The 96805-nt window shown below is 49.0% G+C and carries 92 protein-coding genes and 1 tRNA gene; 51 read left to right on the forward strand and 42 right to left on the reverse strand.

What is annotated here, in order from left to right:
- Positions 1-130 precede the first annotated feature (130 nt).
- Positions 131-379: a hypothetical protein gene (locus KIS29_05735; protein MBX8639822.1), complete on the reverse strand. Its 249-nt coding sequence runs from the start codon at positions 377-379 to the stop codon at positions 131-133.
- A 193-nt stretch (positions 380-572) separates the two neighbouring features.
- Here KIS29_05735 and KIS29_05740 point away from each other — a divergent pair, with 193 nt between their 5' ends.
- The 4 genes from KIS29_05740 (at position 573) to KIS29_05755 (ending at position 5499) form a co-directional block, all read left to right on the forward strand.
- Positions 573-2318: a succinate dehydrogenase/fumarate reductase flavoprotein subunit gene (locus KIS29_05740; protein ID MBX8639823.1), complete on the forward strand. Its 1746-nt coding sequence runs from the start codon at positions 573-575 to the stop codon at positions 2316-2318.
- A gap of 1 nt (position 2319) precedes the next feature.
- Positions 2320-2733 (forward strand): hypothetical protein, encoded by a 414-nt coding sequence (locus KIS29_05745; GenBank protein ID MBX8639824.1) that lies wholly within the window; start codon positions 2320-2322, stop codon positions 2731-2733.
- 172 nt (positions 2734-2905) lie between these two features.
- A complete protein-coding gene (gene sdhB, locus KIS29_05750; protein ID MBX8639825.1) occupies positions 2906-3742 on the forward strand; it encodes a succinate dehydrogenase iron-sulfur subunit in 837 nt (278 codons plus the stop codon).
- Positions 3743-3936: 194 nt separating this feature from the next.
- Positions 3937-5499: a cobyric acid synthase gene (locus KIS29_05755; GenBank protein MBX8639826.1), complete on the forward strand. Its 1563-nt coding sequence runs from the start codon at positions 3937-3939 to the stop codon at positions 5497-5499.
- 224 nt (positions 5500-5723) lie between these two features.
- On the opposite strand, the gene argH is transcribed toward KIS29_05755, so the two are convergent.
- The 7 genes from argH to argC form a co-directional block, all read right to left on the reverse strand.
- The gene (argH, locus tag KIS29_05760; GenBank protein ID MBX8639827.1) at positions 5724-7148 is read right to left on the reverse strand and encodes an argininosuccinate lyase; all 1425 of its coding nucleotides are present in this window, start codon (positions 7146-7148) and stop codon (positions 5724-5726) included.
- The gene (locus KIS29_05765) at positions 7102-8373 is read right to left on the reverse strand and encodes an argininosuccinate synthase (protein ID MBX8639828.1); all 1272 of its coding nucleotides are present in this window, start codon (positions 8371-8373) and stop codon (positions 7102-7104) included. The genes argH and KIS29_05765 overlap by 47 nt, the downstream gene beginning before the upstream one ends.
- 100 nt (positions 8374-8473) lie before the next feature.
- On the reverse strand, positions 8474-9124 hold the full coding sequence (locus KIS29_05770) for an ACT domain-containing protein (protein ID MBX8639829.1): 651 nt from the start codon (positions 9122-9124) through the stop codon (positions 8474-8476).
- Between the two features lie 64 nt (positions 9125-9188).
- Positions 9189-10397: an acetylornithine/succinylornithine family transaminase gene (locus KIS29_05775; GenBank protein ID MBX8639830.1), complete on the reverse strand. Its 1209-nt coding sequence runs from the start codon at positions 10395-10397 to the stop codon at positions 9189-9191.
- A complete protein-coding gene (argB, locus tag KIS29_05780) occupies positions 10375-11199 on the reverse strand; it encodes an acetylglutamate kinase (GenBank protein ID MBX8639831.1) in 825 nt (274 codons plus the stop codon). The genes KIS29_05775 and argB overlap by 23 nt, the downstream gene beginning before the upstream one ends.
- Positions 11162-12385, reverse strand: a complete 1224-nt coding sequence (gene argJ, locus KIS29_05785; protein ID MBX8639832.1) for a bifunctional glutamate N-acetyltransferase/amino-acid acetyltransferase ArgJ — start codon at positions 12383-12385, stop codon at positions 11162-11164. The genes argB and argJ overlap by 38 nt, the downstream gene beginning before the upstream one ends.
- Before the next feature lie 2 nt (positions 12386-12387).
- Positions 12388-13404, reverse strand: a complete 1017-nt coding sequence (argC, locus tag KIS29_05790) for an N-acetyl-gamma-glutamyl-phosphate reductase (protein ID MBX8639833.1) — start codon at positions 13402-13404, stop codon at positions 12388-12390.
- 159 nt (positions 13405-13563) lie between these two features.
- On the opposite strand from argC, the gene KIS29_05795 reads away from it, so the two are divergent.
- The 3 genes from KIS29_05795 to tpiA all read left to right on the forward strand — a co-directional run bounded on the left by KIS29_05795 (position 13564) and on the right by tpiA (position 15432).
- Positions 13564-13956 carry an EVE domain-containing protein gene (locus tag KIS29_05795; GenBank protein MBX8639834.1) on the forward strand — a complete coding sequence of 131 codons (393 nt, stop codon included), beginning with the start codon at positions 13564-13566 and terminating at the stop codon, positions 13954-13956.
- 108 nt (positions 13957-14064) lie between these two features.
- The gene (locus tag KIS29_05800; protein ID MBX8639835.1) at positions 14065-14604 is read left to right on the forward strand and encodes an NAD(P)H-dependent oxidoreductase; all 540 of its coding nucleotides are present in this window, start codon (positions 14065-14067) and stop codon (positions 14602-14604) included.
- A 141-nt stretch (positions 14605-14745) separates the two neighbouring features.
- Entirely contained in the window at positions 14746-15432 is a 687-nt protein-coding gene (tpiA, locus tag KIS29_05805; protein MBX8639836.1) for a triose-phosphate isomerase, read from the forward strand.
- A 30-nt stretch (positions 15433-15462) separates the two neighbouring features.
- Here the strand turns inward: tpiA and KIS29_05810 are convergent, their stop codons facing one another.
- Positions 15463-17013 (reverse strand): aldehyde dehydrogenase family protein, encoded by a 1551-nt coding sequence (locus KIS29_05810; GenBank protein ID MBX8639837.1) that lies wholly within the window; start codon positions 17011-17013, stop codon positions 15463-15465.
- A 370-nt stretch (positions 17014-17383) separates the two neighbouring features.
- Entirely contained in the window at positions 17384-19453 is a 2070-nt protein-coding gene (acs, locus tag KIS29_05815; GenBank protein ID MBX8639838.1) for an acetate--CoA ligase, read from the reverse strand.
- Between the two features lie 444 nt (positions 19454-19897).
- Between acs and KIS29_05820 the strand changes: the two genes are divergently transcribed.
- The 3 genes from KIS29_05820 (at position 19898) to KIS29_05830 (ending at position 22279) form a co-directional block, all read left to right on the forward strand.
- A complete protein-coding gene (locus tag KIS29_05820) occupies positions 19898-20488 on the forward strand; it encodes an acetate uptake transporter (protein MBX8639839.1) in 591 nt (196 codons plus the stop codon).
- 286 nt (positions 20489-20774) lie between these two features.
- Complete coding sequence (locus KIS29_05825; GenBank protein ID MBX8639840.1) at positions 20775-21563, forward strand: hypothetical protein; 789 nt, start codon at positions 20775-20777, stop codon at positions 21561-21563.
- Positions 21564-21688: 125 nt separating this feature from the next.
- Positions 21689-22279 carry a hypothetical protein gene (locus tag KIS29_05830; GenBank protein ID MBX8639841.1) on the forward strand — a complete coding sequence of 197 codons (591 nt, stop codon included), beginning with the start codon at positions 21689-21691 and terminating at the stop codon, positions 22277-22279.
- Positions 22280-22369: 90 nt separating this feature from the next.
- Here KIS29_05830 and KIS29_05835 read toward each other — a convergent pair whose 3' ends face one another.
- Entirely contained in the window at positions 22370-22849 is a 480-nt protein-coding gene (locus KIS29_05835; GenBank protein MBX8639842.1) for a histidine phosphatase family protein, read from the reverse strand.
- 63 nt (positions 22850-22912) lie between these two features.
- Here KIS29_05835 and KIS29_05840 point away from each other — a divergent pair, with 63 nt between their 5' ends.
- Positions 22913-23329: a hypothetical protein gene (locus KIS29_05840; GenBank protein MBX8639843.1), complete on the forward strand. Its 417-nt coding sequence runs from the start codon at positions 22913-22915 to the stop codon at positions 23327-23329.
- On the opposite strand, the gene KIS29_05845 is transcribed toward KIS29_05840, so the two are convergent.
- The 11 genes from KIS29_05845 to KIS29_05895 form a co-directional block, all read right to left on the reverse strand.
- Positions 23324-24598, reverse strand: a complete 1275-nt coding sequence (locus tag KIS29_05845) for a citrate synthase (protein ID MBX8639844.1) — start codon at positions 24596-24598, stop codon at positions 23324-23326. The genes KIS29_05840 and KIS29_05845 overlap by 6 nt on opposite strands.
- 91 nt (positions 24599-24689) lie before the next feature.
- The gene (locus tag KIS29_05850) at positions 24690-25820 is read right to left on the reverse strand and encodes a citrate synthase (protein ID MBX8639845.1); all 1131 of its coding nucleotides are present in this window, start codon (positions 25818-25820) and stop codon (positions 24690-24692) included.
- Between the two features lie 198 nt (positions 25821-26018).
- Complete coding sequence (gene prpB / locus KIS29_05855) at positions 26019-26870, reverse strand: methylisocitrate lyase (GenBank protein MBX8639846.1); 852 nt, start codon at positions 26868-26870, stop codon at positions 26019-26021.
- On the reverse strand, positions 26863-28155 hold the full coding sequence (locus KIS29_05860) for an MmgE/PrpD family protein (GenBank protein ID MBX8639847.1): 1293 nt from the start codon (positions 28153-28155) through the stop codon (positions 26863-26865). The genes prpB and KIS29_05860 overlap by 8 nt, the downstream gene beginning before the upstream one ends.
- 55 nt (positions 28156-28210) lie before the next feature.
- Positions 28211-28804 (reverse strand): methyltransferase domain-containing protein, encoded by a 594-nt coding sequence (locus KIS29_05865; protein MBX8639848.1) that lies wholly within the window; start codon positions 28802-28804, stop codon positions 28211-28213.
- A gap of 147 nt (positions 28805-28951) precedes the next feature.
- Positions 28952-30121 (reverse strand): amidohydrolase, encoded by a 1170-nt coding sequence (locus tag KIS29_05870; protein MBX8639849.1) that lies wholly within the window; start codon positions 30119-30121, stop codon positions 28952-28954.
- Positions 30122-30503: 382 nt separating this feature from the next.
- Positions 30504-30944 carry a hypothetical protein gene (locus KIS29_05875; protein MBX8639850.1) on the reverse strand — a complete coding sequence of 147 codons (441 nt, stop codon included), beginning with the start codon at positions 30942-30944 and terminating at the stop codon, positions 30504-30506.
- A 78-nt stretch (positions 30945-31022) separates the two neighbouring features.
- Positions 31023-31538 (reverse strand): hypothetical protein, encoded by a 516-nt coding sequence (locus KIS29_05880; GenBank protein ID MBX8639851.1) that lies wholly within the window; start codon positions 31536-31538, stop codon positions 31023-31025.
- Positions 31535-32431, reverse strand: coding sequence for a hypothetical protein (locus KIS29_05885; protein ID MBX8639852.1), 897 nt, complete (start codon positions 32429-32431; stop codon positions 31535-31537). Before KIS29_05885 ends, KIS29_05880 begins: the two co-directional genes overlap by 4 nt.
- A gap of 362 nt (positions 32432-32793) precedes the next feature.
- Positions 32794-32866 (reverse strand) — tRNA-Val (locus tag KIS29_05890).
- Between the two features lie 12 nt (positions 32867-32878).
- Positions 32879-33613, reverse strand: a complete 735-nt coding sequence (locus KIS29_05895) for a hypothetical protein (protein ID MBX8639853.1) — start codon at positions 33611-33613, stop codon at positions 32879-32881.
- A gap of 158 nt (positions 33614-33771) precedes the next feature.
- On the opposite strand from KIS29_05895, the gene KIS29_05900 reads away from it, so the two are divergent.
- The 5 genes from KIS29_05900 (at position 33772) to KIS29_05920 (ending at position 36973) form a co-directional block, all read left to right on the forward strand.
- On the forward strand, positions 33772-34404 hold the full coding sequence (locus KIS29_05900) for an METTL5 family protein (protein ID MBX8639854.1): 633 nt from the start codon (positions 33772-33774) through the stop codon (positions 34402-34404).
- Positions 34401-34961 carry an exosome complex RNA-binding protein Csl4 gene (locus tag KIS29_05905; protein ID MBX8639855.1) on the forward strand — a complete coding sequence of 187 codons (561 nt, stop codon included), beginning with the start codon at positions 34401-34403 and terminating at the stop codon, positions 34959-34961. The genes KIS29_05900 and KIS29_05905 overlap by 4 nt, the downstream gene beginning before the upstream one ends.
- A gap of 69 nt (positions 34962-35030) precedes the next feature.
- Positions 35031-35240: a hypothetical protein gene (locus KIS29_05910; GenBank protein MBX8639856.1), complete on the forward strand. Its 210-nt coding sequence runs from the start codon at positions 35031-35033 to the stop codon at positions 35238-35240.
- A gap of 9 nt (positions 35241-35249) precedes the next feature.
- On the forward strand, positions 35250-36449 hold the full coding sequence (locus KIS29_05915; GenBank protein ID MBX8639857.1) for a serine hydroxymethyltransferase: 1200 nt from the start codon (positions 35250-35252) through the stop codon (positions 36447-36449).
- Positions 36446-36973 (forward strand): hypothetical protein, encoded by a 528-nt coding sequence (locus KIS29_05920; GenBank protein MBX8639858.1) that lies wholly within the window; start codon positions 36446-36448, stop codon positions 36971-36973. The genes KIS29_05915 and KIS29_05920 overlap by 4 nt, the downstream gene beginning before the upstream one ends.
- Here the strand turns inward: KIS29_05920 and KIS29_05925 are convergent.
- Complete coding sequence (locus KIS29_05925) at positions 36967-38289, reverse strand: alkaline phosphatase family protein (GenBank protein ID MBX8639859.1); 1323 nt, start codon at positions 38287-38289, stop codon at positions 36967-36969. The two genes, KIS29_05920 and KIS29_05925, sit on opposite strands and share 7 nt — an antisense overlap.
- 187 nt (positions 38290-38476) lie before the next feature.
- Positions 38477-39043, reverse strand: a complete 567-nt coding sequence (locus tag KIS29_05930) for a hypothetical protein (protein ID MBX8639860.1) — start codon at positions 39041-39043, stop codon at positions 38477-38479.
- 128 nt (positions 39044-39171) lie between these two features.
- On the opposite strand from KIS29_05930, the gene ribB reads away from it, so the two are divergent.
- The 10 genes from ribB (at position 39172) to KIS29_05980 (ending at position 49028) form a co-directional block, all read left to right on the forward strand.
- A complete protein-coding gene (gene ribB / locus KIS29_05935; protein MBX8639861.1) occupies positions 39172-39861 on the forward strand; it encodes a 3,4-dihydroxy-2-butanone-4-phosphate synthase in 690 nt (229 codons plus the stop codon).
- Positions 39862-39871: 10 nt separating this feature from the next.
- The gene (gene ribH / locus KIS29_05940; GenBank protein MBX8639862.1) at positions 39872-40342 is read left to right on the forward strand and encodes a 6,7-dimethyl-8-ribityllumazine synthase; all 471 of its coding nucleotides are present in this window, start codon (positions 39872-39874) and stop codon (positions 40340-40342) included.
- Between the two features lie 22 nt (positions 40343-40364).
- A complete protein-coding gene (locus KIS29_05945) occupies positions 40365-41630 on the forward strand; it encodes an amidohydrolase family protein (protein ID MBX8639863.1) in 1266 nt (421 codons plus the stop codon).
- Positions 41631-42230, forward strand: a complete 600-nt coding sequence (locus KIS29_05950) for a riboflavin synthase (GenBank protein MBX8639864.1) — start codon at positions 41631-41633, stop codon at positions 42228-42230. It begins immediately after the preceding gene.
- A 158-nt stretch (positions 42231-42388) separates the two neighbouring features.
- Positions 42389-43705, forward strand: coding sequence for a tetratricopeptide repeat protein (locus KIS29_05955; protein ID MBX8639865.1), 1317 nt, complete (start codon positions 42389-42391; stop codon positions 43703-43705).
- Positions 43706-44286: 581 nt separating this feature from the next.
- On the forward strand, positions 44287-44850 hold the full coding sequence (locus KIS29_05960; protein ID MBX8639866.1) for a DUF367 family protein: 564 nt from the start codon (positions 44287-44289) through the stop codon (positions 44848-44850).
- Positions 44851-44996: 146 nt separating this feature from the next.
- Positions 44997-47087 (forward strand): minichromosome maintenance protein MCM, encoded by a 2091-nt coding sequence (locus tag KIS29_05965; GenBank protein MBX8639867.1) that lies wholly within the window; start codon positions 44997-44999, stop codon positions 47085-47087.
- Between the two features lie 29 nt (positions 47088-47116).
- Positions 47117-47392 carry a DUF424 family protein gene (locus KIS29_05970; GenBank protein MBX8639868.1) on the forward strand — a complete coding sequence of 92 codons (276 nt, stop codon included), beginning with the start codon at positions 47117-47119 and terminating at the stop codon, positions 47390-47392.
- Positions 47393-47410: 18 nt separating this feature from the next.
- The gene (locus KIS29_05975) at positions 47411-48145 is read left to right on the forward strand and encodes an HAD family hydrolase (protein ID MBX8639869.1); all 735 of its coding nucleotides are present in this window, start codon (positions 47411-47413) and stop codon (positions 48143-48145) included.
- Between the two features lie 217 nt (positions 48146-48362).
- Positions 48363-49028, forward strand: a complete 666-nt coding sequence (locus tag KIS29_05980; protein MBX8639870.1) for a hypothetical protein — start codon at positions 48363-48365, stop codon at positions 49026-49028.
- 2 nt (positions 49029-49030) lie between these two features.
- On the opposite strand, the gene KIS29_05985 is transcribed toward KIS29_05980, so the two are convergent.
- From KIS29_05985 to hpaE, 4 genes are read right to left on the reverse strand one after another with little or no spacing between them, the layout of a single operon-like run.
- The gene (locus KIS29_05985) at positions 49031-50053 is read right to left on the reverse strand and encodes a hypothetical protein (protein MBX8639871.1); all 1023 of its coding nucleotides are present in this window, start codon (positions 50051-50053) and stop codon (positions 49031-49033) included.
- 37 nt (positions 50054-50090) lie between these two features.
- On the reverse strand, positions 50091-51032 hold the full coding sequence (gene hpaD, locus KIS29_05990) for a 3,4-dihydroxyphenylacetate 2,3-dioxygenase (GenBank protein MBX8639872.1): 942 nt from the start codon (positions 51030-51032) through the stop codon (positions 50091-50093).
- 9 nt (positions 51033-51041) lie between these two features.
- On the reverse strand, positions 51042-52490 hold the full coding sequence (gene hpaB / locus KIS29_05995) for a 4-hydroxyphenylacetate 3-monooxygenase, oxygenase component (protein MBX8639873.1): 1449 nt from the start codon (positions 52488-52490) through the stop codon (positions 51042-51044).
- A 30-nt stretch (positions 52491-52520) separates the two neighbouring features.
- Entirely contained in the window at positions 52521-54005 is a 1485-nt protein-coding gene (hpaE, locus tag KIS29_06000; protein ID MBX8639874.1) for a 5-carboxymethyl-2-hydroxymuconate semialdehyde dehydrogenase, read from the reverse strand.
- 267 nt (positions 54006-54272) lie between these two features.
- Between hpaE and KIS29_06005 the strand changes: the two genes are divergently transcribed.
- From KIS29_06005 to KIS29_06015, 3 genes are read left to right on the forward strand one after another with little or no spacing between them, the layout of a single operon-like run.
- Entirely contained in the window at positions 54273-54809 is a 537-nt protein-coding gene (locus tag KIS29_06005; protein MBX8639875.1) for a hypothetical protein, read from the forward strand.
- Between the two features lie 5 nt (positions 54810-54814).
- Positions 54815-55966: an SPFH domain-containing protein gene (locus KIS29_06010; GenBank protein MBX8639876.1), complete on the forward strand. Its 1152-nt coding sequence runs from the start codon at positions 54815-54817 to the stop codon at positions 55964-55966.
- A gap of 12 nt (positions 55967-55978) precedes the next feature.
- Positions 55979-57016 (forward strand): zinc ribbon domain-containing protein, encoded by a 1038-nt coding sequence (locus tag KIS29_06015; GenBank protein MBX8639877.1) that lies wholly within the window; start codon positions 55979-55981, stop codon positions 57014-57016.
- A 30-nt stretch (positions 57017-57046) separates the two neighbouring features.
- On the opposite strand, the gene KIS29_06020 is transcribed toward KIS29_06015, so the two are convergent.
- The 5 genes from KIS29_06020 to KIS29_06040 all read right to left on the reverse strand — a co-directional run bounded on the left by KIS29_06020 (position 57047) and on the right by KIS29_06040 (position 62297).
- Positions 57047-58228, reverse strand: coding sequence for a mandelate racemase/muconate lactonizing enzyme family protein (locus KIS29_06020; protein ID MBX8639878.1), 1182 nt, complete (start codon positions 58226-58228; stop codon positions 57047-57049).
- 72 nt (positions 58229-58300) lie between these two features.
- Positions 58301-59044, reverse strand: a complete 744-nt coding sequence (locus tag KIS29_06025; GenBank protein ID MBX8639879.1) for a fumarylacetoacetate hydrolase family protein — start codon at positions 59042-59044, stop codon at positions 58301-58303.
- Positions 59041-59943: a 4-hydroxy-tetrahydrodipicolinate synthase gene (gene dapA / locus KIS29_06030; protein MBX8639880.1), complete on the reverse strand. Its 903-nt coding sequence runs from the start codon at positions 59941-59943 to the stop codon at positions 59041-59043. Before dapA ends, KIS29_06025 begins: the two co-directional genes overlap by 4 nt.
- Before the next feature lie 139 nt (positions 59944-60082).
- Positions 60083-61078: a homoserine dehydrogenase gene (locus tag KIS29_06035; GenBank protein MBX8639881.1), complete on the reverse strand. Its 996-nt coding sequence runs from the start codon at positions 61076-61078 to the stop codon at positions 60083-60085.
- Between the two features lie 19 nt (positions 61079-61097).
- Complete coding sequence (locus KIS29_06040; GenBank protein MBX8639882.1) at positions 61098-62297, reverse strand: threonine synthase; 1200 nt, start codon at positions 62295-62297, stop codon at positions 61098-61100.
- Between the two features lie 579 nt (positions 62298-62876).
- On the opposite strand from KIS29_06040, the gene KIS29_06045 reads away from it, so the two are divergent.
- The gene (locus tag KIS29_06045) at positions 62877-63572 is read left to right on the forward strand and encodes a metal-dependent hydrolase (GenBank protein MBX8639883.1); all 696 of its coding nucleotides are present in this window, start codon (positions 62877-62879) and stop codon (positions 63570-63572) included.
- 41 nt (positions 63573-63613) lie between these two features.
- Positions 63614-64402, forward strand: coding sequence for a di-trans,poly-cis-decaprenylcistransferase (gene uppS, locus KIS29_06050; GenBank protein ID MBX8639884.1), 789 nt, complete (start codon positions 63614-63616; stop codon positions 64400-64402).
- On the opposite strand, the gene KIS29_06055 is transcribed toward uppS, so the two are convergent.
- A complete protein-coding gene (locus tag KIS29_06055; protein ID MBX8639885.1) occupies positions 64376-65326 on the reverse strand; it encodes a DNA-3-methyladenine glycosylase 2 in 951 nt (316 codons plus the stop codon). The two genes, uppS and KIS29_06055, sit on opposite strands and share 27 nt — an antisense overlap.
- Before the next feature lie 143 nt (positions 65327-65469).
- On the opposite strand from KIS29_06055, the gene KIS29_06060 reads away from it, so the two are divergent.
- The 9 genes from KIS29_06060 (at position 65470) to KIS29_06100 (ending at position 74203) form a co-directional block, all read left to right on the forward strand.
- Positions 65470-66627: a thiolase domain-containing protein gene (locus KIS29_06060; protein MBX8639886.1), complete on the forward strand. Its 1158-nt coding sequence runs from the start codon at positions 65470-65472 to the stop codon at positions 66625-66627.
- Between the two features lie 5 nt (positions 66628-66632).
- Entirely contained in the window at positions 66633-67001 is a 369-nt protein-coding gene (locus tag KIS29_06065) for an OB-fold domain-containing protein (GenBank protein MBX8639887.1), read from the forward strand.
- 108 nt (positions 67002-67109) lie between these two features.
- Positions 67110-68081 (forward strand): 3-hydroxyacyl-CoA dehydrogenase family protein, encoded by a 972-nt coding sequence (locus KIS29_06070; protein MBX8639888.1) that lies wholly within the window; start codon positions 67110-67112, stop codon positions 68079-68081.
- Positions 68082-68083: 2 nt separating this feature from the next.
- On the forward strand, positions 68084-68221 hold the full coding sequence (locus tag KIS29_06075) for a hypothetical protein (GenBank protein ID MBX8639889.1): 138 nt from the start codon (positions 68084-68086) through the stop codon (positions 68219-68221).
- Positions 68214-69407: an acyl-CoA dehydrogenase family protein gene (locus tag KIS29_06080; protein ID MBX8639890.1), complete on the forward strand. Its 1194-nt coding sequence runs from the start codon at positions 68214-68216 to the stop codon at positions 69405-69407. Before KIS29_06075 ends, KIS29_06080 begins: the two co-directional genes overlap by 8 nt.
- A 39-nt stretch (positions 69408-69446) precedes the next feature.
- Positions 69447-69854, forward strand: coding sequence for an NUDIX domain-containing protein (locus KIS29_06085; protein ID MBX8639891.1), 408 nt, complete (start codon positions 69447-69449; stop codon positions 69852-69854).
- A gap of 178 nt (positions 69855-70032) precedes the next feature.
- Complete coding sequence (locus tag KIS29_06090) at positions 70033-70755, forward strand: hypothetical protein (GenBank protein ID MBX8639892.1); 723 nt, start codon at positions 70033-70035, stop codon at positions 70753-70755.
- Between the two features lie 14 nt (positions 70756-70769).
- Positions 70770-73508: a hypothetical protein gene (locus tag KIS29_06095; GenBank protein ID MBX8639893.1), complete on the forward strand. Its 2739-nt coding sequence runs from the start codon at positions 70770-70772 to the stop codon at positions 73506-73508.
- A gap of 107 nt (positions 73509-73615) precedes the next feature.
- Complete coding sequence (locus tag KIS29_06100; GenBank protein MBX8639894.1) at positions 73616-74203, forward strand: hypothetical protein; 588 nt, start codon at positions 73616-73618, stop codon at positions 74201-74203.
- On the opposite strand, the gene KIS29_06105 is transcribed toward KIS29_06100, so the two are convergent.
- Positions 74189-74461, reverse strand: a complete 273-nt coding sequence (locus KIS29_06105) for a hypothetical protein (GenBank protein ID MBX8639895.1) — start codon at positions 74459-74461, stop codon at positions 74189-74191. The genes KIS29_06100 and KIS29_06105 overlap by 15 nt on opposite strands.
- Before the next feature lie 54 nt (positions 74462-74515).
- On the reverse strand, positions 74516-77368 hold the full coding sequence (locus tag KIS29_06110) for a PKD domain-containing protein (GenBank protein MBX8639896.1): 2853 nt from the start codon (positions 77366-77368) through the stop codon (positions 74516-74518).
- Positions 77369-77551: 183 nt separating this feature from the next.
- Here KIS29_06110 and KIS29_06115 point away from each other — a divergent pair, with 183 nt between their 5' ends.
- The gene (locus KIS29_06115) at positions 77552-77854 is read left to right on the forward strand and encodes a metal-sulfur cluster assembly factor (GenBank protein MBX8639897.1); all 303 of its coding nucleotides are present in this window, start codon (positions 77552-77554) and stop codon (positions 77852-77854) included.
- 39 nt (positions 77855-77893) lie between these two features.
- On the opposite strand, the gene KIS29_06120 is transcribed toward KIS29_06115, so the two are convergent.
- Positions 77894-78535: a proteasome subunit beta gene (locus KIS29_06120; GenBank protein MBX8639898.1), complete on the reverse strand. Its 642-nt coding sequence runs from the start codon at positions 78533-78535 to the stop codon at positions 77894-77896.
- A 203-nt stretch (positions 78536-78738) separates the two neighbouring features.
- A complete protein-coding gene (locus KIS29_06125) occupies positions 78739-78951 on the reverse strand; it encodes a hypothetical protein (GenBank protein ID MBX8639899.1) in 213 nt (70 codons plus the stop codon).
- Between the two features lie 246 nt (positions 78952-79197).
- Here KIS29_06125 and KIS29_06130 point away from each other — a divergent pair, with 246 nt between their 5' ends.
- Positions 79198-79917, forward strand: a complete 720-nt coding sequence (locus tag KIS29_06130) for an MBL fold metallo-hydrolase (protein ID MBX8639900.1) — start codon at positions 79198-79200, stop codon at positions 79915-79917.
- Positions 79918-79936: 19 nt separating this feature from the next.
- Here KIS29_06130 and KIS29_06135 read toward each other — a convergent pair whose 3' ends face one another.
- Entirely contained in the window at positions 79937-83965 is a 4029-nt protein-coding gene (locus tag KIS29_06135; GenBank protein MBX8639901.1) for a GAF domain-containing sensor histidine kinase, read from the reverse strand.
- A gap of 559 nt (positions 83966-84524) precedes the next feature.
- On the opposite strand from KIS29_06135, the gene KIS29_06140 reads away from it, so the two are divergent.
- The 3 genes from KIS29_06140 to KIS29_06150 are packed head-to-tail and all read left to right on the forward strand — an operon-like array spanning position 84525 to position 87219.
- Positions 84525-85268 carry an RAD55 family ATPase gene (locus KIS29_06140; GenBank protein MBX8639902.1) on the forward strand — a complete coding sequence of 248 codons (744 nt, stop codon included), beginning with the start codon at positions 84525-84527 and terminating at the stop codon, positions 85266-85268.
- On the forward strand, positions 85265-85981 hold the full coding sequence (locus KIS29_06145) for an RAD55 family ATPase (GenBank protein MBX8639903.1): 717 nt from the start codon (positions 85265-85267) through the stop codon (positions 85979-85981). Before KIS29_06140 ends, KIS29_06145 begins: the two co-directional genes overlap by 4 nt.
- Before the next feature lie 44 nt (positions 85982-86025).
- Complete coding sequence (locus tag KIS29_06150; GenBank protein MBX8639904.1) at positions 86026-87219, forward strand: hypothetical protein; 1194 nt, start codon at positions 86026-86028, stop codon at positions 87217-87219.
- On the opposite strand, the gene galT is transcribed toward KIS29_06150, so the two are convergent.
- Complete coding sequence (gene galT / locus KIS29_06155) at positions 87171-88235, reverse strand: galactose-1-phosphate uridylyltransferase (GenBank protein MBX8639905.1); 1065 nt, start codon at positions 88233-88235, stop codon at positions 87171-87173. The two genes, KIS29_06150 and galT, sit on opposite strands and share 49 nt — an antisense overlap.
- A 375-nt stretch (positions 88236-88610) precedes the next feature.
- Between galT and KIS29_06160 the strand changes: the two genes are divergently transcribed.
- Positions 88611-88973 (forward strand): response regulator, encoded by a 363-nt coding sequence (locus KIS29_06160; protein MBX8639906.1) that lies wholly within the window; start codon positions 88611-88613, stop codon positions 88971-88973.
- 12 nt (positions 88974-88985) lie between these two features.
- Positions 88986-89825 carry a deoxyribonuclease IV gene (locus tag KIS29_06165; GenBank protein ID MBX8639907.1) on the forward strand — a complete coding sequence of 280 codons (840 nt, stop codon included), beginning with the start codon at positions 88986-88988 and terminating at the stop codon, positions 89823-89825.
- On the opposite strand, the gene KIS29_06170 is transcribed toward KIS29_06165, so the two are convergent.
- Positions 89794-91194 carry a glycogen synthase gene (locus tag KIS29_06170; protein ID MBX8639908.1) on the reverse strand — a complete coding sequence of 467 codons (1401 nt, stop codon included), beginning with the start codon at positions 91192-91194 and terminating at the stop codon, positions 89794-89796. The two genes, KIS29_06165 and KIS29_06170, sit on opposite strands and share 32 nt — an antisense overlap.
- Before the next feature lie 105 nt (positions 91195-91299).
- On the opposite strand from KIS29_06170, the gene KIS29_06175 reads away from it, so the two are divergent.
- Positions 91300-91710: an acyl-CoA thioesterase gene (locus KIS29_06175; GenBank protein MBX8639909.1), complete on the forward strand. Its 411-nt coding sequence runs from the start codon at positions 91300-91302 to the stop codon at positions 91708-91710.
- Positions 91711-91717: 7 nt separating this feature from the next.
- On the opposite strand, the gene KIS29_06180 is transcribed toward KIS29_06175, so the two are convergent.
- Positions 91718-92899, reverse strand: a complete 1182-nt coding sequence (locus KIS29_06180) for an MFS transporter (GenBank protein ID MBX8639910.1) — start codon at positions 92897-92899, stop codon at positions 91718-91720.
- Between the two features lie 280 nt (positions 92900-93179).
- Between KIS29_06180 and KIS29_06185 the strand changes: the two genes are divergently transcribed.
- From KIS29_06185 to KIS29_06195, 3 genes are read left to right on the forward strand one after another with little or no spacing between them, the layout of a single operon-like run.
- Positions 93180-94265 (forward strand): NDP-sugar synthase, encoded by a 1086-nt coding sequence (locus tag KIS29_06185; GenBank protein ID MBX8639911.1) that lies wholly within the window; start codon positions 93180-93182, stop codon positions 94263-94265.
- A gap of 4 nt (positions 94266-94269) precedes the next feature.
- On the forward strand, positions 94270-95025 hold the full coding sequence (locus KIS29_06190) for a hypothetical protein (GenBank protein ID MBX8639912.1): 756 nt from the start codon (positions 94270-94272) through the stop codon (positions 95023-95025).
- A 60-nt stretch (positions 95026-95085) separates the two neighbouring features.
- Complete coding sequence (locus KIS29_06195; protein ID MBX8639913.1) at positions 95086-96687, forward strand: DUF1957 domain-containing protein; 1602 nt, start codon at positions 95086-95088, stop codon at positions 96685-96687.
- The last annotated feature ends 118 nt before the right edge of the window (positions 96688-96805 follow it).

Below are 96805 nucleotides of genomic sequence, written 5' to 3' on the forward strand. Positions count from 1 at the left end.
TTGTAATCTATGCCTTGTTCCCGCGCCCAATCCGCCAACTTCATTTGACCCTACATAAGCACATATGGTATTGAAGTTTCCTGCTGCTAATTACCCTTTCAGCCGCCCCCGGCACACAGCTGAATCGGGTTCAGTCGTCCTGTCCCGGAACTCTGTGCTCCCTGTAATGCTGAAAAATTTTATCATACTTGCCTTCCGCTTCCCTGGTTCTTTCCTCAACCCATTTCTGGATATCTTCTTTTGATGTCTTCTTCAGGCAGTCGTCGCACCACCATCCGAGAATGTACAGATTGGATGTGTGGAAAAACTTCCCCTTGGGGTGCTCGTCGTATTTAAGCTCGCCGCAGTTTACACATTTCTTCCTTATTTCGGTTCCCAATTGAGACCCTGTGTACATTGTATGAAATTAAGAATATTAATCTTTCTGAAAATGTTCAGCAGACAGGGCTGTCCCGGCCGGAATGAGATAAAGCGCACGCGGCGGCAATTAATAAATTAATATAAAATAATATATTGTTATGTAATAAATAGATTTAAATTGTAGTCAAATATCATAAACCCTGCCGATGGTCATGGAAATTCTTGATTATGATGTCATAATACTGGGTTCCGGCCTTGGAGGACTGACGAGTGCAATTCACGCGAGCCTTAAAAGTGGCAGGAAACTCAGAATAGCCATCATTACCAAATTGCACGCCATGCGCAGCCATTCGGTTTCAGCAGAGGGCGGCATTTCGGGCGTTCTGTATCCTGATCTGAACAGCGATTCCAAGGAGTTGCATGCTTACGACACGGTGAAGGGTTCGGACTATCTCGCAGATCAGGATGCGGTGGAACTGCTGGTTGAAAGCGCACCGGGGGAAATCAGATTCTATGATCACATTGGAGTCGCCTGGAACAGGGATGATGCAGGACACATACAGCAGAGGCCGTTCGGCGGAATGAGTATTCCCAGAACAGCATTTGCAGCAGACAAGACAGGTTTCTTCATGATGAGAGCGCTGTATGATGAGATTACAGGGTTTGAGAATGTGCATGTCTACCATGAACATTTTGCCACAAAGATGTTCATGGATGGAGGCAGATTTGCGGGGCTTTTCGCAATTGACCTTGCAACGACTAATTACAAGCTCTTCACCGCAAAAGCCTGTGTGATTGCAACCGGAGGATTCTCAAGAACATATCAATTTACTACTACGGCGCATTCAAGCACTGGTGACGGCATTGCTATTGCTTACAGGGCGGGACTCCCTCTCAAGGATATTGAATTTGTGCAGTTCCATCCGACAGCGCTGGTACCCAGCGGAATCCTCATTACTGAGGCCGCGAGGGGGGAAGGAGGCTACCTGAGGAATAACAGGAACGAGCGATTCATGGAAAAGTACGCTAAAAGCAAGATGGAACTGGCCCCAAGAGATATTGTCTCGCGCGCGATAGTCACCGAGATAAGAGAAGGAAGAGGCTTTGTCCATGAGGAGACAGGCCTGAAATACGTTCATCTTGATCTCACGCATCTTGACAGCAAACTTCTCGATGAGCGGTTGCCTATGATTCGGGAACTGGGAATAAAGATGCTCAACATTGATCCGCATCGCGAACCTCTTCCCATCAGACCAGCTGCACATTTCACAATGGGAGGGATACACACAAACACGCGCGGGGAAGTCATGGCTGAGATTTCAGGCAAAACGGCTGGCGGGCTATGGGCAGTTGGTGAGTGCGGATGCGTTAGCGTGCACGGATCCAACAGGTTGGGCAGCAATTCTCTGAGCCAGTGCTCGGTCTGGGGAAGATTGGCAGGAAATGCGATTCCTGAATATGTTAACAGTGCGGGCGGCGGCTACGACAGGAAGAAACTCATGGTGGAGGCGGAGGAGGAAGAGAGGAGGATCAACGGACTGATCGAAAGGAAGGGTAATGTGAATCCATACGAGCTCCAGACAAGACTTCAATCAACAATGGACGAACTCGTTTATGTTTACAGAAAAACATCGGATCTTCAGAAGGCGCTTGCAATAGTGAAGGAGTTGAGGAAACAGTATGCGGACATTTATGTTTCAGACAAGGGAAGGACGTTTAATGCAAATCTGAGAGATGCCCTCCAGATTGAGAATCTGATCGATCTCGCGGAAGTAATAATTGAGGGGGCGGTTCGCAGAAAGGAAAGCAGGGGAGCTCACGCAATGGAAGAATACCCGGAGAGGGACGATAAAAACTGGCTCAAACATACTATCGCATTCAGGACCAGGGACGGTGTGAGGATTGCGTATCTACCCGTGACGCTCACAAAATGGAAACCTGAAAAGAGGGTGTACTGATATGGCTGACGAAAAAAGGGTGTATGATCCGCGGGGGAAAATGGTCAGCCTGACAAGGCTCACGGCCTTTGACAGGGAAGCCTTCTACCATCTTCTTTCCTACAGGGCATTCATTATCTTTTCGATCATTACATTTATCTTTTTCATTCTGAGCCTTGCGATAGACTCTCTGACATCCGTGTGGAAGGCGCTGCTCGTCATTGTATGGCTTCTGATGACCTCGCAGGTATACGAGTCGGTGAAGGCCTTTGCGCTTGTCGGGAGCGGCGGCAGGGCCTTCGGCCACCTCAATGAGTCGTTCGTCAGCTCGATGATGAAGAAGGAGGAGGGGAGAAAATGGCTTGCAAAACTGCCTTACGCAGTGGTTGTGCTTTGGCTGCTGGGTTTTGTAATATTTGCTGCGGAGATGCTCTGATGGAGGCGGCAAAATGAGAAGATCCTGGGTTTCCATGGTGACCGTTTACGCCCCGATGCTTGGTGTGCCTCTCCTTCTCTACATCTACATGATCCTTAATTTATTTCATACAGGAATAGCGGCCAGGATAGTTCTCTCCCTGATTATGCTGGGTCTGATAATATTCGGAGTAATGAGTTTCAGGGACGTTTTCATAGAGAGGGAGAGACCTCCGAATTTCATAGATCTGAAAGATGGCACATCCGTCCGGAGCGCTTTCCGGGATAGTGCTGCGCCTGAAGGAACCAGACTCGTCGAATTTGATGTCAGGCGTTTTAATCCGGAGACCAGGGCACTTGACAGAGTAACATTCAGTACCAGGGTGCACCGTTTTTCGACCGTTCTTGACGCACTTCTAGACATAAAGGAGAAACAGGACAACACGCTTTCCATGAGATATAGCTGCAGAATGGGGATCTGCGGCTCGTGTGCAATGGTGGTTAACGGAAAACCGGTGCTTGCATGCGAAACCAATGTAATGCAGATTGCCGGTGAGGGAAAGCTTGAAGTCTCACCGATGCTCGGCCATCCTCTCCTGAAGGATCTTGTTACTGATTTTGACGATTTTTTTGCCAGGCACATAAGCATAAAACCCAGCATCGTCAGGAAGGACGAGCATGAAAAGTACACCGCGGAAAAGGAATACCCGCAGTCCAAGGATGAACTCAGCAGATATCTCCCATTCTCATACTGCATAATGTGCGGCCTTTGCGTGGATGCGTGCCCGGTGGTCAACACCAATCCCGGATTCATAGGGCCGCAGGCACTCGCGCAGGTGCAGAGATATTTTGCAGATTCCAGGGATGAACTTGGCAGCAAGAGGCTGGAAATGGTAGATAAACTCAAGGATGTCTGGGACTGCGAATTTGCAGGCGCCTGTTCTGTGGCATGCCCCAAGGGCGTTGATCCGGCATTTGCGATACAGCTGCTGAAGGCGGAGATCGTGAAGAATGATCTCTCAGGCAGATGATTACAGATCCATGATGAAAATTGCGTTCCCGGTGCTGTAGAACCTGCCTGCGGCGATCTGAACATCCACCGTTTGCGATGGCTGTGGCAATGTCCTGGAAAGCGTATACGGAGATAGCGCAGATACAAAATATGCTGGTGCAGAATTACTGCCTTCCTCCGCTGTAAAGGCGAGCCGGGACTAAAAATGAATAAGTGGAACTGCATTCACCGTCCGATCTGTCCGGCACATCATCAAGACAGTCGTCATGGAGAGGGACAATCCATATGAAAGCGCTAATGGTTCAGGGAACATCTTCGGGCGCTGGAAAAACGACAGTTTGTACAGCCCTCTGCAGGATTTTTGCAGACATGGGATACAGCGTTGCTCCATTCAAAGCGCTTAACATAAGTCTGAATTCATGCGTTGCATCGGATGGTGGCGAGATTGCCTCGGCACAGAGAGTTCAGGCAATTGCTGCGAAAACCGAACCGGTTTCGGAAATGAATCCGGTCCTGCTCAAGCCCGATTACGGAGGATGCCAGGTAATTATCTCAGGGAGGTATGCCGGCAGAATAGAAAGGGCCGGGAGTTTCTGCTGGAAACAGGAGAAGGCAAAGGAAGCCATCAGGAATTCCATAGACAGGCTTTCGACGTACGACATTGTTGTGATGGAAGGCTCCGGTTCTCCTGCTGAAATTAATCTTGCTGACAGAGACCTGGCCAATGCTTATGCTGCAGGAATCGCGGATGCCTCTGTCATGCTTGTTTCGGATATCGACAGGGGCGGAGCATTTGCCTCAGTTCTCGGCACGTGGGAACTGCTCGATGAGGACAGCCGCAGGAGGACATTCGGCTTCCTTTTCAACCGGATGAGAGGAAACGGCCGGATACTCAGAAAGGGCACAGTAAAGATAGAAAGCAGAACTGGAATGAATTACCTCGGTTCAGTCCCGTTCATGGAAGAGCTGTCACTGCCTGAGGAGGATTCTCTTTCACTGAAGGATAAGGGCACAGGAAGAGGAGATATCAGGATCAGTGCAATAAGGACGCCGTTTCTGAGCAATTACAGCGACTTTGCGCCTCTGATGTTCGAAAAAGGCATATCATTCAGGTTCGCAAACGACGTGGAGGACTGCAGAAGTTCAGATTTGATCATAGTGGGTGGGAGTAAAAACAGCTCTGAGGATCTTCAGTTCATCAAAAGGGAAGGGTTTGATTCCATGCTTTGGGACTGGCATGAAGATGCACGCCCTCTGTTTGCAATATGCGGCGGATACCAGATGCTGTCCGGAGAGATAATTGACACCGGGCATATCGAATCGAAGCGCGACAGAACCTGTGGTGTAGGAATTTTCAACGCAAAAACCAAAATGTCGTCCGTAAAAATCACTTCAAATGTCGAGGGGGAGATCCTCAACCCAACCGGCATGCGGGCAGAAACGGTGAAGGGATACGAACTGCACTTCGGTGTAACTGAAACCCGGAACAGTAACAGATTCATCCGAATAAGGGAAAGAGACGGCAGGATTGACGGAGGCTTCGACGGCGAGATTGACGGATCGGCAACGGGAACATATGTGCACGGACTCTTTTCCAACACTGGTTTTTTTCAGCGGGTGCTCGACTCAATATGCGAATCAAGGGGTATTGAAAAGATAGCTGTCAGTGGCGAAATTGAAGAAAAGGCGATAAAACGCATATCGCTTGCGGTGAAGAGATCTGTCAGCCTCGACGTTATCTTGAATGCGCTGGAGCTCAGGAGCAGGAAGCGCTGACTAGAATTTCATTTTGTGAGCCGAAAGTGCATGCTCCCTGGCCTCATCGAATGACTTGAACTGTGTATTGTCCGCGGGGCAGGAAAGATGTTTGACCGCACCATGAAGAATCCATCCCTCGTGCCTTGCAAAAGGCTGACCGCAGATCCTGCATTCAAGTAGAACCAAGGTAACCCCATTGAGCATCTATTTTCAGTTTAATCCTGTTTGTGTAACAAAATATGTCATGCAATTGAGCCGAGAAGCCTCTCCTCGGTTTGACGTTTTCTGGCAAGCTCACGATTGAGCCATTTTTTCCCCGAGGCAACCGCCGCATTGGCGGCGGTTATCTGCTCCCTTATACTTTTCAGGCTGCTGGCACCCCGCGAACTGCGCAGTTCAACCGATTCTGCCGCATCTTCAGGAATGCCGGCGGAAATTCCGTTTCGCCTCAGCGAGGTGCGGAAATCGCTTCCGCTCTCAACAGCCTCGAGGATAGCACGTCCCACTGCCTCGTGCGCTTCCCGGAAGGGCATGCCTGCACGCACCAGGCTGTCGACAACCTCAACAGAAAAGGAGAACTCGTCAGCTGCTGCACCTGCCATCCTCGCCCTCCTGGACCTGACAGCAAGCAGCAGCGGAGCAGTTACAGACAACATTGATGACACAGACTCGAACGATTCAAAAAGGGGTATCTTCACATGCTGCAGATCGCTCGCATAGCCCAGGGGGAGGGAATTGAGAATGAGCATTACATCGATGAGATTCGCAATCACATGCGATGAGCGCCCCCTTATGTGCTCAGCAATATCAGGATTTTTCTTGTGCGGCATTATGCTGCTGCCTGTCGAAAACTCGTCAGACAGTTCGATGAATGAAAACTCCGAGGTGCTCCAGAGAATTATCTCCTCCGCGATCGAGCTAAGGTGCTCAGCCACAACAGCATTGGAATAGCAGGCGTCGAGAACGAAATCTCTGTCCGAAGTCGCGTCAATCGAGTTCCTGAACGGTTCGCCGAAACCCAGAAGGGAAGAAGTATATCCGGAATCAATACCGTGTGTCGTCCCGGAAATCGCCCCCGCACCCAGAGGCGACACGCTGTTTCTCTGAAGATCCGCAACAATTCTGTTGAAGTCTCTCCTGAGCTTTTCGAAATGGGCAAGCAGTAGATGGGAGAAATAAACAGGCTGCGCATGCTGCAGATGCGTGTATCCTGGTAGAACTGTTGACACTTCCCTCCCTGCAATGGACAGCAGTGCTTTCTGAAGATCCAGGAGAAGAGCGCAAGTGTTCAATGATGCCTCCCGGACGAATAATCTCAGATCCGTTGCAATCTGGTCGTTTCTGCTCCTCCCGGTATGCAACTTGAGGCCGGAACGGCAGAGGCCGGTCAATCTTCTCTCGACGGCCATATGGACATCTTCCTCACCTGAAAGGAAGTCTGACCGGTCTTTCAGATATTCCTGATAAATGGTTCGGAGACCGGAAACAATTTCATCTTTTTCCGTTCCGGAGAGTATGCCCGCCTTTTCAAGCGCCATCGCGTGCGCTATGCTCCCGAGAATATCATGCCTTACTATTTTTATATCTTCGGGAGAGCGGCTGAAGCTTTTTGCCCGGGGATCAGGCTGTTTTCTGAATCTTCCGCTCCAGAGTTCTTTCCTTGACATGAATGGATTCAAGCTCCCTTGCCGCTACACCTCTCATATGCAGGCCAGATATGTAGATGAACCCTTCAGCAGCCTTCTGATTGAACGTATCCTTCCTGCCGTATGTTGACAGATCGTGGGAATATATTGAATTGGGAGAGATTGTGCCGCATACTGTTGACTGTCCTTTGTAGAGTCTGACCTTCACCTTTCCCGTGACATTCTGCTGTGTTTTGTCTATGAAATGACAAACCGATATCCTGAGGTCGCTGAACCACATGCCGTTGTATACAAGTTCTGAAAACTTATTTTCCACAATGGGCTTGAAGAGAAGTGTATCCTTCGAAAGGACAAGGCTCTCCAGCGCCCTGTGTGCCTGAATTAAAACAGAGGCGGCAGGACATTCATAGTTTTCCCTTGACTTTATTCCCACATACCTGTCCTCGACATGGTCTATACGGCCTATGCCGTTTGCCCCCGCTACAGCATTGAGTTTCGCTGTAAGTTCGGCGATGCTCATCTCTTCCCCGTTGAGGGCGATCGGGAGACCGGAAGCAAATTCGATTTCCATAGTTGTCGGCTCGTCCGGCCAGTCCTCCGGGTGTGATGTCCAGTCGAATATCTCCTCCGGCGGGGATACCCATGGGTCCTCAAGTTCGCCCCCCTCGATGCTTCTTCCCCAGAGATTTTCATCGGTGCTGAACCTCGAAGCCTGCGATCTTTTCAGCCTGATGCCATTTTTTCTGGCAAATTCGATTTCATCCTCCCTGTTCATCTCCCATTCCCTTATTGGTGCAATGACCTTCAAGGACGGGTCAAGGGCGAAAAATGTCAGCTCGAACCGTACCTGGTCATTGCCTTTGCCCGTACAGCCATGGGCAACATAGGAGGCACCGTACTTCTTTGCAACTGCGGCAACCTTTGATGCAATAAGCGGCCTGGCCAGAGCGGTCGAAAGTGGGTATTTCCCCTCATAGAGTGCATTCGCCTTAATTGCGTGGGAGATGTATTCCTGAGCGAATTCGTCCTTCGCATCCACAATCATGGAACGAAGAGCGCCATTTTGTTCCGCCCTCGATGCAGCCTCGTCGAGATCTTCCCTCTGTCCTACGTCGACAGAAACAGTCACAACCTCCACGGCGTACCTGTCTCTTATCCACTTTATCGCCACACTTGTGTCAAGTCCCCCGGAATAGGCAAGAACGGCGATTTTCTGTCCATTTCGCTCTGAAGTCACGTATGCCATGGGAGTGCCCATTGATACCGTGAAGTTAACAGTAATGTAGAGGCTCGGACTGTAAGGCGGCACATAAGTCTGAAAATCGACAAGACCTGCCCTCCGGCATTCAGCTTACCAGGCGGCTCAGCACATTATATGCCCTGACCATATCCTCTTCGGGAACAACAAACGTGGTTTCGGTGCTGCAGCTGACGACCTCAAGACAGTTTATTCCGACTTCTGCGAGCGCGGAGGAAAACCTGACCAGAACACCGGGTGTTTCAACAATCGACTCAGGGCTCTGTATGGTAATTTCACTGAGCCTGTTTCTGGTACTGACAACGAGGTCGGAATCGAGTATGGCAAGTGTTTCGTCCATCATTTCTTCGCCGAGTATAATCGTAAGCACCCTGCTTCCCTGCTGAACAGTCAGTATGCTGTTGCTTCTCAGAAGGGTGTTTCCCTGAATTCTCTGAAGAGCCTGAAGTGTCCTGGGTTCGTTTCTTGCGCTGATTATGGATACTTTCGATTTGGTCATTACCCTGCTGTTCCTCACAGTTGCTATTATCGCATTTTCCTTCGCTTTCTTTCCCTGGAGTTCCATCTGATATCTCCGGCAGGCAACCATCACAGCTTCTTCATTTTTCGCACCTGTTTCGTTCATTATTTTCCTGGCAAGTGCGGAGAAATTCACAATATCATATGACAGGCAGTCTATGACGCTCGGATGCTCGCTGATATATTCCCTTGTTATTTCTGCGGATGACTTCTCTTGCAATTGAATCTCTATTTCGCATATTCTAATTGAAATAAAAATTAATCGGTTCACTTTTGCACGCAAATCACCTGGCAGTGGAACAAAACGACTTTACCGCCGCTGCCAGCGTGTCTATTTCCTCCTCCGTTATAATCAGAGGGGGAAGAAGCCTGACAACTGTGTCATGCGCCACATTAACAAGCATGTTCCTTTCGAATGCATAGTCTGCGAACTTCCTTGCGAAATCACCGCTGAATTCCATTCCGACCATCAGTCCCTTTCCCCTTATTTCCACCAGTTTGTCAAAATTCCTCAATGACGCATCGAGCTTTTCCCTGAGATACGCACCCCTGGACACTACTCCTTCCAGGAATCCGGGGGAATCTATTATTTCGAGTGTCGCAATGCCTGCAGCCGTTGCAAGGGGATTGCCACCGAATGTCGAACCATGGTCGCCCTCACTTATACGGGCGGCCACTTCGTCGCTTACAATGGTTGCTCCGATGGGGACGCCGCCTGCAAGACCCTTCGCAAGCGTAACGATATCCGGCCTGCATGCCTGCTCCCAGGTATGCGCAAACATCCTGCCTGTCCTTCCAATGCCCGTCTGTATCTCATCCATAATGAGGAGTGAGCCGTTATCATGAACAAGCTGTGAAACACGAGTCAGGAAACCGGCAGGCGGAACAACGACGCCACCTTCTCCCTGAATCGGTTCGAGTATAACCGCAGCAACATCATCGTCAAGGTGTTCCTTGAGCGATTCGGCAGAACCGTAATCGAAAAATTCAACGTTTCCATAAATCAGCGGTTCAAAACCTTTCCAGTATTTCGGCTGGCCTGTCACAGAAAGGGCCATGGCTGTCCGGCCATGGAACGAGTTGGAAGCTGAGACGAATTTTTTCCTGCCCGTCGCCTTGACAGCGAACTTGAGTGCTGCCTCATTGGCTTCCGCACCGCTGTTGCTGAAAAATACTTTCATTTTCCGGCTGCTGAAGAAACCTGCGATCATGGACGAAAGCAGTGACTGATTGCCTATCTCGTAGAGGTTGGACGTGTGAATTATGCTGCTTGCCTGATTGCATATCGCAGAAACGAGCTTGTGATTGGAGTGACCAAGCACATTTACAGCTATTCCGCCGACAAAGTCAATGTATTCCCTGCCGGTGGAGTCCCAGACCCTGCTTCCCTTGCCATTCGTGAATGATATGCCCTTCCTTCTGTATACACGCAGAAGGCTGTCCTGGTTTTGCACTGCCCTGTCCGATGATTCAACTTTGTATTTCTGTGCCAATTATCACACCCTCCCTGTAAAAATTGATGAGATTAGCAGGATTTCTGCCGTCCACTATCGCAACCTTCCGGACACCTGAGTTCAGCGCATTTCTTGCCGCCTTGAGTTTCGGAATCATCCCGCCCTGAAGCTTTCCGGAACTCTCCAACAGATTTATGCTTCCGGCATTAATGACGTTCTGCACTACAGAATCCACGATAACGCCGCCCACGTCTGTTGCGAGTACCAGTGATCCGGCGCCGACGGCCGACGCCACTTCGGAAGCGAGTTCGTCTGCGTTTATGTTGTATAAATTGGATGAACTGTCCGCGGCCACGGGATAGATAACGGGAACAGCCCCTCCACGCACGAGGGAGAGCAGAAGAGTAGTATCAACGTTTTCCACTTCGCCGACAAATCCCAAATCAACACCTTCAGGGTCAGGTTTCTTTCTGCATTTCACAATGGACGATGCAAATGCTGGCAGCGGTACTGCATTGATGCCATGGGCAAGGAGCGTAATCGCAATTTCGTTCGACTTTTTTGACAGAGCCATCTGAACAATGTCGAGAACCTCCCCGGTTGTGATCCTCAGCCCTCTGTACTTCCTGGTATCGACAGAAAGGCGGGAACACAGCCGATCAATTTCAGTGCCGCCTCCGTTGACCAGAATGACATCGTGCCCTCCCTTTTTTGCCGTCTCGACGACTTCTGCCAGTGCTGCGGCGCCGTCTCCGCCCTGCAGTATGCTTCCTCCTGCCTTGATTACAGTGAGGAGACTGGTTTCATGTTGAGTATGCAGAGTTGATCCTGACATAGTCATAGCTGAGGTCACATCCCATTGCAATCGCACTTTCCTTCCCGGCTCCCAGATCTATCAAGATATTTACTTCCCTTTCTTTCATCGCCTCTGCCGCCCTTTCTGAATTTGCCCCTACAATTCCACCCGAAATTATCCTGCATCGTCGTTTGCTGCCAATCCACACGTTAAGACGTGAGAAATCCGCAGTGCATCCTGAGTTCCCTATTGCGGAGGCTATTCTTCCCACATTCGGATCGCTGCCGAAGACCGCACATTTAAACAGGCTGGACGACACAACAGCTTTCGCGGCAAGTCTTGCATCGGGATGGCTTGCAGCGTTGATTACCTCGACCACGAGCAGATGGGTTGCTCCCTCGCCATCCTGCGCTACCATTTTTGCCAGTTCAAACATGACTTTCTGCAGTGCCTCCTCAAAAAATCTGTCCCGGCGGACAGGTGGGCCTCCGGCGGCCCCGTTCGCCATCAGCAGCACCGTGTCATTTGTGCTCTGGTCACCGTCTATAGATACCATATTGAAGGTCTCGTCGACCGTCCTTTCCAGACAGTGCCGGAGATAGGCTTCCGTCACGGGTGCATCCGTCGTGATGAATGTCAGGGTTGTTGCATGAAGCGCCTTCATATTCGGTGCAATCATGCCGGAGCCCTTTGTCATTCCGCCTATCCTGATTCGTCGCCCATCCGTGAGTGTCTGTTCCACCGCAAACTCCTTCTTTGACTTGTCCGTTGTCAGAATTGCTTCGGCTGCTCTGCTTCCGGCACTTAGTGATTTGGAGATTGCGCCGGATGCAGACCTGATGCCCCTGTATATTTTCATCATCGGGAGTTTTCTGCCTATTATACCCGTGGAACATACAACAATACTGCTCTCATCCAGACCCAGCAGTTTGGACGTGTAAGCGCACATGCTCCTGGCATCCCTGATACCAGCTTCACCCGTAAGCGCATTCGCATTTCCGCTGTTAACCACAACCCCCCTCAATTTTCCCCGCGAAAGTTTCAGTTTCTCGGAAGTCACTATCACGGGAGCGGCCTTCAGCGAGTTTGAAGTAAATACTCCGGCCGCATTGCAGACAGTGTCGGATACGATGATGGCTACATCTGCCTTTCCCGATTTTCTCAGACCTGCCCTACCTGAAGCGGCGGAAAAACCAGATGGTGCTGTAACACCGCCCTGAATTACTCTCAAATTTACCTACCCACCCCGGAGGGGCCGAATTTGAGTCCTGCGTCTTCAGGAAAAGACATCATTATGTTTGCATTCTGAACTGCCTGACCGCTCGCACCCTTTACCAGATTGTCGATAAACACCATCAATATCGTATTCATGCCTGCCTCGATTATCTCAATCATACAGTGATTCGACGAATTTACCATGTTCAGGCTGCAGTTGCTGCCAATATGCACAAATTTTGAATCTCTGTAGTATGAAGAGAGCTTTTCTGTGACTGAAGATGCACTCGTATCGAAGAGATATATCGTTTCTTCAATTCCCCGAACAATCGGAATCAGGTGAGGAACAAAAACCGGTGAGAGGCACTTTCCGTAAACGGACAGCATTTCGTTAATTTCTGCGATGTGCCTGTGATTGTTCACATTGTACGGTCTTATGTTCTCTGCGATATCCGGATGATGTGTCGGGAATGTAGGTTCCTTTCCGGCCCCTGAAGTTCCGCTCTTTGCATCTATGACCACATCACCGCCTATCATGTCGGCCACAGGCAACAGTGCAATCAGGGCTGCAGTGGAATAACATCCGGGGTTGGCAACCAGGGATGCCTCGCTTATCCTTCTGCTCATTGCTTCTGTCAGTCCATAAACACTATTCTCAAGATTCTTCTGATCCATGTGCTTCATTCCGTAATACCGTTCAAAGGACGATGTATCGTGAAGGCGGTAGTCTGGGCCAAGATCCACAATCCTAAGTCCTGAATCAATGAGTTGCGGGACTATCTTCATGCTTTCACCTGCGGGAAGACTTATAAATACGATATCACAGTCCGATACGGATCTGAAATCACTTTTTCCGGAAACCACAACACCATCATGCTTCATCCATGGGTAGACCGCTGAGAGTTTCCTCCCCGCCATACTGTCGGACTGGGCATAAGCGATTTCAAAACCTGGATGACCGTCCATTATACGGAGGAGCTCATAGCCTGCGTACCCGCCTGCGCCGATTATTCCCGCCTTCTTCTCATCAGACATTATACAGAGGCGCTCATTGAAATGCGGGACTTATTCACTGTGTCCCATTCTGTACAGTTGAACAATTGCGTTGTCTCCAGCGTGACAAAGGACAGTCACAAATTTATCGCCTGTCCCATTCCGGATTGTTTAAGAGGGAGGTTACGGTTGCAGGAACCGATGTCAAAATGGCTTTTCAAGGAGGAACCTGAACACTACAGTTTCGAAATGCTGCAAAGTGATCGGTCGACGTTGTGGGATGGTGTGAGAAATAATCTTGCATTGAAAAATCTGAAGATGGTGAAGAGGGGAGAAAAAATAATTTATTACCACACTGGTCAGATCAGGGCAGCTGTGGGTATTGCAGCAGCGGACACAGATTCTTTTAATGATTCCGATGGCTTTCCTGTGGTGAAGATAAGGGCAGAACAGAGATTCAGAAGACCCGTAACACTCTCGGATATCCGGGCGACCGGAAAATTCGACAATACCCCGCTCGTCAGGCTGCCCAGGCTCTCGGTAATGGAAGTTGAGGATAGCCTTTGGGAATATATAATGGGCGCCGGTTTGTGACATGATTGCAGCGGTTGCATCTTTTTTAACGATACCAGGTGTCTTACCTGCTCTGTTTTCCAAAGACAGGATTCTGCCTTAAATATTAAGGCGGTTTCCGTCCATGTCATGAGAAATATACGTATTGCAGGCTTTGGCGGAAGCCTGAGGAAAGGATCTTACAACAGAATGCTCCTGCAAAGCGCGAGCGCACTGATGCCAGGAAACTCAGAACTCAGGATACTCGATATTTCTCAAATTCCACTGTTCAACCAGGATCTTGAGTCAAACCCTCCCTCCTCTGTCAGTGAATTCAAGAAGGGCATTAAGGAGGCTGACGGTGTTCTGGTTGTCACGCCTGAATACAATTACTCAATACCGGGCTTTCTCAAGAATGCGATAGACTGGGGCTCCAGACCTTACGGAGACAACGCCTTTGACGGAAAGCATGTGGCGATGATGAGCGCCGGAGGCAGGCTGGGAGGTGCACGGGCCCAGTATCATCTCAGACAGGTATTTATTTTCCTCAACATGAAACCTGTGAACCTGCCGGAAGTTTTTGTAATGAATCCTGCTGCCGTCTTCGGTGACGACGGAAGCATCAAAGATGATCGGGTTAAGGAGAATATCAGGGAATTGCTGGCCAAACTTGTTGAATCCTGCAGTTAACATCGGGAGCGAACAGCCGGACAGTGCGCCTTCATTCCAGGTCCTTCACATTATCAGTTCGCACGGTTAACAGCCATTTCTATCATCATGTTTAAGTCCAGACGCCGGAATAGCGTAACTGCCCAAGGAAAGGGAAGCACGATGAGGGAAAAGAGATATCTCATAATCAACCTGAAAAGTTACCGTGAATCATTTGGAAATAATGCAATAGAGATTGGAAAGCATTCATTTGAAGCCTCAAAGAAATTTGGTGTGGAAGTAGTTGTCTGTCCTCCCATTCCCTGGCTGAACGCAGTTGCGGAAACCGGAGCAACAGTTTTCGCACAGCACTGCGACAGCCACGAACCTGGCCCTTTTACAGGCTTCACTTCGCCGGAAATGATCAGTGCTTCCGGAGGGCGGGGAGTACTGGTCAATCACAGCGAGCACAGAATAAAACTTGCGGACATAGAAAGCATAGTGGAGAAGAGCAGGGCACTACAGCTCATCGCGTTGGTATGCGCAGACACACCTGGCAGCGTTGCAGCGGTTAGCGCCCTTCATCCAGACTTGGTGGCGATTGAGCCTCCTGAACTCATCGGCACAGGAATATCCGTTTCGAAGGCGAGACCCGAAGTAATTACAAAATCCATCCAGTCCGTAAGGCAGATAAGCGGTGAAACACCTGTGATTGCAGGAGCGGGAATAACTTCTGCGGCGGACGTCAGGAAAGCTTATGAGCTTGGAGCATCCGGAGCACTTGTAGCCTCAGCCATAGTCAAATCAAATGACAGGAGGGAGCTGATATTCAGCATGTGCCAGGAGCTTTCTTCAGCGGAAATAAAATGAGAGCACCCTCGTACACAACGGCATACATTCCTAAACGGTTTGTCTGGAGACCGAGAGGATCCCTTCAGCCTCCCTTTCGGCTTCCCAGATTTTTCCGCCCGACGTGTCGAAAACAATTGTCTTCATATTTGTAAATTCATCGATGCTGTATCCTATACCCTCCCTGCCGAGGCCGCTTTCCTTCACCCCGCCGAAGGGGAAGAAACCGACACCATGGGAAGGATAGTTGTTCACTGTGACTTCTCCAACTTCAAGTCTCTTTGCGACTTTCCATGCTGAATTCAGGTCTTTCGTGAATACGGCGGAATCGAGTCCATACTCGGATCTGTTGGAAATTTCAATTGCTTCATCAACAGTCGCGAATCTGTGCACGGGAATGACCGGGCCGAACGTTTCCTCCCACATTATTCGCGCCTCCAGAGGGACGTCTGTGAGCAGCGTTGGTTCCATGAAGTTCCCATGGCTCTTTCCGCCGTGTACAAGTCTTGCTCCTTTCCCGACGGCGTCGTCTACCAGTTCATGCACGTGTTTCACAGCCTGCAGATTTATCATTGGACCGATCAGCGACTTTTCATCGCTTGGATCCCCTACAGTCCAGGACTTGATGCCTTCTCCCAGCAACCTGCAGAACTGTTCATAGATATTGCTCTGGACAAGGACTCGGCTGATGGCATCGCATCTCTGACCCGCATTTTTCAGAGACCCTGCCAGGGTCTTGGAGGCAGCATCGTTGATATCAGCATCGTTGAGAACAATAGCAACGCCTTTTCCTCCGAGTTCAAGATGTATTTTCTTTATACCGGAAATTTTTGTGAGTTCTTTTCCGACACCTGTGCTGCCGGTGAAAGTGACGACATCAACAATCGGACTCTCTGCCAGGTAGCTGCCAAGCGAGCCCTTTCCCGTAACCAGGTTTATGGAGGAAGGGGGAAGGCCCGATTCCTGCATAATCCGGGTCATCAGGATTGGAGGGATTGGATCAACGCTTGGCGGCTTTATAATTACAGAATTTCCCGCAAGAAGAGCCGGTATGGCTTTCGTGAATGTTATAAACAGCGGATAATTGAAGGGTGAAATTGCGAGAACGAGGCCGACGGGTTCCCTGATTATCAGAGCATATTTGCCGACATTCTCCTCTGCCCAGTCTCCCGGTATATAATCGCCAAAAATCTTCCTTGTTTCCTCAAACGTAAGCGAAAGCCTGTGCATCGTGGAATGTATTTCGCCGGCAGCATCCGACATAGTTTTTCCATTGTTGACGACAATAGAATTTCGGAGCGTCTCAAAATTCTCTTCAATGAGTTTGGACGCCTTGGACATCGCATTCATCCGCTGGATGGCCGGCATTCTCCTTATAAGCGGCTTCGCAGCGAAGGCATCCTTCAGCACTATGTCCGCATCAGAAGCGGAAGCCACAGATGTCCTCGCAATAATTGAGTCGTCTATAGGGCTCCTTACTTCATTGAAATCCCCCGATTCGGGGAAATACCATCTGCCCCCCGAGTATATCTTGAAATTCGGTATTCCGTCATCTGCAATTTCATACGTTTCTCTAAAAAAGTCGTTCAGTCTTAATTTCATTTATTGTTTCACTTCTCGTTTTAATTATCTAATCAAGTTTACGTACAACCTTCTCTCTCTTATATTTTGACATGCCCTGCAGGAATTGAAAACAAGAACAAAAGGCAAATCGTGGTCTTTAACCGCTCAAACCGGAACTAGCTTGTGCTGAAAGGAGCGGGAGACGGGGATTGCTTTCAGACGGCGAAATCGAAGACGGATGCGCTGACCTATAGCTGTAGCATGCATTGAGACCAAACTTCGCAGATATAAAAAAAGCAATCCGGACAGCACAGTCCGAAACAGAGTGAAAAATAAATTGCCTGAAAAAAGTTTGCAAATGTTTAGGCAGATCGAATCCTTGAACGGAGAAGAGGTGCTCTCTCCAACACTATTTGTCCTGGACCTGATGTCGTATTGATTCAACAACATCAGGATTCGCAAGCGTTGTAACATCGCCAACAGGCAGTCTGTTGGAAATAGAGGCAAGGACCCTTCTCATTATCTTGCCGGACCGTGTCTTTGGCATATCCGGCACAATATGAACAGCCTTCGGTCTTGCAATTTTGCCTATCGTTGTTTCTATAGAGTGAACGACCTTTTCCTCTATGTGTTTTCCGGACTCCACCCCTGGTTTAAGGGATATGTATACATCGGGTATTTTTCCCTTTATTTCATCAGTGACCGGAACAACGGCCGCTTCTCCGACTTCCTGCACGAGCAGGCATGCCGATTCTATTTCCTTTGTCCCCAGCCGATGGCCCGCAACGTTGATAACGTCGTCTATCCTTCCAAGGATTCTGATGTAGCCGTCCATTGCCTGGACAGCGCCATCGCCGGCAAAATATGGCCAGTCTCTCCAGTTCTTGCTCTCCGGATCCCTGTTGTATTTCTGGTAATACTGTTTCACGAATCTGTCTGGATCTCCCCAGATTGTCTGCATTATTCCCGGCCAGGGATTTCTAATGCAGATATTGCCCGCCTTGCCCGTGCCTGGAGGAATCTCGTTCCCGTTTTCATCATATATCACCGGGAAAATACCTGGAACTGGAGGGCCCGCGCTGCCCGGCTTCATCCTGTCTAGCGCAGGCTTCGTTGAACATAGGAAACCGCCGTTTTCTGTCTGCCACCAGGTGTCGACAATGACCGCTTCCCCCTTTCCAACCGAATTGTAGTACCATCTCCAGACTTCCGGCTCAATTGGTTCTCCCACTGTTGTCATATGCTTGAAATGATATGAATACTTCATTGGTTCATCGGGACCCGCCTTCCTGAGCATCCGTATGGTCGTCGGTGATGTGTGAAATATATTCACATTCAACCTTTCCGCAATCCTCCAGGGACGGCCGGCATCAGGGTAGGTCGGAACGCCTTCATATATTACTGAAGTAGCGGCAAGGGACAGCGGACCGTAGACAATGTAGGAGTGGCCGGTGATCCAGCCTATATCCGCAAAGCACCAGTAAACGTCCTCCGGATGAATGTCCTGTATATATTTCGATGTGCCGGCAACATAAGACAGATATCCGCCAGTGCTGTGCTGGCATCCTTTTGGTTTACCGGTTGTTCCACTCGTGTACATCAGGAAAAGAGGTGCTTCCGCCGGCATCGAAACGGGTTCAACAAGCTTTCCCCGAAATCGCTTGAGTAAATCGCCGACAAGGAAATCCCTTCCTTCGATGAGTTTTGCCTTTGTTGAAAGCCTGTTTGGGAATCTGCTCCAGATGAGAACTTTTTCCACCTCATGTCCATCCTTGGAGGCAGTATCGACTGCAATATCGGCATTCGGCTTGTGATCCAGGAATTTTCCGTTCCTGTAGTATCCGTCCATGGTGATCAATATTTTGCTGCCTGAATCGGCTATCCTTGTCCCGCATGCCTCTCCGCTGTAACCGCCGAAAACAACAGAATGAATGGCACCCAGTCTTGCTAAGGCAAGCATCGTTACAGGAAGCTCGGGGACCATTGGCATGTGGACAGTTACCCTGTCACCAGTCTTTACACCTGCAAAATCCCTCAGCAATGCCGCAAACTCGTTTACTCTCACATAGAGTTCCTGATATGTGATGACCTGTGTAGGTTCGTCCTCAGGTTCAGGGACAAAAATGAGAGCGGCCTTGTTTTTGTATTTTGCAAGATGGCGGTCTATGCAGTTATAGGAAACGTTCAGTTTTCCCCCGACAAACCACTTCCAGAATGGCGGTTTGGCAAAATCAAGTGTTGTATGCCAGTATCTGTCCCAGGTGAGCAGATCCGCATACTCCTTGAAGCATTCGGGAAAATTCTCCATACTGAATCGTTCATTTATCGACGGGTCAGTCAGATTGGCCTGTCCGATGAATTTAGGAGAAGGAGTGTAATATTCCTCTTCCTTCCAGTGCACGGCTATTTCCGCTTCGGTCAGTTCTGTCTCTTCCTCTCTTGCCTTGAATTCAGTCTTTTCTTTAACCAATTTCAACATCCCCGTTATGTACATTTTTTAAAACAATGACCAACATGCAACTGCCTGATTTCTGGTCGAACATACGGATAAGTGACAAATTATTTCACCATCAAAGGAATTTGAAATGTATATGGAGAATGCTCGTCAGACACCACTCCCGCAGACCATTTCCAGATAAATCGCTAATGCCTTTGTCGAATATATATCTTCGCACTTTTGCGTCAGCTGAATCAATATCAACAACACCGTTATGCAGGTTAATTATAAACAGAGATTAAATAATCGAAAGACATTCGGGAGTAGGGGGTATGGCAACAGATAGGGTTCGATTCGAAGTTCTGTGCGGATGAGTGGATTGCGATATTGAATATGGACTGAAAATCAGACAGTATGGATTATTCCCGGATAACTGGGATTTCCATGAGAATATAGAAATAGAGAAGAATTCGGAGGTAGAAAAGAATGGATAAATTAGCTAACCCGGCACCTCTTGGTCTGGCAGGATTTGCATTGACCACCTTTATCTTGAGCTTATACAATGCAAAGATGCTGCCTGCGGGCGGTGCAGGAGTTGTTGTGCCTATTGCTTTTGCGTACGGCGGAATAGCGCAGATGGTCGCCGGCGTGTGGGAGATGAAGGCTGGAAATACATTCGGTTACACCGCATTTTTCACATACGGTGCGTTCTGGGTGTCATACGCTTTATTGCTGACCCTGCTTGGAGCCGGGCTCATAAGCATAGGCTCGGGCAATGCTGCGGGCGGTGCAGTTGGCATCTTTCTCGCAATGTTCGGAGTGTTCACATTCTACATGTGGATTGCGACGTTCAGGCTCAACTGGGCGCTTTTCACAGTATTCCTGCTTTTGTGGATAACGTTCTTCGTTCTTGCAGCAGGTTCGTTCGGCAACAGTGCAGCAACTACGCAGGCCGGTGGAATACTTGGGTTACTGACAGCAATCGCCGCCTTCTATGCATCTGCTGCAATAGTAATAAACGAAACCTTCGGCAAAACGACGGTGCCGCTTGGAGGAGCTCCCCTAAAGGCAAAGTGACGGGGCGATACGGACTTGGGCGGTTTCCGTTCAGGTTGAAGCTGCGAATGCCGGGAAACTCGGCATAACGCGGCTCAAAACATTTTAATTAACCTCCAGCATTCTGATTATTCAGGTTGCATCTCGCAATTGAATCAACTGCAAATTCGGTTGAAAGACGATTGCTTTCTCACCAATCTGATAAATTGATTTGCTCCGTGCGATTCCTGACAAAGGCATGACTTCAAAAACATTAAGTATTAAATTCTGTTAAATTTAAAAAATCTGATTCGAAGTGGGATCACAGATGCTAGAAGTTGAAAGGTTTCTATCTCCGGACACTGATGCTTCCAAGCCATACATTGTTGGCCACAGGGGCTCTCCAGCGACAGCGCCGGAAAATACGCTTGCTTCGTTTTCCGTAGCCATCGAAATAGGCGCTGACGCAATTGAGCTTGACGTCCACCAGACAGCCGATGCCGTTCCTGTTGTCATCCATGATGAAGCACTCGACAGAACAACTGATGGAACCGGCATGGTTAACTCAAGGGATATTGAATACATAAAGCACCTCGACGCCGGAAAGTGGTATTCCCGGGAGCATGCAGGGGAGAAGGTTCCAACGCTTGAAGAGGCGCTGGAACTGATTTGCAGAAACAAAATTGCACTTGTTGAGGTGAAACATGGCTCCGATTTCTATCCGGGGATTGAGGAAAACATTGTCGCAACTGTCAGCGAAAGGAAGGAGTGGAAAAGGAGAACGGTGTTCATAGCTTTTGATCCATCTTTGCTTCAGAAAATCAATGAACTCGACCCTGACCTACGCACAGGACTGCTGATACTGGATCCTCCTGAAGAATATGTAGAGGTAATCGAGGATTTTGGCATATCATCAATCTTCCCCAGATGGGAGAAACTTAAGAATGATTCCATAAGGTCTGTCCATGAGAAAGGCTATTCGGTGCATCCCTGGGTTATGGATACGGAGAGTGATATGAAGAAAGTTCTTGCCATGGGTGCTGACAGCCTGTCGTCCAATCACCCCGAAGTCCTGTCAAGGATAATCGCAAGCATAAAAAACAATGGCAATTCATAGCCTTTTGCGCCTTTGAATCCTGTACCGTTTTGCAGTTTTTCAGGATGCCCGGGAGCATTTGACTGAAAATCGACGAAAATATATTATTGGGGCCGCCTATACAGAATACAGGGGATCTGATACCAATGGAGACAGAAAAGAAAGCACTGTTTTCGGAAGGAAATGTGCCGCCAGGCGGAACCTGCCTTTCCTCCTTCGTAGCTGTGACATCAGACTCTAGGCTGCTTACAGGCAGAATGGCAAAACCGGAGATATGGGTGGAACGTTTCTTCGTGGGTGAAAATTATGCACCGAGGATTGCCGAGAGCGGCAAAAAAATCCTGCCAGCATCTCACCTGAAATGGTACGAGTCTCCCATTGAGGCGGCTGAAAGGGTGATCAGGGAGCAGCTCAACATGAAGGCCGGCGGAGGCAACCTGAAGCTGATCGATGTTCAATCCCATCTGAGCGGGGATCCGAAAAATCAGTCACAACCTGCCCACTGGGACATCTGCTTCGTTTACCAGCTCGCTGTGCCAGGTTCCGTCGAAAGGAATTACAGTCCGCCTGAATGGTTCGCAGAACTTGAATTTACGCCGCTGAGAAAACTCTCCGGAGATAGTTTTGCAAGAGGACACGGAGATGTCCTTGATGCGGCAAGGAAAAAACTGTCTGTTTCAAAGTCAGGCAAAAAGATGAGAGCATCTGCAGGGAAGACGCGCAAGAGGAAAAAGTAACCAGTCTGCCGATCAACGGACTTTAAGCGCTTTGTATAATTCCCATCCGCCGTTCCATAAGCGGGATACTCACGGATCGGATCGATGCACCTATTGCGTACGGACTGCCCATTCAATTTCTCCTATGAAAACGGCATCTTCCCGGTGGATCCTCAGGCAGACTACCCCTCCACCGGGAATACTGATACGGGATGGGGCTGCTGCTCCTGACAGATATGAAATAATACTCCGGAGCGAAGGAATGTGACCTACCAGTATCTTGTCTCCATTATTTAAAGAAAGGAATAAAGGAAGGAAACTGCCGGCATCACCTTCCGGCTCGAGCCTCTCTTCTACATCAAAGCCGATGTTGAATGCCGAGGCTAGTATCCGGGCAGACATAACAGCCCTTGAGAGCGGAGAAGAGGCAATGGCTGCAATCCTTTCAGAATGCATACGAATCAATTTCGAAGCATTTTCAATCTGTGCCCTTCCATGTTCCGAAAGAGGTGGATCGGGGCCCGAGACGCCTGCATCGGGTTCGCCGTGACGCACAAGATAAAGAGAGAACTCGTCCAATTTTATCTGCATCCTTTCCGCAGGAATAAGTTTTGAATGGAAAGAGTTATTTGTTATGCACGTATCCCCCCATAGATGAAAGTTTCAATGCTCTTCGGCGGGCTCTTCTATACATTCAGAGGTGTTGTAATCCTCTTCCCGTTTGTGGTGCCTTCTGTTCTTGGTATACTTTCAATACACTCGGCATTCACGGGTTCAACGCTCACTACCGAGGAACCCATATGGGTGCTCGCTGCGGCATCTGTTATCATAGCATTTGTTGAGGAGCATTACTTCAGGGAGAGGGAGTACGAGGCATTCATAATTTCGCTTGTAGGGACATGCCTTGTACTGGGAATCGCACTGCTGTTCTACACATCTGATATCAGTATTCTCCCGTACCTGGCATATTCACTCTTTGCCTTTGGTGTAATCGATTTCATCCTCGGATTCGAATACCACAAGCCCGGCCATAAAGGCAGGATGAAGAAAAGGGACAGGATTACGTCATGATGAAATCTTCCTCAGTCCGTAGCCGTTGTAAATCTGCCTTGGCCTGACAAGTTTCTGCTCCGGATCATTAATCATTTCCTCCCACTGTGCCAGCCATCCAGGCATTCTGCCAACCGCAAAAAGGACGGGAAACATTGAGGTGGGAAAACCCATTGCCTCATAAATGATCCCGGAATAGAAGTCCACATTAGGGTAGAGCTTTCTCTTGATGAAATAATCGTCCTCCAGCGCGATATTTTCCAGTTCCAGGGCAACATCAATCAGCGGATTCCTGCCGGTCACCTGGAAAACATCCTCTGCAAGCCTCTTTATTATTTTCCCCCGTGGATCGAAATTCTTGTATACACGGTGGCCAAAGCCCATAAGCCTCCTCTTCCCGGATTTCACCTGATCTATGAGGGCCGGTATCCTGTCTTTTGTTCCCACCTCCTTCAGCATCCTGAGAACCTGTTCGTTTGCACCGCCATGTAACGGGCCGTAAAGAGCGGCTGCAGCAGCGGAGGCCGAGCTGTATGGATCCGATTGCGAGCTGCCGACTGCCCGCATTGCATTTGCACTGCAGTTCTGTTCGTGGTCCGCATGGAGTATGAAGAGAGTATCGAGCGCCTTTGCGAGAACGGGGTCTGGCCTGTATGGCGTGCCGTGTGACGGCCTGTACACCATGTTGACAAAATTTTCAGTGTAGCTCAGTTCGTTGTCAGGATAGACATAGGGAAGACCCCTCGAATGTTTGAGTGCAAAAGCGGCAATCGTAGGCATCTTGGCTATGAGTCTCACAATCTGCTTTCTACGGACGTCACGGTCGAAAATGTTTTTGGCCTCCGGGTAAAATGATGAAAGTGCTGCAAGGATGCTCACTAGCATTCCCATCGGATGGGCATCGTAATGGAACGCATCGATCAGTTTTTTTATGTTCTCATTAAGCATCGTATGCAGTGTAATTTCTGCTTTCCAGGCATTGAGTTCGGACTTGTTCGGAAGCTCCCCGTTAAGCAAAAGATAGCTGACTTCGAGAAAACTGGATTTTTGAGCGAGTTCCTCTATCGAATACCCGCGGTAACGCAATATACCCTTTTCGCCGTCGATATATGTTATTGAACTCCTGCAGACCGCGGTGTTCATCAGACCAGGATCGAAGGACATAAGTCCAAAATCGTCCTCGGACAGCTTGATGGTCCTCAGGTCAGTTGCATTCACAGTGCCGTCCTTAATCTGCAGCTCATATTTCTTGCCCGTTCTGTTGTCTGTCACAGTCAGAGAATCAACCATTTTATCAGCCAAGCTTATGAACAGCCTAGCGACATATTAATTTAAAATGTTGCCGGAATCCGTGACAGCGACTGACTATCAACCGGAACATTCAGGCAATGTGCGGTTTTTCCAGTCTGCGGTAGCCGTGCCCTGAATAAACAGCCCTGGGCCTCATTATACGACCGCCGTTTTCAATGTACTCTGACATCTGCGCTACCCAGCCGGCGGTTCTAGAAAGGGCGAACAGGGCGGTAAACATATGAAGCGGGAAACCGATGCAGTTGAAAACTAGCCCCGAGTAAAAATCGGTGTTCGGGAAAATATGCTTGTGTGAAAAGCTCTGTACGCCAAGTTCCTCCAGCCTTTCTGCAGTCCTCAGCAGTTTAATCTGTTCGCCAGTCCTTGAGAGTTCTTTTGCCATTGATTTGAAAACAGACATTCTTGGATCGTATGTACGGTAAACACGATGGCCGAATCCCATTAGTCTCTTTTTACCTTCAATCACATTCCGTCTGAACCATTCGTCGACACTGCCGGGGCTGCCTATGTCTAGAAATTGCTGATAAGCTGCTTCCGCAGCGCCTCCATGGAGAGGACCCCGCAGAGCAGCTATTGCCGCAGCGACAGATGAATACATGTCGGATAATGTTGAGCAGGAAACAAGTGCCGCAGTAGTGGAAGCAGGGACCTCGTGATCCGCATAGAGAACGAGTGCATTGTTCATTATATCCACCTTTCTCTCATCCAGGCTTCCGTCAAAACAGGCTGCGAGGAAAGACTTCGCATAGCTTTCAGACGGTTCGGCCGGCTTGAGCTTTAAATCCTGGCTGTGCCTGTAAGCAGCCGCTACGACGGACGCTGCGCGACCGATTATTTCAGGTATTTTGTTCTTTACGTTCTCCACATTCCAGCTGAAGTTGTTCTCTTCCGACGACATTGCTGCAAAGGCTGTTTCATAAACAGACAGGGGATCCGCGTCGCGCGGCAGAGCGGTGATGACATCTTTGACATAGTCTGGCAGCCTGAATGAACGCTGTATATCTGAGGAAAAATGAGAGAGTTCCGGGGCCGATGGAAGTTCGCCGAAAATCATCAGATAGGCAACCTCCTCAAAAGAACAGTTTTCAACCAATTCGTTTATATCATAACCGCGGTAACGCAATATACCCTTTTCGCCGTCGATATATGTTATTGAAGTCTCCTTTATGTAAACATCTTCCAGACCATTGCTTATTTCCATTTGATTTTCACCCTTGGATTAATTTGCCACCAACGATAAGTTTCTTATCTGCCGGATATAGAAGGAAGTTGTTTTTAAACTTGGCTCAAACGGCGTCTGGAGTCTGCTGATGATTGACACAGTCAGCAGAACAATTTGTGGTTTTTGCGCCGCGCGGAAGTACCGTAAATACCAGCAGTGAAGCGCGAAATGGAGCAGTTACTTTGTTCTTCCGGATTTGATTGAAAATGTTCTGTCTTTCATTTCATAATCGCCGTAATGAATCACATCATACTGCTGACTTCGGGTCATGAGCTCACTCATGACTCTCTTCTGGCTCCCGTCTGACTTCAGTGCACTGTAAACAGTTTCCGCCGCCCTGGCAGCAGCCCTGAAGGCTGTAACCGGGAAAATCACATACCGGTATCCGCTCCTGCGGAAGAAATCTGAAGGCAGGAGCGGCGTTTTGCCGAATTCAGTCATATTGGCGAGCAGCGGCGTATCGATGCTCTGTGAAAATGTCCTGAATTCCCTGCGATTCAATAGAGCTTCAGGAAAAATTATATCTGCTCCGTTTTCGGCATATGATTTTGCCCTTTTGATTGCTCCGCTCATTCCCTCCACGGCCCTGGCGTCTGTTCTTGCAATTATGGCGCAATCTCTGCGGGCATCGATCGCCGCTCTTATTTTCTGATTCATCTCCTCAGTTTCAACGAGTTCCTTGCCGTCGAGGTGACCGCACTTCTTTGGCATCTTCTGATCCTCTATCTGTATCGCATCCGCGCCTGAACGTTCGAGTATACGCACTGTGCGCCAGACACTGATCGCATTGCCGAATCCTGTATCAGCGTCGACCACAACCTCCACGTCCGAGACATCCTTGATGAGTCTTACCATTGCGCTGAGTTGAGTGAGACTCACCAGTCCAATGTCTGGTATTCCCAGAGATGATGTAAACGCACCGCCAGAGAGGTACACAGCGTTGAAACCGGCCCTTTCAGCCTGCAATGCAGTGAACGGGCTGAAAACGCCTGGAATGATCATAAACCTGTGCTTCAGTATATCAGACAATCTGATCCACCTTCAGCCTGAGGCAGTTATGAAGTCTCTGCAGCAGTCCGCTGTCACCGGAAAGCCGCATGAATTTTGCATCGACTTCGGTGTCGTTCAGCGGATTTTTCCAGTGACCCTCAGGCACGTTCATTTCGCCCTGATGTATTCCGTTCGAAGCATGAACAACTATTCTGGTTGGAAGTGCGGAGGGATATGCTTCTGTGTAATCGCGCCTCTCTCTCACTTCCACCCTGCTCATTAGCGTCTTTATCCTGCTGTCATTGATAAGGCCGTAGCTTTCCAGCCAGAAATTTCCCGTCACGAGGGCTGCAGATACTATGAACGGCAGGCTGTGGTCCGCTGTCTCCCTGTTCTTCGGGTTCCATTTCTCATCATCGGCAAGTATTGATTTCCCTGCTTCGTATGTTTCTATCTCAACCCGGGAAATTTCGGAATCCCCGATTTCATTGTGGAGCTCCAGTGAAATATCGACGGCAGACTGAGCGTGATATTCCACAGGATATTTCTTGATGTGTGTGCGCAGTATTGCGTCCGCTTTCTTCATGCCACTGAAGACGGTCATGTCCATTTCCGGCAATACAGAATTTCTCAGGCCGAACTTTCCTGAAATTGGTGTGGCTGGAGCCGTGAAACCGTTCATTGTTGCTATCGCTGCGAATGTTGAGTTTCTGCTGGAGTTTGCCGCAGCCCCCGCTTTCCACATCGAGAGATCGCCGACTCTGCTTTCACGGAGTGCCACGTGCGGAACAGCGGCGATGGAAATCGTGTTTATTGTCTGCTTCTCGTCGAAGTTCAGCAGCTTTGAAATCGCTGCTGCCATTCCAATCTGAAGGAAATTAACATGGTCGAAACCATGCTTCCTCAGTGATGCAGAGTCGCAGAATCTCGTGCTCACTTCATAGCCTGCGGCTATCGACGTGACAAGCGCTTTGCAGTCAGCCCTGACAAGTGAGCCCAAGGCAAGGAGGGCACCAATCATGTCGCTTGGATGCAACGGTTCTCTTGAAAGATAGGTGTCGTTGAAATCCAGATATCTGATAAGGAGTGTGTTGTAAAATGAGGCGGCATCCGCAGTCGCGCTTCCGTTGCCGATGATGTGCGCATCACCTGGATACAGTTTCAGTATGCCTCTGAATGCATTTGCAGGAGGGGAGTCCACTGATGCGTAAGACACACCAATCGAATCAATGATCCTCCTCTTTGCTTCGTGGACCACTTTCTCATCGAGATCATCAAATTCCAGATCCCTGACGAACAAGGCGATATCCTCTTCAACTGTCATGATGTGCTGATTTGGTCCTGTTTATTTATATTTAGCAGTTTGGTGATTTTATTTTTCATGTTGAGATTTCGACCAGGACGAGCCTGTATTTATTCAGATATCTGCCGTTGATGCCAAGCTCAAGGATAATTTTCGAATTCCCAAGGGAACGGTAAAAACGATCATCAAAAAACAGGTCCCCGAACAGCAGGAAACCTCCATTTTTCACAGCCGCAGTCAGCTCAAGGACACCTGAAGCAAATTCTGAACCCAGATTGTGATACACCAGATTCGTGCATACGATGTCAAACTTCCCCGCCATAACCGGAAGCATTCTAACATCACACCTCACAAGATGGATCCTGCCACTGAGACCAAGCTGCCCGATATTTCTCCGGGCTTGTGCAATTCCGCCGCCGATCAGGCTTGAATCTGAGTAGTTGTCGGCTGCGAAAATCTCAGCCTCCCGGAAACGGAGGCAGGCAAGAGCGGAAAGAAAGCCCAGGCCTGATCCTGCATCCAGGATCAATTTCGGTCTGAATCCGAGATTGTCTATGTAATCGAACACCATGTCAAGAAGGATTGCTACACGTTCCCTGGTCCGCTGCGATCCTTCATAATCGGTATGATGATATGTCCCGAAATCGACTTTTTCCCAGACTTTTTCCATCAATGCAGTTAGCGGGCCAGCAAGTTTTAAATTCTTGCTTCTCACCGGATTAGTGACAGTTCCCTCATGGAAACTATGTCCAGAAAACGAGGCTCAATACTGTTCATAACATTGTAAGTCCTGCTGGCAAAAGTACACATGCCGGCATTATGTCCGGATGGAAAAGTCGAGTTTTACCTGTTTCCTGAACTCTTCATCCTCCGTAAACTCTGCGGCAGTTTCAACCAGTATTTCTATAATTTCGCTCAGGGCCGCTCTTGCCAGCGGGGATTTCGCAGCCTCAAGTGACTGATGAGAATGCCAGGGAGTTCCTGCCGGAGCTATCCGGTATCCCACTTCAATGGCTGGAACGGTCTGAGATACATTTGCAAAATCAGTTGAGCCTCCAGGCTGTTCCTTAAGTGCCTGTTCTATTTCCATTATCTGGTGCCCCTTCTCAATAATATGTTCCCTGATTTTTGCAGCAAGCGGTATGTTTACCTTCGTTGTTGAAAACAGAGGTCCGCGGAGATTGAATTCAAAGGTTGTTTCCGTTGCATGCGCGGCGCCTTCAATAACATATCTGAAACGACTGATAACGGACTGAAGATAGGAAGTATCAGATGATCGGAGTCCGTAAATCATGACTGCCTTGTCCGGAGTCACATTAGATGCGCTGCCGCCTTCCTTGATAATGCCATGTATCACAACATTTGCATCTCTGCGCACGTGCTGCCGAAGCATGTTCACTCCGGTAAATGCGAGTATGGCCGCGTCAAGGGCACTCCGGCCGCTGTCAGGTGTGGCGGATTCGTGTGCAGCTTTCCCGTGGAACACTATCTCAATGTCCTGGACTGCGAGACTCCCTTTACCGACATCCCATTCGTCACCAGGATGCGAGCCGAGAACAACATCAACATCGCTGAATGCGCCGCGCTCTGCAAGGATCGCCTTTGAACCGGAATAAACACCGCTCCCTTCCTCGTCAGGTGTTCCGATTACCATTATCCTTCCGTTTCGAATCCGTTGGGCAGCACCGATTGCGGAAAAAACAGCTGCGGATGCAATCAGATTGTGCCCGCAGGCATGCCCTATCCCCGGAAGCGCATCGTATTCGGCAAGAAATGCGATCGACGGTTGACCGCTTCCCACACTCAATTCCGCTCTGAACGCGGTCGGTATTCCAAGATAGTTCCTTGAAACGGAAAAACCACTCGAAGCTAGAATACTGCACAGAAGTTCGACCGATTTGAATTCGCTGCTTCCAGGCTCAGCAAGTTCATGGATTTTGAGTGCCAGCCACCATTGATCAATGGTGTCCATCTGCGTGGAGACCATAGGCATGTCATGCATAACTGTTTTATAATAAGTTATACGGAAAACAGGTAGCTGGGATACGGCGGTATTGAGCGATCTTTCTGAACATGAAGGCAGACCTTATGCCAAACGACGGATTTTGCCTTCCGCTTTTCGATTTAGAGAGTCGGATCTGAAGTAAAAACACAGGATTAACAAATTTCTGGTCCGCAAGGGATTAGTATCACTGGTCTCCGACACATGGCAAACTGCAAGACAGCTGATCGAAGGACAGCAGAAACGGGACTGATGCTTTTGCTGCTTTTGCTGAGCCGCCATCCTCCATGAGGCGCCTGCGTCTGACTGAAAAACGTTAATCCGATGGACTCTGGAGCAATTGTTCGTTAAAGCCGGCCTGTTTCATTCATCTTGCAACTGGAAACGTGGATGACCACGATCCCACGATTGCGGTGTTGTTGCCTGTGTTGAACTCTATGCCGTTGTCCATCATGCCGTAAGTGATGTGCACAACCTCGCTGACCATGCTGACCGTGCCGTTTGGCGCATAGGCGAATGTGGCGTTCTGCGCCATGATGGTGGCGATGACGGTTCCCGGCTGCGTGTTTTGCAGATAATTCATATGGCTGGCTTCCATCTGCATGATGCCTATCGCGAAGATGATGATTACAGCAGCGACAACGACTGGGATTGTTATTTTCAGCGCCTTCATGTGTGCCTTGCCCGAAACGGCAGGAATCACGGCGCCGACAAAGGCGATGGCGATGCCGGCGACTACCAGCGTCATTGAAGGCGAAACAATTCCATAGTAGAGGCATGCCCCAGCTATCGGTATGCTGATGAGCATGCTCTTCCTCAGTTCGTTCGTTCGGATTTCACTTCCTTCTGCCCTGATTTTGCATTGCGCTCTGCCGTATGCTCAGCCTCACGCAGGAACAGGTATTGCATGATATTGGACGGAATCGCCCGCAGGCACTTGAAGGACAATAGGGGAAACTATGGTGAACGTGTCCACACCATTCACCTCCGGCGTAATCATGACTTCCCACGTCAAATTGCCTGGCGGAACCGAGAAGTTGAGCGCCCCGGACAGCGAATATCCCGTCTCCCACGCTGTTTTCACAAGGCCAGTACTGTTCGGCTGTGAATATATGAGAAACGGATTGAAGTATATCAGCGAAAGGGAATATCCGCCCGTCGAGTTCCATGCGCCTTTCACTGTGACAGGGGCGGCACCCTTTACCCTCAGCGAGAAGAGCATGATCGAGCCTGAACTGTTGACTGAGCCGTTGGAATAAAGGGGCATCTTCCATCCGGCCGGCAACACCGTCAGCGTACGGGCATGACTGTCCGGCGCTCCCAAGGTCAGATAGGCCGTCACGCCTGCCGTTGCTGCGATTAGCAGTCCCGCAACAATGATTGCAATGTACTTTGCCATCATTCACCTGAAGGGATTGCAAGCGAATTATTTAACGGTACCAAAAGCTGAATTGAAGCAGGCGATGTGCTGTCCCAGTAAAAATATCCCCAGTATAACGTGAGCGTTGTTCCTGAATTTGTATACGACACATTCCAGTACGACCACTCCCAATCACCTGCTGGGATACCAACGTAAGTTGACTTATTACCACCTAATACTTGACCATTGAAAATAAATCCTTTTGTATCTTCACAAGTAAAACCCACTCTATAGAAAAACCAACCGCCATATGAGTATGGCGCTTCAAACGTACCACGTGCTTCGCCACTCACAACACATGATGAAGTGTATGCCTGGTATACGTTTAGCCCTTGCTGCCACTCTTCATTATCGCCAAACGGGTTGTAAGATGCATATGAGGAACCTGACCATGTATTCGTGTTTCCCCCACTTATTGGATATGGACAGTAATCCGCGAGTACGAACAGGTATGGGTAATCCAGCAATATCTGCGAGGCGGGTATTGCATTTACGTCAGGGCTGATGAGCGCCCCGACAACCGTGCCGCTGACACTAGTTACAGACTCATAGTAGCTGTTCTGCGCTGATATACTGGCAATGACTACTGTGTTGCTCAAATCATAAGTCAGATAGCTGACCTCTATAACGACTGTTTCATCGGTCCTCTGGTCTTCCAGATAAATTACTCCATTGTGCACTATAACGATAATGCTGAAAGACGCGAGGGTGTAACTCTGCACACCATCAAGAAAATCGATAGATGCGATCACTATTCCTGGGGCCAGCAGGCTATAGTAGCACCGTGTTGAACTGGATGCAACTTGCATGGATACCATATTGCTTCCTTTACCGCCTGCAACAGATGCCGCTGCTGCCTGGGTATGCGTAACCAATACTATGAACGCAAAAAAAGAGACTGCAACAAGCAACAGTACAATTGCGACGGAAATTGCCTTGTACCTAAATATATGATGAATAAAGCGATATGTATGGGTTACTATGCCCCCCCACTATAGCAGGCTTAGGCAAAACACCGAGAAAGAATGTCAATATTTCACTTGACAAAGAGACATATGAACATTTTATCGCATATTGCAGGCAGGAAGGGCTGATCGCAGGAAGGCAAATCGATAAAATGATAGCAAATTACATCGGGATAAAGGGTTAAAGGAAGGGGCGCAATGATTGCAAACTTCATCGGCACTACCATGGTGATGATTGCGATGCCGGGGTCGATTTCCCTCCGAGTTAAAAATGGGCTCACCCGGATTTGAACCGGGGACCTCCGCTGTGTGAGAGCGACGTCATAACCGCTAGACCATGAGCCCCGGTATATGGCATCAGGAAGCCTTTTTTAATTCTTCCCTCTTCCAGTCGGTAAATTGTGAAAGTTTTTCCGTTGAGAGTGTTTTTGCAATCGTTTCCTTTGCGCCTGAAAGAACGGCGCCTCTTCCCCTGGGTGGATAGTTTGGATGCGACATGAGTAGTGAGTCGAATTCATACTTCAGCAGATTTGACGCACTTTCCCTCATCCTGTCAATACTGGAGTCCAGGAGATTGACATTGAGCACTAGCTGATCCGCAAGATACCATGTCTTCCTGTCGCTCTCTGTTGGCCAGCTCATCAACTCGTTGCTGAATCTGTCCCTGTTTCCCCACCAGAACATATCGCCACAGAACAGTATTCCCTTTCCCCTTTTGAGCAAAAGACATGACGATCCGGGAGAATAACCTGGAGTGGGTATCAGGACGGTATCCTCACGCAATGCGTACTCTGAACCAAATTTGAGATCAGGTGTGCAGCCCTTCACCAGCTTTGCGTCTTCTTCATGAATAATGAGTTTCGCGCCAAATCTGGATTTTATGCCACATGCATCACCGAAGGCTCTGATATGAGTAATGAATAAGTCCGATATTCCGCCATTATTTCTGATAAAGTCCTCATCGTCCTTCCCGAGTTCCGGGGCGTCAACCAGCAGATTTCCACCGTCATGTTTTATAAAATAACCGGAATTCCCGAACGACTTGAGAGAATAGCGGTTGATGAGATATACGCCGGGGAGGACTTCATTCATAATGACAACTAAAAGTAACTTGCTTAATAATTTTATCACGCCTATATGAGTATTGAAGCCAATTTCACAACCGGAGGAGAAAAGCGCCCGGGCGCTGTGAGGACAACGGACAAAGTGTTAACTTTGTTCATGCATGACGGATCGGCCGATGACGTAAGATGAAACTGAATGAACTGAAATCCAAGCTTGAAATGCTTTTGCCGATTGCCGATCCTTCGCCATCTCTGGAGCAATATTCAACCCCCGTAAATGCTGCATCGGCAATACTTTATCATGCGGCAATGAGCGGCGATATTGAAGGAAGGAAAATCGCAGATCTGGGTTGCGGTAACGGAATATTTTCAATAGGTTGCGCACTGTTGGGAGCATACCGTACAATAGGCGCTGATGTGAGTCCGGCATGCATTAAAACTTCGAAGGAGAATGCAGCCAGAATCCTGGATAGTGCCTTACTGAAAAAAGTACACTTCAAAAAAGCCAGCATCCTCGAGATAAAAGGCAGATTTGACACGGTATTCCAGAATCCGCCTTTCGGCTCACAGTCCAGAAATGCAGACATTCCGTTCATAAAGAAGGCACTTGAACTTGCAGATGTGGTGTATACAATTCATATTTCAGCAACAAGGGCATTTATAGAGGAAAAGATAGCGGAATACGGGGGGAGGATTGAGTTTTCGGCAGAATTCGATTACAGCATGCCGAGAATGTTCAAATATCACACGGATGACAGGCGAAAATTCCGTCTAATCCTTTATAAAGCAGTGAAGAATAACAAACAACGAGATAGATGAAAGGAAAATTGGTCGTCCCAGGCGACGTGGTAGCAATTGCGGAAGAGTATTCACCTGGAAAGGGAACATACGAATCCGATGGAAAAATTATAGCGAGCGAGACCGGCGAGCTCATTCTTGACAGCAGAAACCATGCGGCAACAGTGTCACCTTTTAATCCGGTGGCTGAACCAAAGAAGAAGGATATTGTTTATGCCACAGTATCAGATGTGAAGAGTTCCATGGCGATATGCGAGCTAATATCGATTGAAGGAAAGGAGAGGTCTGTGACTGGAAACAGGGATGCTACGCTCCACGTGTCGACAATATCACAGCAATATGTTGAGTCGGTGGGACAGGCAGTACGAACAGGGGACATAATAAGGGCTGAGGTCATACAGTCGAGTCCTTCCATTCAACTCAGCACAGTCAATGCACATATGGGCGTGGTGGCAGCATATTGCAGCCGCTGTCATTCAATGATGAGGCTGAAGGATGGCCATCTTTACTGCGATGAATGCGAACGATCGGAAAAGCGTAAAATTGCCGACGACTACGGCTCCGCTGCATTCAAATAATGTCGTGCCTGCGGAAACAGAAAGGGTTAAAGCCTCAGTGTATTAGAGTATTTCGAGGGTAAATAACACATGCCCAAGGACAAGGCACAAAGAAAGAATCGTGTGCGAGGCAGAGAACAGGAGCAGCTGCGTAAAGAAATAGACTCCCTGCGTGTTGAAATCAAGGAAATGAAGGAAATTGTTAACATGCTGCTCAACATGGTGATAGATACAGAGGAAGAAGAATACCCGGGCATGCAGTTCCCGGATTTTGACGAGCGTTACAGTCAGAACAATTGAGGCGCCACTTTGAGACATGACATAATCGAGCTTGCTAAGAAGCATGATCAATGGCGAAATTCCAGCTGCATCAATTTACAGCCGTCCGAAAACATACTGAGTCCTGCCGTGAGGAGGCTGCTCGCGTCTGACATGGCGAGCCGGTACACATTGAGAAGTAATGAATTCATAGGGAATGGAGGTGCGTCCAACAGCTACGGCGGAACAAAATACATGGACGAGATCGAGAGGCGTGGAGAGGAAACTGCTTCAAAGCTTTTTGGCGCAAGGACATCGCTCAAACCGCTGTCGGGACACATTGCCTCGCTCCTGATGATTGCAAGCGTGTGCAGGAAAGGGGACACAATAATGGCTGTGTCTTCAGCGGACGGCGGATACGACGGATACGGTCAGTCATACATACCTGACATGTTCTCACTGAAATTCAGACCGTTACAGTTTGACAGGGAGATATGGAACGTTAAAGGGGAGGAAACTGCCGAAGACATTAGAAGGTACAAACCGAAACTGGTTGTGCTCGGGCAGAGCTTTATACTTTTCCCTTACGACATCGGTCCAATCAGTGACGCCTGCAGGGAGGAAGGCACCGTGCTTGCCTATGATGCATCTCATGTGCTTGGTCTCGTGGCAGGCGGAAGATTCCAGAGACCGATACAGGAGAGGTGCGACATTCTCATTGGAAGTACTCATAAGAGCTTCCCCGGCCCGCAGGGGGGTATCTTCGCAACAAACGACGATGGCATCTGGAAGTCGTTCGTGTGGAACTGCACCTGGCGGCTCATAGACAATGCTCACTGGAACAGAATTGCCGCTCTTTCACAGGCCATGGAGGAAATGAGAAGGCATGCAAGCAATTACGCTGCCAGGATAGAGGCCAATACTCAGGCGCTGGGCAGGAGTCTTGGCGAAGAAGGTGTCGTCTGCAAGTTCAGCGGAATTGGCTATTCCAGGTCACACCAGCTGCATCTTGACTCTGATGCGCTGGCAAGCATGGATCTGTCGTTAGCAAAGCTGAATGAAGAACTTGAAAAAAATGATATCATAGTCGACACGACAGGGAGAATAGGAACTTCCGAAGTGTCCAGGCTGGGCATGGGTGCCAGGGAGATGCGGTTAATATCCGCCCTTGTCGGAGGCGCGCTCAGGGGCGAAAATGTGAAAGCGGAAGCAAACAGATTGAGAAAAAGATTTGATGTGCACTACTTATGATGCAAGGTGACAAATCAAAACCGTTTGTACTGGATACCAGCGCAATGTATAACGGCACGGATTATCCAGCGGACGCAATCCTCTTTTCCACGCCGAAGGTTGTAAGCGAGGTTAAACATGTATACCGTTCCAGCAGGGCAGAACTCTTTGTAGACACACGATTGAAAATCATTGAGCCGGCTGCGCGCAGTGTTGAAAAGGTCGTTGAAGTCGCAAAGAAGAACGGAGATATCGCCAGGCTGTCACCTGCAGACATTGAGGTACTTTCACTTGCTTATGAACTCAACGCAGTCGTAATAACCGAAGACTATTCAATTCAGAACACTGCTTCGGGACTGGGAGTCGAATTCCGCTCACTCTACATACCCCGGATTGCAAGCTATATCGAGTGGACACTCGTATGTGAATCGTGCAGGAGAGAATCGTGCAGCAGGGAAGAAAGGGTTTGCAGAATTTGCGGGGGGAGAATGATAACGGTCAAAAAGAAAAGCAGACCAATTTCAGATTCACGCAGGGGTCAGTGATCCTTGCCTGCCTTGGAATAGGTTACAACCGCAACCAGCGATAATGCAATGATTGACGCGGCGACGAAGCTGCCGGATTCAAAGAACGGAGCATACGGCATATCGTGCGCGACGTATGGCGGCTGATGCAACTGGCTCAGGTTGAAATTTGAAGAGCCTGTTCTTGAATAAGGCAGTGAGGAAAAGGGAAATTGCGGTTGGACCGGAAATGTCCCTGACAGCGAAACCGATGGCAATGCAGAGATGGGAAAATGTAGCGATGCCGGGATCTGGAGGTCTGCAAAATTGACATTTATGGGAGGTCTCGGCTGAGCCGCATGAAGGGAATAGAATGTGAACATATCCAGAGGCACATCCGACAGGGAGACAAATCTGTTCAATGGCGGCATGTTCCAGTTGTAATCGATGAACGCCAAGAGCGAAGCGTGATTCATCGGTGTGTTCGAAATATAATCTTCCTTTGCATACGGGGAAACAAGGATCAGGGGAACCCTGAAGCCAAGCTGCTGGCCATCAATGGATGGCGGGGGGACATTGTCATAAAATCCTCCACCCTCGTCATAATTTATAAACACAGCCGTGCTGTTCCATTCAGGGCTGAACATTATCTTCTGCAGAATAAAAGTGAGCCACAGCTCACCGGCAAGCATGTTGTCTGAAGGATGCTGGCTGTAGCCTGTCACGCCGAGTCCTATAGGTTCGAGATAGCTGACAGCCGGCAGTGTGTTGTTCTGAAGTTCGCCGAAGAAGGAGGTCCAGCTCCGTATGTTTGAAGAATATGCTGAAACACCGTAGACATAGTCGAGGATGATTGTTCCGAGCGTGGGGTCATAGACGTAGTAGCCCCATGAAACATGGTATCTGTTGAGTTCTGAGAATATCGTTTCCGAATACGGGATGTACGGAGGTGGGCCATAGTCGTTTATCACGGGGGAATAGCCTGCAATGCCGTACAGCCTGTTTGGCATTGTCGCGGTCAGCGCACTTGAAAAGTACATGTCACCTATTGCATACTGCTCCGCAATATCCCACTCTATTGCGAGCTGGGAGGAAGTGTAGTATGTCAGCGACTGTACACCGGAATTCAGTCTGAATCCGTTCATTTTACCGCCGTTCCAGTCGAGATGGTAGGCAGTATACCCTTCAACAGGATCAGGGGTAGAAAACACACCTGGCCGGACCGCGGTGAGGTTGGAAAGGCCGCCGGCTGTCAGCAGGTTATCGGGCACCGTGAGCTGGGAGGTGATGTTTTCGGCTGAAGAATTGCCGCCCGAAGGGTATGAACCGAAGATGTTGTCGAAACTGTGATTCTCCATTGTTATCAGGATGACATGCCGTATTGGTGTTGTGGTTGAGGAGGATGCACCCGCAGCTGAGGGCAGAAACGCCGTAAGGACGAGTGATGCAATGAGTAATGAAGAAGCGCATGCCGCAACACGTGAACGGGCCTCCCGCCTGCCGCCGCTGACAGCGCTTCGGACCGCAGCACAGACAGAAGTCTGCCTAATGCACTACACCTCTTCCAGTTTTAATCAGCGAGCCAATAAACAAAATAAAAAGCAGCGTGAATTCGAACACGACAGGCGCAAGAATTATCAGAGGCATATATCTGTAGAACAGTATGAGATATACAGAGAGGAGCACAGCAACGACAACCAGATTCTCCAGTCCCATGAATATCGAATTTACAGACAGAACTTTTCCGATTCCTAAGGATTTGAGATAGACAGAGGAAGTGAAAAGTAATCCCGACATAGTCAGAAACGAAAATACCATGGTAACGTTGTCGGCAATAACCGGATTGTTATAAGAATAGTAGAAAACCGGAATGACGCAGACAACTGTTATAAGAAGCGAGTACAAGATGCGGGCCGGCGTTTTGCAGAAGTAGACAGATGCTGCAAACGGAAAGACCAGGGAACCGGTTATGATGCCGCCTAGCACGTAGGGGATGGCCGTAGCCGTTCCGACTGCATAGATGAAACCGGAGAGGTAAATCACAGCCAGGGAAAGTGTGGCTCCCCAGACCGTATAGAATAAATTTAAAATGACCTTTTTGCCTTTCAACATTTCACGGGCGGGAGAATCAGCATCTCCGTTTTATAAGCATCTTTCCAGCAATGATTACCAGTAAATTTGTAACAACAAATTTTGTAGTAATATGTTTATATCCTGCCTGATTAGCAGATATGGTGAAAATGATACACGAACCACTGGAAAGCCAGATATTGGCAGCAGCAGAGGAGCTGAAAGCGGGAAACATCATATTTGTCCATGACTCATCTTCGAGAGAGAACGAGGTAGACATGGTTGCGTCGGCCTATATGTGCACCCCTGAGATGATTTCAACAATGAGGGAGAGAGCAGGAGGATTAATTTGCTCTGCAATAGGGAACGAGGTTGCGGCCAACATACATCTGCCATTCATGCATGAAATACTCGAACTTTCACATGAAAAATATCCGGATCTCACTTCCATGATAGAGACAAGAACGCCATACGGCGGCAGACCTGCCTTCTCCATATCCGTCAATCACAGGGATGTCTTCACCGGTGTCAGTGACGGCGAAAGATGTATGACAATCAGGCAGATAGGCAATGTTGCGAAACTCGCGGCCGAAGGGAGAGATGCGAACAGTGAGTTCTATTCAAAGCTCAAATCTCCCGGCCATGTGCCTCTTCTGATTGAGGCAAGGAATTCGCTCGCGGAGAGACGCGGGCACACAGAACTTTCAATCAGGCTCGCCAGGATTGCTGGACTGCCACCGGCTACAGTGGTCTGCGAGATGCTTGACTCCCGCACGCACAAATCACTTGATCTGGAGAAAGCAAGAAGAATTGCCGGTGAACTGAAGCTTCCGATCATCGAGGGCGAGATGCTTCAATGAGGAAAAATTGATGAAAGGGAAGCGGGAAGATATCCGGGCAGCAATTGTCTGCTCGACGTTTAATGAAGACATAACCTCCAGGATGTTTGAGGCTGCGGTAAGGGAATGCGACCGCCAGCATATGGAGGTAAAGGCATCATGCAGGATTCCCGGAGTTTTCGACATGCCACTCTTCGTGGACACTCTACTCCTGAGGAGGGATGTTGACTGTGCCATTACCCTTGGGGCAGTAATAAAGGGCGAAACTGACCATGATGACCTCATTGCAAGAACTACAGCTGCTGCAATTGTGAACATTGCACTGAAGCGGGGCAAGCCGGTGGCCCTGGGTATTACCGGCCCGGGCGTGTCATGGGAGCAGGCGGAGGCGAGGGCAGAGGAATATGCCATCAGGGCGACAGCGGCAGCAGCTGAAATGGTCAGAACACTGAGAACCATGCCGCACGCAGAAGACAGAGGCATGATGAAGACAAACGGTTGAAACGGGGACTGAGATTCTGGACGTGGAGAAACCGCAGGAAAGTATACTGATACAAAACACAACTGTGCTTGAGGGGTGTGAACTGAAACTTCTCGAATCTGTTGACATCTTCATTGATGGCGGCACTATAACGGATGTAGCCGAATCAGGCAACGCAGATTATTCAAAGAACGGGATAGGCAGAGTAATCGACGGCCGCGGAACTGTTGTCATCCCGGGATTCGTAAATGCACATGTGCACCTAAATGATGCACCGCTGAAGGATGCAGGCGCAGGAATGACGCTTGAGGAGATGGTGCATCCGGTCAGCGGGCTGAAGCGGTCTGGCATGCTGAAGTACAGTATGGAAGAGAGACTGAGGAGCGTTTCTTCGGCCCTGGCAGAAATGGCGCAATCCGGCATAACAGGTGCCATAGATTTTCATGAGGAGGATTACAGCATCATAGCACGATTGAAGGCATCGCTGCCGTCTGCTTCGCCTGCGGTACAGTTTCTTGGAAGACCGGCTGTCTATTTTTCGGAAAAGGAGATAGTGGAAAACCTGATGCTTGAAACTGACGAAATTGACGAGGGCAGACAAAGGCTCGAGCCTTTTGACGGAATAGCACTGAGCGGCTGCAACGAATACAGCGACGGAGCCATGGAACAGATACACGGAATGGCCAAAGGAAGGATGACCGGAATACATGCCGCCGAAACCATAAGATCTGACAGACTATCAAGGAAAATGACAGGGGAGAGCGAAGTAAAGAGGGCAATCGAGCATCTGAAGCCTGATTTTTTTGTACACCTCACGCATGCTGATGATGATGATCTCCGCATGATCTCAAAACAGGCAATAGGATCTGTAATCTGCCCGAGATCAAATGCGCTGTTTGGAGCCGGCATCCCGCCCGTCGGGAAGCTCATGGCATTGAAAATACCGGTTGCGCTGGGAACAGACAACCTCATGCTGAATTCCACGGACATGTTCAGGGAAATGGATTTCGCGTCAAAGGTGGCAGATATTGCTTCGGGTGAGCCTGGGACTGTCGAAGACGTCGAAGTGCTCAAAATGGCGACGCTAAACGGTGCAAACCTGATGAGCAGGGGCAGAAGTCATGGATGCATAGAGGCGGGAGGCAAGGCAGATCTCGTAGTGATCGATCTTAAATCAGAAAGAATGGAAGGAACGAACGATGTTGTGTCGGCAATCGTTCACAGAGCCGGCATCAGCGATATCATGTATACAGTAAAGGCGGGTAAAATTATTTACGAAAGACATTGCAGGGGAAGGGGGGTGGGGTGAATGTTCACAGGCATCGTGGAAGGAACTGCGATCGTAGTCGGTGCATATCGGCGGGAAGGAAACATGCGCCTGAGCGTGAGATTCAGGAGCAATGGAAGGGCCTACAGAACAGGAGAGAGCATCGCCATAAACGGTGCATGCCTCACTGCGGCTTCAGTCAGGAAGGATACAGTTTCATTCGACGTGATTGCCGAAACACTCAGAAAGACGAATCTGGGGGAGATCACAAAGGGCGACGTGGTAAACTTTGAAAGGAGTATGAGAAGTGCGGACCTGATTGGAGGACATCTCGTCGCCGGTCACATAGACGGAACCGGGAAAATATCGGAGATAGAGAATGAGGGCGGCTCTGTCCGGATGACAGTCCGGGTCCAGAAGAATATAGGCTCGATGATTTCAGAGAAGGGATTCGTTGCCGTTGACGGCGTAAGCCTCACTCCCGCGGATGTTTCAGAGAGCAGATTCAGCCTGTATCTAATTCCGGAAACCAGAAGGAGGACCACGTTTGGCGTAAGGGAAGTAGGAGACAGGGTAAATATTGAAATTGACATATTTGCGAAATACATAAAAAAGTTTGTAGACGTCCGGATGAACACGTAAATCAGCCTGCGGTTGGGCCTGGGGATAGGGTGTCCTTGCATTCCGGCAGCACAAAAAGGAACGCGGACGGTGATTTGCCAGGGTCCGGCTGTCAATATTATCATATTATGAACTAAGATGGCAAACTTAAATACTGGAGCATGCGACTTTTTATCCAAATGGCGTACGACATAGAGTTTGGCTGCAGGGCGCTGATAAACGTTATTGTCTCGAGGGAAACGAGACAGCGAATGGCAGAGGGAAATATACAAAAATTGCCAGAAAAAAGGCTGCTGGAATATATAAACTCACTAATAGATCTGGGATGGGTAAAAGAGGAAAGAGGCGACAAGAAAGATTCAGATTATGTTGTGTACGCATTTACGGAAAAGGGAAGAAGAATATATGAGAATCCATCGGAACTCCTGAACCTGTCGGATGCAGAGCAGGAACATGTTTCCTTGCTCAGGAGACTGGATGCGCTGAAGAGGGACGATTCAATTTCGATGATGCCCCAGACACTCATGGCACTTTCTGATCTCTGCCTGGGCAATGGAAGGTATGACAGCGCACTCATGTATGCAATGGATTTGCACAAAAGAGCGGAGGAACTCAAAAGCACTTTTTTTGTCGGTGAAGCCTCGATACTGATGGGGAGGGTGGAGAATGCCAGGGGAGAACTTGAATCATCGCTGAAATATTTCATAAACGCAACTGACGCATTCAACAGGATAGGTGAGGTATCCAGGGAGGCTGACAGTCTGAGATATGCAGGTGGCGTCTTGTTGAAAATGGGAGATTACAAGCAGGCCATGATGATGTTTGAGCAGAGCAAAGACAAGTTCTTCCACATCAGGCACATGATGGGAGTTGCCAAAGCTAAGGCTAACCTTGGCATACTTCATTCTCTGACGAAGAATTACGATACAGCGGAGAACTACTGGAAGAATGCGCTTGAATTTTTTGAGGCTCTTGAGGATAAAGAGAGTCAGACAAAGATATTGAATAACCTTGGCGCGATGCTTATAATGACAAAGAAATATGATGAGGCAGTAAATTATCTGAGAAAAGCAATAACTATCTCAAGAGAAGATAAAAACAAATATTCAGAATGCATAGGTATTCTCAATTTCGCCTATGCAAATGCTAAACTCGGCAAGTATGAAATTGCAAGGCAGGCTGTTGACTCAATTAATAATGCACTCAAAGAGGGATTTGACACTTATCTTCTCGCATACAATGAACTTGTAATGGCAATTTACACAACCTACAGAGGAAGCTGGAACGAAGCAGAAAAAAGATTCCTTGCGGCCATTAGATTTGCGACCACTTCAGGGAATGCAGAACTCATTTCTGAATGCCATGAAGAGTACGGCAGAGCACTTATGCAAAAAAATGAGCGTGAAAGGGCCGCGACTGAATTTACGGCATCAGTCTCGGTTTCGGAAAGCATCGCTATTACTGAACTTAGAAAAGGTTTGTCAAACGGCACATAGATTTGTAATTCACAATGGGTCCCAAAGTGGCAAAATATAACCTCCCCCTCTTTTTTTTGCAAAGGCGCGCAGGGCAACAGCCGGGCTGTAATCGAAGCCTGAAATCGTCAGCCTCCTCCAGCTGAGATTGCAGAAAGCAACAGCTATTGCTACCCACGAAGACGTGGTCTTGCTTACTATACTCGTCCCCTCGCAGTTCGGTTATCAGCAATTGCTCATTTAAAACATGTGTTCGATTGGGAACAACGAATTCGGTTTGGGATCCAGAATATGGATAAAGAGAGGTCCGACAGAATTGATTAATTGCCACGTCAAATCACATTGTTAGAGACATAAGGCTGATTTCATTTTGGCTTGAAAAACGGTAAAAAAATCCAGTGCCAGTGATCTGTAATTAATTTGACCGAAGATATTTTTTCCTAACCAATGTTTCACATCGAACAGAAATGTTTATCAAGTCGATAAATAATATAATTGTAATTAAATTAAAATATTTAGCAAAAGAAGTTCTTACTAAAATCGTATCAACATTAGTTTAATCGTAACCATTTTCATGCCAATAGGTCAAATATTGCGTATGCCTGTGTTTTTCCGTGCCCCGGATTTATGCATATATTGCAGGAGAAGACGATCCCAAAAAGTGCACTGCAAAGAAAATGGCCAGATTCAATCTTGCAACTGCAGTTCGAAGAATTTCGGCACTGCCTTCAGAGGCGGTTGTCCTTGATCCCGGGGCGCCCAAAGCCGTGTCGGCGGAGGACAGGAGCAGGATGGAAATATCAGGGATTGCAGTTCTTGATTTTTCCTGGCGAAATATAGAGGAAAGTATGCCGTCCCTCAAATTCCCTTACAGGAGGGCATTGCCATATCTTGTTGCTGCGAATCCGGTTATGTACGGGCGGCCGTGTCAGCTCAGCAGCGTCGAAGCTGTTGCGGCTGCATTGTTTATTTCAGGTTTCAGAGATCAGGCCTTAGAAGTGCTTTCAAAATTTTCCTGGGGAATGCGTTTCATTGAGCTCAATCGTGAACCGCTCGGGAGATATGCATCTGCAGAGACGAGTGCAGAGGTGGTATCGATACAGTGGGATTATGCAGGCATGGAAGATCCATGGTCGCCACAGAAGCCGGTTCATTCACAGAAATAGCCTGAGCCGGGGTCATAAGAGTTCCAGTGGAAACGCCATTTCTACTGCTTCTCATGCAGGTGCCCGCATGCTTTGTTTTCGGCAATCGGCCGATCAAGTTTATCTATCAAGTCATTTCTCACTGTCAGTGAACCCGTGAGATACAGATGGCTTATTCTGCAGTGATTCAGTACAGCGAGGAGGCACTCGTAGCAAAATGGGAGGAATTCTTCAATGAAACGGGTCTCAGAAGCCAGATAATGATCCTTGCAGACAAGTATCCGGAAGAACGGAGTGTGATGGTTCAGTTTTCCATCATAGACAGGTTCGACCCGGATTTTGCAGTCTTCCTGCTGGAGGATCCGACAAAGTCATTTCTTGCCTCACAGAAGGCCATAAAGAACCAGCTGGCACCTGAACGCCAGAACGTTTTGCTCAATCTGCGGGTAACCGGTCTCCCTGCAGACTCCCACATTGACATCAGGTATCTGAGGAGCAAACACCTGGGCAAATTTGTGTGTATAGAGGGACTGGTGAGAAAGGTCACGGAAGTGCGACCAAGGCTGCTTTCTGCGGCATTCAAGTGCGTGCGATGCGATGAGATAAATATCGTAGAGCAGGAAGGTATGATTCAGAGGGAACCACTTGAATGCTCGAAATGCGGCAAGGGACCAGGGGCCACGAAGTTCACTCTCATTCCTGAGGAGAGCACGTACATAGACACACAGAAGATAGAAGTGCAGGAGCCACCGGAGGGGTTGCGTGGAGGGGCCCAGCCGGAAAGACTCGAAGGGCACCTGATGGACGACATAACCGGAAGAATTTCCCCGGGTGACAGGGTAATTCTTAACGGAACACTCACAGGTGTACAGAAAACAGGACCACAGGGAAAATCAACACTTTTCAATATAATGCTGCAGGTCAATTCAGCAGAATACAGGGAACATGAATACGACGAGATCCAGATCACGCAGGAGGATATTGAGCAAATAAGGGAAGTCGCATCCAGAGGCGACATACTGCACGAGATTGCATCGTCGATATCCCCGACCATATACGGCTTCGATTTTGAGAAAGAGGCGTTCACGCTGCAACTGTTCAGCGGTGTATCCAAAGAGATGCAGGACGGTACGCGTATAAGGGGAGATATACACATACTTCTTGTAGGCGATCCGGGACTGGCGAAGAGTCAGCTACTGAGATATATGTCCGAGCTTGCACCGCGTGGCATATATGCCAGCGGAAAGAGTTCGTCCGCCGCCGGACTCACAGCTGCAGCTGTCAAGGATGAGTTCGGCGAAGGGAGATGGACTCTTGAAGCCGGCGCCCTCGTTCTTGCGGACAAGGGAATAGCCTGCGTCGATGAGCTTGACAAAATGACAGACTACGACAGGAGCGCAATGCACCAGATTATGGAGAGCCAGATAATCACCGTCGCAAAGGCGGGCATAACGGCGACGTTACAGGCCCGCTGCTCCATACTGGGTGCTGCCAACCCCCGTTACGGAAGATTCGAGGATGAGCAGCTCATCGCCGACCAGATCGATCTTCCTCCTGCGCTTCTCTCAAGATTCGACATGATATTTGTCCTCAAGGACAGACCTAACAGCGCAATTGACAGGAATATAGCGGATCATATTCTCAAGGCGCACAGAGTGGGTGAAAAAAGAAAAGTCCAGAGACTGCCTGAAGGCATTTCCGAAGAAACCGTTACGGAGGAGAGCAAACTTGTCGAACCGCGATTCGACAGGCAATTCCTGAGGAAATACGTTTCGTATGCAAAGAGAATCAATCCGGTTCTCAGCGACGATGCAATAAAGCTCATACAGGAGGAATATCTCAGAATACGTAAGATGGGCGAAGGGCAGGGCGCATCTGTACCCATAACGGCGAGGCAGCTTGAAGCATATGTGAGACTGTCTGAAGCAAGCGCAAGGGGACGGCTGAGTACCACGGTTGAGCGAGAGGATGCCGACAGGGCAATACGGATTGTCGGTTACTACCTTGCAAAGGTTATCGGTGGAGACATAGACAGGATTGCAGGTGAAATGAGCCACAGCCAGAGGGCCCATGTAAGCGTCATCCTTGATATTGTCAGAAAGGGCGGGGCAGATGGCATATCATTGGAGGAAATACTCGCCGAATCCGGCAGATACAATATAAGTGAGACTGAAACCCAGAGGCTCGTGGAGAAACTGTCCAAGGCCGGAGAATTATTCGAAATCAGGTCAGGTATTTACGGCCTGGTCCAAAAGTGATTTTATTGTTTTCCATAAAGATCCACAAGATGCCGAAAGAGACAATACTGGCGGTGTGCGACAGCGAAATTCTTGGCTGTAAATTCTCGGACGGAGAAAAGAGAATTGAAGTCTACAGGAGCTTCTACGGCGAGAAGGAAATAGCAGAAGAAAATCTGGAAAAATATCTGGTCAATGCAACGATAGTAAATCTCGTCGGACAGAGGGCGGTATCGCTTGCAATCAGTCTGGGATACGTCGATCCTGAAAGAATACTAACAATCGGAAACACTGTTCATGCCCAGTTTGCGGTTCTCGGGAGATGACGTTCGGTGGAGCGGAATATGCGGAGAGTACTGAAGTGTGTGATGCTCGATTTCGGCGGGACAATGATGTACCTGCGAAAGCCGTTTGAAGAAATACTGAATGAAGGCAATTTGGCTGTTTTCGAATTTGTCAGGGAACATGGCGCAGATGTTGACCTTGGTGAATATACGGAAACAAGCAGGAGGATTTTCTCAACATTCAAATCGTTTGAAGACGCAGAAAACAGGGACATCCCGGATACAGAGAAATATTACGCTGTTGCCTCGGAACTTTTTCCGGACATTACTGCAGCAGAGACAAAAAAGATGTCACAGACTATGAGTGGTTTGTTCTGGGATATTGTATCAAAATACCAGCTTCCTTCCCGGGGGCTTGCCGATGTGCTCAAGGAACTCAGGAATGGCGGCAAGAAGCTCGGAATTGTCTCGAATCACCACAACGGAGCCTCGCTGAGAAACTGGCTTTCGCAAGAGAATTTTGACAGATTCTTCGATGCAGTAGTTGTTTCCTCGGAGGTTGGATTCCGTAAACCGGACATCAGAATTTTTAAATTTGCTCTGAGCAGACTCGGTGCGCTTCCAGGCGAGACGCTCTTCGTGGGAGACGACATCAGAAACGACATTATTGGCGCAAGAACAGCAGGAATGGAGACGGTTCTGTTCTGCGGCAAACCGGCCAATTCGAACGGTTATGAATCAGAAGCAAAGGGACACGCCATAAAGAATTTCAGAGAACTTCTGGACATCATTTAAATTTCATGACCCGATATCACACTGCCGATCACCCGGACTTTCTGTCCTTTCACAAAAATGATTTGCCAGCAGTGACCTGCGCCTTGCCCGGCTTCTGCAGAAATGGCGGGCACAGGCACTTCCCAAAGATAGCAGCTGGATTCGAATTCCGGCATTCTGGCAATTCATGATCCGACGGCGCCAGTCTTGAAAAGCTCCGTTTCAAATAAGTTTATTATTGGGCTCATCCCTCCTCCTCATGAGGGAGAGGATGGGTGATTTACTCGGAATCCTGAGTGCGGTGTACGGTTCGTTTTCTCCGTGGAGCATTGCTTCGCTCCTGTCGAAGGATATTGGAGCCAGACCGGATCCTGGCGTGCTTCTTTTCATACTTGCACTGGCAGTCGGCCTGATAATTGCCGGTAGAAAGATGTGGAACATGATATTCATCAGCTACGGTGCGGCGGCCGGATTTGCGCTTTCGCTTTTTCTGTTCAACGCCCTCGGTCTTTCCGGCGCATGGCTTGTCGTGCTGATCGTAGTGCCCGTAGTTTCTGCTGTCCTCTTTTACAAGCTGTCCAGGCTGTTTGTATCCGCAGCCATAGCCGTTACCGGGGCCGGCATAATTCTTTCACTGACACATTCACTGGCATATTCGGTGGCATTATCAGTTGCAGCTTTCGCGGTTGCATATATATTCTACAGGAGCCTTTCATCGTTGCTTGCAGCGCTTCTTGGATCGTCTCTGCTCCTGCTGTTTTTCATTGAACTGGGCATACCGTCCGCTTCGCCGCTGGTTCTTTCGCTGATCTGCTTCACCACAGGAATACTGCTCCGTTATCTGGTGTCTGTTATCGAAGGGCTGTCCGAAAGAAAGCGCCCGCTTTTTCTCAATGCAGGCTGATTTTAAGACGGCTTCAGCAGATAAAGCCTGTCGCCGAGTCTGACCACACCAACTTCCTTTCCCCGGGACAGATTTTCTCCACACCTGATGCTTTCTTCCTCGGCTGAATTCCTTTCCATCACCGTAACAGATCCCTTCCCTGCAGCGGTGATGATCGCCGTGCTTTCGATTTCCCTGCCGCCGATGAAACGGAGCCTTTCCAGCTCGGCCGGTTGGACCTTCAAGCGTCTTCCGTCCTCCATCGATTCGAGAACAACTCCTCCTGTGGTATCAACGACTCTGTAGAATCTGTTCTCGAATTCAACATAGTCACGCGCAGAAAACATCGGTACGCGGATGAGATAAGTCGTTCTGAATATATTTTTACCGTCCTTCTGTCCGTACAGTGTGCGGGTTCTGGATACACCGGAACCGTATCGCTGTGCGGTGCTCCTTGCTATGGCATACCCTGCTGAACTCGAGCTCAGATTTATGTCGAATCCCCCCCTCGTTGCCTTTATGCTCGATATGAAAAAATTAGGTTCGCGCTTTTCCAGCTCCTCCCCCAGCTTCCTGACATGATCCGCGGCGCCGGCAAGCACTTCCTTCCGTTCGTCCCCCAGCGCCCTGATCTGTATTGTTGATTCAAAATAATGGCCGCTCCTTCTGCTGCAGGTCGGGCAGGTGTTTCTGCGGATGTGAACAGCGACGTCATTTTGCTCATCTTTCAACATTCCGTCCTTCTCTGCAGTGACCGATATATGCAGCCGGGATGATAGCCGATCGTCCCTGAATCCTGTTGCGCTGTACGACACAATTTTAGCCCCTCTCGGCAGAACAATGCTCTTCCTGACATCCGAGCAGACGTATGACCCGAGGTCGGGTGCAGCTACCCAGTGCGCACCGTTTTTGACCCGCCCGCAGGAAGGGCATACATCAAAGCTGGCTGATGCGGGGACAGTTGCTATCGGCTCTCCCTGGGAATAGCAGTCTCTGCAGAATACAGCCCCTTTTACGGCCTCCTTACCGCATTTGATACAGAACATTGCAGATCGAAAAGACGGTCAACCGACTAATTAACCTTTACCCGGTCATTGATCTGCGTCCTGGTATCTTTGAGACTGCACTTGCCTCCTTCTGCCAGCTCTCGGGTGCCGGTGTACCCCAGAAAGTCTGGCGTCTAGGATCGTCGATGTTCCACCTGACAGGCGGAAGGCCGGGATCAGCAGCCATATAGTCTCCCGTGTAAAGCTCGATCCTGTGTTTGTCTGTGTCCCTCAGATAAAGGAAAAATGCATTGGTGATACCGTGCCTGCCCGGTCCCCTCTCAATGTTGGCGTAACGACCCCTGGATGCCATTATGTCAGCACAGTCCAGTATGCTGCTCCTGTCCGAAACAATGAATCCAGCATGATGGAAACGCGGTCCCTGGCCCCGCATTATCGCCAGATCATGGCTGGAATATTTTCTCCTTAGCCATGCGGACTGGATAAACCCCTCCTCGTCAACGGTGTACTCGGAGAGAATAAAATTCAATCTGCCTGTATACCATTCCACCGCAGAAGGAACATCAGGCGTGAGTATATTGAAATGATCAATCCTCATAATTTTCCCTCCCCTGTAGGCGTCGAAATGCTGCAGCTTCCAGTCAACCTTCTCTATGCTGTAAAAGAACTCTACCGGAAAACCAAAAGGGTCCTGAAAGCGTATTGTTTCGCCAAGTCCCTCCTCCACCCCCTCTTCGGCAATAAAATCCAGTCCCTCGGAATCGAGGAATTTCTTCGCCTTCCCGACATCCTTCTCAGTCCTCAGGCTGAAAGCCATATGACCCAGCGAGGGACTGTCACCCTTCCTTAGCACAAGGCAGTGATGGATTCTGTCCTCAATCCCGCGAAGGAATATACTTTCACCGGCTGACTCAGTCTCGATAAAACCCAGCAGGTCGACATAGTAGCGTCTGGCTTCCTCAAGATTGGTCACAGCGTACTCAATGTGCGACGCCCTCACTATATCGATTTCATCCATCGTTTCACCTCATTTGTTACGTTCCAGAAAGTCGATCACCATCTGCCTGTAACCGGATGTGTCATACCATGAGTAGAAGGCGCTGGCCATGCGTACCGGATCGCCAAAAAAGAAGCGTTCATACATCTCCTGCCTGGAGCCGAATGAGCTGCCCGCAATGTCCCATGCAAGCTTGAATAGGCGGACCTTTTCCTCAGCAGAAGCATTCCTTCCCTGATAATACTTGTCTATGTGGTCCCTCATCTCGCTCTCCATGTCTTCTGCCGTGGGGAGGGCCATCAGACCGCTGGCTCCGAGCTGCTGGATAATCTCCCTGATTGAAGGGTAGACACGCGGATAGATGTTTCTGCCGACATTGAGATACTTGAATCGTGGTGTCATTATGCCCCATCTGTTTACACTGCTCTCCTTCTCAGCAGCCGTGAGAAGGGCGCGCATTGTTTCCAGTATCATCGCGACCCTTGCAACCTTCTCCTGGACGTGCTGAAACTGATCCAGTCCTATTGCATCGACCATCATGGATATGACACCAAGTATGAACTCCGTCTTTGCAATCTCCCTGATGACAACCTGATGTGACATGTGCACAACTGCTTCCGTTCTTTCATGCAGGACATTTGCCCTTTCGGCATCCTCGAGCAGAAATATCCTCTCACTCGGAACAAGCACATCGTCAAAGAGGACTACCGCATCCATTTCCTCAAATCTGTATGCGAGCGGATGATCGAATTTTGAATCAGAGTTGAAAGGCTCCCTGCATATGAACTTCAAGCCGGGTGTATCAACAGGAAGGGCAAATGCAAATGAATACGGCATGTCGTCGGATCCTGCCTTCAGCACGGTGGACGGAAAGACGATTATTTCATCGGCAAGGGGGAAGGTTGCAAGCATCCTTGCACCTCGAACAATGATGCCATCGCTTCGTTTTTCCACAATGCGCGCTGCAAGAAAAGGGTCCTTCTGTTTTGAGACAGAAACAGATCTGTTGATCTGGGGGTTTATGAGTGTATGCGTCATTAGCAGATCGTTTTCGCGCACATATTCGTAGTAGTTCCTGATGTTCTCGCCGAATGCTCTGCCGGATGAGGCAAAAAATTCTGATGCCGATGCCATTGCCATGATGCTGCTGTTCAGGTAGTCTGGTGTTCTTCCAAGCATCCCCCCGGAAAAATCCGCCCATCGCTTCATCATGTTCCTGCGTGACTCTATGTCCTTCACCGTAAGCGGCTGAAGAAAACTCATCCCGACCCTGTCGCCGGTTTCAGGCGAGATATAAGTCATTTCGTTCTCGAGTTCGGGGTCGCACTGCATGTCATAAAGCCTTGACATGGTCAGTGCCATTTGCCTGAAGGCGCCGTGCTGTGTTATGCCGGTAGTCACTTTCTTGCCGCCTATCCAGACTTCTCTTTTCGTCCTGTCAAGGTCTCTCAGGTAGTCCCGTCCACTTCTTGCCGGCAATTGAATTCCCTTACAGGTACCTGCTTTTCTTTATTTAGCTGACATCCTGCCAAAAACAGGTATGCTATGGTTTCCCAGTGCAACATGGACAGTCTTTTCCTCCATGTAAAAGTCGAAGCTGTAGGTTCCGCCTTCCCTTCCGATTCCGCTGCTTTTCGAGCCTCCGAACGGCGTCCTTAAATCCCGTACGTTGTGTGAATTTATCCAGCACATGCCGACATCCAGTGCGGATGCGACCCTGTGGACTCTCTCGACATTTCTGCTCCAGACATAGGATGCGAGCCCGTACTCGACATCGTTGGCGGCAGCTATTGCCTCCTCCTCGTCTGAAAATTTCATGGCGGATAAAACTGGCCCGAATATCTCCTCCCTGGCTATTTTCATACTACGCTCCACGTTTCCGAAGAGGGTAGGTTCGAGGAAATTCCCTTTTCCGAATTGCGACGGTCTCCTTCCGCCGGCAAGCAGTTTGGCACCCTCTTTCCTTCCCGAGGAGACATATGACATAACGCGTTTCCAGTGATCCGGATGTATTAGCGGGCCCAGTTCCGTTTCCTCATCGAAGGGGTCACCTACTTCTATTGCATTCACCCTGTCTGTCAGCGATTCAACAAAATCATCATATATTGTATCCTGCAGGAGGAGCCTGGAGTTTGCAGTGCATCTTTCGCCGTTGAGGGAAAATACTCCAAAAACAACGGCGTCAAGTGCGCGGTCCATATCGGCGTCGTCGAATACGATTGCCGGCGACTTCCCGCCGAGCTCCATCGAGAAACGCTTGAGGGAGGATGCGCCGTTCCTCATAATTTCCTTTCCGGTGGTTGTCTCTCCCGTAAACGAGATTAGTCTGACGTTTCTGTTTGCAACCAGTGATGATCCGGCTGTCTCGCCAAGGCCTTGGACAACATTGAACGCACCCACCGGCAGCGATGTCCTGCTGATTATCTCCGCAAGTTTCGACGCACTCAGGGGAGACCATTCGGCCGGCTTCAGGACGCAGGTGTCTCCTGCTGCAAGACATGGAGCGATTTTCCATGTCTCGAGCATCAGCGGGGTATTCCAGGGCGTTATGAGGCCCGCGACGCCGGCAGGTCTCTTTTCCGTATAGTTCAGGAACTGTCCCCTGAACGGGAAAGAGTGGCCGGAAATCTTCGTTGCCATCCCGGCAAAGAATCTGAAATTTTCCGCTGCCCTCGCAATCTGCCCCTTCGTCTGCCTTATGGGTATGCCTGTGTCAAGCGTCTCGATTTCAGCAAGTTCCTCAGAATTGGCCTCAATTCCCTCAGCAATTTCCATGAGTACATTGGATCTGTCCACCGGTAGAATTCTGCTCCATTCACCTTGGAATGCGTTCGCGGCAGCTGCGACAGCCTCGTCGATATCGGCAATGTCTCCGGCCGAAACCTGTGCGATGACCGAATTGTCAATTGGACTTAAGTCTGCAAATGAGCTACCGTTCCTGTTGCTGACGAAACTTCCGTTGATGTAATGCTTAACCGTTTGTCTTCTTGCCATGCTTTTCATTGACACAGCTCCGCCCAACCGTTAAAATACAGTTGGTTGACAGCGATAATGGCGTTACATAGGATTAAACATATCCTGCGAACCGCGGAAACGAGCTGATTCCAGGCTCTTGAACGCCATTTCTTTTACGGGGCCAGAACCGGTGTCTCCGTACAGAGCGCCTGATTTCACCCTGGGGGGAACGGAATTGGGACTACGAAATACGATTGCAGCGGCTCAACAATCAAATATTCGGAATAAAATAGACGGCCGAAACAGATGGACGGCGGAACTGACATCAGGAACAGGGTAAACGAAAGCAGAGGACTGCTTAAAAAAATACAGCTGCTGGTTCCCGGTTTCAGAGGATACAGGCAGCTTGAAGATCTTAGGGTTGCAGATGAACTTCTTCGCAGACAGGTTGCGTCGCTGCTCCAGTCAGGTGAGAGCAGCATCAGGAGCGCAAGATCAGCTATTGCGGCAAGGGGAGACTACGGTTCCCTCCAGCCCGTGGCATCGCTGCTCTCCAAGCTGCAGCTGCTCGAAGGTGAGATTATCCATGCTGAACAGGGCTACTCAGGCATCTCCCCCGCGATAAGGATGGATCAGTCGAAGCTTGAATCACTGTATGACTACGACTATGCATTCATATCTTCCGCATCAAAATTTTCCTCGGATGTTGCCGCATTCCCCTTAAGTTCGCTCACCGGGAACGAGCTTGTTGCGAGAATAACGCTTCTGTCCGGGGAAGTTGATGAGATAAAGGGGAAATGGAACGCGCGGATGACAGCTGTTGAAAACATAAAGGTCGTGTGAGACAAATGTTCGGTAAAAAATCAAAAGAAATACCGTATTCCGGCGGAAGCGTTGCTGGCTCGATAACCATTGCCTGGGAAACTCAGTTCAAGCAGGACAATGTTATGTGGAAGGTCCCGCGCCTTATAAGGCTCAACGACAATATCGTCGTAAGGGAGGATGAAATTGCGGTTTTCTACAGAGATGGGAAGGTACTTGCATATTTTGACAAGCCGAACAGATACGCGCTGACTGATTTCAACGCGCCGATAGTCGGACCGCTCCTAAAATTTTTCACAGGTGTCCAGCAGCAGGCCGAAGTTTACTATCTGCAGAAGAGATTTTTTGACAGCAAATTCGGAAGCACAGAACCGTATGAATTCACGGATGCCCTGTTTGGCGTCGTGAGTCTCCGTGTCTTCGGCGAGTACAGATGGCGTGTGTCAAATCCTGAGAATTTCATAAACCAGTTTGTAGGCACTTTCAATGAAGAAACGATGGAACAGGTGGAGAGCAGGCTGAGGGAGCAGATGGTCCTGCTCGTATATGCCGCCATAGGAAAGATGAAAGACAGCGGACTCAAGATAACAGACCTTGCCGCCAATCTTCCCAATATAGAGCAGGTGGTTCTAGGTTCATCCGCGGACCATTTCCAGCAGTACGGAGTTGAAATCAACAAGGTTCCGGGGCTTACAATAAGCCTGCCGGACAGCGTGCAGAAGGCAGTGGACACAAGATCCGAAATGTCGGTGCTGGGTGTAAATTATATGCAGTATCAGGCAGGGCAGGCGATGGTGGATGCGGCAAAGAACCCTTCAGGGGTTGCTGGTGTGGGAGCGGGACTTGGCGTGGGCATTGGAGCCGGAGCCGGCATGGGTTATGCGATGGGAGGTCAGATGATGGGCGCAATGCAGCCATCAAGGCAGTGCCCGAAATGCGGTGCGCTGATTACAACACAAACAAATTTCTGCCCCAACTGCGGTGCTCCGCTGCAGCAGGCGCAACCGGCCCAGCAGACAGTCAAATGCCCCAGGTGCAACGCAGACATTCCATCGGGAAGCAAATTCTGCCCCAACTGCGGTGCAGATGTGAAACCAGCGCCTGTCAAGTGTGCAAATTGCGGGTTTGAAATACAGACGAAAACGAAATTCTGCCCGAATTGCGGCAAGCCTCTGTGAGGTGACTGATGCATGTATTGCCTTAAGTGCGGTGCACAGCTCCCTGATGATGCAGCTTTCTGCTACAAATGCGGGACAAAGGTCCCATCTGCCACTACGCAGCCGAAGCAACCTGCCGCCGCAGATCCGGCGGATTCGCAGAACAATTCCCGGGCAGTGCTGGCGGACGCAGGGGCTACCGAGCTGAAATGCCCCGGCTGCGGCGCGCCGATCAAGCCGCAGTTCGGTGAAATGGTCGTTACTTGCGAATACTGCGGTTCAAGCGTCTCACTCGGTTCAGGAGGATGGCGCGGTGTGGAAAAGCATACAATGCTGCCTCTGAAACTCACAACAAAGGAACAGGCGCTCGAAAATATAAGGAGCATCATGGACCGCGGACTGCTCAAAAAACATCTCGAGGAGGATTCGGTAAACGAAGATATGACGCTGAGCGTCGTTCCTTACTGGATTGTGCCTGTTTCGGCCAGAACTGCATACACAGCAGTCGATGCCGCAGCAGAGGTGGGCAGTATAGCCACCACTGCGGCCCTCTTCGGCCTCATGGGCGGAGCATTCGGCGGAGGAGGAAGGAATTCGGGATTCGGGACTGGGATGATGGAAGGCGCCATGTTCGGCGGAATGGCGATGGGCGGCTTCGGCGGAGGACGCAACACAATACGCTCTTATTCGCTTGACCAGAATTACCAGTTTCCGGTCGTCGCAATGAAGGCGTTGAATGAATACCAGCCAAGGGATTATCAGTTTTCACTCCAGGAGAGGACGCTCTTCAGTACCACAGCAATACCAAAATTTGCAAAGATACTGAACGGTGACGTAGGCGAGGATTCAGCCAAAAATTCAGCCAAAACAAACGTCGACCAGGTGCAGTCGGAAAAGGTGCACAGACAGCATCACATGGTGCAGAAAATGGACACCCAGATGGACGTTTCGGATCCTGAACTGCTGCATGCTCCTGTCTGGTTTGCAAGGTTCAACCATAAGGGAAAAAAGATCGTAATCGTGCTTGACGGCAATTCCGGCGGCGTGATTAACAGCATAGGCCTCGACTGATTTCCGGCACGACCAGTTTGAACGGCCGCATCAGTAGCTTTTCCAGGTACCGCCTATTACCCACACGGGCTCATCGGGATTGAAATATTCCTGTCCCTCCACCTTGAGTTGTTCCAGCATTTTTTCATTCACGCTTATGCCGAGGCCCGGCTTCTTGCTTACGCTGAAGTGCCCTCCCTCGACAGGCGTTGAGTTTCCGATGAGATCCCTCTTCCATCCCGGAAAGAAGTCGTAGAATGCTTCCTGAATAAGGAAATTTGGTATTGACGCATCGACCTGGATAGTCACTGCATTCTGTATCGGCCCGAAAGCGTTGTGGAATGCCATTTCTATGCCGTAAGATTCAGCGATTGCAGCCATCTTCCTTGCCTCTGTCACGCCGCCACAGTTCGTTATGTCCGCCTGGAAAAAGTCCAGTAGATCGCGTGATGCAAGAGCAACAAAATGCTGTTTTGTCAGAACCCTTTCACCCAGTGCCACTCTTATGCCGGTGCTGTTCCTGTACTTCTCCAGGCCGTCGAAATCCTCAGGATGTACCGGTTCCTCCGCGAAGAGTGGATTGAATGGCTCAATCGCCTTTGCAATTCTGATTGCTGAATTTGGATTGAATCTGCCATGGTGTTCTATCATAAGGTCAACTTTATCTCCGGCGGCATCCCTGACAGCTTTAAGCCTCTCAACCGCCTGGCGTATTCCATTCTCATCAATCCAGTCAAAATACGGGCCGAATATGTCGAATTTCAGGCCCGTATATCCCATCTTCACGATTTCCTTTGTCCTTTTCGCCCATTGGTCCGGCGTGACGCAGTTGCTGTACCATCCATTTGCATATACCCTTATTTTGTCCCTGAAATTCCCGCCGATAAGCCTGTGAAGAGGTGTTCCCAGGCTCTTGCCAATAATGTCCCAGCATGCGATATCAAACGCGCTGAGCGCTGTTGTGCTCTCAAATGACTCGGACAGATAAAAATCGTGTTTATACCATTCCCACCTGTTTCGCTCCACATCAAACGGATCCCTGCCCTTGTAGACCCTCCCGACTTCCTTAAGGGAGGAGACCACGGGCTCGACCCTTAATGTCGGTACCGCTTCTCCATAACCCACAATACCGTCTGATGTCGTGACCCTGACCACAATAGCAGAAGAAGCCCATGTCTGCCCGCTGGCAACCTCCTTCCCGAGCTGATAAATTTCGTAGTCGCTTATTTTCATAGTGAGGCATAGCACATGGGATAGTAAAACATTATGTTTTCACTGAAATGATAAAACTGCCTGTCACGCAGATCAATATTCTGATGCGACGCGATTGGTCAGCCTTCCTATGCCCTCAATGTCCACATCCACTACGTCGCCCGGTTTGATCGGCGAAATACCCCTTGGCGTGCCTGTCAGGATGATGTCGTCCTCATAAAGCGTCATGAATGCGCTCAGGAATTCCACAATCTCACCGACAGTGTGAATGAACATCAGCGTGCTGCCCTCCTGCTTAACCTCACCGTTGACGGTTGTCCTGATCTGCAACCCTCCGTCCAGGTCTATATCTTCAGCGGATGCAACCCAGGGACCGAGCGGACAGAATGTGTCGAACCCTTTTGCCTTAACCGGGGGCCTGAATGTATTTGTGATAAAGTCCCTCGCCGTGACATCGTTTGCTACGGTGTATCCTCGAACAAAGTTCAAAGCATCGGACGATCTTACGTTACGCGTTTTCCTTCCTATTACGACCGCCAGCTCACCCTCGTAATGTACATAGGTCGCGCCTGAGGGATAAATTATGTTTTCCATATGCCCGACGAGGGTATTCGGCGGCTTGAGGAAAATGAGCGGGGACTCTCCGGGACTCAGTCCCAGCTCATCCGCATGATCTCTATAGTTGAGTACCAGCCCTATTACTTTTGATGGCCTGACAGGCGGGAGGAAACGCACCTCATCCACAGAGTAATAGCCACCCGTCTCATCAAACAGGCGTTTGCCTTCTGCAGTCCCGGTATGCTCCTTGCCCGAAAACACAAACCTTACGTATTTCACACCATCACTTCCCTCTTAAGACCGTACGTTTCGAGCAGTTCTCTGAGTTTTGATCTCTTCCGTGCGGGGAGTTTCAGCAGCGGCGGCCTGAGTATGTTGTTCGCCAGACCAAGCATTTCCATGGCTGCTTTCAGCGGAACAGGATTGGTTTCCCAGAAAATTGCCTCGTTGATTGGAAAGAGCCTGAAATGAAGTTCCATGGCCTTCTTCCACTTTCCTGAGACTGCGAAATCGTACAAGGCGGCGACTTCCCGGGGCAGGATATTTGCAGTCGCGCTGAAGTGCCCGGCACCGCCTATTGCAAGCATCGGGTAGCAGAGCGATTCTATTCCGGAATATAGCAGAAAATCAGGACCGCACTTAGATAATATGGATGTTGCTGCATCCATATCCCTGCTGGACTGTTTGATGCCGATTATATTGCTGTTCGACACGTTGAGTCTGTAAACAGTTTCCGGCAGAATATCGGTTGCTGTCCTGCCCGGGATATTGTATATTATCAGGGGAAGAGAAACAGACCGGGCAATCCTGGAAAAATATTTTAAAAGCGCCTCCTGGGACGGTTTGACATAATATGGCACAATAACCAGGGCTGCATCGGCCCCGATGCGCTCCGCACGCTTTGTAAGCCGCATAGTGTCCGTAAGATTATTTGTTCCCGTGCCGGCAATGAACGGAACGCGCCCATTAATGAATTCGGCAGTCCGTTCGAAAAGCTGTTCCCTTTCCTCTAGCGAAAGGGAGGTGGGCTCACCGGTGGTTCCAGCTACGGAAATGCAGTGTGTTCCATTACGAATCTGCCAGTCTACCAGTCTAGAAACGCATTCGAAATCTATCGAATTGTTGATTCTGAAAGGAGTCACCAGCGGAACAATGGAACCGCGCAGTTCTCTGTTCATCGATTTCAGGGATAATATCCGCTGGACTTTCTTAATATTGACTGATCGCCTTATTCCAGACGAACCGCATGTGGGATGGCATCAACACCGTGCATGATGCCGGCAAGCCATGGCTTACAGCAACAGGCAGTTATTTTCCCTAAATCCTGCTGCGTATCAGAAGCATGTCACGGAAAACTGCGCGTGCTGTGCTTCTCCCGCCTGCCCCCGAACCCGTGAGCGTGACAACATCGCCGCCGTCGATGTGGTACGAGAGCGCATTGAGAGTTCCGTTTATATTGAGTCTGTCCGAAACTGGTATCGCTACTGGAGAAACAGATGCTCGACCATCAAACTCGGCTATCAGCCTTATGGTATTTCCCGCGCGCAATGCTTCGAGCATGTCTTTGCCTGAAATTTCGCCGATACCTTTGACCGTAACATCGCCAAGACGTAGCGACGCGCCGCAGAGCCAGTTAGCAAGTATTACGATCTTTGCGGCTGCATCTGTACCGTTGATGTCGTTTGAGGACTCCGCTTCGGCAATGCCCAGGCGGCGAGCTTCGGCGAGTGCAATATTCTGAGAAACTCCTTCCGTCATTCTGGAAAGTATGAAATTTGTTGTTCCGTTCAGAACGCCTCTGAGGGCACGTATTCTGTTAGGGAAAAGACATTCTTTTCCAAAATCAAGGAAGGGTGTCCCTCCTCCAACTGTCGCGCCAAATTTCAGCATGACACCGTTTTCCTGCGCTGCCTCCAGTGCTTCCGTCATCCGAATTGCCATGACTGCCTTGCTTGCCGTAACATAGTGCATACCGGCTCTGAAGGAAGAACGCATGATTTCAAGCGAAGAGTCGCACTCACGGTAGTCTGTAGGCAGGCAGTCCACGACAATATCGGCATCCGTCTCTTTGATCAGTTCGCGGATCCTGCCCCCCTGACAGAAATTAGGGAGGGTTGATATCGTCCCCTCTTTCTTGGAGTTGAGAACAGATGCGAACTTCAGTCCGTCAGGGTGCGACGCGAATCCGGTGGAGTCGGCAACTCCGATCAGCTTGAAATCGCCTGTTGTGCGAGACTGATGGAAGCCACTCTCTTCCATGATAGAAAGAAGCGATCGCCCGACTTCACCCAGTCCAATTAAAATAAATCTCAAAATAAAGCACTCCTGATTTTCAAATAGCTGTCAAAATCTTCCGCAATTCGGCGGAGGACGAAATAACTGTGGAGTCGAAGGCTCCGGAAACGCTGACATCCTTGAGTCCGTTTCCTGTCGCAACGCAGACGACTGTTTCGCCCTGCTTGAAAAGATGTCTGGATGACAGCCTGATTAGAGCCGCAACGGTGGAAGCGCTGGCAAGCTCCGAAAGGATCCCTTCCTTCTCCGCGAGCATTTTCCTGGCATCTATGATCTCGCGGTCCGTGACAGCGATTGCAAGCCCAGCCGATTCCCTTACAGCGGATAAGGCCCTCTTCCAGTTTGCTGGTTTTCCGATCCTTATTGCGGAAGCCTCGGTTTCAGGCGATTCTGTAAACTCTATAGAACTCAGACCTTTCTCATATGCGTGCACGATCGGAGATGCACCCTCTGCCTGGACAGCGACTATTTTCGGGAGCCCGGAAATCACGCCGATTGATCTGAACTCCTTGAATCCCTTCCAGTATGAACTTATGTTTCCACCGTTTCCAACCGGGATAACGAGCCAGTCGGGAGCAGCGGAAAGCTGATCGCATATTTCGAATGCGGCAGTCTTTTGTCCCTCTATCCTTAAGGGGTTTACGGAATTCATTATTCCCGTTCCATCAGTCCCTTCATTCTCCTTCACTATTTCAAGCGCCTGATCGAAATTACCTTTCGTTTCAACGATCCTGGCGCCATAGGCAACACATTGAGCGAGTTTGGTTTTGGCGACTTTGCCCCGGGGGACAACGACGACCGTGGGAATGCCCGCTTTTGCACCATATGCCGCCATTGAAGAAGCCGTATTTCCTGTTGAAGCACACATTGCGATCCGTACACCTGTCGCCTTTGCCACGGTCATGGCGACACTCATTCCCCTGTCCTTGAATGAACCGGTGGGATTTTTTCCTTCATTCTTGACAAACAGTTCTTCGATCCCCATAACCTCTGCCAGGTTTTCAGCGTAATGAAGCGGTGTACCGCCTTCTGACAGGGAGACTATCTTTTCCTCATCTACCTGGGGGAGAAGTGCGGAATAGCGCCACAAATTGAAATCCTGCGGCGGCGGCAGCAAACTGCTTACCTTAACCTCACCCTCGCTCATCCATTCGAGCAGCCCTCCGCATTTCTTGCATGACAGAAGTACAGATGAGGCTGAAATGACAGTCGAGCAGTCAAGGCAGATGAAATTCATTTCAGCACCGTGTTTACCGGAAAGCGGAAAGACTACGGTATTTTAAAAGATTGTATCGAATCGATGACAGCACGGTATAATTTTCAGCATAAGGCAATAAACCGAAGGAATCGTGACGGATCCCGGTTTTGCAGTGAACGTACCAGATCAATTCACGGACCGGGCAGTGGCAATGTCACGGAAGCGCGATGACCTGCTGATTTATACCTGCTGCGGTCAAATATGTCATCAGCTCCCAGCGGCACACTTGCAGGTAACAATCAGTCACGGCTTCGCATCTTCAGGCCAGCGGTTGCGCTGCCTGGTGCTTTGCTGTTCAGACGCCTATGGAACAGCTACTGACATCCTGTTTTATGGAAGGGATTAATGAACCTTCATAGCTGAATGCATAATTATTGCAGCGCCGGAGACAAAAACAGAGCGGGAACCAAATAGGGTGCAGGCAATGTGCTTTTGCCTCTGCAGAGACAAAAGAACGACACATACAATTGAACTGCCAGAGCGTACAGGTCAAATTGTGGCAGAGTCTCGATGTCCAAAGTTTAATAGCGACTGTTGCTTTTCGTGTGTTGAAAGGTGATACAGACGACAAAATTGACCTGGCTGGGCCATTCCGCATTTCTGCTTGAAGGAAAGAACAGAATACTGTTTGACCCGTTTATTTCCGGGAATCCTGTTGCAAAATCCAGGCCCGCCGAGATAAAAACCGATATCGTTTGTGTTTCGCATGGCCACGGCGATCACGTGGGCGACTCTGTAGACATTGCAAAGAGAAACAAGGCCCCAATTGCGTCAATTTTCGAACTGGCTGTTAGATTTGATTCTCAGGGAGCCAAAGTGGAACAGATGAATATCGGCGGCGGCGTCAGAATTATGGATAGCAGCATAAACATGGTAAATGCTCTGCACTCGTCTGATGTATTTGAGGGGGAAGCGCTTCAGACAGGCGGTTCGCCGGCCGGTTTTGTGGTGGAAAGCGGCGTCACTGTTTATCATGCGGGGGACACGGGATACTTCGGCGATATGAAATGGATAGGAGACTTCTACAGGCCGAAGGTTGCAATACTACCGATTGGAGATCGATTCACGATGGGGATCAGAGAGGCTGCGTTTGCTTCATCGGTTATTGCGCCGGAAATCGTGATTCCTATGCACTACAGTACGTTTCCCGCAATACAGCAGGATCCGTCGAAGTTTGAGGAGGAGGTCAGGCGGATCAGCTCTGGAAATATAAGGGTAAAGGTTATGAAGGTCGGCGAGACAATAGAGCTCTGAAAGGATATCCAATGAGCCAGGATCGCCAGACGAAAGGAGATATGTCGACAGCAAGAGGCATAGCAAAGGCCATTGCCGACACGGCCTACAGCGCTTATGAAAAGCGTCTCCTGGCGGAAGTGAGGAAATTCCCTGTTCCAAGGCATGTGGCTGTAATAATGGACGGCAACAGGCGATATGCGGAAGAAATGGAATTGCTGCAGAATGAAGGGCACAGGAGGGGCAAGGATAAACTGGAGCAAATGCTTGACTGGTGTCTGCTGCTGGATATCAGGGTGCTGACTGTCTATGCATTTTCCACGGAAAACATGAAGCGGAACAGCGACGAGGTAGAATCGCTGATGAATATGTTTGAGGAGAATTTCAAAAAGGTGGGGGATGATGCGCGAGTGCACAGGCATCACATACGGATAAGGGCCATAGGGCAGATCGAGCTGCTGCCCGATAAAGTACAGAGGGCGATACGCTATGCCGAAGAGAGAACGAGATCCTACACCGACTATACGTACAACATTGCAGTGGCTTACGGAAGCAGGCAGGAGATCATAACAGCCATAAAGCAGATAGCAAGGAAGGCAACTGCCGGCGAAATCACTATAGACGACATAGATGAAAAATTAATGTCAAAATTCCTCTACACGGACGGACTTCCCGACCCTGACCTTGTATTGAGGACGTCGGGTGAAGAAAGGATTTCAAACTTCCTCCTCTGGCAGGCTGCCTACAGCGAACTCTATTTCAGTGATGTATACTGGCCGACATTCAGCCTTCTTGATTTTCTCAGGGCCATACGCTCCTATCAGCTAAGGCGGAGGAGATTCGGAAGCTGAAACGCGATCGTCGGCTAAAATCTTCCTGAGTCTTGAACCGTAAAACAGATATTCCTGAGCGTATCCCGCAAATCTTCCGAAATGTTCCATTGCCCATTCCCTCACTTTCCGAATAGGCACAGTTCTGCCGTCAAAATAGAGCAGTTCCACGCCTCTCTTTACCCAGCGGTCAACAGGGAAGGCTTCAAGCTTGTCCATCGAGAAAAGCAGGACACAATCTGCAACCTTGGGTCCGACACCGTTGAATTCGTTCAGTATTTCAAATGCCCTGTCGTAATCCATCCTTCTGAGCGAGCTGAGGTCTATCCCCTCATCCCTTACCTTTTTCGCAGCATCTGCCAGATACCTCGATCTGAAGCCCAGTTTCATCGACCGTAATTCAGATTCCCGCGCATTGGCCAGTGCATCTATTGTGGGAAATGTCCAGAAAGTTCTGCCTTCATAATGCACTTCATCGCCGTAACGAGAAGAGAGCCTTTCAACGTCTCCTCTTATTTTCGGTATGTTGGAATTTATTGAGCAAATGTAGGATGCGAGGCATTCCCACGGGTCCTGCCTCATAAGACGCAATCCCGCGTATTTCCTCAGTGCCGCTTCTATATTGTCATCCCTGGAAATCTCTTCCATTATTGTTTTGATGTTGTCGTCAAATCTGAATAATTCTCCGATCGCACCAAGCACGCCGAAATATCCTGTATCGGGGCTCATTGAAACCATCAGTTCGTTCGCTCTCTGTCTTATCTTCAGTATTCTGCGCCCCTGAACGCAGTAGTAGTAGGAACCCGTTCTGTTCCATCTGAAGGCCTGCCCGCACTCAACCGTCAGCTTTAGATTGAACGGTTCCAAAACATTTACAGAGATGTGTTTTCCGCTTCCATGCTGCTCGGCAGAGTCGGAGTTTTCTGTTCGAGAGAGGGACTTCATTCACCTCTCAGTAATGGACACAGGTAATAAAGGAATTCTCAGAACCGCTCGGTACCGGAAACGGGACTGAAATAATTCACATGAATAAATACAGGTATTGTACTATTGAACCGACATGAACGGACACGGATGGAGAGCCTGAAATGAGGAAGGTGTTTGTCGTAGGAAGCTCAATGTCAAAATTCGGAAGGATGAATGAAACAGGAAGGGAATCGCTAGCAACTGTCTCACTTAATGCAATAAATGACGCCGGAATAGAACCTACTGAAATCGATTCGACATTTTATTCCAATGCATTCGGCATCACCGAAGGGCAGCTGCATGTGGGGCCGCTGATCAATTCGGCCCTGGGCATTCCCGAAGTGCCTTCAGTGACTGTGGAAAGCGCCTGCTCGAGCTCCTCTGCAGCGCTACATGAGGCTTATGTGCACGTGGCAAGCGGTCAGGATGAAGTCTGTCTCGTTGCCGGAGGGGAAAAGCTGAGCCACCTTGACACTCTTTCAGCCACAACATATTTTGCAATGGGTTCCGATTTTTCATTTGAAGCCAGCAGCGGTGTTACTTTCCCGGGTCTGTATGCCAGTATGGCCATTGCACATATGAAAAAATACGGCACAACACAGAATATGCTCGGTGCAGTTGCCATCAAGAATCATGAAAACGCTGCCAAAAATCCGCTAGCCCATTTCCACAAGAGGATAACAATGGAGAATTATCTCGAGTCTCCGGTTGTCGCATACCCCTTCCATCTTTACGACTGTTGCCCGTTTTCCGACGGATCAGCCGCAGTTGTGATTGCTTCGGAGGAAAAGGCGAGGAAACTCACGCAGGAACTCGTGGAAATCATGTCCAGCGAAAGGGCTGGAAGTGCCGCCACTTTGCAGGACAGGAATGACATCACCCATCTGGAAGGAGCGTCCAAAGCTGCAGAAAGGGCTTTTTCCAGGGCACATCTGCAACCAGCGGATGTTGATGTTGCTGAAGTCCACGATTGTTTCACGATAGCAGAAATTATTGCTACAGAGGATATCGGCTTCTTCAGGAAGGGCTGTGGAGGGAAGGCAGCAGAGGAGGGGGAAACGGCCATAGGAGGAAGAATAGCCGTTAATCCCTCCGGAGGGCTGAAGGCCAAAGGACATCCTGTCAGCGCAACAGGCGTTGCGCAGATACATGAGATTTACGAGCAGCTCACCGGGAAGGCCGGCCAGAGGCAGGTTAAAGGCGCAGAGATAGGACTTGCACACAATGTGGGGGCAACGGGCGGTTCCTGTTCCATACACATACTGGGAAGAAGAAGGTGAACGGCGTGCAGTCTATTTCTGATTTTGAGCAAAATATCAGAGCAGGAAGACTTGTTGGTTACGTTTGCGGGCAGTGCGGCCACAGAGGTCTGACCTTCACTCTTCTGTGCCCCCGATGCCATTCTGAAAAACTATCGCCTTTCACATTCAAGGGGAGCGGCACAGTACGGACATACACATTGCTCAGCGTGCCATCTGAAAAATTCGTGGAGGATGCACCGTATGCATATGTGGTTGTTGACCTTGATGAAGGTGGCAGCACATCCGGCTGGATGGCGGAGGTGCATTCACCTGCTGAAATAGCTGTGGGAGACAGAGTTGTTTTTGCACGAGATGGGAAAAAGGGGATCGCGTTCCAGAAAGAGAGCCATTAGCGGAAAAAGGCACAATTCAGGTCATTGAATCCGCACGGGAAATATGTCTTCTTCCGGGAGTTATTAATTAATTGTTGTCCATCTGGCCTACCGGGAGATGATAACAGTATGCTCAATGCAAAGAAAATAGGGGTCATCGGCGCAGGAACAATGGGCTCGGCGATAGCAGAGCTGTTTGCATTCAATGGGATGGAAGTAACACTGAAGGATGTAAACGACGGACTTGTTCGGAAAGGCATGAAAAATATCGACAGGATACTGTCTGATCTTGTTTCCTTTCAATCGGGGAGAGCATCGGGACAGATAAGGAAAATAGAGGAACTTGGTGTAAAACTCACCGAAGAGCAGAAAGGGTCCGTAAGGGCGTCACTCAAACCGTTGTATTCGGAAAAGGAAAAAAATGAAATTCTGGCAAGAATACACGGTTCAACGTCCTATGACGATCTCAGGGATGCCGATCTCGTAATTGAGGCTGCCTTTGAAGATATCGGTGTCAAGAAGAAGATATTCGGCGAAATGGAAAGTGTTGCGCCGGAAAGCGCAGTTCTGGCATCCAATACATCCTCCATATCAATTACAGCCATAGCTTCATCGACAAATACAAGGCACAGGGTTATCGGCATGCATTTCTTCAACCCGCCGTATACCCTGCCTCTTGTGGAAATAATCCCCGGAATCGATACAGCTGAGGAGACTGCAGCAAAGGTCGTTGACCTGATCAGAAGCATGAAGAACCACAGGTACCAGATGGTGCCTATCAGGGTCAGGGAATCCCCGGGCTTCCTGGTGAACAGGCTCCTTGTCCCCATGCTGAACGAGGCATGCTTCCTCCTCGAGGAGGGCATAGCCTCCGCCGGTGACATAGATACGGCAATGAAAAAAGGTGCAGGGCTGCCCATGGGACCGCTTGAGCTGGCAGACATGGTCGGAGTGGACATCTCGTACAATGTCTCGAAGGTTCTGTACGACGAATTCTGTGACTCCAAGTACAGACCATCACCGCTGCTTAAAAGAATGGTTGATGCGGGAAGACTGGGAAGGAAGACCGGAAAGGGATTTTTTGACTATTCCTCACAGTGAACGTGGCAACGGTAATTTCATGCATCACGGCAAGACGCATTCATATGGAGGGAAATGCAGATTTTGCACATCGATTTATACAGAAGAAGATACAGGAGAAGGCGCTTACATCAATACTGGAAGGTGAAATGATTGGTTGATTTCTCATTTTCCGAAGAACAGGAATTGCTGAGGGAAAGTGCAAGGAAATTTTTCGAGACGGAGCTTAGACCGCTTTCCGCCCAGATCGACAGGGAAGCCAGATTCCCTTCTGAAATCATAAGCAGGATGGCGGGAATGGGATACATGGGAGTGCCAATTCCGGAGGAGTACGGCGGAGCCGGTCTTGGAAAAACGGGGTACTGCATTCTTCTCGAGGAGCTTGGCCGTGTGGATGCTTCTGTGTGCACAATCCTCAGCGCACACTGTTCACTAGGAAGCATCCCGCTGCTCTACTTTGGAAATGAGGAACAGAAACAGAAATACCTAATACCGGCAGCAAAGGGGACAACCCTGCACTCTTTCAATCTTTCAGAACCGGGCGCCGGTTCAGATGCTTCATCCATACAGACAACGGCGACAAAGGAGGGGCATAGCTACGTGATTAACGGCACAAAGCTCTGGGCAACTAACGGAAAGGAGGCAGATGTCTACATTGTTTTTGCCGCCACCGCCAGAAAACAGGGTGCCGCCGGTGGATTGACCGCATTCATTGTCGAAAGGAAATTTGGTGGTATCAAATTCGGGAGAGAAGAGGAAAAGATGGGAATCAGGGGAAGCAGCACTATGCAGCTGTTCTACGACAACGTTAGCGTCCCAGAGGAGAATGTTCTTGGCAGGATCGGAGATGGCTTCAGGATCGCTATGACAACACTGGATGTCGGGAGGATTACGCTTTCAGCAGGTTCCCTGGGTGCATCATCCAGGGCAATAGAGCTTGCTCTTGCATACGCAAAAAACAGGATACAGTTCGGCAGGTCTATCGCGGAATTTCAGGCTATCCAGTTCAAGCTTGCAGAAATGGGGATAAGGACGGAAGCACTCCGTTACTTCCTATACAACGTAGCTGCAAGAGCGGATGCTTTGGGAACGGACGTTTCCGCGTGGCCGAAAAGCAAAAGGGAGGATCTTACCAGGGAAGCAGCCATGCTCAAAACATTTGCAAGTGAAACAGCCTCTTTCTGTGTGGATGAATCGCTTCAGATACATGGCGGAACAGGATTCATCAAAACCTCCGAGATTGAAAGAATGTACAGGGATGCCCGTATTGCCGAAATATACGAGGGAACAAATGAAATACAGAGAATGGTCATCGGCCGGGATATGGCAAGAAGAGGATGGCACTGATTCGTACACATTCGGAGCATAAATGATCGTGGTGATAAATTGGAGAGAATAATGAAGATCCAGGCGCTGCTCTACAATGCAGCCGAAAGCATGGAGTATCTGCTGCTGAGGAGACCAGAGAGCAGAGGAGGAATGTGGGGACCGGTGACAGGTCATGTCGAAAAGGGCGAAAAACTCCTGGATGCGCTACAGAGAGAAATAGAGGAGGAGACAGGCATTGGAGAGCTGGCATACATCATTGATCTGCGCGTTCCATTCGAATTCACGAAAGATAATACTAAAATTGAAGAACATTCCTTTGGCGTCCAGACAGGAACCAGGGAAGTTCGAATTTCGGAAGAGCATGTCGAATATGCATGGCTGCCCTATAAACAGGCGGCGGAAAGACTGAACTGGCCAAATCAGAAGACATCGCTTCAGGTACTGAATGACATGATTAACCTCTGAATCAGGTCACTCTTGTTGCCCCGTGACAGTCCAGCCTGGACTGAAATGCAGATTTCGACCACAATTTATAAATTATCAAGATTGATAGCAACATTAGTCTGGCAGCTGGCAAAGACGTCTTCGTTCTTTGGAAGGAAGGTGGGATGCATGCTCTCTGCAGACGCCGGATCGTGCTGATATGAAAACAGGATACAGGGCGCTGATTGGTGCTATCGTTGCAATTTTGGTTCTAGCCGCAGCTGGCGCCATTCATCTCGAGGCATATCTTTCAATTCTTATTGCTTCGCTCCTTGCCGGTGCAATCGTATCGGAGAGGGTCAGGATTGCCAGCGCGTTTTCCATGGCCCTTGTTTTCAGCATTCTGTCGCTGGCTGCACTGCTCTACTGGCAGCATTTATTTGTTTCCTTCCCTTTTTTGGAGATCCCATTCACCGTTACCATTTCCCCGTATATTGCCGCGTCCGGTTCCTCCCAGGAGATTTTTCAGCTCGGGTATGAAATTGCGGTCACGCTTCTTGGAGGAACAATCGGTGCAGTCGCCACCCATTTCTTTATTGACATTTTAAAGAAACAGGGTAACGCTGCCGAGAGCGGGGAAACAGAAATTGACAGGCTGAGCAAGAAGCTTGAAATGCTCACCAAGGAGAGGGAGAAACTGGAGGAGGAATTGAGAGTATGTGAAATGATAGAACAGGGGGCTAAGACCCGTATAGCAAAGAATGAGATTACTCAGAATGACTACGAATCCATAATCTACCGCAACGACAACTACAGAATGAAACTGAAGGGAAGGATGGAGAAGGTAAATTCTGAAATACAGCAGCTCAGGGTGGATATAGAGGCGAGACAGAAGGCAGTGGCTGGGACGGGATTTTCAAAGGGTCCTGCCAAAACCGGCTGAGGGATGAGACAAATATGCTAGGAAATCTACTCAAGACCAGATCCGGGAGACGGATCGTTGTAGCCATAGTGGTCGCAATACTCATCATCAGCGGACTGGCAGTCTACCTCCTGTCTCTTCCGTCCAAGCAGACAAAGTCATCAACAACTGCCCCCGGGAATGCAGAAGTCAGCGGCTATCCGGAGGTTGTAAACATGAGCGTCAGCGCAAACCAGAGCTTCCCTCTGACATTTTTAGTCACTGACAGATATGTTCAGGGAATAACCGTAACTGTGGACAGCCAGTCACCGGTAACAAACGCAACAGCGTATTTTATGGCGCAGGGAACAAACTGGAATATAATAGACGGGGGAAAGGGTATCGAGTCAACGCTCGGGGAAATGCCGGTGGGATTCAGGGATACCAACATAACGCTCAAGATCACGGGAAACGATAACGCCAGCGGACATATCGATTTCCACGAGGCAGCGGCTGTTGGCACAATCACACCATCGTTCGTTTCGGTCAACATAACCAGCTACCATCAGGCTCCAGTGCCCAAACCAAAGAAACCGTCGATATCATTTACCAATCTTCCAGCAACCGTTAGGGTGAGATCTGGCACTTCAGGAAGCTACGTGATAAACTATACAGAGAAAAATAGCCCAGGACCACTTTCGTGGGCAACAAACGAATCCTGGGTTTCGATTACAACAATAAACAGCACCAGCGCAGTGGCAAACTACATCGCCCCGAATGTGACTGCCAACACAACCTACGTCGTGAGCATAAACGTATCCTCGGCCAACGGCGCAGCCAACAGCTCTGCGCTCACGGTTATTGACTACATCACATCCGCTGTTTCTGTCAAATCATACATAATGCTTGACAATCTGCCCGCGACACTGACGGTATATTCCGGTTCAAAAGGAACATTCACCATAAACTACACTGCATTAAATGCGACAGCGCCACTTGTCTGGAGCGCTAACAGAACCTGGGTGATGGTCTCAACAAATAACGGCACAACCGCATTTGCAAACTACACCGCCCCGAATGTGACTGCCAACACAACAGCGATTGTGAACATATCTGTAATTTCAAGCAACGGGATTACAAATTCATCAACAATTACATTCAACATCATCAGCGAGAAAATCTCGCCGGCACCAGCGGGCAAAATCATCTTCGAGAACCTTCCGGCAACTATCACTGTACCCTCCGGCTCGACAGGGACATACGTCATCAACTATACTGCAGTGAACACAACCGGATTGATAAACTGGACTGCAAGCGTCCCTTGGGTTGAAATGGTTCCAGTGAATGCTACACTGACAGACGCCAACTACACTGCACCGGTAGTCACACCGGGACCGCTCAGCATACTGAATCTTACGGAGCTGTTTTCGTTCAACAGGACATTTGTGGTTACAATAACAGCCATATCGTCAAACGGGATTGAAAACAGCTCAACGCTGACTTTCATAGTTACGGCTGTGAACACAACAATTCCAAGACCGAACTACCTGATATACACATCCATCTGTCTGAACAACTCCGAACTGAATGCAGAGATAAACGGCGGGATACACATTGACATAAACACGGCAGCACCGCCGCCGCCGAGCGGCCAGCCACTCATTTACATGATATACACGCTGATATGCCTGAACGACTCTGAACTCAGCATAAAGGTCAACGGCGGGATACACATCGATCTCAATGCACCGCCGCCGAACAGCGAGCTCATCGTTTATACCGTAATAACGGCAAACAATTCGGAAATCAATCTGCGCATAAATGGCGGGATATCCTTCGGAACTCACGCTCCGCCGCCTCCGCCGCCTGGCCTGAGCATCGTTAGTTTCACTTCAATAAGCAGCATCAATTCGGAGATAAATCTGGAAATAAGCGGACTGCAGCAGACATCTCAGCAACCGGCAGGAACGGCTTCTGCCGGAACGGATAACACCACAGTCCGGATTGTCGCATATACCTCTGTCTACCTGAATGATTCAGAGGCATCCGTCCGGATAAATGGGGGCCTGAACATTGGCCTGGACACAGGCACTTCCCCGATGAACGAAACAGCACCACTCGCTACCATCATTCAGATGAACAACTCCAGTCTCGAAATTTCGGTGTCAGGCGGTGTCGCCTTAAATGCACATCCGCAACCGCCAATGCCGCCGGCTCCAACCGTGCAGATCGGGACATTTTTGTTTCTGAATAATTCGGAAATGAAAGTTTCGATACAGGGAGGCTTTTCGGTTAATGCCGCGGCACAGCCGCCACCGAGCAGCCAGCCTGCCACATACACAGTATACACGCTGATATGCCTGAACGACTCTGAACTCAGCATAAAGGTCAACGGCGGGATACACGTACTGCTCGACGCTCAGACAACATCGGTTACAACCGTTATCTGCATCAGCGATGGTACTTTCAGTTACAGCACAAACAACCGGAATGGAAATGAGCAATCTCGCATCAATGGAACAGGAAATGCAGGCGCCGGCTCTGAAGGGGCAGGCGAGGCTGTTACGTATTCAAACACAACCGTCCTACCGTCAGTGAAGATAAAACTGATGATAAACAGGCACACAGAATACGCAACGGGTCTTCTATATGTCACGGCACATAACCCATCTCAGACAGGGAACGGGACAGGGACTTCGGGCATGTTTGACATGTCCTACGATGGATTTGGAGCCCATATCCCGATGTCGTCGCTTGCACTGGTGTTTATAAACCCTACAGGGCCGCCGACTTAGCTGATATCCATTACAGCGGGTCTCCCCAAACCTTTTATTTTTTACTTACCCTGTTTTTTTGTGACAGATGACAGAAGAAATTAATTATTAGCTGGCAATTGTAGGCTGTGAATATAAAAATCGAAATACTGGACATAATTGCAGTGATCGTCCTCGTATCGCTGATATTTGTTGCCTTCCTGTTCCTGACGCCTACATCAATAACGCAGAGCACAAATGCGACCAGCCTGGTCCAGGCGGACGGCAGTTTCGCAACGTACTACATCAACCTGACAGCAGCAAACGGTTACAGGACCATACCGCTCTCCGTCTCCAACCTCCGGTTCACCGGAGCTCCCGGATGGAACTACAGCATCTCACACAGCCGCTTTGTACTGTATTCCGGCAGCAGTTATTCAGACGAGATTACAGTTTTTGTGCCGCCGAATGCAGCCATTGGAAGCAATACGACTCTTTCGCTGACACTGTCATCATATTCGTCACCCGGAGCATATTCCCAGACGCTGTCGTTCAGAACGATTGCCGCCTCAAAGCCGTTTGTCCAGTCGGCCGGCCAGATAACCACTGTGGACGTGCTGGGACTCAACCTGATCCCCTGGTACGCAATAATCGGCCCCCTTGCCGTTGTTGTTGTATCCGTGGGCTCTGGAATTATAGTGTCCTATTCTATCGGGAGCGACTCAGGGAAGAGATGAATCTACGCTCCTCCTCTCGCGGGATGTTTCAAAGAGAATTGCTGCCACAACATGGGAACAGATTACCGGTTTGCCTGCTTTGAGACTGCCGAGCGCACATGTGCAGTTGAATGATCCGCCGCTCATCAGCCTTACTTCGTATCGCCTGTGCTCCCCTTCCACAAAAAGATAGACGCCCTTTTCGGTTTCGGCATCAAGGCTCACTTTCCCGTCATTAAAGAGTTCGGAGCCCTTCCTGTAAATGGAAGTAGGAGGCACTCGAAGCACCGTGAAATCATAAGTAATTTGGTATTAAGAGATATTGCAAAACCATTATTTTTTCCTGACGATGAAATAGCTTGCCGTCGCTGCGATTATAATAGTCAGAAACAGTATAATCAGCGTCGTATGATTTTCGAGAAGCGGGATAAGGCCCAGTCCCTGAATCGTCAGTTGCGTGGTGATATTGACGGTATCTCCTGCCGTATCCGTAACGATAAGCTTTACACGATATGTGCCACCTGATGCGAACACATGGTTTACGGGATTTCCGCTGGAAACAGCACCGCCACCGAAATGCCATGAGTAGAAATAGACGCCTGAACCCCCGGAAACGCTGGCGTTGAAGGTAGCATTGTACGGTGCAACACCGTTGCTTGAAGGCAGGACAGTTATGATTCCGTTCAGAGGAGGGAAGACGCGTATGGTTTCGGAGGCGTTTGCGGACGATCCGTAATAGTCCTTCACTGTCAGAAACAGTGAATAGTTTCCCACAGCAGTGTAGGTGACGTTGAGCGACATACCGCTAGATCTGTAAACTACGGACTGGTTGGCATACTGCCAGCTAGCGGCATATGGCTGTCTGCCGCCAGCAACCACAGCCGTGAATGTTATACGCAGCGGATAGCTGCCTCCCAGTCTGCTCGAATTTATTGAAACGGCAAGGTGGGGATAAACAGCTATGCTGAAAATAGATTGTGCAGTGTAGTAGCCGTTCGGTGCTCCCGTATCCAGCGCATACACGGTCACAAGAGCAGAAATCGTGTCGCCGCTGGAATAAACATGTGTCGCAGTCGCCGAACCGGAATCGTTCAGGTACGAGCCATCACCGAATGCATAATCGAATGAAGTGGAAATGACTCCGAACGGTTCATTGCTGACAGCGGTGGAAAAAGAGACGGCGAGAGGTGCGTCCCCGTTTGAAGGAGTTCCGGAAAGGGCCGCCGACATTGTATTCCCCGGCGCGCTGTACGCTGTCACGTTGAAAAATGAAACGGATGTTTCGGATGCGTTATCTGTCACAGTAAGGCGAAATGAATAGTTTCCTGCGTGCGAAATCTTAGCTACCGTGGCTGCCGAGCTGTTGAATGTTCTCCATCCTCCCGATGAGTTGTTTATAGCCCAGTTTATGTTGTACGGACGCAGGCCGCCGGTTATGTTTGCATACAGCGAAACAGAGAGCGGAATGTCTCCCCAGGAGGGAGAGCCGGTTGCATGTGCTGCGAGTGGTTGTGTCGGCTGTCTCGCCAGCACAAGAAGGAGATTGTAGACGGACGGAGTACCGATGCCGGTGACCATATCATATCCCGGTCCTGCGCTGTAGTAGCCGTTGTAACCCGAAGTGACATCATTGAATGAAACTGAATAATTGGCGCTGTTGAGAATTTTGTAAATGGCTGGATTCAGGAAACCAATTGGTCCCTCACTTTTTGCAAGCCGGACCTGGTTCTCCAGTGAAATTATTCCGCCCCAGATAGGTGCACCAAAACTCGTTCCGCCGGCCTCATCCCATGTGTTGTTGTAATATACGAAGTAGCCGCTGCTCGGTTTCGCATTAAGGGAAACGTCAGGTACCTCCCTTCCGCCGCCAGATACAAAATCTCCATATCCTGTCTGCCAGGAAGGCCTGCTGAAGACAGTGCTTACGCCTCCTCCGCTCCTGTTCCATCCTGTCTCGGAAGAGACTGCGACATTGCTTCCGGATTGTGTCAGGTTAAGCCATGTCCCGCCCACTCCGGTCACGAACGGCGACGAAGCAGGGAAGTCGACAGTTGGAGAAGACGTATTGTCATATGCGCCGAAATCTCCGCTTGCAGCGAAGGTTGTGATACCTTCCGCGGCCGCCTGCATGAATGTCTGGTTATCGGAAGACATTGTTGACGTAGGTGTCTGACTCTCGGGAGTTCCCCAGCTCGTTGTCATTACAGAGGAGAGATTGTGTTCGACAACATAGTTGAAAAGCTCTGTAAACGTGGACAGCTGCGGATTCGGCCCCTCAATTACATTGATTGTTGCGTTGGGAGCTGTTGAACTCATCCATTCAGTGTCAAGAGTCGTTTCAAGATCCAGCTGTGAAGTTTGCCCGTACGGCTGGAGCACATTTATTCTCTTTGGCACAATCGAAAATGTATTGTCGAAATTTGCAACCGTTGAATTACTGAAAGCGTAGGCTGTTACAATTGAAACAGCAGTGCCCGAACCCGAATATCCGTCACTGTAAATGCCGGTAAAATTATACGCCTCATGTATTGTTGCGGGGTTGTATGGTGGTGAAGCATCCGGTCCTGACGGAGGCGTATAATATGGAGCTGCCGAATTGTTAACATAAAGGGCGGGATGGGATGCAACATCAAAATTCTGGAGACCCTCTATTCCGTTTACCAGGGGCGCTATCTGAAAAGGGACGGTGACGGTGCCTGCTGCGGTATAGTAAGTTTTGCCTTGAAGAGTGAATGAAATCATAGTTACTCCAAAAGCGGAGGACACAGAGGAAGGTGTCGCAGTTGCCTCCAGGAGAAGCCTGTCCGAAGCCACGTGCAGCACATGAATCCCGTGGCTCTGAAGATAGTCCGTCACAGCGTGCACCTGGGACTCAGTCGGAGAAAAACGGGAATCAAACTGCGCGGGCGAAAGAAACGCATGGTAATTGTAGCTTGCAGGATTCGATTGTTCCGCAATCAGCGTGGCAAGCGCCTGCTCATGGTTCAGTTTGAGCGATACCAGAATGTGAAACGTTGCATCATCGAGTTTATGGACAGACGCAGAGCCGGCTGGAACAGGCAGACCATCGGAATTTACCGGAAGGTAGAAATCAGGAGATCTTCCTGTAGGCGGGAAAGAGGACAATTGAATCAGGCTTGCAGAAAGAAGAACAACCATTACCGAGGCTAGTATGACTTTTTTCATTCAGAATCACATGCCGAAATTGTTTTTATTCGTTTTGCCTGTTGCTGACAGGCAAAGTAAACGCAGTGATCGGATTCGGGTTTTACAGCACTTGCCATGTTTGCTATTTAAATTTAAGGTTCTGAACAGCAGCTTCAGTAAATATTAATATGAATTGTTGGGTAATAAAAGAATGGTGAGTGGATGCCTACCGAAGAAGAAGTGCTCGAAACTTTGAGAGAATGTTACGATCCTGAAATACCCATCAACATAGTGGATCTTGGGCTCGTTTACAACGTTTCAATCGAGGACGGCAAGGTTTCGGTGACAATGACACTGACAGCCCCTGGGTGTCCTGTCAGCGGTATGCTGAAGGATGATGTAACTTCGAAACTGCTCTCCATAAACGGTGTGAAAGAGGCAAACGTGGATATTGTCTGGGAACCCGTCTGGACCCCGGAAAAAATGTCTGAAGATGCAAAGAGGCAACTCGGCTGGATGACCTGAATGGGTGCATAGCTCCAATATTGTTACAGCATTGCGGCATCAGAAGTTAACGCCGTATCTTGATGCGAGTTTGGTTATATCCCTGTCAGCCCATTTGAAGAACTCTTTCTGGCTCACAGAAACGACATCTATGCCGTTTCCAGTGGCCGAATCCCTTTTCAGTGCGGCGCAGATGGCCCTGACAGCAAGGTCAAGGGCTTCTTCCCTTGGCAGATCGGTTGACTTATATCTGTCCTCCATAACACCGTAAACGTATGGTGAGCCTGATCCCACCGATATGAAGTCGTCCTCTTCCGCCCCGCCGGCCGGGTCGACAGAATAGACGTGAGATCCTGTTTTATCGACACCCGCCACTATGGGAAATGTATATTCCGGATAGAATTTGGTCTGATTGAGCATGTTTGCTAGGAGTGTGGATATTCCGCCAACACTGATCTCGAAGCCGTTCTTGAACTTGAAAATGTTGCTTTCAGCCTGAAGAACCCTTACGACGTGCTGGCTGTCTCCAAGCCCGCCGGCTATAGTTGCTACAATGTGATCGCTTATCCGGTGGAGCTTGGTTGTGTTCTTTGAGCTGATCATTGTGTCCATCGTTGCCCTGCGATCGGTCGCCACGAGGATGCCGTCCTTCCATTTGAATCCCAGTGTTGTTGTCCCTGTCGACTGAATTGTGCCTGCCATATGCAGAAGTTATAATTATTCGATATATTAACGATTTGATGTGCCGGCGGCGCTTTTGAGGAAAAATACCCGTCCAGGATGTATATTCAGCTTTCTTAATAGCTGTTTTGGAAAAAGGGGGCAAAAGGCTGTTCCTGAATAAAAATGAAATTAAGAGATTTGTGCAAGAATAAACCGCATCACAGATTGTTGCAGAATTACTCTTACTTCTTCATTACTTTCATGAAGCCGCCGCTCTCGTGAACGGAAAGCCCCCGGGCATAAAGCAGGTTTTCGAAATCATCCCAGGTTGTCTCCTCGAGTCTCGGGTTGTTACCCTTGGTAAACTCGAGCTTTGTCGTTCCCTTCACCTTCGCGGGTCTTAGTCCCTTTGAGTATGCAATTCTCTTTGCTTCCTCGAAGGGAATCTCTCTCATTGCCATTTCTGATGCATCCCTCTCTTCTGTTTTTAGCCACTTTCGCAGCTGTTGGCTATATCGCAAAGCAAGTATTTCATACTTTCCGTCAGACAATTGTCTTACTTTATGCAGTTAAATTTATATACAAATATCCAAAAGGCGCCTGAACTGCGGCCTAACGGCGGCCAGACAGCACGGTCGTTTCAAGTCGATAGGAGAAAATATAATAAAATATCTTATTGCGGTTCAGCAATGAGGTGGGCAATGAAAAGCAAAGAATGGCAAAACGAAGCTGTAAAGCTCACGATTCCATTCTCAGAGCCGGGTCTTTCCACCTCAATGCTGCTGGAGGTCAAGGGGGAAGACGAGAGGCAGATTCTGGTTGAATGCGGTGACGGCACGTCCAGCTTCCTATTTTCGAAGTACGGTCGGAATTCTGCGAGGTACGAAACGCTGTCTGACGTACTGATATCGCATGAGCACATGGATCATGCAGGCGGAATACCTTCATTTCTGCTTCTCATGGAAGTTGCGGGAAGAACAGCAGATCTGAATATTTTTACGCCGTGCGGTGACAGCGGTTTCATAGGGAACGTTATCAGGCAAATTCAGCCGAAATTGCACTTTATCGTCAATGTGGCAAGTTCATATGACAAATTCAGTTACCCGGTCAAATCACCAGTCGTATTCCGGAGTTTCAGAACACGGCACAGAGACAGCTTTCCTTCCAACAGGTGCGGTGACATAGTTCCTTCAAATGGGTACTGCATAACGGTTAACGGCAGTAAACTCGTTTTTTCGGGTGATACGGGACCGTGCAGGGAACTGGAGGAGGAGTGCAGCGGAGCCGAACTGGCGGTTATCGAGTCGACGTGGGATAAGCCGGTTGACTGCGATTCGCTTCATCTTACGGTCGCACAGGCAAAACGATACGGTTCATTGGCAAAAGATCACATATTAATCCATCCGGTCAGGGATGTCTGAATATCAAAGAACAGGATATCTAGTGCAGGTAGTCCGCAGATTCTGAAAGCCACTCTTCAGTGACCACCTCTTTGCGTGAAGGTATGAACACATGGAAAACCGAGCCGCTTCCCACCTTGCTCTCGACCCAAATCCTGCCGCCATGCCTGTCAACGATGAGCTTCGAAATCGGAAGGCCGAACCTGAAACCGGTGCCGGAATGCAGGATTGAAGCATCAACAACATAATATCTGTCAAATATGAACGGCATATCTTCATCAGTAATGCCCCTCCCAGTATCCTCAACCGAAAGCAGGACTCCGTCCCTTTCGTTTTTAAGTGAAATGATTATTTTCCCGCCCGGATTCGTGTATTTCACCGCGTTAGAGACAAGATTGTGAAACACCTTTTTCATCAGCGAATAATTGGCATTTACTTTCGCCAGATCTTCCTGAATATCGACTTTCAGATCAATGGATTTTGTATCAAGTTGGGGGGAAATCATCGAAGTGACCTCTTCAACCAAAGGCACCATGGAGATTGGCTGCATTTCTATTTCCAGCAACATAGCTTCCATTCTTGTGAATTCCAGCATATTTGTTATTATCTCATTCAGTTCGGTTACGCTTGCTAGAAGGCTTTCTACGTTCTTCATCTCAGTTTCGTTGAATTTGCCTACCTTCCCCATTTTCATGAGCTCTATGTATACCTTGATAGATGTCAGAGGGGTCCGCAGCTCGTGGGCCGCAATGCTTGAGAAATTTGAACGCAGCGTATCCAGCCGGCTCAGTTTGTTGAGAGCGTCATATGTTGCCCTGAAATTTCTGGAGTTTTCGATACCGGTCGAAACTATGGCGGATACAGTCTGGATAAAGTCAAGGTCTATCTTACTGAACGAACCCTCAGAAATATTTAAGCAAACAATGGCGCCGAGTAATTTACCGGCAAAAGATATCGGTGCCCCCATGATTGATTTAATCGCATCTCCTTTGACTATATCTGCAAAGGCTGATCTGAAATCATCAGGAAAGTTTGAGATTGCCGTTTGGCACTTGCTTTCATTCTCAAAAGAAAAATAGCCTCCGGATTCTGTAATCACAGAAGCAAAACCGTTCTGTTTTTCCCCATACAGCTTCCACCGGCCGATGCCTGCACCCAGAGATTCCTCCACGAGGTTTTTATTATGACCGGAGGCAAACTCCAGCCGCAGCTGCCCGTTTTCATCCAGAAGGAAAATTAGCACAATATCCGGGGAAGTGAATGCCGTAACCTCCTCACAGCTGTAGTTCAGAATTGAACGAAGCTCAAATGTTGAACTTACATTTCTGGCGATTCGCAGTTCGGAAGACAGCGCGGAAAGAGAAAGAGAAGAATTGATTGCATTGCGTCTGCTCTCGATGACATTAGAGAATGCGGATGCTATTGAGGCAGCTATCTCCATATTTTCTCCCGAGACATGTTTTCTCTGCAAGTCAAAGGCTACAAAAACGTCCTCACTGTCGTCATCATGCTTATTCCCGGGAAGTATCAGGAGTGTGGAAACTCCACATCTGCTCAAACCAGGTCGTTCCAGCAGATCCTTTGATGAGATTTGAATCACTTTTCCTGCGGATTCCATATCTTTCGACAGAATGACGTCGCAGATTAACTTCCCAATGTCATTTATCAGCTTTGCATCGACGCTTTCTGCGGAAGAGAATACTGAAATGCAGTGAACGACTGCATCTCTCTTCCGCAGGCTGTAGAGAGCGGAGTGCGACATGCCTGTCACCTTTGATACAAGCAGGCAGAATCTTGACGAAACATCTGTCTCGTTTAGCTTCCAGCCGGTGCCGTCGGTTTTGAATGAGGAGGAAATCAGGTCGGACATATCAGCGCCAATGGAAAAATTCAATGACTTCATGCTTTGGGAGCCCATCATAAAAAGAAAATTTCCAAAAATACCAGCGTAACGCATGATGGACAGGTTACCGGTTTCTGATAACGCCGGCGATTTTCTGCCGAGAAGAAACAAATAGAAGAGCGGATAGGAGGAATTGTTGCCGACAGGCCCGGGCACAAGCAGGCCACTTTTAAAATTGTGCTGTTTGAGACCTGCGATTGTCTCTATTGTTATCTGCCGATTAAGAAAATCGGATTGTGAAATGCGATATGTTGAATGATGGGAAGCAGGTATGTCTTCAACTCTGATTTCCTCATTCAAGCCAGTCTCATTTTCTGGATAGGAGCATATAAGTTTGTAGTGACCTGCAGGCGAGTAATGGTAGAATATAGCAAGTTCGAATCCGAATGCGTCGGCCATCAGCCTGCAAAACGTGCTGCACAGTTCGTACAGCGTTGTTTGCGGGTCCAGTTTGCCGAACTCCTCAAGCAGAGCTCTGTTGACGGAATCGATTGATCGCCGGGCGCTGATGCCCTCTCTGAAATTTTCCAGCATGCAGATTGCCCTGAATACAGGTTTAAGGGAGGAGGCGGTTGCATTTGCTGCCTGGATCGACTCGTTTGATATAACGCATAGAAGAGAGATTAAGTCTTTGCCGCTGTGTTGAAAGAGACCTATGCAGACCTGATTGTCGTATTTGATCCTCTCCCCAAAAATTGAAACCATCAGTTTCCCGAGCTGATTATCGTTTGAATTCTTTGTTTCGAAAATCAGGGTGTCGGAATAATCAGGGGCCAGCTGATCTGCAGTCAGGTTTGACAAATCGGCTGTACCCACTGGACCATTGAATCGCCGGGCAACAGAAATACACTCCGGATCGCCTCCCTTTTTGAAGTATACTGCACAAGTCAGTTTTGAGAATGCAGAAAGCAGGTTGTTCGCTACGTTATTGACTGGATTCTCACTGACATTTCTGGATGAAAAGGTGCTGATGAGACTCCTCAAACCGTCCAGATTTTCTCTCTCAGCAATCAACTGAGTGAGCAACGATATTTCGCGGCTCCTTGATCTTGCCGCAACCGATATTGCATTCAATGCAGCAGAGAGATACGAATATTCGGCATCAGCCGCGGTTCTAGCATATACTGTCGATGCAGTTGCGCCCGATTTCATCAGCGGAATGTAGCAGAGGTAGTTAAGGCCGTTGCCTGAATCCGGCACGCCGCTTACGGGCGGTTCTGACAGAGATGTGCTTGAAACTTCGTTTTTTTCCGAAATTATCACTACCTGCTCAGCTGACGCCCTGTGAACATTGATGTCGCCAGCAAGATATCTTCCAGCCGATGAAGAATTCCGATCCGTGCATTTGCAGAATTCAGGACAACATGATACTGTTCCGTTACTGATGCTGAGCAGACAGAGTTCGGAAGAGTTGCCAAGAATGCCGGATAAGGCAGAGAAGGAAACTTCCAGCAGAGAAGGAATATCCGCAGTCAGACTGATTTCATTCAACGCTTCAACCAGAAATTGAGATTTGGCTGCAATTTCGATATCTGCTGCATCCCTGATATTCCCGAGGAGGAGCGATCTTATCAATCTCTGAAGCAGGGTGGCGAAATCCTCAAGCTGTTTGAACGGGGAATCGCCAGGATCTATCAAAAAAATAAGAATATAGTTTGATGCAATGGCAACAGGACAAAGTATCATGCCGCTGTAAAACTTTGCGAGGGTTGAGAAGGCCGGCGCAACATTGCTGTCTAAGCTGACGGAGATCTGCATCTTCAAAAGGATGTTGAGTTCTAAAAACACATTTGAATCGTTGCAGCAATCGCTAAGGGAAGGCTCGATATGAGAAAACAGACCGGATTCCATCAATCCGCCGTCCGTATAAATGTAAAGTGCGATCCTGTCAACCAGCAGATTGTGCGAAATATTGCGCCGCAGCCTGTCAAGTGCATATGACAATCCTGACAAACCCTTATCAAAACCTGAACGGGATTCGTCGGCCTGCAGAGTAACGGACGATTCGCCCATACTGCCCGAGAGTATAAATGAGCCACGGATTGTCCTTATCATAGACTCTTCCAAATTGCCTGAATCGGTTGTCGCTGGATCTACCAGCGACGCATGACAGAAACTATCATCCTTTATTGGAACAGTTAAATTAAAAATACTGTGACCGTCCATCTTGAAAGTCCCGTCTGGACAGGGTTCTGCCTGTATCAATAAAGAAGACATTTTTTCCCTTGGAACGCTTTCTGAGAAGGACATCGAACTGAGCAATTGCCGATTATCCCGGAAGAGGCCCAACATGACCGCCTTTGACCCGGATAGTCCAATGCATAGCCGGGACGCAGCTGAGAGAGCCTTGCCAGCGTCAGTGTTTTTTAAATCCAGAGGGAAAAAAATATAGTCCGATTTCGAACCGTTAAGATTTGACACGCACGCTACACCTCCATGGGCGCAAATGGCGCTGCGGACAGACCGCGTGGACATATCTTATTGGGAGGAACGCAGCAGAGGCGACTGAAAATTGAGTGAGAATAAGAGGTCATTTTACCTGATTTCAAAGGAGGCGGCGCTTTTAAAGCTTATTCCGAGAATTTCACGTATAGAAGTTTCACCAGCAGGAGGAACGCATGAACTTGCCTGCAGTCATTACGGTTTTTAAAATTTCAACTCGACAGCATTAAATACGATTAGCTGAACTTATTTGTCATTACAGACAAAAACGGTTGTAGCGATAATGTCGGAATTTGATCTGGAAGGTTCATTTCCAATGAGAAGTTCAATACTTCTCAGAGGACCTCCTGGAAGCGGAAAGACTGAGTTCCTTCTAGATCTTGCGAATCGCTGGCTTCTGAACAGAGAGAAAGTTCTTTACGTGGCTGTATCGACAAGCGGAGAAGAAATACTTTCGAGACTGACCACCATGGCCGGTAGAGGAATACTGTCAGACCGACTCGTAATAATAGACTGCTACAGGAACAACCCAAGCGATTCAGGTGACAGGCTGATTGTGAACATAAACGGGCTCTCGCATCTGGAGAGCATAACTCTGGCCATATCAACAGCGGTTGATGGACTGGGGAGTCCTGTCAGAATCATCTTTGACGGATTGTCCACTCTCTTTCTGCACAATGCTCCGCAAACGATGGCAAAATTCTTTCAGGTACTTTCAACCAGATCAAAAGGTGAGTTCGGTTTTATACTTTCATCCGTCGTAGAAGGTATGCATGAAAACATGACAATGAATACGCTTATGTCTCTTGCCGACGGTGTTATTGAGGTGGCAGTTGATTCGAACATGGCCAGATTCATCAGGGTAAGATACATCAAGGGAAGAGAGAGCAATCCGATTTGGTACCAATACAAGCTCAGGAACGGAAAAGTGGAGCTGAAAACAGCACATTTCGACGAAGGAAGCACAGACGCAACTGACCGTAAGTTCGGAGATGGAAACATATACAAAAGAGGTGATTGGTTTTGACGGATGTTTACACGACGGGCCGAATCAGAACCTACATTGACGGATTTGACGAGATAATCGGAGGTGGCATTCCGGAGGGGAGCGTAGTATTGCTTTCCGGCCAGCCCGGTACAATGAAAACTTCCCTTGCATTCAGCATCATTTACAATAACGCCGTCAGAAACAGATTTGGCTCCGTCTACCTATCCCTGGAACAGAAGAGAAGCAGCCTGATTCGGCAGATGAATGGAATGGGAATGGATATAGAGAAACAGGAAAGTGTCAGGGTGATGGACCTTAGCGGCATCAGGGAAGAACTCGAAAAAGCAGAAAGGGACGAAACAGTTATTACCGTTCTCAAGGAACACATCGAGAAGAGCATAAAGGATTCGGGCTGCAGGATATTTGTACTCGATTCTCTGAACGTGATAGACATTTCTGCCGGTTTGACTTCAAGAAGAAGTCAGATATACTTCCTGTTTGAGTGGCTGCGGGAAACGAATCTGACATCTTTTTTAATATCCGAAAGCAGCGCAGATGAAATACTCGACAGCGGAAGGGAAGAAGGTTACCTTTCTGACGGCATTATTCACCTCAGTCTGTCCTCCGAGGATGAAAATGCGGTACGAAGAAGAATCAGATGCGCGAAAATGAGAGGAACAAACCACGACACTTCATTCTATTCCCTACAATTTGTCAACGGAAAATTCGCAGTCACGCAATCTATGAGTTGAGCATTATGGCGGATTTACAGTTCTGTCCAGTTTGCGGATATGCGTTGAGACGGCATGAAATGCAGTGCGGCCGGTGCGGCGAGGATTTTTCAGGCGGAACAAAGGGGGATGAAGAAAACAGGAACAGAGGAAAAGGAGACACAGACAGATGGAGCGGAGATTATACAATTGAGGCAATAAGCTTTGGGCGCGTGGCAGCTGGTTCGGGTGTCAGGGAGATCAACCCAAATGAAGGAGTTCAGGAAAAGAAAACATCATCCTTCCATTCCGGCAAAAAAGAGGCCACCGGTGACGATTCGGGTATGGTAGAGGAATTGAGAAGAAAGATTGACGAAATGAACCGGATGGTGGCAAATCTCACAAAACCAGCGCGGAATACCGCTGAAACCGCTGCCGATGGTCCTTCCGGCAGCACAGCTGACAGGGAGCGGCTGAAAAGGAGACCGTGGAACAGAAATGATCCTGAGTTCAGGGCGATGGTGAACATGCATCTTGCCAGGATAGCCGGCATGGAGGGCTCACGCCCAGAGGCCACGCATTCGCGTGCTGTGAGATATCTGCCTTTCATTTCACAGGATATGATAAGGCCTGGAATAGCTGATGATTCGGTGGTGCTGTTTGTCGGCCCTGCCGGGACAATGAAATCAACAGCTGCAATGACTGCGGGACTCGATATTGCAAGAATATCATCAAGACCGCTGCTCTACGTTCTCCTCAATGATTCTGCGTCCAGATTCCTGGCAAAAGTCATACGCGCCGGCATCCTGCAAAATGAAGAGAAAAGACTCGTCCGCATCATAGACGGAAGGGAAATCAGGCAAAATACAACCGACTGGGAAGGGAACTGGCAGAAAATACTGATGGAGTATATGAAGAGAGAACTGGGAAAACAGAAATACTCGGCCGTCGTCCTCGACAATATCAATTCATTCACTTCGATGGTAACATCGGAGAGACCACGCAAATCGGTGTTTGACTATTTCGAATGGTGCAGGGAAAGTGGTCTGATATGTATTGCGATAAGAGAAGGAAGCTATGCATCGGCCCTTCGTGAGAGAACTGCGGAAGCTTATCTTGCTGACGGCGTGGTGCAGTTTTCGTCAAGGCAGACGGAAGACGGGAATACGATGCCTGTTTTCAGGGTCCTCAAGATGAGGGGGTCCGAGATAGATACGGGTTATTATGCGATTCAGCTGAGCTCCGGTGCCCTGAAGTTCGTTCCGGCAGTTGCGATTTGACTGCCTTCGGACTGCTGCCTTAATGCGGTACTGAGATGAATCGTCGCATTTTCCGGCGAAATTGAATTTATGTAGAAACCGGTACCCTTCTCGAAACCTGCTATTCTGCTGACGGTTGGTATAATCTCAATATGCCAGTGATAATATGGACATCCGATACTATTAACTGGCGATGTGTGGATATAAAAATTGTACGGCGGATCGTCCAGAACAGAATAAAGGGCGTAAAGTGACTTTTGAAGCAGCGCCGCAAGATCTGAAGCTTCATCATGGGTGCATTCCGCAAATGACGGGCAGTGCCTTTTCGGCAGAATCATGAGTTCATAGGGGTATTTGGAGGCGAACGGTGCGATGCAGATGAAGGAATTGTTATCAAACACGACCCTTTTGGCCTGCTGAATCTCCTCTCTTATTATAGAGTCATAGATGCAATCTCCACCCATGTCCGTAAAATAGTTCTCCGCGCCCCTCAACTCACTTGCGACATATACAGGTATCATCGGCGTCGCTATAATCTGGCTGTGGGGATGCTCGAGGGATGCACCTGCCTCAGAGCCATGGTTTTCGAATACGAGTATGTATTTGAATCGCCTGTCCCTGGACAGATCTGTGACGCGCTCTCTGTACATCTGTATGAGTTCCCTTACCTGGCTGTGAGACTGCAGGGCTATTGGTTTTGAGTGCTCTGGCGACTCTATTACTACCTCATGACATCCTATTCCTGTTATATCGGTGAAAACCGATCTGGAATTCTTTTCCAGTTTTCCTTCGATCCTCAGTGCCGGAAACTTGTTTGGGACTGTTCTTATCCACCATCCGGGGCCATCCGGTACTGTGCTAACACGCCTGAAAGCATAGATCTCAGGAGGGGTCAGCCTCTCATTTCCTTCGCAAAAAACACATGTGCCTTCTCTGACTGGCGCATGCGGCCTAACGAAGTCACGGGGTCTTTTTGCTCTCTCCTCCGAAATCACCACCCAAGTGTCCGTCACGTAATCTTTCCTAATCTCGGACAATTAGTACGTTCCTCCGCAAAATCATTGTGAATTCCACAGAATACATCAGGTGAAGCCAATAACGATTAGCGGTATTTATGTATTTTTTCAGATCGCTTCAGTTCTCCAAAGAATGGAATACCGTCTGGTGTAAGCCTGAAGGATCAAAGGTTTTGCAGGAAGCAGTTTTCGCTGCCATTGTTACGCTGCATTACGGGCAGGTCAGAATAAATGCGAAAAACAGGCATTATCTGTTCGGAGAGTGAGACTGGTTCGGGAACAGCGTGCCGGGAACCTGGTGCAGGATAATACAGGGGGAAGGTTCACGGTAAGACAATTCATCCCGAATGGAATATATAAGCGTGAATGGATGCAGAGGCGGAATAACAGGGATTCCTGATGAAAGTTCTTGTTGTAGACGATTCGTCGCTTACGAGAGCAGCCATGGTTGCCGCCCTTTCTGCATATAACTACGAGATAGTGGCAGAGGGACAGGATGGCGACGACGCCGTCAGGCTCTACAAAGACAGGAAACCTGATGTTATTCTTATTGACCTGGCTATGCCGAACAAGGATGGGTTGGAGGCAATAAAGGAGATCCTCGAATTTGATCCGCAGGCAAAAATAGTTGCGATCAGTGCGCTCTATGACAGGAGCATGCAGAAGAGGGCGATTGAACTTGGCGCTGCTTCCTACATTGTCAAGCCTTTTGAACTCACTGAACTAATCTCGGTAATGGGCAAATTCGAGAAGCAATAGTATGGTGAGTTAATGCTTCTTGGAGCTCATGTTGGCATAGGGGGCGGATTCTCGAAAGCCGTATCGTCCGGCATATCTATTAACGCGGATGCAATTCAGGTGTTCACCAGGAATCAGATGCAGTGGAAGGCAAAACCTATCGATGAAGGTGATGCCGAACTTTTCAAAACTGCATTCCGGGAAAGCGGATTGAAGAGTGTCGTCGCCCACGGTTCATATCTTACAAATCTGGCAAGCAGCGAACAAACCACGGCCGATAAATCGGTCGAGGCGGTTATCGACGAAATTTGCAGATGTGACCTTCTTGGCATACACACTTATGTTTTCCACCCCGGCAGCCATGTTGGTGCTGGTGAGGAAAAAGGACTCAGAAGAGAGGCGGAAAATCTAATAAAGATACTTGATGCAACATCCGGTTGTAAGGTCAAACTCGCACTTGAAACGATGGCCGGCCAGGGGAATATCATCTGCAGCAGGCTGGAATCCATTGCTGAAGTCCTGAAGAGCGTGGACTCAGTGAGGCTGGGTGTCTGCGTGGATACTTGCCACATCTTTGCAGCCGGTTACGACATAACAGATAAATCCGGATTTGACAGGTTTATGAACAGTTTCAGAAAAACAATAGGCATTAGAAGGCTGATTGCGGTACATCTGAACGACTCAAAAACAGAACTTGGCAGTCATGTAGACCGGCACGAGAATATAGGAAAGGGGAAAATTGGAATTGCAGGGTTCCGGGCCGTTATGAACACTGATGCTCTGTCAAAAATTCCGATGCTGCTTGAAACACCGGGGGGGGAAAGGGTCTATGCGCGCGAAATCAGGCTCCTCCGGGGGCTTGTGAAGAAGTGATGCTTGAATATATTTCCAGATACTTCTTTGCAGAAACTTCCCATGAGAAATCACGTCCCATGCAGTTTCCCACAACCGACCTCCATAACTCAGGGGAGGAATAAACAGAGACTGCTTCGGAAAGTGCATCTGCGAGCTGTTCATGATTTTCATCAACAAAGACGAACCCCTCCCCTTCGCCCGTATCCTGATCGAACTGGGATACCGAGTCCGCAAGTCCTCCTGTCTTTCTAACAACAGGGACGGTTCCGTATCGCATGCTTATCATCTGGCTCAGACCGCATGGTTCGAATCTTGATGGCATTACAAATATGTCCCCTCCTGCGTAAAGCCGATGCGCCAGCCTTTCGTCGAACCGCAGGACAGCCCTTATACCGGGTGTCGAGGAGGCTATGTCACGTATCCTCTTCATGAGGTCCTCGTCACCTGTTCCCAGAACAATCAGCTGGAAGCCGTCTTCTATTTCGCCGAGCGCGTCAAGCAGCAGGTCAATGCCTTTCTGTCTCCACAGTCTCCCAATCGATACGATCAGGGGTCTTCTTACCTGGGGAAGCGAGAATTCTCTCTGAACACGGCTTTTGCATACAGACTTGCCGGAAATATCACCCCTGCTGTAGTTCGAAGGTATCATAGTATCGGTTGCAGGATTCCACATGTTGTAGTCGATGCCGTTGAGAACTCCCCTCAGCTTGTAACTTTCCTTTCTGAGTATTCCGTCCATTTTAAAACCGTATTCCGGCGTCTGAATTTCCCGGCTGTAACTGGGACTTACGGTAACGAGTGCGTCGGAATAAACGATTCCTGCCTTCATTGAACTTACATTTCCATAAAATTCAATGCCATCGATGAAGAAATACGAGTGATCTATACCTATAGTATCCATGAGCGAAGGGCTGTAGTTACCCTGGAATTCAAGATTGTGAATAGTGAACACGGAGCGTACGGAGGCTCTGTTCTGCTTGAGAAGCAGTGGCACATATCCTGTCTGCCAGTCGTTGCAGTGTGCTATTTCATAGTTACCGCCGGATATCAGTTTGGCAGAAGCCGCCGAAAAATGGGCGAACCTTACAGGATCGTCCTCATATCCATACATCCGTGGTCTGCCGAATAGCTCGGGATTCCTTATCTTCAGTGCACGCCACGATCCTACATTCTCAGCTGAGATCTTGAATACCAGTCCGTTCAGGCTGATGGTTTCAGCCTGTTCATTTGGCACTGATGTCCCGCCGTCTGCATTGTAATCAGGTGTTATGACATCGACAGAATGCCCCATGGAAGAAAGCGTGTTGGAAAGCGAGTATACATAATCTGCAAGGCCCCCTGTCTTTGAAAACGGAAGCGCTTCAGCGGATACTACTGCAATTTTCATTAACTCCCAGTCCTCATTGTAACATTGCAAAGCGTTGATCTGTTTACACTTACAGCCGATAAAGCGACCAATTATTATAATTCTCTTCGTACTGTCATGCTGCATATGACGGGATTTACACACCGGTTTCCTGTAAACTGGGTAGACACTGATGCACTTTCGGTTGTGCATTTCTCAAACTACTTCAGATATTTTGAAAAGACTGAGGATGCGTTCTACAGTAGCCTCGAATCAGAGGAAAGAGAATTGCTGAAAAGACTTCAGGTCTCTTTCCCGAGGGTGGATGTTCACTGCACCTACAGATCACCGCTTAGATACGGGGACATTGCGGAGGTCGAGATATCCCTGGAAGGCATGACAGACAAATCCGTAAAACTGCATTTTGAAATCAGGAATGCAAGCCGAAAAGTGGATTCGGCATCAGGCCATATAACCCTCGTCTGCGTTGACACGAGTAACTGGAAGGCTGTCAGCATCCCTGAAAAGTTGAGGGAGATCTACAGGAAACTCGGCTGAGACATGCCTACTTCAGCGAATTTGTCCTGATCTGAACGAGAGCCATCAAAGTAGCAGCCAGAGCAGATGTGATGAAGGCATACAGATAAGATGCAAAAATATTGAACGTGAATAAAATTCCCATAAGCAAATTGGACGAAAACAGTCCTATGCTCCTCCATGCTCCAAGACTGCCCATGCCACGCGAGATGCGGTGTGGTGCGGCGAGCAGCGCTGCAACAACAGGTTCAAATGTTTCTATGCTTCCCGTGCCAACGCCAAGAAGAGCTGCTGAGAGATAGAAAGAAAAAAGTCCAAAGTGGTAAAGGTAGGCTATGCCTATTGACAGGGAACCTATTGCCGCAATCGAGTAGCCGAACATCCAGAGTCCTCCGGCGGGCTTCAATCTTCTCGAGCCGAAGAAATAGCCTGATAAACCCGATGCGCCGAGAAAAATTGCATAGGTGAGGAGACCTAATGAATAGCTGTTCTCGACCCTTGCGACTGTGATTATCGGAAAACCCAGGCTGTAGTAGCTGAAACCGAAGAGACCGGCTGAGACCAGAAACAGTTTCATTGCTGAATCATTCTCCACCTGATTCACATTCTGTCCGTGAAAATTTTTGCTGAATTCCGTATTTCTGTTTTCCCTGACCAAGGAAAGAGAAAGGGACGAAACCAGTATCGGAATTACAGTAAGAAGCATAACGAGTGAGATACTGAAATTGGCATAGACAAGAAAGAAGGCTATAACAGTTGAAAGCATCCCCCCGCCCACATCCAGCAGATGCAGGAAACCAAATATCCTGGGACGTTCCATCGTGTCTGACTGTTCGGCAAGCAATGCCCGCCTTGGAGGAGAACGGAAATTTCTTGACCACCAGCCACCAAGATAGAGACCGGAACTTTCCAGTATATTTGCAGGTAGACCGCTGAATGAAAGGAGCGGAATCAGCAGATTGCCTGCGAGGGAGAGTTTCTTTTTGCTGAACCTGTCACCGAGACGTCCTCCAATGTAAGAAAATAGCGATCCCACTCCATATGAAAATGACATCAGGAGGCCGAAAACATAGGCTGGCTGCTTCAGGATAAAAGTGACAAAAATAGGAAAGAGACCGATGACTGCCTGGTAACCCAAGTCGGCAAAGAATGCCGATAGCGATATCAACAATACTTCTCTCGTAAGCCATGCAGCTGTCTTGACAGCCATAACGGGTTCATTAACTGTTTGATATATTACGGTTGGTAAAACGGATGTTTTTAGTGCGCATCTTCTGATGGTGCCTGCGCTTCCTTCAGGTCAGAGCCTGACAGGGGGCACCCGGAAAAGTGAAAAATGCAATAAGCTGGTTTCATTGCATTCTCGGGAATGAAAGTTGTCGTAACTTCTCTTTGGAAAGAATGATATACAGCACGATCCGTATAATACGCCGTGACGATAGCTTAAACGGTTGGATATTTAGCAGATAACGTGGGCTGGCAGTGATCAAATGAAAGCGATAGTTATGGCAGCGGGAAAGGGAACGAGACTGCTGCCGATTACAGCTACAAGGCCGAAACCAATGATACCGTTATTGAATGAGCCCATACTCGACCACATGATGAAAGTTCTCAGGGAGAGCGGGGTGACAGAGGCGACCGTTCTTGTCGATTATCTCTCTGACAAGATCGTCAAGCATCTCGGCGACGGAAGCAAGTATGGCATGGAAGTTCAGTACACGACGGATAACATCAAAAGGGGTACTGCCGGGGCAGTGAAATTTGCGTCAGAGAATATCTCCGAGCCGTTTCTTGTTGTGTCAGCCGATGTGCTCACAACAATTGATCTGCGTAAATTCATCGAATCCCACCATGAACATGGGGCAGCTGTATCCATGGCACTCTCGAGTGTACGCGACCCGTCACAATTTGGTGTGGCAATACTTGATGAAAACAACCGCGTAACCAGGTTTCAGGAAAAACCGAAAAGAGAAGAGGCGTTCAGCAATCTTGTAAACGCCGGAATGTATGTTTGTGCGCCTGAGGCAATGAAACTCATACCGGCAGATCGGCCATCTGATTTTTCCAGGGATCTGTTTCCGCTGATGCTGTCAAGGAACGATCGCATCTACGGTTTTACATTCGACAGTTACTGGAATGACATCGGTCTTCCGAGCACCTACTTGGGAGCCACAAGGGATCTTATTGAGGGACGCGTTGATGGCCAGGCAGCGGAGGAAAGCATATCAGACGACGAAGAAATGAAACACGGAAGGCTAGTGACTGGAAGCAATTGCTCTATCTCGGCATCCGTCCAGATTGAAGGCTTTGCGGTTCTCGGCGATAATGTGTCTGTGGGAAAAAACGTTAAGCTGTCACATTCGATAATCTATTCAAACACGCTTATAGGGGACAATTCAATTATATCGGACGCAATTGTGGGGGAGGGTGTGATCCTCGGCCGTTCTGTTACCCTCGACGAAGGAGTTGTTATAGGGGACAGGACCAGAATCGGGGAGGACAGCCGCATAGGGCACAATATAAAAATCTGGGTACGTTCAAGACTCGGTTCCGGAACAAAAATGCTGCATACGTGATAAAATGAGACTTTACTCGTGGGACAGATACGAACCTCTGAAAGTGACTAATGCGGGAATTGCCATTGGCAAGTTCTTTGGCGAAAACCAGACCATCGGCACAGGAAGGGATGGCCATCCCATATCGAGGTTTACAAGAAGATGTCTTGTCAGCGGCCTTGTGACCAAAGGAACACAAGTTCTCGACTTCAGATTGGTTCCCAGCCAGGTTCTTAGATTTGGCATCGGTAAGCAGAAACTCGACGGTGCTGTGTACGTGTCGTTTTACAGGGGAGAAGTCCAGATTCATGTGTACGACAGCGAGGGCAGGAATATGCATGCAGAAGGACTGCTCGAAATAAGAGAGCTTGCCGGGGAAACTGCAGGGGAAAGCTGCTCATCCGCCGATATCGGTTCACTGATGCAGTATACAAACGGCATAGATGACTACATAGAGCATTTGCTTCCAAAGATAAAGTCCAGGATAGCCGACAGAATGCTGATAGACACGCAGTCAGACCCGATATCACTCGTCGTTGAACCGCTAATGAAAAAATTGGGCATAGAATACAGGATTTTCAACCCTATGCTGATAGACAGTGGTGAGACAGCCAGTAAGGAAGAATTTTTCAATGAGCTGAGGAATCAGAAATACGATTGCGGGGCAATAATCGAAAGGGATGAGCTTCTCGGTGCCACTTTTATTGACAGAAACGGTTCTTCACGGCGTTTCGGCTCCTTCGAAGAGATGCTGATTAAGCTTTCCGAAAAAGAAAAATGAGATAGGATGATGCGGAAGAAATATCTTTCATTCATCTTTATTTTCCATCTGCCATGTCTGATGGGTGACGTTTCCGCATACAACGGCCAAGATTTGCTCAACGATGCGGTTTTTGAGAGTTATTTGCCGCTCATTATGTTTTTCAGAAATACGGAGCATTCTGCTGGAACGGTGCCTGTCAATCTGGCTGTATCGCCGGCGGTCACAGAAATGATGTCAAGGGGTTCATTCAGGAGAAGATTTGAAAAGTATGCAGATGATTTTGCCAGGACACTATCAGGTGACATGAAGTTCTTCGCAGAGCATGGAAAGAAACGTCTGGTCAGGGCCGCGGAGTACTGGCTCGACAGACTGGATGGGATGATTTCACTGTATAGCGACATAGACGGCGACATCGTTTCTGAGCTCGAGAAACTCGGTGGCAGAGGACTCGAGTTGATGGCTACGACAGCAACCAGCAACTGTATTCCCTTGATAAGCTCCGATGTTGAAGTCAGGGCACAGATCAGGCTTGGCTTGAAATCGTTTGAAGAGACGTTCGGATATGTCCCGCACGGCTTCTGGCTGCCTTTTGCCAGGGACATATCGGCCACCTCCCATGAAAAACGTCTTGCAGACGGTACAGAGAGGACAGACTGGGTGACGGAAATACTGGCTGATGCAGGCATAAGCTATTTTGTTGCTCAGCCTCACTGCCCGACTGCGTTGAGCATGCCGGACACTGACAGAAACACTTCAGGAGAGAAAAATACACAGTCCGAGGTGCCAAGGGGTCGTACATCAGAAACACAAATACAGGAAGTCCCACCTCGGCAAGGCGCGGGAGCAGGACGAAGATCTATCGTATCGTTTGAGGCCGACAGTGAATATGGAGATCTGATTTTCCCTGTGACAGGCTTTCGAAAGGAGGTACCCGAATATTTAAACACGGCGAGAAGGACCTTTCCGGGAGGCATCCGCTACTGGAATAACACAGATGGTTCTGACGATTTGGAGGAACGCAATGCATACGGATATGAGACGGCAGAAGCGTTGGCTTCTGAGAAGTCGGCGATTTTTCTGGATGCCGTTCGTTCAGGAGCCTTTGGAGCGGACAGGGAGCTGGCCATAGTCCCTTTTTATACGATCTTTTCGGGAGAACCATGGCATGAAGCTCCGCTATGGATCGAAAAACTGTTCCTGAATATCGACGCCTCTGGCGTAAAGCCGACAACAGTTTCAGATTATCTGAAGATGAGCAAACCGGCAATGACGGATTCGAAGGCTGACATCGTGCGGTACGGCGAGTACGCTTTCTCAATGCTGTACAATGTGAATAGCGAACAGATTCTGAGAAGATTACATGAAACTGAGGCACGATTTGAAACCGTGCTGACGGAAGAGTGCGGGTCAGGCGGAACTGAGTTAAGCAGAAGGGTGCTGAAACAGATGGCCAGAGAGCTTCTGATTCTCCAGAGTTCTGACTTGCAATTGCTAATATCCGAGAACAGACACAGAGAATATGCGAATAGAACAGTGCTTCACCATCTGGAACAATTCGACAGACTGGCTGAAATGTGGAAATCCGCCTACATTAGCGGGGACATGGCCAAAGAACTCGAAATGATCGAAAGGAATGATGACCTGTTCAGCTCCATCGACCTCTCAATGTGGAAGCAATAGAAACGGATGCCGGAAGAGGCAGTATCTCCGAAGACGATCGTAACAGAAGTACTAGGATCGAATGAGTATATATAAGGAAAACAGGAAAAGCCAGCATTACACGCAGCCTCATCGACTC

Origin of the sequence: Candidatus Sysuiplasma jiujiangense (assembly GCA_019721075.1) — an archaeon.
GTDB lineage: Archaea > Thermoplasmatota > Thermoplasmata > Sysuiplasmatales > Sysuiplasmataceae > Sysuiplasma > Sysuiplasma jiujiangense.

Bases quoted from the DNA above. Each gene is read 5' to 3' on its own strand.
- KIS29_05740 (MBX8639823.1), top strand. From the start codon at position 573: ATGGAAATTCTTGATTATGATGTCATAATACTGGGTTCCGGCCTTGGA.
- KIS29_05745 (MBX8639824.1), top strand. From the start codon at position 2,320: ATGGCTGACGAAAAAAGGGTGTATGATCCGCGGGGGAAAATGGTCAGC.
- sdhB (MBX8639825.1), top strand. From the start codon at position 2,906: ATGAGTTTCAGGGACGTTTTCATAGAGAGGGAGAGACCTCCGAATTTC.
- argH (MBX8639827.1), bottom strand. From the start codon at position 7,148: ATGTCAAGGAAAGAACTCTGGAGCGGAAGATTCAGAAAACAGCCTGAT.
- KIS29_05765 (MBX8639828.1), bottom strand. From the start codon at position 8,373: ATGGCATACGTGACTTCAGAGCGAAATGGACAGAAAATCGCCGTTCTT.
- argB (MBX8639831.1), bottom strand. From the start codon at position 11,199: ATGACTATGTCAGGATCAACTCTGCATACTCAACATGAAACCAGTCTC.
- argC (MBX8639833.1), bottom strand. From the start codon at position 13,404: ATGTCTGATGAGAAGAAGGCGGGAATAATCGGCGCAGGCGGGTACGCA.
- KIS29_05795 (MBX8639834.1), top strand. From the start codon at position 13,564: ATGTCAAAATGGCTTTTCAAGGAGGAACCTGAACACTACAGTTTCGAA.
- KIS29_05800 (MBX8639835.1), top strand. From the start codon at position 14,065: ATGAGAAATATACGTATTGCAGGCTTTGGCGGAAGCCTGAGGAAAGGA.
- tpiA (MBX8639836.1), top strand. From the start codon at position 14,746: ATGAGGGAAAAGAGATATCTCATAATCAACCTGAAAAGTTACCGTGAA.
- KIS29_05810 (MBX8639837.1), bottom strand. From the start codon at position 17,013: ATGAAATTAAGACTGAACGACTTTTTTAGAGAAACGTATGAAATTGCA.
- acs (MBX8639838.1), bottom strand. From the start codon at position 19,453: ATGTTGAAATTGGTTAAAGAAAAGACTGAATTCAAGGCAAGAGAGGAA.
- KIS29_05820 (MBX8639839.1), top strand. From the start codon at position 19,898: ATGGATAAATTAGCTAACCCGGCACCTCTTGGTCTGGCAGGATTTGCA.
- KIS29_05825 (MBX8639840.1), top strand. From the start codon at position 20,775: ATGCTAGAAGTTGAAAGGTTTCTATCTCCGGACACTGATGCTTCCAAG.
- KIS29_05830 (MBX8639841.1), top strand. From the start codon at position 21,689: ATGGAGACAGAAAAGAAAGCACTGTTTTCGGAAGGAAATGTGCCGCCA.
- KIS29_05835 (MBX8639842.1), bottom strand. From the start codon at position 22,849: ATGCAGATAAAATTGGACGAGTTCTCTCTTTATCTTGTGCGTCACGGC.
- KIS29_05840 (MBX8639843.1), top strand. From the start codon at position 22,913: ATGAAAGTTTCAATGCTCTTCGGCGGGCTCTTCTATACATTCAGAGGT.
- KIS29_05845 (MBX8639844.1), bottom strand. From the start codon at position 24,598: ATGGTTGATTCTCTGACTGTGACAGACAACAGAACGGGCAAGAAATAT.
- KIS29_05850 (MBX8639845.1), bottom strand. From the start codon at position 25,820: ATGGAAATAAGCAATGGTCTGGAAGATGTTTACATAAAGGAGACTTCA.
- KIS29_05860 (MBX8639847.1), bottom strand. From the start codon at position 28,155: ATGACAGTTGAAGAGGATATCGCCTTGTTCGTCAGGGATCTGGAATTT.
- KIS29_05865 (MBX8639848.1), bottom strand. From the start codon at position 28,804: ATGGAAAAAGTCTGGGAAAAAGTCGATTTCGGGACATATCATCATACC.
- KIS29_05870 (MBX8639849.1), bottom strand. From the start codon at position 30,121: ATGGTCTCCACGCAGATGGACACCATTGATCAATGGTGGCTGGCACTC.
- KIS29_05875 (MBX8639850.1), bottom strand. From the start codon at position 30,944: ATGCTCATCAGCATACCGATAGCTGGGGCATGCCTCTACTATGGAATT.
- KIS29_05880 (MBX8639851.1), bottom strand. From the start codon at position 31,538: ATGATGGCAAAGTACATTGCAATCATTGTTGCGGGACTGCTAATCGCA.
- KIS29_05895 (MBX8639853.1), bottom strand. From the start codon at position 33,613: ATGAATGAAGTCCTCCCCGGCGTATATCTCATCAACCGCTATTCTCTC.
- KIS29_05900 (MBX8639854.1), top strand. From the start codon at position 33,772: ATGAAACTGAATGAACTGAAATCCAAGCTTGAAATGCTTTTGCCGATT.
- KIS29_05905 (MBX8639855.1), top strand. From the start codon at position 34,401: ATGAAAGGAAAATTGGTCGTCCCAGGCGACGTGGTAGCAATTGCGGAA.
- KIS29_05910 (MBX8639856.1), top strand. From the start codon at position 35,031: ATGCCCAAGGACAAGGCACAAAGAAAGAATCGTGTGCGAGGCAGAGAA.
- KIS29_05920 (MBX8639858.1), top strand. From the start codon at position 36,446: ATGATGCAAGGTGACAAATCAAAACCGTTTGTACTGGATACCAGCGCA.
- KIS29_05925 (MBX8639859.1), bottom strand. From the start codon at position 38,289: ATGGAGAATCACAGTTTCGACAACATCTTCGGTTCATACCCTTCGGGC.
- KIS29_05930 (MBX8639860.1), bottom strand. From the start codon at position 39,043: ATGTTGAAAGGCAAAAAGGTCATTTTAAATTTATTCTATACGGTCTGG.
- ribB (MBX8639861.1), top strand. From the start codon at position 39,172: ATGATACACGAACCACTGGAAAGCCAGATATTGGCAGCAGCAGAGGAG.
- ribH (MBX8639862.1), top strand. From the start codon at position 39,872: ATGAAAGGGAAGCGGGAAGATATCCGGGCAGCAATTGTCTGCTCGACG.
- KIS29_05950 (MBX8639864.1), top strand. From the start codon at position 41,631: ATGTTCACAGGCATCGTGGAAGGAACTGCGATCGTAGTCGGTGCATAT.
- KIS29_05955 (MBX8639865.1), top strand. From the start codon at position 42,389: ATGGCGTACGACATAGAGTTTGGCTGCAGGGCGCTGATAAACGTTATT.
- KIS29_05965 (MBX8639867.1), top strand. From the start codon at position 44,997: ATGGCTTATTCTGCAGTGATTCAGTACAGCGAGGAGGCACTCGTAGCA.
- KIS29_05970 (MBX8639868.1), top strand. From the start codon at position 47,117: ATGCCGAAAGAGACAATACTGGCGGTGTGCGACAGCGAAATTCTTGGC.
- KIS29_05975 (MBX8639869.1), top strand. From the start codon at position 47,411: ATGCGGAGAGTACTGAAGTGTGTGATGCTCGATTTCGGCGGGACAATG.
- KIS29_05985 (MBX8639871.1), bottom strand. From the start codon at position 50,053: ATGTTCTGTATCAAATGCGGTAAGGAGGCCGTAAAAGGGGCTGTATTC.
- hpaD (MBX8639872.1), bottom strand. From the start codon at position 51,032: ATGGATGAAATCGATATAGTGAGGGCGTCGCACATTGAGTACGCTGTG.
- hpaE (MBX8639874.1), bottom strand. From the start codon at position 54,005: ATGGCAAGAAGACAAACGGTTAAGCATTACATCAACGGAAGTTTCGTC.
- KIS29_06005 (MBX8639875.1), top strand. From the start codon at position 54,273: ATGGACGGCGGAACTGACATCAGGAACAGGGTAAACGAAAGCAGAGGA.
- KIS29_06010 (MBX8639876.1), top strand. From the start codon at position 54,815: ATGTTCGGTAAAAAATCAAAAGAAATACCGTATTCCGGCGGAAGCGTT.
- KIS29_06015 (MBX8639877.1), top strand. From the start codon at position 55,979: ATGTATTGCCTTAAGTGCGGTGCACAGCTCCCTGATGATGCAGCTTTC.
- KIS29_06020 (MBX8639878.1), bottom strand. From the start codon at position 58,228: ATGAAAATAAGCGACTACGAAATTTATCAGCTCGGGAAGGAGGTTGCC.
- dapA (MBX8639880.1), bottom strand. From the start codon at position 59,943: ATGAACAGAGAACTGCGCGGTTCCATTGTTCCGCTGGTGACTCCTTTC.
- KIS29_06040 (MBX8639882.1), bottom strand. From the start codon at position 62,297: ATGAATTTCATCTGCCTTGACTGCTCGACTGTCATTTCAGCCTCATCT.
- uppS (MBX8639884.1), top strand. From the start codon at position 63,614: ATGTCGACAGCAAGAGGCATAGCAAAGGCCATTGCCGACACGGCCTAC.
- KIS29_06055 (MBX8639885.1), bottom strand. From the start codon at position 65,326: ATGAAGTCCCTCTCTCGAACAGAAAACTCCGACTCTGCCGAGCAGCAT.
- KIS29_06060 (MBX8639886.1), top strand. From the start codon at position 65,470: ATGAGGAAGGTGTTTGTCGTAGGAAGCTCAATGTCAAAATTCGGAAGG.
- KIS29_06070 (MBX8639888.1), top strand. From the start codon at position 67,110: ATGCTCAATGCAAAGAAAATAGGGGTCATCGGCGCAGGAACAATGGGC.
- KIS29_06090 (MBX8639892.1), top strand. From the start codon at position 70,033: ATGAAAACAGGATACAGGGCGCTGATTGGTGCTATCGTTGCAATTTTG.
- KIS29_06095 (MBX8639893.1), top strand. From the start codon at position 70,770: ATGCTAGGAAATCTACTCAAGACCAGATCCGGGAGACGGATCGTTGTA.
- KIS29_06110 (MBX8639896.1), bottom strand. From the start codon at position 77,368: ATGAAAAAAGTCATACTAGCCTCGGTAATGGTTGTTCTTCTTTCTGCA.
- KIS29_06115 (MBX8639897.1), top strand. From the start codon at position 77,552: ATGCCTACCGAAGAAGAAGTGCTCGAAACTTTGAGAGAATGTTACGAT.
- KIS29_06120 (MBX8639898.1), bottom strand. From the start codon at position 78,535: ATGGCAGGCACAATTCAGTCGACAGGGACAACAACACTGGGATTCAAA.
- KIS29_06125 (MBX8639899.1), bottom strand. From the start codon at position 78,951: ATGAGAGAGATTCCCTTCGAGGAAGCAAAGAGAATTGCATACTCAAAG.
- KIS29_06130 (MBX8639900.1), top strand. From the start codon at position 79,198: ATGAAAAGCAAAGAATGGCAAAACGAAGCTGTAAAGCTCACGATTCCA.
- KIS29_06135 (MBX8639901.1), bottom strand. From the start codon at position 83,965: ATGGACGGTCACAGTATTTTTAATTTAACTGTTCCAATAAAGGATGAT.
- KIS29_06140 (MBX8639902.1), top strand. From the start codon at position 84,525: ATGTCGGAATTTGATCTGGAAGGTTCATTTCCAATGAGAAGTTCAATA.
- KIS29_06165 (MBX8639907.1), top strand. From the start codon at position 88,986: ATGCTTCTTGGAGCTCATGTTGGCATAGGGGGCGGATTCTCGAAAGCC.
- KIS29_06170 (MBX8639908.1), bottom strand. From the start codon at position 91,194: ATGAAAATTGCAGTAGTATCCGCTGAAGCGCTTCCGTTTTCAAAGACA.
- KIS29_06175 (MBX8639909.1), top strand. From the start codon at position 91,300: ATGACGGGATTTACACACCGGTTTCCTGTAAACTGGGTAGACACTGAT.
- KIS29_06180 (MBX8639910.1), bottom strand. From the start codon at position 92,899: ATGGCTGTCAAGACAGCTGCATGGCTTACGAGAGAAGTATTGTTGATA.
- KIS29_06185 (MBX8639911.1), top strand. From the start codon at position 93,180: ATGAAAGCGATAGTTATGGCAGCGGGAAAGGGAACGAGACTGCTGCCG.
- KIS29_06190 (MBX8639912.1), top strand. From the start codon at position 94,270: ATGAGACTTTACTCGTGGGACAGATACGAACCTCTGAAAGTGACTAAT.
- KIS29_06195 (MBX8639913.1), top strand. From the start codon at position 95,086: ATGGGTGACGTTTCCGCATACAACGGCCAAGATTTGCTCAACGATGCG.